This is a genomic window from Frankia sp. Cppng1_Ct_nod (assembly GCF_920656135.1).
GTDB lineage: Bacteria > Actinomycetota > Actinomycetes > Frankiales > Frankiaceae > Protofrankia > Protofrankia meridionalis.
Genome location: NZ_CAKKTK010000011.1, coordinates 1 through 84287, shown reverse-complemented (window position 1 = coordinate 84287; position 84287 = coordinate 1). Strand labels below are relative to the sequence as shown.

Below are 84287 nucleotides of genomic sequence, written 5' to 3'. Positions count from 1 at the left end.
CGGGGACGTGCGCTCGCTCATCATCCACCCGGCGACCACCACCCATTCCCAGCTCACCGGGTCCGAGCAGGCGGCAAGTGGAGTAACTCCGGACCTGATCCGGCTGTCCGTCGGGATCGACGACATCCTCGCTGATCTCGATGCCGGCTTCCGCGCAGCCAAGGGATGACATCTCGGTCAGGGGATGACGTCGCCCCGGACGGGACGGCGGACGCGGTCGCGACCGCCGAGCAGATCGCCCTGTATTCGACCCAGATCGCGGCCATCACAGCCGACCCCCGCTGGCACGGCGGTGACTACCACGGCCGGCCGCCGGGCTTCGGCCCCCATGCCGGGATGGGGCTCGCCCGGAGAATGGCGCAGGTCAGTTACCGCAGCGAGCAGGAACTCGCCGCCTGGTTCGGTGACAGGGTGCAGCCTGACGGGCGTTTCGCGGCCGAGTCCTATGTCGAACACCATGCGGACAAGCTTGCGCGCCGGTTCGACGCAGGCACCTACGTGATCCTGACCCGGGCAATGATGACCCAGAACGTCGGCCGGAACCGCGGTGGTGTGGCCGCGGCCCTGGCGGGTTGCCCGGTCGCGGTGACAGTGGCCGGAGTCGACTCCGACCGGCTCTATCCTCTGCGCCTTCAGCATGAGATCGCGGACGGCATGGGCGTGCGTCCGCCGGGCGCCGGCGGCGGTGCGGGCAGCGGCGTCGCGGTGGTGCGATCGGAGTACGGACACGACTCCTTCCTGCTGGAGACCGAACAGGTCGGAGCGGTCATACGTGCCGCGCTCGCGGCGTCCGCGCCGTCGTTCCAGCGGTGATACCGGAACGACAGCGCGGGAGACAGCGTGGGAGCGGCCGGGGAACCCACCGAGGGATCAGGACCTACAAGGGGATGTTGCCGTGGGTTCCGCGTCCGACGGGCCCACGGGTCAGGGCATCGGCGATGGCTGCCCGGGTGGCCGAAGGTGTGACCACGCCGTCCACCACGCCGAGTTCCACCGCCCGGTCGATCCCGCCGACCGCACGCACGTGCTCGGCGGCCAGTTCGGCCAGCACGGTCGAACGACGCTGGGCCGGGACCTCCGCCAGCTGCCGCCGGTGCAGGATCCCCACGGCAGCCTCGGCTCCCATCACCGCCACCTCGGCGGTCGGCCATGCGAACACGGCCGTCGCACCGAGGCAGCGGGCGTTCATCGCGATATACGCGCCGCCGTAGGCCTTGCGGGTGACGACCGTGACCCGGGCGACCGTGCATTCCGAGAACGCGTACAGCAGTTTCGCGCCGCGCCTGACCACGCCCTCCCACTCCTGGCCGACGCCCGGAAGGTACCCGGGGACGTCGACCAGCACAACCAACGGCACCCCGAACGAGTCGCACATCCGCACGAAACGTGACGCCTTCTCCGCGGACGTCGCATCAAGGCATCCGCCGCGGCGCAGCGGGTTGTTGGCGACCACACCGACCGTACGGCCACCGAGCCGGCCGAGAGCGGTGACGATGTTCGGTGCCCATCTGGGGTGGAGCTCGATCACCTCATCGTCCAGAACGCGCGCCACCAGCGGACGTACGTCGTAGGCGCGACGCGGCGACTCCGGCAGCAGGCTGTCGAGATCGCGGGCTTCGACCTGTCCGACCTTGCCCTGGTCGCCCAGCAGGACGCAGAGCCGGCGGGTACGCGCGACGGCAGCCTCATCGGAGTCGCAGGTGATCGCGACAACCCCGCTGCGGCGTGCGTGTACGTCGGGCCCACCCAGGCTGTCGGCGGTGCACTGCTCACCGGTCACCGAGCGCACCACGTCCGGCCCGGTGACGAAGATCTTCGCGTCCGGACCCATGATGACGATGTCGGTGAGCGCGGGGCCGTACGCCGCGCCACCCGCCGCGGCACCCAGCACCAGGGACAGCTGTGGGATCCGTCCGGATGCCCGTACCGTCGAGGCGAACACCCGGCCGACTCCGTCGAGGGACGCCACGCCCTCCTGGAGCCGAGCGCCACCTGAATGCCAGATCCCCACCACCGGGTGATCGAGGCGTACCGCAGCCTCGATCGCGTGGACGATCCGCGCACAACCGTCGTGGCCCATCGCCCCGCCCTGGACGGTCGCGTCGGTTGCGAAGGCAACCACCGGAACGCCCTCGACGGTTCCTTTTCCGGCCAGCACGCCGGATGCGTCCGCCGTGGCGAACGGTTCGAATGTCCCCGGATCGAAGAACTGGGTCAGCCGGGCGAATGGAATACGCGGGTCAACGCGTTCGAGCGTGGAGAGACTCACCGTTTATCTCCTTGAGATTATTGGGGTCTCCAGCGACGCGAAAAGCGATAACTGCGCCGCCTTCGACCGGTCGGACCCACCGGTCGTGGAATAGGACGACACCCGGAGAGTAACGAGGGCGCTCGTCGGATGTCCGGTCGGACCTGAAATCACGGCGATTTCAGGTCTCGCGATCGAAGGCGCGGGGCCTGGAGCTGTCAGGGAGTGAAGGCGAGGCAGACGTCGTGCCCGCCGAACCCGAACGAGTTCGACAGGGCCGCGCCGGCGGGAATGGAACGGTTGTCGATGGATACCACGTCGAGATCGATCTCGTCGTCGAGCGCGTCGAGGTTGCGGGTTGCCGGCACGGTCCGCTCCCGCAACGCGAGGACGGAGATCACCGCTTCGACCGCCCCGGCCGCGCCCAGCAGGTGCCCGGTCATCGACTTGGTGGAGGTCACGGTCACGCCGTCGATCGCGTCCCCGAGTGCGGCCCGTAGCGCGCGGGCCTCGGCAACGTCCCCGACGGGTGTGGACGTGGCATGGGCGTTGATATGGATGACGTCGGCCGGGGTGAGTTCGCCGGAGCGCAGGGCCGCGCGGATGGCCCGGGCCGCACCGGCACCGCTCGGCTCGGGTGCGGCTACGTGGTAGGCGTCCGCGCTGGTTCCGGCGCCGGCCAGGGTGGCGTATACGGTCGCGCCGCGGGCCCGGGCGTGTTCGGCTGCTTCCAGCACCAGTACCCCGGCGCCTTCTCCCAGGATGAAGCCGTCCCGTCCCTTGTCGAATGGCCGGGATGCCGTGTGTGGCGAGTCGTTGCGCTTGGACAGGGCCTGCATCTGGGCGAACCCGGCAATGGGCAGCGGGTGGATCGCCGCCTCGGAGCCACCGGCGATCGCGACGTCCGCCCGGCCTGTCCGGATCATGTCCAGGGCGTAGGCGATGGCCTCCGCGCCGGACGCGCACGCGCTGACCGGCGCGTGCACCCCCGCGCGGGCGGTGAAGGCGAGACCCACGGTCGCGGCCGGGCCGTTGGGCATCAGCATCGGTACGACATGCGGGGAGACCCGACGCGGTCCCCGTTCGCGTAGCACGTCGTACTGGTGCAGCAGGGTCAGGACCCCGCCGATGCCGGAGCCGATCACCGCTGCGAGGCGTTCCGGGTCGATCTCGGGTGTCCCGGCGTCGGCCCAGGCCTCCCGGGCGGCTACCAGGGCGAGCTGTTGCACCCGGTCGAGGGTTCGTGCCTCCACCCTGCCCAGCGGGGGTTCCACTGCCACGGGCGCGGCGATGTGCACCGGCAGCTGCTCGACCCAGTCCTCGGTGAGGCGGCGGACGCCGGAGCGGCCCGTGAGCAGCCCCTCCCATGTGGACGCAACGTCGCCGCCGAGAGGAGTGGTTGCCCCGAGGCCGGTGACCACAACCTGCCTGGGGGTCTCGGTCACGCCGCGACACCCGCCCGCTGGATGTAGGAGACCGCGTCACCGACGGTCTTGAGGCTCTTGACGTCCTCGTCGGGGATCTTGACGCTGAACTTCTCCTCGGCCGCGACCACGACCTCGACCATGGACAGCGAGTCCACGTCGAGGTCGTCGATGAAGGTCTTGTCCACGGTCACGTCGGCCGGGTCGACACCGGCGACCTCCTCGAGAATCGCGGCGAGGCCTTCCAGAATGTCGGACTGCGACATGTGTTCCTCCTTGTATGTGGTTCTCTGTTGAGGTCTCATGGTGTGGGTCCCATGGTATGGGCTTTGTGCGGTGGATTCTACGGGCAGCGGACGACCTGGCCGCAATAGGTCAGACCCGCGCCGAACCCGAACAGCAGGACGGGGTCACCCGGTCGCAGTTCGCCGCCGTCCAGTATCCGGCTGAACGCGAGCGGGATACTGGCGGCCGAGGTGTTTCCGGAATCCACCACGTCTCGGGCGACAATAGCGTTCGTCGCGCCGATACCGGCCACCAGCGCATCGATTATCCGGAGATTGGCCTGGTGTGGGACGACAGCGGCGAGTTCGGATGGCGTGACGCCGGCGAGTTCGCAGGCGCGCCGAACCGTCGGAGTCAAGGCGATAGCCCAGCGGAACACGGTCTGGCCTTCCATCCGGAACAGGTTGTCACCGTACCCCGGAATGCGGATGGCGTCGGACTTCCCGCCGTCGTGGCCCCACACCGCGGGTCCGATCTCCCGGGTGGCGGCAGGTCCGACAACCGCGGCACCGGCTCCGTCGGCAAGCAGGATGCAGGTCGACCGGTCGTCCCAGTCGGTGTAGTCCGACAGCCGCTCGGCCGCGACGACCAGCACATGCCTGGCGCTTTCGGCCCGAACCATGTCGGAGGCCATCGACAGGGCATAGGAAAATCCGGCACAGCCTGCGTTGATGTCGAACGCACCGGCGTTGTCGGCACCGAGCCGGTGGGCGATCTGCGGTCCCGATCCCGGTATCTGGGATGGGTTCGTGCAGGTCGCGAGCAGCACCATGTCGATGTCGGCGGCGTCGATCCCGGCCGCGGCCAGTGCCTTGCCCGCGGCGGTGGTTCCCATCGCGACGATGGTCTCGTCGGCGTCCGCGATGCGGCGGGTGGCGATACCGGTCCGTGAGCGGACCCACTCGTCGGATGTCGCGACGCGCTTCGCAAGGTCGTCGTTGGTGACCACGCGGGCGGGACGGTAGGTCCCCAACCCCATTATCCGGGCACCTGTCATCGGGTCACTCCGATGAGACCGGTGCGTTGCCGTCCGACCTCGATATCACCCTGGTCGCCGGTATCACTCCGGTTGGTGGCGGTGGTCGAGCCGGTGTACTCGGCGACGAGTGCCCGGGCTGAGGGCAGGTCGTCAGGGGTCTTCACCGTGAGGATCTTCATGCCTTTGAACTCCCTTTTGGCTATCCCCGCCAGCGTGCCGGCCGGCGGGAGCTCCACAACGGCGGTCACCCCGAGATCGCGCATCCGAGCCATGCACAGGTCCCACCGGACCGGGGCGGCCACCTGCGCGACGAGGCGATGAACCAGTTCCGGCCCGGTCCGGATGATGGAGCCGTCCGCGTTGGACAGCTGCGGTAGGGCCGGAGTCCGTGGCCGCAGGCCCGGGGCGATGTCCGCGAGGCGCTCGCGGGCGGGCTCCATGAAGTGGGTGTGGAAGGCGCCTGCAACCGACAGCGGCCGCAGCTTGGTACGCGCCGGCGGGTCGTCGGCGAGGCGGGCCAGCGCCTCGGCCGAACCGGCCGCGACGATCTGCCCGGCGCCATTGCGGTTCGCGGCGGTCAGCCCGAGTTGCTCGAGGTGGTCGGTGACCGCGTCCGGCTCGCCGCCGAGGACCACGGTCATGCCGGTGACGGTACCCGCCGAGGCTTCCGCCATGGCGCGTCCTCGCAGCCCGACGAATACCAGCGCGCTTTCGGCGTCCAGGGTGCCGGCGAGAACAGAAGCTGTGATCTCACCCACACTGTGGCCGGCGACAAGAAAGTTCCCTGAACTGCTCAGGGAAAGCTGTTCGGCGGCGATGAGACCCGTCGCGACGATCAGCGGCTGAGCGATGGCCGTGTCGCGGATCGTGTCAGTGGACGCGTTGCAGCCGGCGTCGACAAGGTCGATTCCAACCGCGGCCGACCACCATCGCAGGCGGGCCTCAACCCCGGCGATCTCAAGCCAGGGCCGGAGCTGACCTGGAGTCTGGGCACCTTGACCTGGCGCGAGGATAGCGAGCACCGGACTACCTAACCCTTTCCGACCGGTGGCTGTCGCTGGCGGGCGCTCACCGTTGTGGCGTCACCTCCTTGTGGGATACCTACAAAATGATTCGGTCTTACTAGATCTTTATTCCACGTCTTCGTACTGGACCGGAATTCTGTGACACGGGCGACAAGCAGCGGCAACGCATCCTGCGCGAGTGGCCGTGGCAGGCGTGTCCGGTGACCGTTCGGGCCTTCACTCGGGCGATCAGACGGTCGCGAGCCTGCCCAGGATGAGCGCTACGTGCAGGGTGAACCGTTCACGATGGTCTGTCGGGTCGAGCCCGCACGCATCCGCGGCCTTGCGAAGGCGGTAACGGACCGTGTTGGGATGCAGGTAGAGGGCGCGTGCCGTCGCCTCCAGGGAAGCACCGAAGTCGAGATAGGCCCCGGCCGTCGCCAGCAGGGGCGCACCGGCTTCGCGCAGGGGGACGTAGACGTTCTCGACCAGCGCCCGACGTGCCCCGGTGTCGCCGGCGAGTGCCCGCTCAGGCAGGAGCGCCTGCGCCGTCACCGGTCGTGGAGCCGCCGGCCATGCCGCGACGACGTCGGCGGCGGCCAGCGCCGCGTGCGCCGAGGACGCCGCCGCGGCCAGGTCGGACGCGATCGGGCCGACGACGACCGGGCCGGGTCCGCAGGCGGGCAGCAGGGCCTCGGCCGCGTCGAGCAGGGCTCGCTCGCCCTGGTCGAGGCCGGGCCTGATCGACCGTGACGCCTGAGCACCCCCGAAGTCCCCCCCGACGATCACGACCAGTCGGTCGTGGTGGACGCCGGTGAGCACCTCCAGCCCGGCCCCGCGCCCGAGGCGGTGGACCTGGTCGACGACCACCTCGGGGGAGTGGTCCGGGGTGTCCCCGACGATCACCGCGACCATGGGTGGGTTGCGCCACCCGAGCGCCGCGGCCCGCGACGGCAGGGCCCGCTCGACCTCGCCGCGCACGACGTGGTCGACGACGAGCGCTTCGAGGCGGGCGTCCCACGCGCCCCGTTCCTCGGCGGCGCGGGCGTAGACGACGGCCCCGGCGAAGGCGATGTCGCGGGAGTAGCGCAGCACGTCGGCAAGCAGCCGCTGTTCGTGGTCGGGGCCGGCGAGGGAGGACACCTCCGCCTCGACCGCCTCAACGGCGACTCGGACCAGGTCGACCAGGCGCCGGAAGGTGACTGCCCGAACGAGATCGCGGGGGGCCACTTTGAACACGTCCCCGGACAGTTCCCGGGCGTGCTCAGGACGCCGGCACCATTCCACGAACGAGGAGATCCCGGCCTGCACCACCAGCTGGATGTCGGCCCGGTGCCGGGCCGACATGCTCGCGAACCACGGGAGCACGTCGTGCATGCGCGTCACCGCCCGGCCGGCGAGCATCCCACTCGAACGTTCGATCCGGCGGATGACCTCCTCGGCTGCCGTCGGGTCCATGCCCTGTGCCGTGGGGGAGTCGGCGGCCGGACTCGCGGTCGGATTCGCGGTCGGATTCGCGGTCGGCCCCATGGCGGGCAGAGCCTCGCTACCGGCCATTGGCCGTGTCACCGGATGTCCGGGGTGGACGCTCCGGCCGCCGGGCCGGTTCGGAAACGCCGTTCACCACCGTCGAACATGTCTGCTCCGTAAGATCGAATGAGTCGAACGGGTCGTGTGCGCCCGGGGCGCGTCGGGCGGATTCTCGCTGACGCCGATATCACGAAGATCCAGGAGATACTCCCCCGTCGGACTCGCCCGGTCATGGCCTGCCCGGTGGTTCGGATCCTCGTCCTTCATGGCGGTAGGTCCTTCATGGCGGTAGGCCCTTCGTGAGGGTAGGTCCCTCTTGACGATAGGGATGTCAGCATGCCGCAGTCGTCGGAGTCCACCCGGTAGAAATGCCGGCATCGTCGGCCCGCGGTCATACCGGTCGGAGCCGCCTGTCAGAGCTGCCTGTTGAATCGGCTGGCCCAACTGTGAACGTTCGCGACATACGCCCGCGTCTCGCTGAAGGCGGGAACTCCGTGGGCGTCGCGGACTGCCTGCGGCCCGGCGTTGTACGCGGCAAGGATCAGCGACAGGCGGTCACCGGGCAGTTCCTGGACGAGCTTCGCCAGATGGGCGTCGTAACGTGCGGCGGAGGGGATGGCGTCCGCGGGATCCAGCGGGTCGGTCCGGCCGTCAGCGTTGCCGTCAACGCCGAACTGCCTCCAGGTCTCGGGAAGGAACTGCATGAGGCCCTGGGCTCCGGCAGGGGATACCGCTTCGCGATTGAACTTGCTCTCCACCCGGGCCTGGGCCGCAAGCTGCGCCGCGGTGAGCACACCGTAGGCGGTGGCGGCGCCCCGAAACAGGGGGACGAGATCCGGCGGGACTCTCGACGCCGATCGGGACGGAGCGCCGTCGCATCCGGCGAGCACCGTGGCCAGGAGGAGAGTGAGGGTCAGTGTGACGCCGGGTAACGCGTGGGGCCGGGCTGCGCTCACCCGCTTATTGTGCTGGGCCGGATAGCCGCATGTGCGGACCTACGCGATTTCCCTGGTGCCGCCGTGTCGGCACGCGATGTCGGCACGCGATGTCGGCACTGCGGGTCGGCTGGTCCGGACGGTCGGCCGGGTTCAGTCGAGCAGGTTGTCACGCAGCGCCCGGAGCGCGGCTTCCGGCACACCCGCCTGTCGGGCCCACTGTGCGGCTCCACCCCAGGTGTGGTCGACCGCGGCGAGGAAACGGGTCATGACATCGGGCCGACAACTCGACTGGTCCGCCTTGCGGGGATTGTCCGGACGGTGGTAGCTGGGCCGTCTGGCCAGCCGGAGGTCCACCCGGTCGATCCGTTCGTTGGTGACGGTGTAGTCGGCGACGATCGCCTCCCGGTGGACCCCGGCGATGTCGAGCAGCAGGGCGGCGAGCACGCCCGTGCGGTCCTTGCCTGCGGCGCAGTGGAAGAGCGCCGGCAGCGAGCCGGGCCGTGCGAGTAGTCTCAGCGCACCGGCGACGGCTTCGGGTGCCAGCCGCAGGTAGTCGAGGTAGTGCTCAGCCCGGTCCTGTGATGAGAGATCGGCGATGATCAGGGGAAATCGCGGGTCGTCGGGCATCACGAACTCGCCCGGGATGAACGACAGATGGTGGTAGGCGATCTTCTCGTGTGCGAGTGGGCCGCGGCCCTCCCTCGCGATCTCGACTTTCGCTCGAAGATCAAGAATGGTGCGCAGTCCGTAGTAATCGCGTAACGTGACAACGTCGTCGCTGGTGAGTTCCTGGACGGTGTCGCTACGCAGCAGTCGTCCCGATCGGGTCGACCTGCCGTCGGTGGTGGGAAGCCCGCCAAGGTCCCGGACGTTGTCGGCGCCGACGAGGTTGAACCACCGATCCACCCGATGACCATAACTATTCGGCTATTCGGGTGTCTGTCGAAGTCGTGAACCGGTTGGCCGACATCCGGGGAGCCCGGGCGTGGGCGATGGGGATGACTCGGCGGACGGATTCATGGTGCGTCGCGGGAAGCGACCGCCATGCTATTACTAAAAGGCGTAATGATGCTTCGAGGAGTGACGCCATTGGCATCGCGACGCGTCCCGGATCCCGGCTTGTCCTTGACGGTGGCTGGCCCGTGGACGTGGACGTGGACGTGGACGTGGACGTGGACGTGGACGGGCTGCGGGATCTTGCCCGTCCGTACGGCCTGTCGATTATCGAGGACTGTGCGCAGGCGCACGGAGCGACGCCGCGCGGTCGGCCGGGCGGCATTGCCGTCCCTGCCGGAGATGGTCGAGCGGCGCAGGGACAACGCGCTCCCGGTGTCCCTGCGCCTGCGGGATGTCGCGGCGCTGTGGCTGAGACTCCGCCACCGTCGAACGTCGGCCATGCTTACTACCGCTGGTATGCGTTTGTGTGCGGTGACCTGCTGCGCGAGGGCTGGAACCGTGACCGGGTCGTGGCCGCGGTCCGGGCCGAGGGCGTCTCGTGCTCGACCGGTTGTCACGGCGAGGTGTACCGGGAGGCGGCGGTACCCATGCAGTGGCGTCCAGCGGTGCCGCTGCCTCCGACGCGGTCGTCAAGGTCATGTCGGTCGCGGCAGTGGCATAGCGGGTTCCGGCGGGTCACATCGCAGGGATGGTGTCGCACCCGTCGTCGCATCCGTCGTCGCATCTGTCATCGCACCCGTCAGCGGTCGTTGCCGATCGCGGTGGCCGTCCCGGTCATCCTGGGCTGGCTGGGTACTACGGGTGTGAACTGCGGCTGGACGCCGAGGTCCTCACAGAGGGCGAGCTGGCGCAGGGCCGTGCGGGTCGTGTCGGAGTGCCCCCAGGGATCGAGATCGAGGATCTGCGCCCGGTCCACCGGTGGCGCGGACACGTAGGAGATCAGGGGATGGTGGCGGCGGATGTCGTGTTCGTTGTCGTCGAAGAGCTCCTCGTGCAGTTTTTCGCCGGAGCTGAGCCCCGTGTAGACCACGTCGACCGGTCGTGGGCTGCGGGCCGCGAGCCGTCTGGCGACGTCGGCGATCCGCACCGGCTGGCCCATGTCGAGCACGAGAACGTCGCCGTTGTCGCCCAACGCTCCGGCCTGGATGACGAGTTCCACGGCCTCCTCCACGGTCATGAAGTATCGAGTGACATCGGGATGTGTGACTGTGAGCGGCCCACCGGCAGCCAGCTGGCTGGCGAAGACCCTCAGCACGGAGCCCTGGCTGCCGAGCACGTTGCCGAACCGCACGCTGACGAACACCCCCTGCGCGTGCCGGGACACCTGGGCGGTCAGCCGCTCGGTGACCCGCTTGGAATAGCCGAGGACGCTCGTCGGGTTCGCGGCCTTGTCCGTCGAGATGTTGACGAATTGTTCGACACCCGAGGTCACAGCGGCGTCCAGGACGGCCAGGGTGCCCCAGACATTGGTCTTGACGGACTCGCCGGGGAAGCGTTCCAGCAGGGGCAGGTGCTTTAGCGCGGCGGCGTGGAAGACGACCTGCGGCCGGTGCAGGTCGAACAGGGCGCCCAGGGCGTCGACGTCTCTGATGTCGCAGAGCACGACGGCTTCGTCATCCGCTCTCGCCCGACCGTGGATGGACAGTTGGACGGCCCGCAGAGCCGACTCGTCCCGGTCCAACATGATCAGCTTGTCGGGTCCGTAGCGGTGGATCTGCTGACACAGCTCGGAACCGATCGAGCCACCGGCTCCGGTGACCAGTACCCGTCTGCCGGTGAGGTAGCCCGCGACCGAATCCACATCGGTCTGGATCTGGCGGCGTCCCAGCAGGTCGGTGAGGTCGAGGTCGCGGATGTCACGCACGTCGACGCGGCCGTCGATGAGGTCGACGACCCGGGGGAGCACCTTGACGGCGAGGCCCGCGTCCTCCGCGACTCCGGTGATCTCCCGTAGCAGCGCGGCGTCGGCGCTCGGGATCGCCACCAGCAGGGTGCGCGCGCCGGTCTGTTGGGCGACGGTGGCGATGGCCTCGCGCCCGCCCCGCACGCGGACACCGGCGAGGGCCAGGTTCTGGGCGTGCGGATCGTCGTCGAGCAGCGCCACGGGCCGGTATGGGCTGTCCGGGGTGCGCAGCATCGAGGCGAGCACCCGGTCGGCTCCTTCACCCGCACCGAAGACGATGATCGGTTCGGCGTCGCTCCGGTGCTGGCGACGCCTGCGTTCCAGGGCCAGGCGCCACAGGTAGCGGACGCCGAACATCCCGACGAGCGCGTTGGCGCCGGCGAGTGGGAGAACACCTGCGGGCAACAGCCGGGGCCGGCCGAAGGCGATGTCGATGAGGATGATCCCGAGTGTGGTGAGCCCGATGGAGAAGATCAGGGCCCGTACCTCGTCGAAGCCACCGAACCGGTAGCGGCCGAGGTAGAGGTGCAGAGCCGTCCCGGTGAAGTACAGCAGGAAGACCCCGAGTACGGCGATCGTCCAGAACCCGGTGTCGCCGAGCGGGGAGCGGGCGAACCGGCCGCCGTAGGCCGCGCCCAGCCCGGCCAGCAGGCACGCCGCGTCAGCGCCGATCTGCAGCCCGACCCGCTTGCGCAGTTCCAGCAGGTGGAGCGGTGACAGCCGGGTGCCGGCCGTCCACCGCGGGAGTCTCCGAGAATCAACAACCTTCCGCTTCTGCATGACTCCACAGCGTAGTAACTACGGATGGTAAGTGTACAGGCGTGAATCAAGTATGTTGGTTGCGCAGCGTGGTTATATGGTAGCCGGGAGCTTTCCCGGGGAGGGTTGGATCTGCTGGTGGAACTTCGGGACTACGTCAGAGCACTCCGCCGGAGCTGGCCACTCCTGTTGGTGTGTGTCATTTTGGGCGGCCTGATAGCGGCAGCCGTGACCTGGCGGGAGAAAAAGATCTATGCCGCGGTGGAGACGATGGTGGTCTCCTCGTCGGACGGCTCCGACACCGCGGCATCGGCGTACCAGGGAGGCCTGCTGTCGCAACAGCGGGTGAAGTCATATGCTGATCTTCTGGCGAGCGAACGGGTTGCCGCGGCAGTCATCGGCAAGCTCGGTCTCAACGACTCCCCGGGGAGCCTGCGAGGCCACATAGCGGCCCAGGCCGTTCCGGACACGGTGCTGTTGCGTGCGGTCGTCACCGACCCGGACCGGCGACGTGCCCAGATGATCGCGGATGCCGTCGGTGAGGCGTTCTCCGACGCGGTCGCGCAGATCGAGACGCCGGCTCCGGGTAAGGTGCCGTCGGTCCGGGTGAACGTGTGGGAGAAGGCGAAGCTCCCGGACGCGCCCGTCTCACCGAAACCGGCGCGCTCCATCGGGCTGGGCGCGCTCCTGGGCCTGATCGTGAGCACGGCCGCGGCAGTGGCGCGACACCGGCTCGATACCAGTGTCGGGACCGATACCGACGTCACCGCGGCGACGGGCCTGTCCACCCTGGGCACGATCGCCTTCGACTCGTCGGGTGCCAGCCGGCTCCTGGCCGGCATCCTGGGCGCGCAGTCGGCGCGTGCCGAGGCGTTCCGGCAGCTTCGGACGAACCTCCAGTTCGTCGATGTGGACGAACCCCCGAGGACCGTCGTGGTCACCAGTTCGACGTCGGCCGAAGGCAAGACGACGACCACCTGCAACCTCGCGATCGCCCTCGCGCAGACCGGCGTCCGGGTGGCACTGGTCGAAGCGGACCTGCGGCGGCCTTCCTTCGGGAACTATCTCGGGATCGAGACGGCCGCTGGTCTGACATCCGTACTGATCGGTACTGCAGATCTCGACGACGTACTGCTGCCGTGGGGCGACGAGACCGGTCGGCTGCATGTCCTGCCCAGCGGGCCGTTGCCGCCCAACCCCAGCGAACTGCTCGGGTCCCGCGGGATGGGCGAGCTGCTCGGCAAGCTGTCCGACCGCTTCGACCTGGTGCTGATAGACGCACCGCCCCTGCTCCCGGTCACCGACGCCGCTGTACTGGCCACGCAGACCGACGGCGCCCTGCTGGTCGTCCGCAGTGGTCGAACCCGGCGCGAACAGTTGACCAGGGCCACTGAAGCGCTACGAACGGTCGATGCGCGGATACTGGGAGTGGTTCTCAACATGGTCCCCGTCAAGGGACGTGACGCCGCCTCCTACTACGGCTTTCCAACTGCCGGGATGCATTTCGGAGCCGGGGTGGAACCGGGCGGGTCACGCCGCCGGACGGCAGCCATTGACCAGCGGGTGCCCACTGCACCCGGTTCTGGTTCCCGCCCCGCGAAGGCCAGGCATCTTGCCAGGGCGCACACGGCGAGGTCCTACCCCGCAGGGTCACACCCAGGAGGGGATCTCGAACGGGTGGCGATCGCGTCCCAGCGTAGGCCGCACGGCCATGAACTGCACGATGCCGATACCTCCGAGAGCATCACCGCGGATTTCGCTCTCGACGTGGACCACGCTCGCGTCGCCGGTCGCACCACGGACCGGGACACCGGTAGGGACGCGCCCCTTGACCACGGCTCGGTTGCCGATGATCTGGCGACCGACCGGACGACACCACTGACCTTCGACGCGAAGACGGTCGCCTCCCGTCGCCACAAGCGTTCCTGACGATCGGCGCGCGAAGCGTCGGGACGCGCCTGCCATGCACTTTCCGTCGTCAAACATCGGAAGGCTTGCCCGCAATCCCGGCAAGGGGAGTATTGCATGAGGTTTCGCGCATTCGGAGTTGCGCTGCTCCCGGGTGGTGGGCTGGCGCTGGGCGTGACGTCGGTCTCTCCGGTGTTCGCGCAGGGTCCGGAGGTGGCGAGCGCGGCGACCGGGGTACCGTGGCGCGCGGTCACCGCAACTGTGACCGTGCCTCCGCCGCTCGGCGGTGGGGTGATTCTTCGGGTTGCGGCGCGTCGCCGCCGGACCGCCGGACCGCCGGACCGCTGGCCTAGAGCCGGTGGGGTCCAGACCCCTGCACCCGTCCGGTCGAAGATCGACTGTGGACCGAAACTGCGTCGCGGAGATCCACGCCGCCTGGCTACGATGGGTCGTCGGCGCGCGCACCGCTACTCTGCGATCCGCGGCACGCGCCGGGGATCGTTGGTCCGCCGGTGAGGAAGGCTGCAATGAAGTCCGCTGAGATCGCGAGCCGCTGGCTCCGCTACTTCGCCGAACGCGGCCACACGGTGGTGCCGTCGGCTTCCCTCATCGCGGACGACCCCACACTGCTGTTGGTCAATGCCGGGATGGTTCCGTTCAAGCCGTACTTCCTCGGCGAGGTCCGGCCGCCGTTCACCCGCGCCGCGAGCATCCAGAAGTGCGTCCGGACCACCGACATCGAAGAGGTGGGCCGGACAACCCGGCACGGCTCCTTCTTCCAGATGTGCGGGAACTTCTCCTTCGGCGACTACTTCAAGGAGACCGTGATCCCGCTCGCGTGGGAACTGCTCACCACGCCGGTGACGGACGGCGGGTACGGCCTGGATGCGGACCGGCTGTGGGTGACTGTCTACCTCGACGACGACGAGACGGCCGACATCTGGCAGTCCAAGGTCGGGGTGCCCGCCGAGCGCATCCAGCGCCTCGGGATGGAGGACAACTTCTGGTCGATGGGTGTACCGGGCCCGTGCGGACCGTGTTCCGAGATCAACTACGATCGTGGGCCGGACTTCGGCGTGGCCGGCGGCCCGGCCGTGAACGGCGAACGCTACCTGGAGATCTGGAATCTGGTCTTCATGCAGTACATCCGGGGTGAAGGGTCCTCGAAGAAGGACTACCCGATCCTCGGCGATCTCCCGTCGAAGAACATCGACACCGGCCTGGGACTTGAGCGGCTCGCCGCCATCCTGCAGGGGGTCGACAACCTCTACGAGATAGACACATCCCGGACGATCCTCGACCGGGCGTCTGAACTGACCGGCACCCGCTACGGCGCCGACCATCGGTCGGACGTGTCGCTGCGGGTGGTCGCCGACCACGTGCGCACCTCGGTGATGCTCATCGGCGACGGGGTGCTTCCCGGCAACGAGGGCCGCGGCTACGTGCTGCGTCGCATGATGCGCCGGGCGATCCGCAACATACGCCTGCTCGGCGCACACGACGCGACCATGCGCGAGATGGTCGCGGCCACGGTCGACGCGATGGGCACGCAGTATCCCGAGCTGGTCACCGATCTCGCCCGGATCGACTCGGTGGCCACCGCCGAGGAGGCGTCGTTCCTGCAGACGCTGCGCACCGGAACTTCGATCTTCGATGTGGCGGCGACCGAGACGAAGAAGGCCGGCGGCGGCGTTCTCGCGGGCGAGCGGGCGTTCCAGCTGCACGACACCTACGGATTCCCGATCGACCTCACCCTGGAGATGGCGGCCGAGCAGGGTCTCGCCGTTGACGAGGAGGGTTTCCGCCGGCTCATGGGTGAGCAGCGGCAACGCGCCAAGGCGGACGCCCGGGCGAAGAAGACCGGGCATGTGGACACCTCGGCATACCGCGAGGTCCTGGATGTCGCCGGCCCCTCGGCGTTCACCGGATACGACAGCACCGCCGAGGAAGCCCGGGTGCGTGGACTGCTGGTCGACGGCGTGCCCGCTCATGAGGCCGGCGAGGGCGACGACGTCGAGATCGTGCTCGACCGCACCCCGTTCTACGCCGAGGGTGGTGGCCAGCTCGCCGACGCCGGCGTGATCCGCCTGGGCAGTGGCACCGAGATCGAGATCTTCGATGTGCAGAAGCCGCTGCCCGGCCTGATCGTCCACCGCGGTCGGGTGCGCTCGGGCGGAGTCGTCGTCGGCGCCGACGCCGAGGCGCGCATCGACCTTGCCCGGCGAGGGGCGATCTCCCGGTCCCACAGCGCCACGCACCTGACGCATCAGGCCCTGCGGGACGCTCTCGGCCCGACCGCTGCCCAGGCCGGCTCGGAGAACTCACCCGGCCGGTTCCGTTTCGACTTCTCCTCGGCTGGTGCGGTCCCGACGTCGGTGCTGGCCGATGTGGAGGAGACGATCAACCAGGTGCTGATCGAGGACCTCGACGTCCAGGCCGAGGTCATGAACGCCGACGACGCCCGCCGGACCGGCGCGATCGCGATGTTCGGCGAGAAGTACGGCGACCGGGTGCGGGTCGTCTCGATCGGTGACTACTCCCGGGAGCTGTGCGGTGGCACGCACGTCCGCCGCTCCGGGGAGCTGGGCCTGGTGAAGCTGCTCGGCGAGTCGTCGGTCGGAGCCGGAGTACGGCGGGTGGAGGCCCTCGTCGGCCTCGACGCCTACCGCTACCTGGCCCGGGAGGCCGTGCTCGTCTCGCAGATCACCGACGTGCTCAAGGCTCCCCGGGCGGACGTCCCCGAGCGGCTGTCCCAGGTACTCGCACGCCTGCGCGAGGTTGAGAAGGAACTGGAGAAGCTGCGGGCCGCGGAGGTCCTGGCCGTGGCCGGTGATCTCGCTCGGGCGGCCGAGGACGTCGGCGGGACGGCGCTGGTGGCCCACCAGGCACCCGACGACACGTCAGCGGACGATCTGCGCAGGCTGGTCCTAGACATTCGGGGCCGGATTCCCGCGGACCGCCCGGCGGTCGTCGCGGTCGCGGCGGCGGTCGGCGGCCGGCCGGTCCTCGTGGTCGGTACCAGCGGCCCGGCGCGCGAGCGTGGGATCAAGGCAGGGGATCTCGTCCGGGTCGCCGCGAAGATCCTCGGTGGTGGTGGCGGAGGCAAGGACGATCTCGCCCAGGGCGGTGGCAGCAACCCGGCCGCGATCGCGGACGCGCTCGCGGCGGTGGGGCGGTCCGTCGCGCAACGGGCGGCGGCTGCCTGACGGCCCGCCGCCCGCAACGGCGTTTCGTCCATTGACGTAAAGAATCACATCCGGCAACCCGCGCCGAGTCTCCTTCGTTGATCAGGGTGGTTCACCCGTATCTACAGGCAACATCAACCTGCAGGTAACAGGACTCGGACTGGCGGTCGGATGCGGGCGGGGGCGCCCACTGGTCGGCCCTTGAGACCGGCACGGTCGTCGTCATCACCATGCGGCGCCCTCGGGGCGATCTTCATCGCGACATCCTGTCCGATGCCGATCAGACCTCGAGGAGGGTGGCGTGGCCGTCCCCACACCATCACAGTCAGCGTCGTCACAGTCACAGTCACAGTCACAATCGCCGTCGTTGGCGCAGCACAGCCACTCGCCGCCGGTGTCATCGGACGGTGCTGCCCAGCACCGAGCCCGCAGGCGCCGGATCGCCGCGTTGCGGCCCGATCTGACCGCGTCGCTGGTGGTGTTCCTGGTCGCGATGCCGTTGTCACTCGGCATCGCGGTCGCCACCGGCGCCCCGGTGGCCGCCGGCCTCATCTCCGCCGTGATCGGCGGGATCGTCGCGGGGGCACTGGGAGGTGCGGCCCTTCAGGTCAGCGGGCCGGCGGCCGGGCTCACGGTGGTCGTCGCGGGCCTCATCGCCACCTACGGATGGCGGGTCACCTGCGCGGTGACCGCGGCCGCCGGGCTGGTACAGATCCTGTTCGGCGTCAGCCGGGTGGCCCGCGCCGCGCTCGCCGTGTCGCCCGCGATCGTGCACGGCATGCTCGGCGGGATCGGGCTCACCATCGTCTTCGGCCAGTTGCACGTCATCCTCGGCGGCGAGCCGAGCAGCCATGCCATCGACAACATCGCGGCGCTGCCCGGACGGATCGTCCACAGTCACAACGGCGCGGCTCTGATCGGCACCGTGACGATCGTCGTCATCCTGCTGTGGCCCCAGCTGGTCAGAAGGCTGCCGAGCGGGCTGCGGGTGATCCCCGCGCCGCTGGCCGCGATAGCCGTCGGGACCACACTCGCCGCGGCCGTCCACCTCGACCTGCCCCGGGTGGACCTGCCCGGATCGATCCTCGGCTCGGTGGCGCTGCCGGTCTTCCCCGATCGGGACTGGTCCGGGATCGTGATCGGCGTCCTGACGATCGCGATCGTCGCGAGCGTCGAGTCGCTCCTGTCGGCGGTGGCGGTGGAGAAGCTGGCCGCCGCGCATGGCCGGGGGGCGGGCCGGGTCGGTCTCGACCGGGAACTTCTCGGGCAGGGGGCAGCCAACGTCCTGTCCGGCCTGGCCGGCGGACTGCCCGTGACAGGTGTGATCGTGCGCGGTTCCACCAACGTCGCCGCCGGGGCGAGAACCCGTGCCTCCGCGGTCCTGCATGGCGTGTGGGTGCTGCTGTTCGCCGTGCTCCTCGGCGGTGTGGTCGAGTGGATTCCCCTGTCCGCCCTTGCCGGGCTGCTGGTGGTCGTCGGGGTCCGGCTGGTGGACGTCGCACACCTCCGCCATGTGCGGCGGCACGGAGAGCTACCCGTGTACGTCGTCACGCTTGTCGGTGTCGTCACCCTCGACCTGCTCCAAGGGGTCGTGCTCGGGATGGCCACCGCGCTGGGGCTGGTCGGGCGCCGGGTCCTGTGGTCGAACATCCATCTCATCCGGTCGGGGGAGACGTGGCGGGTGGACGTCGAGGGAACCCTGAGCTTTCTGTCCCTGCCCCGCCTCGCCCGGGTCCTCGGCCGGGTTCCCACCGGGGCTTCGGTGTCGATCGAGCTGGTGGTGGACTACCTCGACCACGCGGCCTTCGACCATCTGCACGCCTGGTGCGCCGCGCACGAGCGGGCCGGCGGGCACGTGACCGTCGATGAGATCGGTCATGCCTGGTTCCGGCCGTCTCGTGACGGCCAGGCCCACCGGCGCCGGACCGTCCTCCCGCACCTGCCCCGCTGGTTCGCACCCTGGTCGCAATGGCAGGAGCTGGCCGCGTCCCATGGGGACGCGCACCGCGCGAAAGCGCCCGGGACGGCGGGTGACCTCGGCGCGCAAGGGCCGGAGCCGGCGGATGCCGCCGACGGTCATGTGCATCCCGTCGGCACGATGCTGGTGGGGGTGGACGAGTTCCACCGCCGGGCCGCTTCGTTGCTGCGTCCGACTCTCGGGAACCTCGCCGAGGGCCAGCGTCCCAGCGCGCTGTTCCTCACCTGTGCGGACTCCCGTGTCGTACCGAACATCATCACCAGTAGCGGTCCTGGCGACCTTTTTACCGTGCGTAACGTCGGTAACCTCGTCCCGCTCGGTCGGGACGGCGGATCGGTCGCCCAGGGGTGGGATGGCGATCTGTCGGTGACGGCGGCGCTCGACTACGCCGTCGACGTCCTGCGGGTTCCCTCGATCGTGGTGTGCGGGCACTCCGGGTGCGGTGCCATGCAGGCGCTGCTTTCCGGCGACGCCGACCGGGATCCGGATTCGGCGCTGGAGGGTTGGCTGACCCATGCCCGCGGGGCGCTGTCACGTATGCCGCTGCCGGGCACGGAGTCACTGTCGCCCCTGGAACAGCTGGGTCGGGCGAACGTCGTCCAGCAGTTGGAGCACCTGCGCGGCCATCCTGCGGTGCGCCGCGCGCTGGAGCGCGGCCCCCTCGAGCTCGTGGGCCTCTACTTCGACATCTCCGCCGCCTACACCTGGGTCCTGGACGAGGCGACGGGCCGTTTCATCGACCCCTCGGTCGCCCTGACCGCGGTCGCGCCGCATCATCGCCGCCGTCCGCACCGCGGGTGGGACACGCAGACCGGGGCCTCGGCCACCGCCCGCCCGCCCACCGCGCATCCACAGCCGGCGCATCCACAGCCAGGGCCGCGTACTCGTGGTTCCGGGCAGGCCCCCCTCGACAGCGGTCGCCACGCCCGCCGCCGCCGAGGAACCCCGGCGTAGAACATCTCGATCACCTGGCACGGATGCCCGGCCGCCGTCTTCGTCTCCGTCTCCGTCGAACCGTTTCCGGTTATGGGCTGGTTAGCGCCGGCTGTTCCCGGATCAGGTGGCGTAGAATTCTGGGCCAGGGAGCACGAAAGGATTTCCAGGGTTACCGAACGGTCTTTTCCCCGGATGCAGAAGGCCGTCCACGGCCGGGTACTTGTGCCGGATTTCCGTAGGCCATCGACCCTGACGAACGTCCCGCTCCGGTCGGATACTGGATGGCATGCGTATTCTGGTCTTCGGTGGCGGAGTCATCGGTACGCTGCATGCCTGGGCGCTGTCGAGGGCCGGGCATGACATCAGCGTGCTCGTCCGCCCGGAACAGGTAACCCGCTGGTCCGACGGTATCGACCTGCAAATTCTCGATCTCCGGGGGAGACGACGCCGGGATGTCGCCGAGCGGTTCCGTCCCCGTGTCGTCACCGAGCTGCGTCCGTCGGACGGCGTCGAGCTGGTCGTCCTCGCGGTCCGGCACACCCAGACGCCCGACATACTGCCCGCACTGGCGCACAATCTCGGTCCGGCCACGGTGCTGTTCCTGAACCACAACTGGCGTGGCCTGGACTTCATCGACGCCTGCCTGCGCAAGGATCAGTACGTGCTGGGTGCCCCGCGGGCCGGCGGCAGCATCATCGACAATGTGTTGGACGGCGCGCTCGAAGGCGGAATCATGCTCGGGTCGAGCCTGTCCGGGAATCCTTTGCGGGGCGAGGTGACGGATACCGCGGAACAGAACCTGGGACGTCTCACCGCGCTCTTCGCCGAGGCTGGCTTCCGACCGGAGATCCAGCCTGATATGGAACACTGGTTGTGGGTGCATTTCGCGGCCACCACGGCGTGGATTTGCGGTGCTGCCCGGGCCCGCGGCTTCGCCTCGTTCACGCGCAGCAACCGGGCTGTTTATGACGCTTTGCACGCCGGGCGCGAGGCAATGCAGATATGCGCGGCCCGGGGCGCCGACATGCGGTTCGCGCAGAATGCCCGGCCGTTCCTGCTCCCACCGTCGACAGTGGCTCCGGCGGTACGGGTCATGCTCCGCGCGGAGCTGCCCCAGCGGGTCATGAACAATTACGGCCGGTACGCCCCCGTGGATCTCTACGAGATCTATGACGATCTTGTCCGTGTCGGCGAGCGGCTCGATGTTTCCATGCCCTGCCTGTCGTCCTACCGAAATGATGTGGAACGGATGGTGGAACTCGCCCCGACCCTGTGACCGCTGCCCATCGCCATCGCGGCCGGGTACCCGAGCAGTGCCCGCAGGAGGATGTTCAGCTCCGCGCTGCTGCTCGGGTCGAGCGGTGCTGTCAGCTCGGTGGCCAGCAGGTCCAGCGCGGCACGTGCGTGGGAGAGGACGTCCCGGCCGGAGTCGGTGAGCCGGAGATCATTGCGCCGGCGGTCGGTTCGGCTGGGTCGGCGTTCGACCAGCCGGTGTTCCTCCAGATCGTCGACGAGCTGGACGACGGCGGTGGCGCTCACGTGCAACTGTTCGGCGACCTGCTGTTGGGTGCATGGCTGGCCCGCAGCCAGTAGTGCCATTGCGCCGTAGTGGCGCGGGGTGATCCCTACCGGTATGAGGACGGTGTGGGCGAGTTCGCGCGCCCGAAGGTGTGCGCTCGCGAGGAGGAATCCGGTCCGTGCCGTCAGCTCGGCCGGCAGGTCCGGAACACGGTCGTTGCCGTAGAGCAGCCGGCGGAGCAGTTCGGCGAGGCGCCCGCGCTGGCCGGGCGTCAGGTGCCCGGTGGCCCGCTGATCGCCCCTGTCGATCGCGGGTCGCATCCCGTGGAGTTGCTCGGCGCCGAGTTCGGTGAGGACGAGCTGGTAGCTGCGCCGGTCGGTCGGGTTGCGGCGGCGGGCCACCAGACCCGCCGCCTCCAGCCGGTCGACAAGCTTGACCATGATGGTGCGGTTCACGGCCAGGCGTTCGGCAAGGTTCTGCTGGGACGTGGCTGTGCGGTGTTCAAGGGTGGTGAGGACCGCGTAGTCACGTGGATGCTGCCCGGGCGGCAGCATGACAAGCGCGCATTGCTCTGCCCACTCGTGGGCGAGCCTCAGCAGGTAACCGACCGAGTCTGCAAGTGCCGGTGGGATGGAGACAGAAGCCGGGTGGTGCATCGCGGGCATGCACACCTCCTGATCCAAAGATATCCGTAAGGGTGTCCTGCGGTCATCACCATGCACTCGCCCGGGTCTGGTGACCCGGGTTGCCCGGTCAGGAGGGCCTGGAGCGGTTGGCGACAACCGCGGCGATCGGCGGGATTACCGCGGCCACCAGCATCATCGCCAGGGCCGCGGGCACCGACACGAGCCGGACGACGCTGCCCGCGAGCACGAACAGGACGAGACAGACCGTCATCATTGCCAGATATCGTCGCCGTATCCGGTTCGCTTCCTCATGACCTTCACAGGTCGCGGTCATCGAGGACGGATGTGCTCCGCTGTTTTCGGCGGGCTGTGCCCCCGCAGTCCGGGGGGGACCGGTGTTCTGCTGCGGCGCCGGTGGCCCCCGGAAGTCCCCGGCCGTTCGGGCGAGCAGGTGACGGTCGTAGTCACGCCGTCGGTCGGGGTCGGCGAGGACCTGGTATGCCGCGGTGACCTGCTGGAACGCTCCCGCGGACCCGCCGGTGTCTGGATGCGTCCGCCGCGCCGCCCGCCGGTAGGCGGTGACGATCTGGGCGGGCGAGGCGGTCGGCTGCACGCCCAGAACGTCGTAGAGCGAGAGTCGGGCCACATGGCACCTTTACCCGGCTGTGAACGCCGGTTACCTCGCCCACCCGGTTACCTCGCCCACCCCACCGCTCCCGGACGATGGCGGATGTTCAGATGGAGATGATGAGGAGTACCGCGACGACCGCTCCAAGAGTGACAACTGTGGCACGCAGCGCGGTCGCCGGCAGTAGTCGGGCGATCCGTGCGCCCATGACGCCGCCGACGCATGACGTCACGAGCAGGATCGTGGCGAACGCCCAGGAGACCTGTGCGCTCGCCACGAACACGGCGATGCCGACAGCGTTGATCCCGAACGAGAGCAGCGTCTTGCCCGCGTTGGTGCGCTGAAGATCATCAGGTAGCAGGATGCCCAGTACGCCGAGCAGCAGCACGCCCAGGCCGGCGCCGAAGTAGGAGCCGTAGGCCCCGGCAAGGAAGACTCCGACGCGGGTCGGCCAGGTAACAGCGCCGGCGGTGTCCGTCCCGCTGGAACCGCTGGAACCGTCCGGGCGAGGGCTGTCGCCGGCCACGGCCGACCGCAGGGCCGCGGCGGCGCGGCGGCGGCCGACCAGCCGGGCCAGCCACGGTTGGGCGGCAAGCAGAAGGCATGCCGCCAACACCAGGTAGCCGACTGCTGCCCGAAAGGAGTCGGCGGGTGTGAGCAGCAGGATCACCGCGCCGGTCAGCCCGCCGAGCAGTGCGGGGACACCGAGCGCCCGGAGCCGGTCGGCCTGGCCGGAAAGCTCCCGCCGGTAGCCGAACGCGCCGCCGGCGTATCCGGTGACGAGGCCGACCGAGGACGTGATGTTCGCGGTGAACGCCGGCATACCGGTGGCGAGCAGCGCGGGGAAGGCGATCAGGGTGCCTCCGCCCGCCACGGCGTTGACCGCCCCGGCCAGCAGCCCGCCGGCAGCGACAAGGCCGGCGTCCAGTGGTTCCATTCCGTCCCCGTCCCCTCGTCCAGCCGCTCCAGTAGAACTGGTCGTGGCCGGCGGGAGGATGCTCGAAAAGTGACGCCGACGACCTGCCGGGCGGCTGTGCCGGGCAAGAACAAAATTCTCGACCGGGCCGATTCCCGATTTCGTATTAAGCTTTATACCTTATATGACAATTCGACTTGATATCCACCTTGTCTATAATATCGCTTACCGCTAGGTTCCGGATGATTGTGCAACAGGTTTGAGTGCCCGGACGGAGGATGTGGCGGCTCATGGGCGTCGGATTCGGCATGGTGACGGACGCTGACCGTGGGTGTACGGTGCTGTGAGTGACATGCTGGGATACGCTGTGCTCAGCCTCGGGACCGGCGCGTTGTACGCGCTGGTGGCATCAGGCGTTGTCGTCATTCAACGTGGCACCGGTGTTCTCAACTTCGCGCAGGGCGCGCTGGTCATGTGGTCCGCGTATTTCTTCAGCGGGGCACACGAGGGCTTGGGTCTGCCGCTCGCGCTAGCGGGCGTTCTGACCGTCGCGGTCACGGCGGGGATGGGCTTCGCCTTCGCGGTGCTGGTGATGCGGCCCCTGGGCGGCGCGCCGCAGCTGACCCGCGTCATGGCGACGCTCGGCCTTTTGATCATCCTGCAGGCGCTGATCGGTCTGTTCTACGGGGCCGGGATACGCTCCTCGCCCTCGGTACTGCCGATTGGCCAGGTGGCGCTGTCCGGCACGGTGATCGGCGTCGACGTGTTCGTCCGGCTCGCGGTAGTGACGGTCGTGGTGGTCACCCTGTGGGCAGGTTTCCGGTTCACCACGCTGGGTCTGGCCACGACCGCCGTTGTCGAGAACCCGTTGGCCGCCGCCGCGTCCGGATGGTCGGCCAACGCTGTCGCGGCCGCCGCGTGGTGCGCGGGCTCGGCCATTGCCGGCCTGGCGGGGGTGCTGCTGGCGCCGCTGGCGAACCCGCTGTCGTCGGCAAATCTGATCATGCTGGTGGTGCCGGCACTCGCCGTCGCGCTCATCGCGCACTTCCGCTCGTTTCCGGGGGTGCTTGCCGGCGGTCTCGCGCTCGGGCTGGTGGAGCTTGAGACCCAGGTCCACCTCATCACCGGGCACCCCGGTTGGAGCGGAGCGGACCGGGCGATCCCGCTCGTAGTGATCATTTTTTACCTGGTGGTGCGCGGAGGTGTCATTCCCGGACGCGGGCACGTCACGGTGGGACACCCTGCACTGGGCAGCGGCCGGATCCACTGGCCCGCCCTCGTCCTGTTGCTGGCCACGGCACTCTCGCTCATCTGGTTCGTGCTGCCGGACGACTGGGTGAACGCGGTGGGCGCAAACGCGATCTGGGCCCTGCTCATGCTGTCGCTGGTCGTCCTGGTGGGCTTCACCGGCCAGATCTCCCTGGGCCAGCTGTCGCTCGCCGGCGTCGCGGCGCTCATCGCCGGACGCCTCGTCGCTGTCCGGCACTGGCCGCTGGAGGCTGCGCTCGTCGTCGGCGTACTCGGTGCTGTGCTGGCCGGGCTGCTGTTCGCGCTACCCGCGTTGCGCACCCGGGGCCTGCAGCTCGCCGTCGTCACGTTGGGCATGGGTGCGGCTGCCGACGCTGTGCTGTTTCAACGTGGCTACCACTCGCCGCCGCCGTCCGGTGCTGCGGCGCGCATCTTCGGCAAGCTGGGCTCGCCCGAGGGGACGATCGTCGGCTCACAGTCCTTCCTCGGTGTCGAACTCAACAAGATTGACGATCCGGCCGGCTTCGCCACGCTCGTGCTCGTCGTCTTCACGCTGGTGGCCCTGGCCGTCGCGAACCTTCGGCGGGGCCGCGCCGGGCGGCGGCTGATCGCGGTGCGCACCAACGAGCGGGCCGCGGCGGCGCTCGGCATCAGCGTGGTCGGGGCCAAGCTGTACGCGTTCGCGTTGTCGGCCGCGATCGCCGGGTTCGGCGGTGTTCTGTACGCCTTCTACCAGTACGGCGAGCTCGGGAACATCAACTATGGAACGGGGATGTTCGCACCGTTCGGCTCGATCGTTCTTATCGCCTTCGCGGTGGTGGGCGGGATCGGCTGGGTGAGCGGCTCCTTCGCGGGTGCCACGATGGTCGTCGGAGCGCTCGGTACGCGCGTCGGAGTATTCCTCGGTGACTTTCTCGGCAGGCTCGGATGGCTGGCACGCCTTGCCGTCGTCGCCGGTGGCGGTGCCCTCGGCCGAACTCTCGGCCGAACTCTCGACCGCCGAATGCGGGGTGGTCGAAGTGGCTCGGGCTCGCGGCATGCGCCGTGGGCCGGCGCCGCGGTGCTGGCGGCACTCGCCGTCGTCCTGGGTTCGATGATCGACGACTGGCTCGTCCAGCTCGACCGTTACATGCCGCTGGTCAGCGGCGTCGTACTACTAATGATCATGATTGGTTCCGGTGGTGGGATGGCCGCCGAGAATGCCCGTACCTTTCGACGGATCCTGGACCGGACGCGGCCGGCCTGGCACGTCCTGAAACGATGCCTGCCGTTCGGGTGGCTGCCGCCCGGATGCCCGCCGTTCGGGCGGACGTCGGCGCGGCCCGCCGACGTCCGACGGGAGCGTCGTCTCGCCCGCCTGCTGAAACCCGCCGCCGGTGCGCGGCACCCGACGGTCCGGCCGGCGTGCCTGTCGATCTCGGGTCTGACCGTCACGTTCGGCGGGATCACCGCCGTCCGCGACGTCGGTTTCGCTGTGGACGCCGGCGAGATGGTCGGGCTGATCGGCCCTAACGGGGCCGGGAAGACAACCGTCATCGACGCGGTCAGCGGCTACAACCGGCCGGCGTCCGGCATGCTGATGCTCGGGGGGACACGACTGGACCAGCTTTGCGCGCATCGGCGGGCACGTGCCGGGATCGGCCGCTCGTTCCAGCAGCTCGACCTGTTCGAGGACCTCACCGTGCTGGAGAACATCCAGGCCGCGAGTGACCCGCGGGACACACTGGCCTACCTCACCAACCTGCTGGTGGCACGGGAACGGCCATTGTCACCGATGGCGGTGGCCGCGATCGACGTGTTCGGGCTGCGCGACGACCTGTTCCGCAGGGTGTCGGAGCTGCCGTACGGCCGCAGGCGGCTGCTCGCGGTTGCGCGCGCTGTTGCCGCCAGTCCGTCCGTCCTGCTGCTCGACGAGCCGTGCGCCGGGCTGGACGAGGCGGAAAGCGCGCGGCTTGCCGGACTGCTGCGGCTCCTTGCCGACGACTGGGGGCTCGCCATCCTGCTCAACGAACACGACATGAACGTCGTCATGGGTGTCTGCGACCGCGTTGTCGTCCTCGATGCCGGAAACAAGATCGCCGAAGGTTCGCCGGATGAGGTCCGAGGCGACGTCCGGGTGCGCACGGCGTATCTGGGTGAAGCCCCACCGAGTCGCCGACCACCGGGCCGGCCCCGCTCCAGGCAACTGCCCTTGAGCCTGCCGGTCGGACCGGCTGTGCCCGGCCATGATGCCGCTCGAATAGCTGAATAGCTGAATAGGCAGATATGGCGAACTGATATTGATAAAAGACTGAATAACGGCATGCGCGGGTCTGGTCTATCGTCCGGAATTGTCGGCACGGCATCGGCAGGGCGACATCATAAGAAGAAATGGAAGGGGCTCACGGTGCGGCGCAGAACGAGGCTCCAGGTGGTGGTGGCGGGCCTGGGCGCGGCGGTGACGCTGGTCGCCTGCTCGGACGGCGGTGACGGGTCCGGTTCGCGGCGGGCGTCGGGCCAGTCCGGTTCGCCGGTCAAGATGATGGTCATTGCGCCCACGGGGACCACCGGTGGGAACTACCCGGAGATGGTGGCGGCGGCGAGAGCGGCTGTCCTCGGCGTCAACAGCCGTGGCGGGATCAAAGGGCATCCGGTCGAGCTGGTCTACTGCAATGAGAAGAACGACACGTCCGCGGCGCAGGCGTGCGCGAAACAGGCTGCCGACACCGGCGTCCTCGCGGTCGTGTCGGAGACCAGCGGGGCCGGTGGCATCATGCCGACATTGGCGAAGGCGGGCATCGCCTCGGTCGGGTCCGCCGGGGTCTCGGCGGACGGGTCGGAACTCAGCTCGCCGATCAGCTTCGTGATCAGTCCGTTGGTTCTGTACCCCACGGTCTGCGCGGCGCTGTTGAAGAAGGCCGGTGCCCGTCATCTCGGGATGGTCGGCTATGACCTGGGCGCGAGCGACCGTTTCCTGACCCTTGGCGAGGTCGGGGGTAAGGCCGTCGACCTGCCCGTCAACCCTGTTGTCAGGGTGCCGGTGACGACGGGCGACTTTACCCCGACCGTCTCCCAGCTGACCGGGGCGGGCGTCGACGGCGCGGTCCTGGTGGTGACCGAACAGGCGGCTGTGGCGGTGATGCGTGACGGCGGGGAGCGGTTTTCCTACTGCCATGCGACAGGCACCGTCTCCGATACGAGCCTCGCGAAGCTCGGACCGGTGGCCGACAGGCTGGTCGAGGCGACCGCCTACCCTGAACTCGACCAGTCCGACCAGTTCAGCGAACTGCGACGGATGAGCGCGGAGCTTGCCGCCGAGTACTCGGCCGGTGACAAGGATGCGGCCCCCGCGCTGTGGCGGTCGAGCACGTCGTTGAACGGCTGGCTGTCCGTTCAGATCGTTGAGAAGGTCGGCAACCAGGTGCCGGGCGACCTCACGGCGTCCGCCCTGCTCGCGCAGTTGGGCCGGACCTCCAGGTTGGATCTGCAGCTCGTACCGACGCTGGACTTCACCAGGCCCAATCCCATTCCTGGGGTGGAACGGGTGTTCAACACGACTCTGCGTGGGGCACGCTGGAGCAGCGCCGAAGGCAGGCACGTGTCGCTGGGCAGCGAGACATACCCGGCACTCGACCTGCTGGAAAAGGGTTCCCGGTAGTCGAGTCCGGTCGACGTCGTCCGTATTCGGTGAGCGGAGGGTCGATGTCGGGAACACCCCGTGGGAAGGACTCGGCGGGTGAAGGGAAGTAGCGGGATGCTCACGCAAGCGCGATGGACGCATGTGGCCCTACCGTCCAGCGACATGGACGCCTCGATCGACTTCTATACGACGATGACGCCGCTCGTGGTTGTCGCGACCCGAGGGGATGAGCTGGGGCGCATTGTCTGGCTGTCCAATGCAGGGCAGTGGCAGGAGCCGTTCGTGCTGGTCCTCGCCGAGTTCACCAGCGAGCGTGGGCATCGACAGCCGATCATGGCGCCGTTCGCGCACATCGGGATCGAGCTGCCCGACCGGGCCGACGTCGACGAGATCGCGGGTCGGGCGCGGGCGGCGGGGTGCCTGCACTGGGAACCGCAGGACCTGCCCGACCCGGTCGGGTACATCTGCGCGGTGACCGATCCGGACGGCAACGTGATCGAGTTCAGTCATAACCAGCGGGTGTATCAGACCGTCCGCGAACTGTGGGGTCCGCCGGTGAGCGCTGCACGGTGAGCGCTGAGTGATAGGTGGCACCGGGTGACCCCGTGGCGTTCGATCGAAGCATGGTGATCGAAGCATGGTGAGACGAGGCCATCAGGAGCGGCACCGTGGTGAGCGGTCAGGCTGGCTGCGCGCCGCGGTGCTCGGCGCGGACGACGGCCTGGTGTCCACCGCGAGCCTGATGCTCGGGGTGGCGGCGTCGTCGGCGTCCCGAGCGGCAGTGGTGACCGCGGGCCTTGCCGGGCTTGTCGCAGGAGCGACGTCGATGGCCGCGGGCGAGTTTGTCTCGGTGAGCTCCCAGAAGGACGTCGAGCAGCAGGATCTTTCCGTTGAGGCGGCGGAGCTTATGGCCGATCCCGCAGCCGAACTGGACGAGCTGACAGGCATCTACGTACAGCGCGGGTTGAACCCGCGGCTGGCCAGGGAGGTTGCGGTCGAGTTCAGCCGGGCTGATCCGCTCGCCGCCCACGCCCGGGACGAGCTCGGCCAGTCGCCGACCACGGCGGCCCGTCCGGTGCAGGCCGCGGTGGCCTCGGCGGCGAGTTTCGCGGGTGGTGCGGTGCTTCCGCTGATCGCAATGTTGGCCGGCTCCGGCACTGCCCGGATCGTGTTGTTGGTCGTGGTGGCCGTGGTAGGGCTCGGCTTTCTCGGAGGTCTCGGTGCCGCGCTCGGTGGTGCGAACCGTAGGCGTGCGGCCGTTCGCGTCGTCCTTGGCGGTTCCATCGCCATGGCTGTGACAGCCCTGGTCGGCGCCCTGGTCGGAACCGCCATCGGCTGACCTCCGGCTGTCGACTTTCTTCAGAGCACCGCACAGATGACTGACATCCATGTCACTAACATCAATGTTACTAACTTGGATGTTAGTCTTACAGGCCAGCGATGTCCTGCGGACGATCGGCGCCGACGAACGGGCTTACTCGGCGATTGCCGCCCGGTCTGGGCTTGTGGCGACGCCGCTGACCCGTATCTGCGGTTCTGGTTGCGCTTTGTCGAGCCGGGAATCAACGACATCCAACGCGGGGGGCCGGACCTGGCCCGGGCCAGGATCACCATGTCATGGGCGCAGTACCGCGGGCGTGCGGTCGAGCCGCTGGTTCGGGAGGCCCTGGCCCGGCTGGCCGCGTCCGACCCCGATCTCGGGGGCGCGGAAACGGTCGGTAGCTGGTGGCCTCGTGGCAACATTCCCGAGGTCGATCTGGTCGGCGTCCGCCACGGCGACGCTGGGAAGGCGGTTTCGTTCATCGGCTCGATCAAGTGGCGTGAACGTGAGCCGTTCACCCAGGCTGACCTCGACGAACTTCTGGCGGTCCGACCGGTCGTGCCCGGTGCGGCAGGCGCTGCCTCGGTGGCGGTAGCCCGAACAACGTGCACGGCAGCAGGCGTCGCGTTCTACGACCCGGCGCGCCTCATCCGAAGGCGTTATCGTTCCCGTCATCGGACGCGACCGTGCCCCGGCGGAAACCGACAATAACCACGCCGGGTGACTTCAGAATAATGGTGCAGGATACCGATTCTCGGTATTTGAAGGAGTATGTATGGTCAGGGTAAGACTACTTACGAGTATTCTCATAGGCGTATTGTTCGGAACTGTCGGCACGGTGCTTGTCGCTGGTCAAGCACAGGCAACTGAGGGATACTGCGGGATTGCATGGGGCAGTTCTCCCAAGACCGCCGAGCCGTACAGCCAGGACGGGTTGACCGATATACGGACCGGCGGACATCAGTGCTGGGACCGCATGGTGCTGCAGATGAACGGGCCGGCCGCCGGCTATGACGTCCACTATGTGGGAAATGTCTACGCTGATGGCTCGGGTCAGCTCGTCCCGCTGAGCGGTGGCGCGAAGCTCCAGATCGTCCTCAAGGCGCCTTCCTACGACCAGAGTGGTCGGCCAACATATTCCCAGACCGCTGGTGGCAGTCTTCCCGGCGTGAACCTCGCCGGCTATCGGACGTTCCGGGACGCCAGGTTCGCCGGCAGCTTCGAAGGGCAGTCCACAATCGGGCTCGGAGTTCGCGCCCGCCTGCCCTTCCGGGTATTCAAGCTGGACGACCGAGTGGTGCTGGACGTGGCTCACTTCTGGTGAGCGGACCGGCGTTCTGGCCGGCCCGTGGCTCGGGTCTCGAGGCGTGTTCCGCGGAACACACCAACCTGCGCCGCGCCGGGTTCGCCCGACAGGCTACCCGGGCATGGTCTCCATCAGCGCCAGCACGGCTTTCTCCGATACGGGCGTCCAGTCCCAGACGTCCACTCCAACGTTGATCTGCCGGTCGTGGACCTGCCAGGCGTCGTGCACATGCCCACACAGCAGTGGCCGACCGTCGTCCTGTGGGCGGCGGTCGGCGTACCTGTCCTGGGCCGTATGATCGCCGCGATAGGGAAAGTGCGCCAGCGTGACGAGCTGGTTGCCGATACGATGATCCCGTACGACCCCGGACGCATGGATATCGGCGAACCCGGCCTCGACATATCGACTGGCCTGGCCGGCGTGCCGACGGTGCCCGGACCAGCACGAGTCGTGGTTACCCGCGACGAGAATCTTGCGTCCATTCAGATCGGCGACCGGGTCGAGCTTCGTCGGCGTGAGGGTGACGTCACCGAGAACCCAGACGGTGTCGGTCGGCGCCACCACGGCGTTCCACAGCTTCACCAGGCCCGCGTTCATCGCCTCCACGTCAGGCCATGGCCGTGAGGCATAGGTCAGAATGTTCGTATGGCCGAAATGGAGATCGGCCGTATACCACGTCGTCAAGCTTCCTCTCTTCATTCCGCCGGTGTCCGACGTCGCGGCCGAAGTCGCTCGCGTCGTTGCTGTCCATGTTGTTACGTTGATGTTAACATCGTGGTGTGGGTTCGGACTCGCCGTCGGACTCCGTTCGGAACCAGCCCCAGGCTTTCTGAGGCAGGCTGACGCGGTGAGCTGCCGCTCAGTGGTTGGTCGAGTCCCGGCGGCGCAGGGCCGGGTCGGTCAGCAACAGCGGCTGGTAGCCGGCGTCCGCCGGGTTGATCGTCGTACCCGGCAGCGTGATCTCGTCGCCCAGCCGCTTGATCCGTGCCTTGTGTCTGCGCCGCTCGGCTCGGGAGAGCGCCGTACCCATAGTCCCTTGTCCGACAAGTTCAATATCGGTAAATAACGGACTAAGAGGGCGGGGCTTGAGTGACGGGGGGTGGCTGTCTTCCAGTAGTTGGTGGTGTTGAGATTTCGGTCCGCGGTGCGTGCTCGGTGGTCGGTGGTGCTGAACTCTCCGTCGGGGTCGACGGCTCGGTGGTCGACGGCTCGGTGGTCTGTGGTGCTGAACTCTCCGTCGGCGTCGGCGTCGGCGTCGACGGTGACGGCGGTGGTGACGGAGACGGTCCGGTGGTCGGCGTCGGCGGTGTCCACGACGGACCTGGCTGCGGCAGCACGTACGCCGGGCCGTCATCGGCTCCGGATGTGCCGATGGGGCGATCGAAGACCATGCCGTTCGACAGATCCCTGAGGGTGAAGCTGGCGATGGTCACGGTCACGGCTGTGACAGATGTGACGGTTGCGCGGGAGAACGCCGGCCACGGTGTGCCGACATACCTGAGACCCGCGGTCGCGGTCGGTTGAGTAAGTGGATTTCCACAGTTACATTTCGTCACCGGCTGCCCGAACTTGTCGACAATCACTGCAGTGCCGGCCTGGATGACGGCGGGCACTGGTTGGGCTTTCCCGTCAACGAAAGAATATTTGGTGAGATAGGTGTCATACTGGAGAAGTACCGGAGTAAGATCGGCCAGGTAGTCGGGAATGTTGACCGGCAGGATTCCCAGTACGCCGGCCCAGGCAGCCGCCCGGTCGGGGTGTGTCGTGAGATCTAGGCCGAGTTCCTTCGTATCGCATGTGGATACGTTGTGTATCCCCCCGTACAGGCCTGCGGTGTCCGCCCGGAACGCACCGCTTATTCCTCGCGGCGGCGTCACGTCCGTCCGGTCGGTGGCTGCGGTCCGCGCGAAAGGATCAGTGCCGGACGCCGATGCCGGCGTCAGGTCCACGTCCACCCCGGGCTTCGCCCCGCCATGGATATGAACCACTGCGAAACCGGTACCGCCCGCGATCACGGCTATGGCAAAAATAATTTGTAGGGACATTGGTAGGGGCATTGTGAAGGAAATTCTCCCGCGACCGCCGGTTGACGCCGCCCGCTACCCATCGGGTGGTGCGGTATGTCGGATTATGAGAATGCGTTTGGAAGCAGCCCCAGGCTTTCTGCGGCAGGCTGACAGGCGGTGAGAGATCAGGGCCAGTCGATGTCGCGGGTCAGTTCCGCGGCGGTGACGTGGAGCAGGTCGCTTCGCCCGGTCTCGTCGTACTTGCCGTTGACCAGTTGCCAGATCTGCACTGTCCGACGTGCCGGATCGGCGACGACCAGCTCATCCACCCCGTGCGCGGCATAGAAATCAATCTTGGCGAAGGTCTCGTCGTCCGGCGAGACGATCTCGATCACCACGGCGGCGGTGGGCAGGAAGACACCGCTGGGGCTCCCGCGGTGCAACCCGCCGTCGGGTACCCGGTAGTCATCGCGGCGTCCGAGGTTGAACGGACCGGTGCCAACGAGCCCGGCGGCGCGTGCCCGAGGTCGCAGCAGAGCACTGAGTTCGTAGTCGACGCGGCCGTGCTCGGCGGATGGTCCCGGCGCCATGTGGTACTCCCCGTTCCAGACCTCGTCGAAGGTGTCCTGCCCGAGGGTCTGGCGTCGGGCGATGAACTCCTCGAGAACACGGGGACGCTCGCCGAGGACTACGGTACGCACGTTGAACCACCTCCCTGTGACCTTATGGTCACACCAGATTATAGATCGAGACGGTGTCATTCGTGTCCGAGGGTGTCCTTCACCGGAGCGAGGTCATGTGATCCGGAGGCCTTCAGGAGTTCCCGGCCTCCGGATCACATTGTTCGGCGGCAGTTCGGCGCGGTGAGCTGTCGCTCAGCTGTTGGTCGAGCTCCGGCGGCGCAGGGCCGGGTCGGTCAGCGAGGGCGGCTGGTAGCCGGCGTCCGCCGGGTTGATCGTGGTACCCGGAGGCACGATCTCGTCGATCCGGTCCAGCACGTCCGCCGAGAGCGTCACCTTGACCGCGTCGAGCTGTGACTCGAGCTGTTCCAGGGTTCGTGGACCGATGATCGCCGAGGTGATGGCGGGGTGGGAGAGCACGAACGCGATGGCCAGGTGGACGAGGGACAGCCCCGCATCCTCGGCCAGCACGGCCAGCTGTTCAACGGCGTCGATCTTGGTGATATTCGCCGGAAGCGTCAGGTCGAAACGTCCGGGGGTGCGCTGGCTTCGACCGGAGACGGGGAGGTCGGCTCCCTTACGGTACCGTCCGGACAGCCACCCGCCGGCCAGCGGGCTCCACGGGATCACCGCAAGTCCGTAGCGCTGTGCCACGGGAAGCACTTCACGCTCGACTCCCCGCGCCAGAACGGAGTAGGGCGGCTGCTCGGACACGACGCGTTCACGTCCGCGGCGCTCGGCGATCCACTGCCCTTCCACGATGTCGGACGGCTCGAAGGTCGACGTCCCGATGTAGCGGATCTTGCCTTGGTGGACGAGGTCGCTGAGCGCGCCCAGGGTCTCGTCGAAGTCGGTGCCGGGCTCGGGCCGGTGCACCTGGTAAAGGTCGATCCAGTCGGTCCGCAGGCGCCGCAGGCTGTTCTCCACCTCACGGTGGATCCAGCGACGGGAATTCCCGCGGTGGTTGAGATTGTCGTCCATCGGCGCGTGGAATTTCGTCGCGAGCACGACGTCATCCCGAACGCCTCCGGCGAGAGCCTTGCCGACGATCTCCTCCGACTCGCCGTACGAGTACATGTCCGCGGTGTCGACGATGTTGATGCCCGCGTCCAGGGCGCGGTGAATGATCCGAATGCTGTCGTCATGGTCGGGATTTCCCCAGGCGCCGAACATCATGGCCCCGAGCGTCAGTGGACTGACCTTCACCCCGGTCCGTCCGAATTCGCGAAACAGCACTGATCCGACTCCTCTTCGAGCTTTCAGTCGACTTCGAGTTCTCGGTCGACGTGGTGGCGGCGCGGTATGGAGATGCGATCGCGCGATGCGATTGGCCGCGCCTGAGCGCAGACCGACCCATGTACTCAGAACGATGTGGAACGGGCGATGTTCCCGTGTCGATCAGAGCGTCAACTGGTCCATCGCCCGGAAGATCCGTTCCACGGACACCGGATACGCTGTGCGCAGGGTCTGGGCGAAGAAGCTGACACGCAGTTCCTCGATCATCCAGCGGATCCGTTGCAGCTCGTCGGCGGGTGGGATGCCCGGTGGCAGTCGGTCGAGCAGCCGCTGGTAGTCGTGCGTGACCTGCTCGACCTGACGCATGCGTTCCCGGTCGCGGTTCGGGTCGTTCGGTAGTTTCTCCAGGCGTCGTTCGATCCCCGAGAGATAGCGGGCAACGTCGGGTAGGCGTTGCCAGCCGGTGGTGCTGACGAAGTCCCGGTGCACCAGTCCCGACAACTGCGACCGGATGTCGGTCAGAGCCGGTACCAGCGCGAGGTTGGTCGTCGCCGCGAGCTGCCGCGCAACCGTGTGCGCCGTCGCCAGAATCCGCTCCACCTTCGTCGCCACGTCGACCGCGGTCTCGTTCAGATCCGCGTGGACGATTTCGCGCAACTTGCCGAACCCGTCGGCGTCCCATGTCGGACCGCCGCCCTCCGCGATCAGTTTGTCCACCGCGCAGGCGACGCAGTCATCGAGCAGATCCATCACGTTCCGGTATGGATGATGGCTGAGTGTCAGTTTTTCCTTGTTGGTCAGGTGTGTGTTGATGTATTTGATCGGGGACGGCACGGTCAACAGCAGCAGGCGCCGGGTGCCCCGCCACATGGCATGGCGCTGCTCGGCTTCGGTGGCGAACACACAGATCGCCACGCTGTCGGTCTCGTCGACCAGCGCCGGATACGCCCGTACCGGCTGACCGGGCCGTTGCTGCTCGACGATCTGCGCGAGCGGGCCGAAATCCCAGGCACGAAGGCCGCGACGTTCGACGCCGTCCGCGGCGGCGGAAACCGCCGCCCGCATCGTCGGGGCAAGCCGGCGGGTGAGCGCGCCGAGGTCCTTGCCTTCCGCGAGGGTCCGGTGCGCCTCGTCCACCACCCGAAATGTGATCTTCAGGTGGCCTGGCACCCGATCCGGCTGCCAGGCCTCCCGCGGCACATCCACGCCGGTCAGGCGGTCCAGTTCGCGTTCCAGAACACCGAGCAGCGGACCGTCTGGCGGAGCCACGGATTCCAGAACACGTTTCGCGTAGTCGGGTGCCGGGACGAAACTGCGCCGAACCTGCTTCGGCAGCGACCTGATCAGCGCGGTCACCAGTTCTTCCCGCAGACCCGGCACCTGCCAGTCGAAACCTTCACCAGTCACCTGGTTGAGGACCGGCAGGGGGATATGGACGGTGACGCCGTCGGCGTCGGCGCCCGGTTCGAACTGGTAGGACAGTGGCAGGGCCAGCTCGCCGTGGCGCCACACGTCCGGGTAGTCGAGTTCGTCGATGCCGTCCGCGTCGCTGTTGACGAGCATCGACATGGAGAAGGTGAGCAGGTCGGGTCGGGCCCCGCGGGCCTTCTTCCACCAGCTGTCGAAATGCCGGCCGGAGACGACGTCCGCGGGAATGCGCTGGTCGTAGAAATCGAAAAGGGTCTCGTCGTCGACGAGGATGTCACGGCGCCGCGCCCGGTGTTCCAGCTCCTCGATGTCGTCGAGCAGTTTGCGGTTGTTGTGGAAGAACGTGTGATAGGTCTGCCAGTCGCCTTCCACCAGGGCATTCCGAATGAACAGATCCCGGCACAGTTCGGGCTCGACCGAGGAGTAGTTGACCTTTCTGGACGCGACCAGTGGTACCCCGTACAAGGTCACCTTCTCGAAGGCGACCACCGCGGCCCGGTTCTTCTCCCAGTGCGGCTCGCTGTAGCTGCGTCTGACCAGATGGGCCGCGAGTGTCTCCGCCCATTCCGGTTCGATGCGCGCCACCATCCGTCCCCACAGCCGGGACGTCTCCACGAGTTCGGCGGCCACTACCAGGCGTGGCTGCTTCCTGAACAACGCCGAACCCGGGAAAATGGCGAACCGGGCGTTCCTCGCGCCCTGATACTCCTGCTTGTCGCCGTCCTTGAGGCCGATGTGAGAAAGTAGACCGGCGAGCAGGCAGAGGTGGATGTTCCGTGGGTCGCCGGGCGTGCTGTTCGGTGATATCCCGAGGGTTTTTGCCACCTGGCGCAGCTGGCTGTAGATATCCTGCCACTCGCGGACGCGCAGGTAGTTCAAGAAATCGGCCCGGCACAGCTTGCGGAACTGGTTGCCGGACAGCTCCTTCTGCTGTTCCCGCAGGTACTCCCACAGGTTCAGAAAGGTCATGAAGTCCGACTGTTTATCCGTGAAGCGGCCGTGTTTCTCCGCGGCGGCCTGCTGGGCGTCGACGGGACGTTCACGGGGGTCCTGGATGGACAGCGCGGCAGCGATGACCATCACTTCGCGTGCGCAGCCGTTGCCCTCGGCCTCCAGCACCATGCGGCCCAGCCTGGGGTCGAGAGGAAGCTGCGCCAATTTGCGACCGAGCGGAGTCAGGTTTCCGCGCGCGGCCTTGCCGGAAGGCTCCATCCCGAAGGCGCCGAGCTCCTGGAGCAGCAGCACACCGTCGGAGATACTGCGTGAATCAGGGGCGTCGATGAACGGAAATGCCGCTATTTCACCGAGGCCCAGCGCGGTCATCTGCAGGATGACCGAGGCGAGGTTCGTGCGCAGGATCTCAGGGTCGGTGAACTCCGGACGGCCGGCGAAATCATCCTCCGAGTACAGCCGGATGCAGATGCCGTCGGCCACCCGTCCGCAACGGCCCTTACGCTGGTTCGCCGAGGCCTGCGAGATGGCCTCGATCGGCAACCGCTGCACCTTTGTCCGGTTGCTGTAACGGGAGATGCGCGCCATCCCCGGGTCGATCACGTACCTGATTCCCGGAACCGTCAGCGAGGTTTCCGCGACATTGGTGGCGAGCACTATCCGGCGTCCGGTATGGGGCTGGAACACCCGGTGCTGTTCCGCGGCGGACAGCCGCGCGTACAGCGGCACGATCTCGGTGTCGCGCAGTGTATTCTTCGCCAGCGCATCGGCGGTGTCCCGGATTTCCCGTTCACCGCTGAGGAAGACCAGGATGTCTCCGGGTCCGGCCGCGCACAGTTCGTCCACCGCGGACGCTATCGCTTCTGTCGGGTCGCGCTCTACCGCCTTGCCGTCCCTGGCCGCGGAACCGGTATCGGGATCGGCGTCGGAATCCACATCGGTTCCGTCCCTCTCCACGACGAGCGGCCGGTAACGGACCTCCACCGGATACGTCCGGCCGGTGACCTCGATCACCGGCGCGTCGCCGAAATGGCGGGAGAAGCGCTGCGGGTCGATCGTCGCCGAGGTGATGATCACTTTCAGGTCGGGTCGGCGTGGCAGCAGCTGTCGCAGATAGCCGAGGATGAAGTCGATGTTGAGGCTGCGTTCGTGGGCCTCGTCGATGATCAGGGTGTCGTACTGGTACAGCGATCGATCAGTCTGGATCTCCGCCAGCAGGATGCCGTCCGTCATCAGCTTGACCAGGGTGTCGTTGCCGACCTGGTCGGTGAAGCGCACCTTGTAGCCGACGATCCCACCCGGCTGCCCGCCGGGTTCACCCAGCTCCTGGGCAATCCGCTCGGCCACCGCGCGGGCCGCCAGCCGGCGCGGCTGGGTGTGGCCGATCAGCCCGCGCACACCTCGTCCCAGCTCCAGGCAGATCTTCGGAAGCTGGGTCGTCTTTCCGGAGCCGGTCTCACCGGCGAGGATCACAACCTGGTGGTCGCGGATCGCGGCGAGGATCTCGTCCTTCTTCTGGCTGACCGGCAGTTCCTGCGGGTAGCTGATCCTGGGTACACCTGAGCGTCGCCGCTCGACACGCAGCGCTGCCGCGGCGACGGCGCTCGCGATCCTGGCGGCTGCCGCATCGCGGGCCCCGGGGTCGCGTAGCCGGCGCGCGCCGTCGACGCGGCGTTGCAGGCGGTGCTGGTCGAGCACCATCAGGTCGGGTAGACGTTCGGCCAGGTCGGCGAGCGGAGGCATCACGAAGCAGCGTCCAACGAAGTGCGGAGAGCGGGCAAGGGGGCGCGGGTACCGACCCGGAGGTCAACCGTCTGTCAACTGGTGGGCATTCCCAGCATCATGACCCAGTAAATCAGGACGAAGGCCCGCTGCGCGCTCGACGAAATGCGCGATCTTTGCGTTCTCGTGAGTTGCTGTCACTGTGCGTCAGGTCACCTCGACGACTCATGTCCGTCGTAGGCCAAGGGTCCGTGCCAAGTGAGTGGGCCTGCCGTGGCACGAGATGCGTGCCGTGCCGAAGGTGGCATCATCCGTGGCATGAGTCCGGTCAGCCGTGGGCGGAAGAAGGCCAGGAAGCCGCAGCGACGCAGCGGAAATGTTCGCGTTCCCAACCCTGATGATGTTTTTGCGCAGATGCTGCGGATTTTTCACCCGATCGTCTCCGAACCCGATCCCCTCCAGGTGGAGATCTTCACCTCGGGTCTGATCGGTTCATGGTGGAACGAGTTCCCGGCGGACGAGAACCCGGACGAGAACCCGGACGAGATGTTGGGCGGCAGTCTGATCGACTACGCCTCTCGGCGTGCAACCACCACCGATCTCGCCTTTCTGCGGGCGATGGAGGTTATGGCGGTGGGGGAGCGGCAACGGGATTCGGCCGCCGCCGGTGCCGCGACACTGGCGGCCCGGGGGGTGGCGGAGCCCGTGTGGGCGTCCACCATCGGCCGGGTCCGGGTGGGTGAATGCTGGCAGCTGTCGGATGTCTACGGAGATCAGGCATCGCTGTTCTGTGCGTTCGACCGGGACTTCGACCGGGATGACGTAGGGGACGGCGCCGGGCACGCCCTGATGACACTGGTCGACTTCAACCAGCTTGCAGGTTCGGTCATCGATGTGTTCGTCACGGACGAACCGGCGGCCACGTTGGACGACATGCGTACGGACACGCATCGCAGCGATGGGATCATCCTGCTGCGGCAGGTCTCGCCCAAGGACGCCCGCAGGCTGATCGAGCGTGCTTTCGCCGCCACGGACATGACTCTGGATCCTGACGTGAGCGCCGATTTCAGGGAGTACCGAGCCCTGGCGCTGGCCCGCTGCCGGGTGCTGCCGGAACCCGGCGAACCGTCCGCCGGCCCGGCGGAGATCACATCCGCCGAGCGGGACGCCCTGGTCGAGTCGTTTCTCGCCGAGGCGAGCCCCGGGTTCGCCGACCAGCTTCCGGACCAGGCCGCGGTCCGCTACTGCACGCGGCTGATCGTGGATTTCGGCTGCGACTACGACAGGGGCCAGCCTTTGCGGGTCGGTCCGGCCAGGACCGAGGTCTTTCTGCTGCACTGGTTGCCCGGGAAGGCGATGCTCGACGCCGACGACCGAGAGGCGATGCCGACGGTACTGCGTGCCTGGGTGCGTTGGGCCGCCGCGCGCAACCGGCTTCCGGAGGCGGCGGTCACCGAACTCGTCGAGGTTACCGAAGAATGCATCGAGGAATGGCAGGAAATCGCCGACGAGGATGACGAGTATGACGGGAACGGTAAAATTCTCACCCCAAGCCCGGTACATATGCTGCTTCGTGGCGTGGGCGAAATCGGCGGTCTGGAGGAAGCACAGGATATTCTCGACCGGCGGATCTTCGCGATGCCCTATTTCGGTACCCGTATCGGGGACGAGGACTACCCGAACCTTGATCCCGGGGATCCTGACGAGCGCCGGCTGTTGATAATCGGTGAGCATCCAGAATTCCACCGGGCGCTGGACGACCCGGAGTTCGACGCCGACACCGGCGGGGTGAACCCGCGACTGCACATCGCGGTCGACGAGATTGTGGTCCACCAGCTCTGGGAGAACGATCCCGCTGAGGTCTGGCAGGCCGCCCAGCGGCTCACCTTGGCCGGGATGGACCGGTTGGACGTCCTGCACATGCTGGGCGAGATGGTGCTTGAGCACCTTCACGGCGCGGCTGGCGGCGGCAGGCCGATCGACACGGAGGCCTACCGGACGGCGCTGAACGCCCTCGCTCCCCGGTAACGTCGCTGCCCGCGCCGGTAACATCCCTGACCCGTCGGACCGCGCATGAGCTGGTACCGATAGTGGTTGCCCGGGGCTGGAACATGTGGGCTGTTCCTGTGGGTAGGACTACCGGTGATGGACGGATCTGAGTCAATGGGAGCCGATACCCGCGGCGACCGATCCGCCGTGCCGCCGTTCGCCACCGCGATACTGGACCGGCACGGCAGGATCATCCGGTGGAGCTCCGCGGCGGAACAGCTGCTTGGTCATACCGCGGCGGAGGTACTGAGCGGGTCGGCTGTGGATCTGCTCTACAGGACGGCGGATGCGGCGACGGTGCCCGCCGTGGTCGAGCGGTGCCGGGCCGCCGGCGGCTGGAGCGGCCTGGTGTTCGCTCGGCATTCCGACGGTCACCGGGTGGACGTCGGAGCGCAGGTCTGTCCGCTGATCGACAGGGAAGGCGAGTCGGGTTGGCTCCTCCTCGCCTTCGACGCGGCACGGACCCATTGGTGGCGAGCGGACCAGTCGATTCTGGACAACCTGTTTGTCTCCTCGCCGTTCGGTATCGGTGTCCTCGATGAGAACATGCGGTATTTGTGGGTGAATGCCGCGTTGGAACGTTTCGGGGGGGTCCCACGTGAGGAGCGTCTCGGAAAGCGACTGAGCGAGGTGAGTCCGGGCCTTTCCGTCGAGACCGGGGAGGCGCGGGTGCGGGAGGTGCTGGAGACCGGCGTACCTGTGCTCGACCTCGAATACCAGGGCTGGCTACCCAGGGACCCGAACCGCATACATGTCTTTTCTTCATGGGTCTTCCGGCTGGAGGACCCGACCGGACGGCCGTTCGGCGTGTGCTTCGTGATGATCGATGTCACCGACCACTGGCGGGCGCGGCAGCGGCTGACGTTGCTGAACGAGGCCAGCGAACGCATCGGGCGCAGCCTCGACGTGACGCGGACCGCTCAGGACCTTGCGGACGTGGCCGTGCCGCGTGTCGCCGACTTCGTCACCGTCGACCTGCTGGAGTCGGTCCTGCGTGGCGAGGAACCGGCTTCGGGACCGGTCACCGGCACCCCCGAGATGCGACGGGCGGGGCAGCAGTCGGTACGCGAAGGCTGCCCGGAATCGGTCATAGAGGCGGGGGAGGCGGTTGTCCTGTCGCCGTCCGCCGCTCGCTGCCTGATCGACGGCAAGGCTGTCCTGGAACCGGTGCTGGACGTCGCTGCCAGCAAGTGGATGGATAAAGATCCACTTCGGGTGGCGCGGATCGAGGAGTTCCGGCTCCGCTCGTTGATGGCGGTGCCGATACGGGCACGTGGCGTCATCATGGGCGTGGCTTCCTTCATCCGGTGGCAGAGTCCGGATCCGTTCGAGGAGGACGACCTGCTCCTCGCGGAGGAGTTCGTCTCGCGGGCCGCGGTGTGTATCGACAACGCTCGCCGCTACACCCGGGAACACGCCGCGGCTCTGGCCCTGCAACGCAGTCTGCTACCGCACGGTCTGCCCCGGCAGACCGCCGTGGATGTGGCCTCCTACTACCTACCCGCGGAGGAGCGTGTCGGCGTGGGTGGGGACTGGTTCGACGTGATCCCGCTTTCAGGCTTTCGGGTGGCGCTGGTCGTCGGAGATGTGGTCGGCCGAGGGCTGCACGCGGCGGCGACCATGGGACGGCTGCGTACCGCCGTGCACACCCTGGCCGGCCTGGATCTGCCCCCCGACGAGTTGCTGGCACACCTTGATGACCTGGTCATCCGACTGGCGGACGAGGAGGACACGGGCGAGGCGGCTGTCGGCACCGCGGTTGCGGGAGCCACCTGCGTGTACGCGGTGTACGACCCGGTCAGCCGGTCGTGCACCCTGGCGCGTGCCGGCCATCCGCCACCGGTGGTCGTCAGTCCCGACGAGCAGGTCGGCTTCCTCGGCCTACCCGCGGGCCTGCCGTTGGGGCTGGGTGGTATGCCGTTCGAGTCCGCCGAGTTCGAGCTGGCCGAAGGCAGTCTGCTCGCCCTTTACACCAACGGTCTCGTCGAGGCCCGTGGCCACGACGTCGACGTCGGGCTGGGCCGGTTGCGCGAGGCCCTGGCCCCCGCGAATCGGCCGCTGGAAGAGATCCGCAAGCAGGTGATCGAGACTCTGCTGCCCGACCGTCCAGACGATGACGTCGCTTTTCTCCTCGCGCGCACCCATACCTTCACAGCGGACCAGGTCGCCTCCTGGGAACTGGCTGCCGACCCGGCCGTCGTATCGGTCGCCCGCTCCCGGGTGGCGGGGCAACTGGCCGGGTGGGGGTTCGCCGAAGAGGCGTTCACCACCGAACTGGTCGTCAGCGAACTGGTCACCAACGCGATCCGGCACGCCTCCGGGCCGATCCGGTTGCGCCTCATCCGTGACCACACCCTGATCTGCGAGGTTTCCGACTGCAGCAACACATCTCCCCGCCTGCGGCATGCTCGAACCAGCGATGAAGGGGGCCGGGGCCTGTTCCTGGTGGCGCAGTTCACCCAGCGCTGGGGTGCCCGGTACACGGCCGGGGGCAAGATCATCTGGGCCGAGCAATCCCTGCGCCCGGCCGGAGCGGGCCTTGCCGCTCTGCAGGAGGCCTGGGACGACCCTCTGAACGAAGCCTGGGGCGATTCCGGGGACGATGCCTGACGCCTCTGTATGACCTGACGCCTCGCATGAAAAGACCGCGGTCGCTGCGGGCAGAAACCGCGGTCTTTGTCTTCAGGATTTCACGGACACTGATCTTCACATGTCACGGTGGGACACCCGGCGTGCGGTTCGCCGACCCGCTCGTCGTCCGGTTCGGCGGGCAACCCTGCGAGATCGTCCAAGCATTGTCATTCCTCTCTGTCCGGCCGGTCGTCCGGTATGAGTAAAACCGGTATGAGCAAAAACCGCGGTTTGATACTCCGATTCTCAGATCGCGGCCTTTTCCGAGGATGCCAGTGCCTGCGCTTCCTGAGCTTCTACCAGACCGAGGGACACCAGGTCGAGGGGGCTGATGAACTCCGACGCGAGCCGGAGTCCACCCGCACGCGCGATCGCGTCCCGAAGCGGGATCGCCCACCGATGCTCAAGCATGATCAGAGCGGCCGCGCAGTCCTCGGGGACCTCCGCGAGAACGTCCCACTCGTCCTCCTCGGTGAACACCCCGCCCCGTTCCGCGGCGGCCTGCGCGCCGCGCTTGGCGCCCGCCTTCATGCCCTCCTCACCGCCTTCACCGAGCCCGATGAGCGCTCCCACCATGGCACCCAGCTCGACCTTCTCCTTGTCGGTAAGCTGGCTGTCCCGCAGAGCTGCCACATTCCCCTGGGCGTCCTTGTACACGACCAGGGCATCGATCACCCGTACGAGGTCGTTGTCCCGGAGCCGCTGCAGTTCCTCTTGGATCTTCCCCTGGAAATCAGGCTGCTTGAAACCGAGAACCAACAACTGAACAGGTCCGATCGTCATGTCTGTTTCCTCCTAGTCCGCAGGTGACGACCCCTTGGGGCCTGTATCGAACGATGAACCGCGGTCGTGGTCGGGTCCTCACCCCAGTCGGGTGAGTCACTCCCACGGCAACGCCCACCGGCCTGGCTCTGCGCGGGACCGGCGCTGCCCGGGAAAACGGTGCCCTAGCGGGCCGCAGGCTTCAGCTGGGCCGGGCCCGGCGCAGCCGGCGTTTCGCCGTCCTCGTCACCCCAGTCGATCGTCGCCGCATCCGGACGGTCGATCAACGCGGGTGTACGGCTTGCGCTGAAGTAGTCCCATCCCCACGACACGAGCGCGTCGACACGGCTGCGGACCCCACTCATGAGCCATGTGTGCACACCGAGCCAGGCCGCGAAGGCAATCGCGCCGTGCAACTCGTGACGCTTCGCGCCGACCTCGGCCACCGCCGCGCCACGGCCGATCATGGCCATGATTCCCTTGTCGTGGTAATGGAAGCTGCCTCGGGGCCTGCCCGCGATGTCCGCCAGGATGCTCTTCGCGGCCCACTGGCCCGTCTGCAACGCCACCGAGCCGAGCTGGGGGAACGCGGTCCCGTCGGGGCTCGGGATGTCGGCCACGTCACCGAGGGCGTAGACACGGTCGAACCCCTCGACGGTCAGATCCGACAGCACGGTGATGCGCCCTCCTCGTCCCCGCGACACCCCGGCGTTGGCAGCCAGCGGCGCGGCTCGGACACCACCGGCCCAGATGGCGCACCTGGTGGCAATCGCACTGCCGTCGCTCAGGACGACCGAGTTCGAGGTGACCTCCTTGACGGACGTGCCAAGCATGATCTGGACGCCGTCGCGTTGCAGCACCCTGATCGCGTACTCGTGGGCGTCCCTGGAAAACGGCGCGAGGACGGCATGCCCGTGTTCGACGAGATAGATCCTTGTGGCCTGGACCGCCAGATCGCGGTACTCGTCGGGCAGGACGTTGTGGACGAGGTCCGCGAGCGCGCCGGCGATCTCCACACCGGTCGCGCCCGCACCGACGATGACAAAGGTGAGGGCTCCGGCGTCCACCAGTTTCGGGTCACGGTCCGCGGCCTCGAAAAGCTCGAAGATGCGGGAGCGCAGCCGCTGCGCGTCCGCCAGGCTGTAGAGCGGGAAGGCGTGGGTGTCCGCGCCCGGCGTGCGGAAGAAGTTCGGCTGCGAGCCGACCGCCAGGACCAGGTATTCGCCACGGTAGCTGTGGCCGTCGGTGGTCGTGACCGTGCGCGTCGCCGCATCCACGCTGACGACCTCGTCCTTTTTGATGCTGACGGTCTCGTCCTTGTGGAACAGGGTGCGCAGCGGGGTCCCGACGTCGCTCGCGGCCAACTGCGCCGTGGCCGCCTGGTAGAGCAGCGGCTGGAACTGATGGTAGTTGTTCCGTTCCACCAGCAGCACCTGCACCCGGTGTCTGGCGAGGACCCGGGCGCATCCGACGCCGGCAAAGCCGGCTCCGACGATCACGACGGTCGTGTCGGTCGTGCCGTCCTCAGCCGCGCGGGTCATACCAGGACTCTCCTTCCGGGAGCAGGCCGTCGGCCTCGCGGGGGCCCCAGGAACCGCGCGGATACGGATGCACGGGCACGGCGTCCCCGAGCGCCGGATCGACGATGCGCCAGGCGGCCTCGACAACGTCCTGCCGGGCGAACAGAAACCGCCAACCGGCGAGCGCGGCGCCGATGAGCCGGTCGTAGGGCCGCATGTCCGACCCGGGTTCCTGCGCGTACGTCAGTTCGTCCTTCTGCGGATGCCTTCCGACACCCGGCTTCTTACCCGCCAGTGTGAGCGCGATCTGCGTCTCGGGCCAGATACGGAAACGCAGCATGTTCATGCTGCCGAACCGCTCGACACCGAAGACGTTCTGCGGCGGACGTCGGAACCGGATGGTGATCTCGGTAGCGGTTACCGGCAGGCACTTGCCCACCCGGATGAGGATCGGAACACCCGCCCACCGCCAGCTGTCGGCCGTCAGCCGGACCGCGGCGAACGTCTCCACAGCCGAGGTCGGTGACACACCTGCCACGTCGCGGTAGCCGTCGTACTGACCGCGGACCACGTCCTGTGGGGACAGCGGCCCCAGCGACCAGATCGCGTTCGCGGTGGCATCGCGCAGATGCGCCAGTCCCGATCCGGGCGGAGGTTCGGTCAGCACGGTCGCGAGCGCCTGAATCATGTGATTCTGCAGGACGTCGCGGATCGCGCCGGTGCGGTCGTAGAAACGCCCGCGGTCGGACACGTCGAATGCTTCCGCCATCGTGATCTGGATGCTCTGGACATAGGTCCGGTTGAGTAGCGGTTCGAGGACGGTGTTCGCGAAGCGCGCGGCGAGTACGTTCGCCAACGGGTCCAGACCGAGCCAGTGGTCGACGCGGTAGATGTCACCTTCGGCAAAGGTGGCATGCATGGTGGCGTTGAGCTGCTGGGCGCTGTGCAGGTCGGTGCCGAACGGCTTCTCCACCATGACTCGGGCGCCGTCGGCCAGGCCGGCGTGCCGTATCCCCTCGGCGATCGTCCCGAACAACGCCGGCGGCACCTCCAGGTAGAACAGCACCTTTGCGCCTTCTGGGAGTGCGCCGGCGATTTCCTGGTAGGTCGCGTCGGCGGTGAGGTCGCCGTCGATGTAACGCAGGAGGTCCAGCATTCTCTTGCCCGCGTCCCCGTCAGGGTCCATGCCGTTGGACCGGAGGGACGCCGCGGCATAGTTCCGGAACTGCTCGAGATTCCACCCGCTTTTTGCGACGCCGACGACGGGAACGCTCAGTACGCCGCGTTCGACCAGCCCCACGAGTGCCGGGAATGTTTCCAGTTTGGCCAGGTCACCGGTCGCGCCGAAGATGACGAGGGCGTCCATCCGGGCGGTTGTCGCATCTGACGTTTCTGTCATGTCGCCTCCTGCTGAGAATCGGAATTTCCGGTGGTCGCAGCCGGATCCGTGGCGGCGGTGCCCGCCGGGGTCTGCCTCGGGGGAGGAACGATGTCCGAGCGGGAGATCCGGCGTCGAAAGACGTGGTAGGTCCAGGCCTGGTAGGCGAGCACCACGGGAAGAAGGACGGCCACCACAACGGTCATCACCCGCAGCGAATAGGACGACGACGCCGTTCCCGTCACCGTCAGATCGTTTGCCGGACCCAGGGTGGAGACCATGACCCGCGGGTACAGGTCAACGAAGATCATCGAAATCGTCGCAGCCATGGTCAGCGACGTCGCCGCAAACGCGGCGAGGTCTGTTCCACCGCATCCAGCGAGGTCCGTTGTGTCGCCTCCGGCGAGGCCGGTGAGTTCGCCGCGGCTCCGGAACGCGAACCAGCCGGCCACGGCGACCGCCAGAACCGCGATGACCTCGAGCGCCACGGAGGGAAGGCCCTTCCCGGCCGACACCTGGGTCCAGACAGCGAAGGCGAGGACGGCACAGACCGTCACCGGACCGATCCGGCGGGCGGCGCGCACGGCGCGCTCACGCACGTCGCCGGTGGTCCGCAGGGCCAGGAACGTGGCGCCGTGCAGCAGGCAGACCAGCACGACCGTGACCCCGGTGAACAGCGCGTACCCGTTCAGCAGGTCGAGCAGGTTCCCGGCGTACTCCTGGTCCGCCCCGATCGGCACCCCGTGCAGCAGGTTTCCCAGGGCCACGCCGACAAGCAGGGGAGCGAGCAGGCTGCCGCCGGCCATCGCCGCGTCCCAGCTCCGGCGCCAGCCCGCCGCGTCCCTTTTGCCACGGAACTCGAACGACAGGCCGCGGCCGATGAGCGCGACCAGCAACAGCACGAGAGTGGGGTAGAAACCGGAGAACATGGTCGCGTACCAGGAGGGGAAGGCGGCGAACATTCCGGCCCCAGCCACGATCAGCCAGACCTCGTTGGCATCCCAGACCGGCCCGATGGTGTTGATCGCGACCCGGCGGCCGACATCGTCTCGACCGATCACCCCGGCCAGCATGCCGACCCCGAAGTCGAAGCCATCCAGCACGAGAAAACCGGTCCACAGCACGGCGAGAACGACGAACCAGAACGTGGCGAGGGTCATCGCGGCCTCAGTAACCTGCCTGGGCGGCGGCCGGTTCGACCCCGGCAGCGGGGGCCATGGTCAGCTCCCGGCGTGCGAAGCGCAGCATCAGGGCCACGTCGACGAGCGCGAGAACAAGGTAGAGCAGAAGGAACACGCAGAGGCTAGCGACAACTGCCGTCGTGCTCACCGAAGGCGATCGGGCATTTCTGGTCAGTTGCAGGCCCTGGACGATCCACGGCTGACGTCCGCTCTCGGTCAGCAGCCAGCCCGCGGTGTTCATGAGGAAAGGCAGCACAGCCGACCAGACGGCCAGCCGGAGAAACCACCGGGAATGCTCCAGTCGTCCTTTGCGCAGCAACCAGGCCCCCCACAGCGACAGCAGGAGCACGACCGCGCCGAGGTAGGCCATCACCCGCATCGACCAGTACTGGACGAAGACGTTGGGAATGTAGTACCCGGGCCCGTACCGCTGCTGGTACTGGGCCTGCAAATCATTGAGTCCCTCGACCTTGCCGTCCCACGAGCCGGTGGCCAGCACCGACAGCAGGTGCGGAATCTGGATGACCTTCGACGGATTCTGGTCGTTGTTGCCGCCACCGACCTGGAACAGCGAGAATGCGCACGGCTGACAGGTGTTCCACTGCGCTTCGGCCGCGGCTATCTTCATCGGCTGGTATGCCGTCTCGACAATACCGAGATGGCTGCCGACCATGACGGCCAGCAGGGATGCGGGTACGAGAACGACGACCGCGAGCTTCGCCGACCGGTGGAACACCGCGAGGTTCGAACCATGCCGCAGATGCCAGGCCGATACGGCGAGCATCACGACGCCCGCGGTCACCAGCGAGGCGAGCAGCACATGAATGAAACCCCACACGAACACCGTGTTGGCCAGCACCGCCCAGATGTCGGTGAGCTGCGCCCGGCCGGTTACGCTGTTGATTGCGTAGCCCACCGGGCGTTGCATCCACGAGTTCGCCGCCATGATGAACGCCGCCGACGCGACACCGCCGACGGCGACCGCCCAGATCGTCGCCAGATGTACCCGCCTGGGCAGGCGGTCCCACCCGAACAGCCACAGACCGAGAAAGGTCGACTCCAGGAAGAACGCCGCGAGCCCCTCCATGGCGAGTGGCGCGCCGAAGACATCCCCGACGAACCTCGAGTAGACCGACCAGTTCATGCCGAACTGGAACTCCTGGACGAGACCCGTCACCACTCCGACAGCGATGTTGATGACAAGCAGAGTGCCGAAAAAATAGGTCAGCCGCAGATACTCCGGACGTCCGCCCCGGTACCAGGCGGTCTGGAGAAGTGCGGTGAGAAATGCCAGTCCGATAGTCAGCGGAACGAACAGGAAATGGTAGATCGACGTACTGGCGAACTGCAACCGTGCCAGATCGACCGTCGACACATCGACATCCAGGTTCTCCGGGAAACATCTTCACCACAGGGAACCGGACTCCGAAGCCCGTCGCCTCACCGGGCGGGGGTGAACCGCGGGGGTGAGTGCGAAAAGCCGGCAGGCAGCGGCGCTCGACGGCTGTCGGCGGTGGAACGTGTGCCTCACCCAGCGGTGCCTCAGGTCGGCTTTGCCTCAGGTCGGCTTTGCCTCAGGTCGGCTGGTCCGGGGTCGGGTCGGCGAGAGCGTTCGCCACTGCCTGGTGCGCGCGCCGTCGTGCCCGCGTGTGGATGATGAAGGCGAGCACGGCCAGCGCGACAAGGGCAAGAGCATAGGGGCTGTAACGGGATCCGGTCTCGTAGATCGAGTCGATTCGGTTGCCGGCAAGGTAGCCGAGCGCCGAGAAGACGCCGACCCACAGCGCGGCTCCAAGGGCGTTGAAGGCGATGAAACGCCGCCAGGGCATCATGACGATGCCGGCGATGATCCCATTGAGCTGACGCAGACCTTCGATGAACCGCGCGACAGTGACAATCTTGCCGCCATGCCGGTCGAACCAGTGCTCGGCCCTGGCCAACCGCTTGTCGGTGAGCAGCACATAGCGGCCGGCACGCAGAGCGAGCTGACGGCCACCAAAGCGCCCGATCGCGTAGCCGATGTTGTCTCCGATGACTGCGGCGACGAACGCTATGACGACGACCGCGGTGATGTTCAAATGGTGCGCCCCGGCGTAGATGGACGCGGCGATGAGGATGGTCTCGCCGGGGACCGGGATACCGAAGTCCTCGAGAAGGACGATGCCGCCCAGCGCGAAATAGCCGTAGTCGTTCAGAACCGGGGCGAGGCTGCCGAAAACTCCTGGCAGGGCAGGTCCGTCGCCCATGGACACGACTCCTTTTCCGCCATGGTGGTTCCTGGCCCTGCCACGGCTTACGGTTTCTGCGCCGCTGACCGGCGGGGACGGCTGGGACGGTGGGGCCGGGACGGTCCGGCCGCCCACCGGCGGATGATCCACCTGATGGTCCTCGCCCCAGACCCTGTCCAGTCGGACGGACGGATGGAGACCACTCTATTGGCTTGCGCGTCCCACCCGGCCGTGAGCAGGTTGAATTCTGAGCACCTGTGGCCGTGGGACGAGCGCGCGCAACTGCCATCGTCCGCCATCGCTCTCTGTCCTCGTCGGCCGGATGCCGCTCGCGGCTGGCGCTGTCGAGGGGTCATGTCCGTATGACCGCTGCGCGATAGCGGATATGCTCGCCTCCGTTGGCACCAGTTACCGATGCAGTGTGGTCCGGCTGGTGCGACGGTCACGGGGCGGTAGCTCAGTCGGTTAGAGCAGCGGACTCATAATCCGTCGGTCGTGGGTTCGAGTCCCACCCGCCCCACACCTGCTGACCTGCGTAAACAGGTTACAGAGATCGCGATAGAGATCCACGGTTGGCCCCGGTGGTGACGTGGTGGTGACGTTGCAACGGCAACCATATTCGGTCCCTCGGATGGCAGCTACGGATAGTGCTTTCCGGTCGTCGACCGTAGACGACCATCATGGTGGGCGACGGCTGATACCGATGGCGCAAGGAGGTATCGGACGATGAGCCGGTATGCGTTTGACTCTGGCCGGCGTGCGCTGGTCGTCTCCTGGGCGACCGGTGCCGGGGATGTAGCGGTGACCGTTGCCATGCTGCCCGTGGCAACGTCCGAGAGCGACGCCTTGCGGCTGGCTGAGCAGTTGACTTTCCTCGCTGCCGCGGCGTGGCGGACCTATACCCATCCGGCGAGCGCCACCCTGGATCTCACCGCTGGGAGTGAAGGTTGGCGGCGGCACGGCGACCGGGCGGCGTTCGTGAACGTGCTCACCGCGATCCGCCATCCTCACCTGCCGCGGGACGGCGCTGTGTTGCAGTCCTACGTGATCGTGGATGAGGCCGCGCATCGTGCTGGCCGGGCGTTGCATGCGATCGGCGATAGCGAGCTCACGGACCGGGTGGTGGTGGATGTCCGTGCTGAGCTGGACGCGATCGAGCAGGCGGAACGGGGAGAGCTGTCCGGTCGGGCGCGTCAGGCGATTGCGCTGACTCGGGCTGATGCGTCGCCTGTGCAGGTTGCCGCTGCCGACGTGGTCCTGGCCGGCGACCCGTTCGGGGACGCTCGGTTGTTCACCGAGGTCGATCCGGTGGCGGCTGCGGTCGCTGCGGCGCACTGGCTGTATGCGGCTGCCACGGTTACGGCGAGACGTGTGGGTCTTGACCCTGGTCAGGTGGTGGTTGAGGCGGACAACATCGAGGCGCTGGCTCATGAGAGCCCCACGGTTGTCCTTGAACGCATGGACGCGGGGGAGACGCCTCGTCAGGTTGTTCTCGGGTTGATCGCCGATGCGATGGTGGTCGCCGGGGGAGAGATCCCTGATCTTGACGGGTTGCTGGCCATGGTGGAGGAGGCGCATGTTCGGGCGGATTCGTTGGGTGAGCGGGCAGAGGAGGCGCGGGAGGCGTTGATGCCGCGGCGTCTTACGCCGTTGGACCCGGCCCGGCCTGCTATGGATCTTCTTGAGGATCTGCTTTCGGGGATCCATGGCTGTTGGCTGCTCTACCGGGAGTACGCCGACGACGCCGACGACGTCGATGACATGGACACAGACCCGGCGGATACTGCGGATACTGTCGACACCGGGCTGGACGACGTCGACGACAGCACCACCGGCGAGCTTCGGGATGAGCAGGTCGCCGTTGCCTTTCTCGCCGAGGTTCGGGCGGAAGCAGCCGTCCGACGTTTCGACCTGCTGTGATACCGGCCGCAGCCGGCATCGTGGGCGGACCGGACCGGACCGGCGCGGAGCGGTCTTACCTGGTTATTGTCTTCGCCGGTCGAGGTTGATGATCTGCCCGGTGGGGGTGTCGGCCGTGCCCGTGCTCTCGGGTGAGGACGGGACCGGGCGGTGGGCGCGGGGGACGATGGTTGCGACTGCTTTGGCGGCGTCCCGGTCCACTTCCTCGAAGATTGAGGTGTAGACGTCGCTGGTGAACTGGATGCTGGCATGGCCGAGGAGCTCGGATACCAGTTTGAGGTCGCGTGTGGCGCGGTAGGTGAGGCTGGCCGCGGTGTGTCGGAGGTCGTGGAGGCGGATGGGTGGCAGTGGCCCGAACTCGCAAGGCGTGGAACGCGGCGGCCAGGTGCGCTTTCACCTCGCTCCCGCGATCAGCGAGGACAAGCTGACGGCGAAGAAAGCCGAGGTCCGTTCCTGGCGGATGCATAGGCGTACCGGGCGGACACTGGACGACCTCGCGACAGCGATAAACCCGATCGTGCGAGGTTGGATGAACTACTGGGGCCGGCACAACCGGTCGGAGATGTATCCGCTTCTCAGAAGCATCAATACCTACCTGGTGCGATGGGCTCGTAAGAAATACAAGCGGCTGAGGGCGTTCAGGAACGTCCAGGCGTGGTGGCTGACGGTTATCAGAAGAGACCGGAAGTTGTTCGCGCACTGGGCCTGGATGCCATATTTCTGGCTGGCTGGATGAGAAGAGTGGAGTGATGGGTGACCATCACGCTCCGTTCTATGGGAGCCGGGGAGTGGGATCCTCCCCGGCCACCCGACTATTGTGGTGCATTAGGTCCACATTGCGCCGTTACGCGAACCATTCGATCTTTCGACTCTGTGGCACGGCTGGTTGGCCAGGGTGCGGCACGAGTGCGGTTAGCGGCCGGCGCTGGCCTGCTGTCCACCTATGAGGACGGCTAGCCCGTCGAGTACCCGGGCCAGGCCGAACTGGTACGCGTGGTCGGGGTGGTGGGCGCTGCCATGGGCGGCGCCGGCGGCAGTGCCGACTCGGGCCGCAGTGGGGTAGGCGGTCGAGTCGAACACGCGGGCCAGCAGGGGTGCGTTGGCGGCCCACCACTGTTCGTCGCTCATCGTGCTGTCGCGCTGTGACGCACGGGTGCTGATGGCCGTCCGGGCTGCGGCCTGGACGAAGGTGAGCAGGTAGGTGAGGGCGTCGTCGATGGCGACGTCGTCAAGGCCCAAGCCGTTGAACGCGGACAGTTCGTACTCGTATTTCGCCATGAGCCCGGGCCCGAGGGGTGGCCGGGCGGTGGATACGTCGGCGATCCACGGGTGCATGCCGAACAGTGCCCGGTTCTGTTCGGCGATGGCGGTGAGCCGGGACCGCCAGGACTGTCTGTCGACCGGGGGGCGCTCCATGCGGAGGTACACGGCGTCGAGCATGAGGTCGACCAGTTCAGCCTTGCCGGGGACGTAGGTGTAAAGCGCCATCGTTGAGACGTCGACGGCGCGGGCGACGCTGCGCATGGACAGCCCGTCCAGGCCAGCCGTGTCGGCCAGGGTGATCGCGGCGTCGACGACCCTGTCGACGGACAGTCCCTGCTTCGGTCCACGCGCCGACTGCCCGAACCCGGGCTCGCGCCACAGCAGCGCCAACGTGTGAGCTGGATTACCTGAACCGCTTCGGTAAGCGGGCATCGCTCGCCCTTCGCCTACGTTATACGACGTACAGAGTACCATGTACAGAGTTCTTTGCCGGCGAGCCGAGGGGTCCTGATGCAGGTCACATCCACCACCCTTTCATTGACGGTCGACGACGTCGCGGCCTCCCGCGACTTCCTCGTCGATCACTTCGGATACCGGGAGAGGGCCGTCGCCGACGGTTTCGCCTCCCTGGGCCGTGACGATGCCGCCGTCGACATCGTGCTGCTGCGGCGGGGGATCGATGTGCTACCCGAGGGTCTGCGCGACCAATCCGCGACCGGCGTGATCGTCGCCCTGGTCGTGGCCGACCTTGCCGCGCAGGAGGCGCGACTGCGTCGGGAAGGGGTGCCGATCACGATGCCGATGCAGGAGGAGGAGTGGGGCGAGCGGCTGTTCCAGGTCACCGACCCGAACGGCGTCGTCATCCAACTCGTCGAGTGGGTCGACGGCGGGCCCTCCTGGGCCGGCGACCGAAGCTGATCGGACAACGCACCGCACGCCATCGACGATTAGGGAGAGCGGGATCATCATCCACGACGGTGAGGTCCACGGCCGGGGCAACCAACGGAGCCACCCAGATTGGGACTCCGAGACGCACCAGCCGACAGCTCTCCATCGGAAGACAGACCGCGCAACGGTACCGATGGCCGCGGTGGCCGAGCCTCGGTGGGCTGGCCAACACGCCCGGCCAAAGATCTTCCGGATGGTCCGGCGCCGCAGACCCGCGTCGATCGACGCGAGCAGCGTGGTGGTGAATCTGATTTTCAGATACGCTGGTGGTCATGCGAACCATCACGGCTACGGAGGCATCTCGGAGGTTTTCGGACCTGCTGGACGCGATCGAGGCCGGCGAGACCATCACTATTACACGGGGCAACCATCCGATCGCGGAGATCAGACCGGCGCGTCGAAGGACTGGCGCTGACCTTCGAACTGCGCTCGTCGCCACCACACCGCCGGACGACACCTTCGAGCGTAGTATCGCGGAGGCGGTAGGTTACCTGGCTGCGGACAAGGGTGACCCATGGGCCGCAGTTTGATCCTCGACACCAACATTCTGATCGCCTACGAACGAGGAGCTGTCGACAGGTCCGCCCTGGACAACGACGAGCTCGCGGTTGCGGCGGTCTCGATCGCTGAATACCGCGTGGGGATAGAGCTGGCCGACACCGCCGCCAGGGCAGCCGATCGTTCACGATCATTGTCCGCCATGACGTCCGTGCTGGATGTACTCGACTACACAGAAAGCACGGCCGTCCATCACGCTCGTCTCATCGCGGCATCGCGCCGGATCGGACGGCAACGGGGCGCCCACGATCTGATTATCGCGGCCCACGCGGCCGAGACCGGGCGGATCATCTTGAGCCGCGACGCCAAGGCGCGCTTCGCCGATCTTCCAGGTGTCCTCGCGATGGAACCGTAGGCGTCCGTCCCGGTCACCGGATGATCTCGCTGTCTGCGAGTAGACCCGCTTGGCTTCCGGTCACGACAAGGTCAGGCCCTTTCGCCCAGGGAGTCGAACCACGGCGGCGACGTTCATCGTGCGCACGGCCCTACCAGGTTTGCGGAACATGCGTTCGAGACCGACTGCGGCGTGATCTATTCGGCGCTCACCGGGCATCGCCCCTGGCCGGCGGGCGTGCGGCGACCGGGTGGACGACGATTTCGGGACCTTCGACCAAGATCAAGGGGTTCTTCCAATGACACGTTAGGTCCACCTGGTAGTCCGATGGGTAGGGGGTTAGGTAGCTCCGAGACCCGGGCTGACCTGGCACTTCGCGACCGAGCGATAGGCCGGGCAAATCGGACCCTGGCCGTGTCATTGCGCGAACCATCCGAGCTTAGATGATCTTCGAGGGCACCCTGTGGGGCTAAATGCCGATCAGTTGGGACAGCCGTCCGGGCGTGGCACCCGGGGTCTGCGTTCGAGACGTGAGGGTGGTGGCCAGCCGGAGCGCGGTTACAGGTCGGCGAAGGTTCGGTTGAGGTTTCCGAGGACGGTGAGGGTCCGGGTGATCTGATCGGGCGGTCCGTAGGGAACGGGGAGGAACTCGGTGGCACCGGCGTCGGCAAATCGGCGGAGGTGTTTCTCTACCTGGTGTTCGTTGCCGACGACCACGACGACCACGACGACCGCCGGGCCGCGCCCGCCTTCGAGCTCGAACATGGCCTGGTAGCTCGGAACTTGGGTACTGGCCCCGAAGTGCTCGGCGATCCAGGCTCGTGCGCTGTCTGGATCGTCGGTGATGGCGATGGGGAGGTTGAGCACGACGCGCGGTGCGGATCGGCCGGCGGCGTCAGTTCGGTGCCGGTCGCAGTCTGCTCAGTCTGTCCGGGGTGATGCCCAGGGGCGAATGGTGGTGCGCTTCAGCCGCAGCATAGGCCTGTGCCCGAACAGCCGAAAGAGGTTGGCGAAGCCGCTGGGTAGCCGGGCCCGGTCGCAACCATGGCCCGCCCGGGCGCCCGTTGACGTGCCGCCGGCGTCCCCCGACCCTGCTGGACGCTCGATAAGATCCACGGAAAGGCCGTCGGCCTGCGACCGAATGAGAATTGGGCGGTTGGTGACATGCCGACGGCGTCCTGCGTCGGATGCGGTGCGAACGTGCCGGACGTAACCGGGCCGGTCCATGTCTACATGCGTTCGTCCCCGGGGTGTTGGCAGCTGTACGGCGAGGTGACCGCTCAGGACCTGGGCCAGGCGGAGCTGAGGCTGGCCATGGACTGTTACGCGGCGCAGCATCCGGGAGGGGCGGAGCATGAGCCACGGCAGCGTCAATCGGTGGCGGTGCATCTGACGTCGCTGTGTCTGCACCTTGAGGAGCGGCTGCCGGCGGCGCAGCTGATGACACGGCTGAACAGGATGAGCCGTACCGTCCTGCCGCTTCTGGGCACGAGCGGTTGGCCCTACCTGCCTCCGCCGGAGCGAATGGGTGAGGTGACCGTGGCCGATGTCCGTCCCGCGGTCCCTGAGCAACGCGTCGCCCGCATCGACGACTGGGCTGGGGCCGTGTGGCGGGCCTGGTCGGACCAGCACGAGACAGTGCGTGGCTGGGCGCGGCTGGCACTGAAAGGCAGGTGAGGGCGTAATGACGGACTCGTCGGCAGGGCCGGCGCGGGACTGCCCCGGCTGCGGGCTGGTGTGGCCGGAGCCACCGGTGCAGCTGCCCGACCAGGCCGGGGCGTCGGCCGGGTGCTGGTCGCTGTACACGGAGATGCTCGGCCGGTCCTACAACGACCCGGCCCGCCACTCCTTGCACCAGCTGCTCGTGGACAGTTACACCGCGCAGCACGTCGACTGGTCGCAGCCGTGTCGGGTGCAGGCCCTGTCCATCTGCCTGATGACGCTGTGCCTGTTCGTGGAGGACGGGGCCGACCCGAGGGAAGGACCGCAGCTGCACCGGCGCATGGTCGCCCGACCGGTGTTCCACCCCTTGGACCTCGACCCCGCACTGCTGCACGGCCGGATGACGATCGCCGACCTCGCCCCCGCCGACGATGCCGGCGAGTACGAGACCCTGCTCAGAGCTTGGGCGGCGCAGGTGTGGGACGCCTGGGCTGCTCACCACACCACGATCAGGGACTGGATTGAGAAGGCCCTCCCCTGAAGCAGCAGGCTGGTCGTGGCGGGCGACTTGACGGAGAGTTCGAAGGAACGGTCCTTGAAGATCGAAATATCTGCCGAGACCTGAAGTCTGCGGTGGATCGCCATGACCGCTTGATTCCGCCCCACTTGATTCCGCCCATGTTTCACTTTCCCATAATGCAACTGGCCCCGTCACGGCTGCCGACCTCGACCGACAGTCCCATGGACCAACCCGTAAACTTCAAGCCGAGGTTAGTAGGGGGCGTCTACCAAGGACGGCCACGTTGAGGAGAGTCGGGCCGCGTCGCTCCCATGCTCGTCGGCGTATGCGTCGTCGAACGACACCGGTGAGGCGTCCGCCGTCCCGGAAGTGGTCAACCGGCACTGCCCGTCGACGCAGGTCCGCTCGACGCGGCCGCGGGTGACGGTCTCGACAAGTCCCATCACCCAGCACATCGGGCACCCCCGTAGGGCCACCAGGCCGAGCGGCGCCAGCCCGAGAGCCACCGGCCCGACTGTCGGGACCAGCGCGAACGAGCTGGCGAGCAGGCCGAATCCAATGGCCCCGCGTAGCAGGTGCCGGGGTACCGAGCTGCTGGCGAACATCGAGTCTTTACTCATGGTTAACCTCCAGACGCGAGATCAATCCCGCAGTTGCAGACTTTCGCGCAGCGTGGCGCGTGCGCGGTGGAGCCGTGACTTCATGGCCGCAGGGCTCAGACCCAGGTATCTCGCCACCGCGTTGCCCGGGTACCCCTGAATATCCCGCATGATCAGGACCATCCGCTGGTCGGTCGGAAGGGCGACGATCGCCGCGGCCACGCGTTCGGCCTCCAACCGCCGCAACGCCTCCTCCTCGGCGGACGGGCCCTCCCAGTCCTCGCAGGGAGCGGCACGGGTGAACATCAGCCGTGCCCGCCGCATGCACTCGTTGCGGACGATCCGGTACATCCACGAGGCCAGTGCGCCGGAAGCCCGCAGCGTGCCGATCTTCCGATAAAGGATGATCAGTGCTTCCTGTGCGGCATCCTCGGCGTCCTGTGGAGTTGCGCACAACGAGCTCGCGAAGCGGCGAATGTGCGGATGGGAGCCGGAGATGACGGCCGAGAGCGATGCCACGTCGCCCTGCTGGGCGGCGTTGACCAGGTGCTCGCTCGGCCACCCGGTCTGCCGGCTCACCGGATGCCGGACCGGCACGGACGGCACCGCTCGCGGGTGCCGGCCACCGTCCAGTGGCATTGCTCAGCCACGTGACCTGCTCCGGCGCCGCAGCAGGACCACGCTGCACATGCAGACGAGCAATGCGGCGGCGATGATGATGATCGTGGTCATGCCTGTCTCTCCTCATCGAGTCTGCCGGCCTTCGCGACCGGTTCCCTGATAAGAGTCGGCACCGGTACCAAAGGATTCACCCTCATGGCCCGGGATCCGGGTGAGCCCGCGGGCCACCCCACGGCGAAGGTGTCCCTCCCATCGAACGCGGCGACGAAGGCTTCGACGACCGGCGGGCGGGCCCTCCTGCGGCGTCTGCCGGAGCGGGAGCGCCACGCCACCATCCGGCGGGTGGTGCTCGGCGCGATCAACGACGTGCTCGGCCGGGAGACGTCGGACGAGGTCGAGCCGCGCCGGTCGTTCCGGGAGATGGGCTTCGACTCGCTGCTCGCGGTGAAATTGCGCAACCGGATCGAGCAGGCGACCGGCCTGAGCCTGCCCGCCACACTGGCCTTCGACCATCCCGACCTTGAGTCGCTCGCAGACCACCTCACCGCCGAGGTTGGTGGGCGGCGCCCACGGGCGTCCGTGTCCGTGCCTGCGCTGGGTGCCGCTACCGCGCCCGATGTCCCGCCGAACGTCGATCCGGTGGTGCTGGTCGGGATGGGGTGTCGTTTCCCGGGGGGTGTCGTGTCGCCGGAGGGGTTGTGGGATCTCGTGATGGACGGGGGCGATGCGATTTCCCAATGGCCGGTGTCGCGGGGGTGGGACGTAACGGGTCTATTCGATCCGAGCGGGGAACGGGCGGGCGGGAGCTGTGTGGGTTCCGGCGGGTTTCTGCATGACGCCGGGGATTTCGACGCGGAGTTTTTTGGCATCTCGCCGCGCGAGGCGCTGGCGATGGATCCCCAGCAGCGGCTGCTGTTGGAGGTGTCGTGGGAGGCGTTGGAACGGGCGGGAATCGTTCCGGGTTCGCTGCGGGGGACGGATACGGGCGTCTTCATGGGGGTGATGGCGCAGGAGTACGGGGCTGGTCTGAGCGAGGGTGCGGGCGAGCTGGCGGGTCATCTGCTGACCGGGCTGGCACCCAGTGTGGCTACCGGGCGGATCGCCTATTCGCTGGGGTCGGAGGGTCCGGCGATCACGGTGGACACGGCGTGTTCGTCGTCGTTGGTGTCCCTGTATCTCGCGGTCGCGGCGCTTCGCCGGGGGGAGTGTTCCCTGGCGTTGGCGGGTGGCGTGACGGTGATGGCGCGACCGGGGATATTCGTCGCGTTTTCGCAGCAGGGCGGGTTGGCGCGGGACGGGCGGTGCAAGTCATTTGCCGCGGCGGCGGACGGAACGGGCTGGTCGGAGGGCGTCGGGGTACTGGTTCTGGAACGCCTTTCCGCTGCTCGTCGGGCGGGGCATCGGGTGTTGGCCGTGGTGTGCGGCGTCGCGGTGAATCAGGATGGGGCGTCGAACGGGTTGTCGGCACCGAACGGGTCGGCGCAGCAACGGGTCATTCGGGCCGCGTTGGCGGATGCGGGCTGGTCGGCCGCGGACGTCGACGTGGTTGAGGCGCACGGCACGGGAACGACCCTCGGTGACCCCATCGAAGCCCAGGCGTTGCTGGCCACTTACGGGCAGCGCGACCGTGGGGGAGAGCCCCTGTGGCTCGGATCGCTGAAATCCAACATCGGCCACTCCCAGGCAGCTGCCGGCGTCGCCGGTGTCATCAAGATGGTCATGGCGCTGCAGCGGAACGTGCTGCCGCGGACACTGCATGTCGATCAGCGGACCCCCCATGTGGACTGGGCCGGCGGATACGTGGAGCTGCTGACCGAGGGTCGGCCGTGGCCGGCCCGTCACGACCGCCCACGACGGGCCGGAATATCCGCCTTCGGCATCAGCGGCACCAACGCCCACGTCCTCCTCGAGCAGTCACCCGACCCCGACCCCGATCCCACCGACCCGGCTGGTACCCCCGCCGGGCAGGGAGGGCTCCGCGACCGCGAGACGCATGTCCTGGTGCTGACGGCCAGAAACCGCCCGGCGCTGGGCGCGCTGGCGGACCGTTTCCGGCAGTTGCCCGACGGGCCGGTGGCCGACCTGTGCCACAGTGCGAACACGCGGCGGAGCCGGTTCGCCCACCGGATGAGTGTCACCGGCCGCGACCTCGGCGAGCTACGCGAGGGGCTCGCCGAGGTCGCGGCGCAGGCCGACGAGCTGCCCGCGGGTGTCCGCACCGGCTACGTCCGGCCCGGGTCGACGCCGCGGGTGGCCTTCCTGTTCACCGGTCAAGGGGCGCAGTACCCGGACATGGGACGGGGGCTGTACGACACCGAGCCGGTGTTCCGACAGGGCATCGACGAGTGCGACGCCGCCGTCCGTGATGTCCTCGGCGTCGGGCTGCTGGACGCGATGAGCGACGACCGGGTGCACCGGACCGAGATGACCCAGCCCGCGATCTACGCGGTCGGCTATGCACTGGCCGGGATGTGGCGCTCCTGGGGCGTGCAGCCCTGGGCGGTGTTGGGCCACAGCGTCGGCGAACTCGTCGCGGCCGCGGTGGCGGGCATGATATCCCCGTACGACGGCGCGCGGCTGGCTGCCGCACGCGGTCGGCTGATGCAGCAACGGTGCCGGCCGGGGGCGATGGCGGCGGTCATGGCGTCGGCGTCCGTGGTCGAACCGCTTCTCGCAGCCTATGGCGAGGATGCTGCGCTCGCCGCGGTGAACGGGCCGGACAGCGTCGTCGTCTCCGGAGACCCGGCCGCGGTAGCGGCGATCCGCGCCGCGCTGGACCGGGACGGCGTGCGAACCCGGCTGCTCCCCGTCAGTCATGCTTTTCACTCGGCGACGATGGATCCGATGCTCGACGAGTTCGAGGAGCTGGCCGCGACGCTCACCTATCACGCGCCCCGGGTCACCTTCGTCTCGACGGTCACGGCCGCGCCCTGGGACGCGGGCGCACCGATGACGGCCCGGTACTGGCGTGACCACGCCCGCCGTCCGGTGCTCTTCGGCGCCGGGGTGCGCTGGCTCGCCGAGGCCGGCGCCACGGTGCTCCTCGAGGCCGGCCCCGCCCCGGTCCTGCTCGGTCTGGCCCGCGGCTCGGTGCCCGAGTCATGCGCGCTGGTCCCGTCGCTGCGTCCGCGTCACGATGCCGTACGGACTGTCATGGACGGCGCGGGAGCCCTGTTCGTGCAGGGAGCCGACGTCGACTGGGCGGCCGTCGACGCGGGCCGTGGCCGACGCGACGTGCCGCTGCCGACCTACCCGTTCCAGCGGCGGACGTACTGGCTGAACCCGACCTCGCCCGCCGCGTCGACCCGGCCCGATGTGCAGGGTGATGGGGGTGCGGGCCGGACGCGGGCGTCGGACCCGGAGCCGGTCGGCTCCGCTCTGCACCCCGTACGGATCTCGTCCCCGCTCGCATCGCGGCAGTTCGCGCTCCGGTTGTCCGCCGCCGCGGACCCCTGGCTGGCCGAGTACGTCGCGGACGGTGCCCCCGTCGTGCGGGCCGGCGCCTACCTGGAGGTGCTGCGCGCGGGCTGGGCGGCACTGCACGGCAACGGCTTGTGCCAGGTGGACGGCTACCGGACGACGACTGACCTCCGCCTGCGCCACGAGACCGACCTTCCCGGTGAACTCGTCATCGATCCGGACGGCCGGTGGTCCTTCCACGTCGAGCAGGCTGTGCCCGACGGGCCGCCGCGGTGGCGGCGCTGCGCGCAGGGCACCGTCCGGCCGGCGATGCAACCGGGGTCGGACGGTGTCGATGTGGCTGAGGTGCTGGGACGGCTGCGCGCGGAGGTCTCGCCGGACGAGTTTTATGACCGGATGTGGCGCCAGGGCCGCTATCTGGGCACCTCGATGCGTCTGATCAGCCGGATCTGGACGGGTCCTGGTGAGGTGCTCGCCCAGCTGCAGGCCCCGGCGCGGGTTCGCGTCGTACGGGATACACCCCGGCCTGGTCGAGGCCATGCTGCAGACCGCGCAGGTCTGCCAGGAGGGAACCGGCCGAAAGGTCCCCGCCGGCCTGGCGACGGTGGTCGAGCGTTTCGTGTTCCGGGCCTCCGACGCGGCGCGGGCGGCCTACTGTCATGCGGTCAGCGGCTCGGAGCACGGCCGGGGCGGGGACGCCGGCCCGGCCGTGCTCCTGCTCGACTCTGCTGGCCAGGTCATCGCCGAGGCGTTGGGTGTCAGTGTAGATACTGTAAGTGATGATCCGGTTACCTGTCGAGCGGATCGGCCGGATCCGGCGCGGTCCGCGTTCGGCGCGCCCGATGGACCTGCTGGGCGGTCCGCGCCTGCCCAGCAGGCGGCCGAGCCGGTCGGCGCCGCGGACCTCGGCGCCGCGGACCTCGGCGCCGAGGTGACCCGGTCGGTGGCGCGGGTGCTGGGAGCGGCACCCGCCGACCTCGACGTCGACCTGCCCTTGCGGGACCTCGGCCTGGACTCGCTACTGGCCGTCGAGCTCCGGCGCTCCCTGGCCCGCGAGTTCAGGGTGGAGATACCCCTTGCCTCGCTGCTCGACGCGAGCGGGCTGCCCGCCGTTGTCGAGGCGCTGGAGTCCGGGCGCGGTGGCCATGGTGCCGGGTCGGCCGACCGGGCCGCCTGGTCCGGGGACGATGTCGTCGCACCGCAACTGACCGCTGACGGCGACGCCCGGTACGAGCCCTTCCCGCTGACCGACCTGCAACAGGCGTACCTGATCGGCAGGCAGCCCGGCATCGAACTCGGCGGCATCTCGACCTGCTTCTTCGCCGAGGTCGACCTCGTCGGGGTTGATCTCGACCGGCTCGTCTCCTCGTTCCGGCGGCTGGTTGACCGGCACGACATGCTGCGTGCCGTTTTCACCGCGGACGGATACCAGCGGGTGCGACCGGACCCGCCCGACTACCAGATCCGACGGGTCGACCTGCGTGACTGCCCGCGAGAGCAGCTCCAGGAGCAACTGGACGTCATCCACCGCGAGGTCTGCGACCAGAGCTTCGACATCGAGAACGGGCCGCTGTTCGACGTCCAGGTGACCCTCATCGACGCGCGGACGGTGCGACTGCACGCAGGTTTCGACGCCATGATCGTCGATGGCTGGAGTGCGTCGCTGCTGTTCCGCGAGTGGGCGGACCTCTACCGCCGTCCGGATGTCGAACGGCCTCCGCTGGAGATCCGGTACCGCGACTACGTGCTCGCGGTCGCGGCCCGGTCGGAGAGCGTCGAGGTCGAGCGGGCCTGGGACTACTGGCGCCCACGCATCGCGAGCCTGCCGCCCGCGCCTGACCTCCCGCTGCGCCGCAACCCGGCCACGATCACCAGACCCGTCTTCGTCCACCGGTCGGCCCGGCTGGGCGGGGCGGAATGGGGCCGCTTTGTGTCCCACGCGCGAGCGCATGGTGTCACTCCGTCCGTCGCGCTATGCACCGCCTACGCGCAGATCCTCGCGGCCTGGAGCACGTCGAACCGATTCACACTCAACCTGCTCGCGTTCAACCGCAGTCCCCTGCACTCCCAGGTGAAGGAGCTGATCGGCAACTTCAGCAACACGACGCTGCTCGCCGTCGACAGCGACCCGGCCGCCTCCTTCGCGGCACGGGCGCGGGCCCTTCAGGCGCAACTACTCACCGATCTGGAACACGGTGAGGTCGGCGGCGTCCAGGTGCTGCGGGAGCGCAACCGACTGCGGGGCAGCGGTGTCCGCCCGGCGATGCCCGTCGTCTTCACCAGCACGGTGGGGCTGACCGGTTCGGACCCCGAGCATCGAGCCGCCGGGATCATGAGCTATCTGACCGAGCTCGGCGAGCAGGGCCGGCCGGTAGCCAGTTCGGTCCGTACCCCGCAGGTATGGCTGGACCACCAGGCGGTCATGGAAGGCGACGAGCTGACGGTCAACTGGGACGTCGTCGACGACCTCTTCCCGGCCGGGATGCCGGACGCGATGTTCGACGCCTACGTCGCGGTGCTCCACCGGCTGGCGGCCGGGGAGCGGGCCTGGGAACAGCCCGCCGGAAACCCGCTGTCCGCCCGGGACGTGCAGGTGCGCGACGAGGCGAACGCCACGTCCGCACCACTGCCCGCCGGTCTGCTGCACGACGGCTTCCTGGCTCGCGCCGTACAGACACCCGACGCCGTCGCTGTGATCGCCGCGGACCGCAGCCTCAGCTACGGCGAGGTCGACGCCCTGTTCAACCAGATCGACCGGCGACTGCGTGACCTGGGCGCCCGACCGGGGACGCTGGTCGCGATCGTGCTGGACAAGGGATGGCAGCAGGTGGTTTCCGCGGTCGGCGTCCTCAAGTCCGGGGCGGCGTACGTGCCGATCGACGCACAGGTGCCGACGCGGCGGCTGCACCAGCTGCTCGACGGCGCGGGCATCTCCCTCGTGCTGACCCGGCACGTGGTCGAGGAGTCGACCCGGTGGCCCGAGGGGACCCGGCGGATCATCGTCGACGGGGGTTCCCTCGCCAGCCTCGCCACCACGCCGCTGCCCGCTGCCGGGGCCGTGCCACACGACCTGGCTTACGTGATCTTCACGTCGGGGTCCACCGGTGAGCCCAAGGGAGTGATGATCGAGCATGCGGGGGCGCTGAACACCGTCGTCGACGTGAACGACCGGTTCGCGGTCACGGCGGCGGATCGGGTGCTCGCGCTGTCCGCGCTCAACTTCGATCTCTCCGTGTGGGACATCTTCGGGACCCTGGCGGCCGGTGGCGCGCTCGTCCTGCCGGCCCCGGACGCGTTGCGGGAGCCCGCCCGGTGGGCCGAGCTGGTCGCCGAGCACCGGGTGACCGTGTGGAACAGCGTGCCGGCGCTGATGGAGATGTTCACCGAGCACGCGATCGCGGCCAGGGCGCACCTGGAGTCGCTGCGGCTGGTGATGATGAGCGGCGACTGGATTCCGGTATCCCTGCCGGACCGAATCCGCCGGATCGCGCCGGATGCCGACCTGTGGAGTCTCGGGGGCGCCACCGAGGCGTCCATCTGGTCCAACGTCTACCCGATCGGTGCGGTCGACCTCGGGTGACCGAGCATCCCCTACGGGCGGCCGATGCGTAACCAGCGGTTCGCGGTCCTGAACGACCATGGGCTGCCCTGCCCTACCTGGGTGCCGGGCAACCTCTGCATCGCGGGAGCCGGCCTGGCCCGCGGGTACCTCAACGACGAGGCGAAGACGGGGGCCAGCTTTGTCACCCATCCCGCGAGCGGGGAACGCCTGTACCGGACAGGCGACCGCGGCCGGTACCTGCCTGACGGAAACCTGGAGTTCCTGGGCCGCCAGGACTTGCAGGTGAAGGTCAACGGCTACCGGATCGAGCTCGGTGAGGTCGAGGCCGCGCTCGCGCGGTGCCCGGGTGTGCGCGCTGCCGTCGCCGCCGTGGTGGGTGACCGCGAGACGTCCCGCCAGCTGGTCGGCTACGTGGTGGGCGGGGAAGCTGACGAGGTGCTCGCCGCGCTCCGTGAGCTGCTGCCGGACTACCTGGTTCCACGGCGCCTGATGGTGCTGGGCGAGCTGCCGTTGAGCCGGAACGGCAAGGTTGACCGGGACGCCCTGCCGCGGACGGACGCACCGGCCGGCGGTGAGGCGGCGTGCCCGGCCTGGCCCGCCGACGAGGTCGAGTCGGCGCTCGCCGACATCTGGCGCGAGTTCTTCGGGCTCGAGGCGGTGAGCGTGACGGCGAGCTTTTTGACCTCGGCGGTGACTCGCTGCTCGGGATCAGGCTGATGGCGCGGATCAAGCAACTGTTCGGTCGCTCGCTTCCGATCGCGACGCTGTTCGAGCGCCCGACCATCCGGACGCTGGCCGCGGCGCTGCGCGACGGGGTGACCGGGACGGCTGGCGTCGGTCCCGACGGCCGGGCCGTCCCGGATGCCGCGGACCGGGACCACCGGCGGGCGCTCGTCCCGATCCGGCCGGACGGGGACCGTCCGCCGCTGCTGTTCGTCCACCCGGTCAGCGGCGACGTCCTGTGCTATGCCGAGCTCGCGGCGCTGGCGGGGGAACGGCAGCCGTTCTTCGGCCTGCAGGTCCCCGACACCACGGAACCTCTCGTGTCGGTGGGAGACCTGGCCCGGCACTACGCCGGGACGGTGCTCGAGGCGTTCCCGACCGGCTCGTTCCGGCTCGGCGGCTGGTCGATGGGCGGCGTGGTGGCGCTGGAGGTGGCCCGCCAGCTCCGGGCCACCGGCCGTGAGGTGGACCTCGTCGTGATGGTCGATGTCAGCGAGCCTCCGGGCGCCGGCGCCGGCCGCCAGGTCAGCGACGCCACCCTGCTGTCCTGGTTCGCCGGCGACCTCGCCGGCCTGTCCGGCCGGACCTGGCACCTGCCCGCCGAGGAGCTGGACCGGGCCGGGCCGGTCGGCGCGCTGCCGTTGCTGCGCGACCGGGCCCGGTCGCTCGGCCTGCTGCCCGACGATGTGGACCTGCCGACCGTCGCCGCGGTCGTGAGCCGGTTCTGCGTGAACTTCCGCGCGCTGCTGGGCCACCAGCCGGCCGGCTACGACGGACGGGTGCGGGTCGTGCGCGCCACGGCCGGAGCGACGGCGGCGACCGCACGCGCCTGGCTGACGCTGCTGCCGGGTGACGCCGGCGTCGTCGAGATTCCCGGCAACCACTACTCGGTCGTACGTGCGCCGCACGTGCATGAGCTGGCGCGCGTGCTCCGGCACGCCCTGGACGAGGCCGAGGGGCCTGCCCGCGACGACGGAAGGAACGCGGAGTGACGACAAGCGAACCGAACCCCAGACGATGGATCATTCTCGCCGCGATGGCGTTGTGTATGTTCATCGCCACGGTAGATAACACCGTCATGACGGTGGGTCTGGCGACCACCCAGGAGAAGCTCGACGCGTCCAACGCGCAGTTGCAGTGGGCGATGGACGCCTACACGCTCGCGTTCGCGTCGCTGCTGTTCACAGCCGGCCTGCTCGGTGACCGGTTCGGCCGCCGGCGGGTCCTGATCGGCGGGCTGTGCCTGTTCCTCGTCGCGTCGCTGGTGGGGGCCTGGTCCAGTGGGCCGCTGCAGCTGATCGGCTGGCGTGCCCTGATGGGCGTCGGCGCGGCCGTCATCCCGGGCTGCACGATGGCGGTCATCGCCGGCGCGTTTCCCGCGAGCGAGCGCACCCGCGCGATCGGCCTGTGGTCGACCGCCGCGGGCGCCTCGGCATCGCCGTCGGCCCGGTCCTCGGCGGGTGGCTGCTTGGCGTGTTCTGGTGGGGATCGCTACTGCTGGTCAACGTACCGTTCGTGGTCGTCGCCATGGCGCTGATCATCGCGCTCGTGCCGGAGAACGCCCTTGCGCCCCGCCGTGTCGACCGCATAGGCGTGGTGTTGTCCGCGGCAGGGGTCGGCGCGTTGGTCTACGGCATCATCGCCGGCGGCGAGCATACCTCGTGGCTACGGCCGGTAGTCGTCGTCCCGATCGTGGGCGGGCTCGGCGCGCTCGGCTGCCTCGTCCTGGTCGAACGCCGATCGGCGAGCCCGGTGTTCGACCTCGAGCTCTTCCGCCAGCGGCTGTTCACGATCGGCTCGGTGATCCTCGCCATCTCGTTCTTCGTCGGGACCGGCGGTACCTTCCTGCTGTCCCTGTACCTCCAGCAGCTCCGGACCTTCAGCCCGGTCGAGACCGGCCTGCTGATGTTGCCGCTCGCGGTGGGCTCACTGATCGCCGGTGTGCGCGCCGCCCAGTTCGTGTCCTTGTGCGGGCGGTCCCGGGCACTCGCATTGTGCGGGCTCGGCATCGCCGCCAGCTGCCTGTACTTCGTGCTGATCGACAAGTCGTCCTCCCTGGTCCTCTTCGAGGTCGCGCTCGGTGTCCTCGGGCTCGCATTCGGTGGAGCGTTCGCGATCGGCATGGCCTCGGCGATGTCGGTCGTCCCGATGGCCCGGGCCGGCGCCGGTTCGGCGGTGGCGAACACCATCCGGCACATGGGCACCGCGCTCGGCGTCGCCGTGCTGGGATCGGTGCTCGGCGCGGCCTACCAGCACGCGATGAGCGGGAAGGTGCAGGGGCTTTCGGACGGCGCGGTGACCTCGCTGGGGAGCACGTTGCGGGCGGCGGCGTCGTTGCCTGAGCAGGCTCGCGTCCGTCTGGTCGGCGACGCGGAGTCATCCTTCGTCACCGGCCTGCATGCAGCCATGTGGGTGAGCGTCGGACTCGGCCTGGCGGCGACTGCTCTCGCCTTTGTGGGCGTGCGATCCCGGGTACCCGCCGCGTCCGTGGAGCCGATCCCCAGCGTCCCCGTCAGCGGGTCATGAGCATGGAACGAAATGATCGTGTCGAGCCTACCGAATCATGGGAGGCGGCCGGGCCGGTTACGAGAATGTCCGTGGTGGTGATCGGCGGCGGCCAGGCCGGCCTGGCCGCCGCGTACTACCTGTGTCGGCAGCCGGGCCTGGATTTCGCGGTCCTCGACGGCGGACCGCGGATCGGTCACGTCTGGCATCGCCGTTGGGACTCGCTGCGGACCTTCACCTCGGCCAGATATTGTTCCTTGCCCGGTCTCGCATTTCCGGGTCCGCCAGACCGTTATCCAGGAAAGAACGAGATCGCCGAGTACCTGGCCCGGTACGCCACGCACTTTGACATTCCGATCCGGCTGGACAGCCGGGTTACCGCTGTGAGGAGGGTCCACGACGGGTTCGAGGTCCAGGTCACGACGGGCACCGTCATCGCCCGCAGTCTGATCATCGCGACGGGGGCGTTCGGCGCGCCGTTCATACCCGCCTTCGGGTCCCAGTTGCCGGTGGGCGTGCGGCAGCTGCATTCGAGTGAGTACCGCAACCCCGACCAGATCGGGGCCGGTCCGGTGCTGGTAGTCGGCGCGGGCAACAGCGGGATTCAGATCGCGAGGGAGCTAGCCGGCGGCCGCGAGGTGATGCTGAGTCACGGACGGCCGAGGCCGGAGCTTCCGCAACAGGTGCTGGGCCGCGACATCTTTTGGTGGATGAGCATTTTCGGCGTGATGACGGCGCCCGTCGAACTTCCCCTCGTCGACGCGCTGACCGGCTCGGACCCGGTGGTCGGCAACCGGTTACAGCAGATGGCGCAGGATTGTGCGGTCCACCTGGTGGGCCGAGCCCGCGGAGTGTCAGGCGGACAGGTCATCACGGACGACGGTGAATGCCTGGCCCCCGCGACTGTCATCTGGGCGACCGGGTACCGTCATGACTGGAGTTGGCTGGCGCCCGAGTTTCTCGACGGTTCCGGCATGCCTCGTCATGCCGCCGGGGTCGGGGCGGTGATGGGAAGCTACTACCTGGGCCTCTACCGCCTGAAGACCCGGGGTTCGGCGCTGTTGGGTTTCGTCCGGCGGGACGCCGAGCGCATAGTCGCGCATCTCGTTGACCATCTGGATACAGACATGACGCTGGTTCCGGACCAGGAAACAGTCGACTGACCTGCCCGCGAGACCGGCTGACGGGTTCAGACCGGTCGGCCGGTCGCGGCGCGGGACGACGGGCTTCGGTCAGCCGCCGACTCGGCCGACCAGCTCGGTTATGTCCGCCTCCTCGAGGCTGAGCTGGGCGACGATGCTGGAGATCAGGACTACTTTGGTCCGTACCGTCGTCTCGGCGTCCGCGCCAGGATGCGAAAGACCGGTCAGCCCGGCTGCGTCGGCAAGGAGGGCCTCGCTCAGGCCCGGATCGAGATCGACCCCGCCCGGCCCGAGGGCCAGGCGCGTCTTGGCCACGAACTCGACGATGTCGGCCGTCGAGCTACTCTCGTCGAACCGACGGCAAACGGCCATCCGGAACGCGGCGTCGACCCCGCGGCCAAAATCAGGATCCCACTGGTCCAGGGATGCGGCCGCGGTCACGAAGGTCATCAAGTCGAGGCGCAGGAGGCGACCTATCATGTCCGTTTCCCGGCCGACCTCATCGAGGGCATTCTCTGGAATTAGACCGAACATTCACCTATATTAGCAGGTCCGCGCGGCTCTCGTCGGCGGTAAGGGTAGGCGAGATCCACCGTCTCGGCCACCAGGCAGGATGTCCACGTGCCCGCTCCTCACCCACCTAAATTCCGTCGTCGCGCGGTCGAGCTCGCCCGCCGCGGCGAGCTATCGGTCGCCGCGCTCGCGAAGCAGCTGTCGATAAGCGAGTCCTGCCTGCGTCACTGGATGGCCCAGGCCGACGCCGACGACAACAGCAGTGAAACCAGGCTGACGAGTGCCGAGAAACGCGAACTGACCCAGCTGCGACGTGACAAGCGCCGACTGGAGATGGAGAACGAGATCCTGAAGCGGGCGGCGGCTTACTTTGCCCGGGAGAACGTCCTCCCAAACTAGCTTTTCGGCTGGTCCGTGAACTCGCCGACGACGTCGAGCTGGACGTGGACGTCGCGGTGGCCTGTCGAGTACTGAGTGTTTCCCGGTCGGGCTACTACGACTGGCTGGGCCGGCCGCCGTCGTTACGGGGACAGGCTCACGACCCCGCCGACGCCACCGGTAAGACCCTGGTGCACGCCGACCTCCACGCCGGCAACCTGCTCATCGCCGACCACCGAGCGTTCGTCATCGACTGGGCACTGGCATCCCACGCAGCCCCCTGGGTCGACGCCGCGCTTCTCGCACCCCGGCTCATCGCGGCCGGACACACATCCCACGCCACCCACGTACTCCTCGAAAGCCTTCCCGTCTGGCAATATGCACCCTGGGAGACGATCTTCGGGCTAGCCGCCACGCTGACACTCTTTCGGGAGTACGAAGCGCGCTACGGCCCACCACGGCTCCGCACCAGACGCAAACAGGTCGCCGACGCTGGACACACCTGGCTCCGCACCCACGCCGGCTGAGCCGGAAGGCCATCGCTAATAGTCTGTGCGTGTTCAAGGCCGCACCCCCGGGGCGGCAACCCCCACGCTGACCAGCCGGGCCATCCAGGGCATCGAGTCGGGGGCGCCGCACACGCCACGCCGAACAGGACCCCGCCCGTTCGCCGCGGCGGAGCGTCGGAGCGTCGGAGCGTCGCACGTGGTGCCGGGGGCGGAGGACAGTCAGATTTTTATGATCACAAAACGACGATCGCCGTACTAGTCTTGTGCCGCGTGACTGCCGACATTTGTGAGATTCTGCCTCCCGCGACCAGCTCCGCGTACCTCGCGATGGCCACGCTCCGCACGAACATCCACACCGAAAGCGAGTTCGTCCGGCTCGTCGACGGCATCCAGCGACCTGAGGGCTACCGCTTGGTAGGGGCGTTCGAGCCATCCGATCCGGCTGCGCGGGCGGTAGCCGGATTCCGCATCGGCCACGCCCTGTCCTTCGGTCGCTATCTCTACGTGGACGATCTCTCAACACTCGAATCCGCACGCCGACACGGATACGCGGGCCGTCTGCTCGCATGGCTGTTCACAGAGGCCCGCCGCCTCGGCTGCGACCAGGTCCGGCTGGACTCAGGCGTCGGGCCGACCCGGACGGACGCTCATCGTCTCTACCTGAACGCGGGCATGGCCATCGCCGCGCATCACTTCACCCACGTTCTCGACCGGTAGCCAGATCCGGCCACACCGATCACTGCGCGGCGCAGCTTGAGAACAGTGGGGCTCCGCCCCGAACCCTGGCCCTTCCTCTGGAGGAGGGGGAGGAGTCGCCGCAGGTCGCCAGGAGTCGGATGCGCGGCACCGCTGATCGCCGAACTGGACGGCGTCGTGGTCGGCATGGTGGTGGCAGGAAAGGTCGAACCCGGTGGCTCCGGAACCTCTACACCCGCACAGACCGCAAGGACTGAGCCCGAAAGATCGACAAGGCCGGGATGAATAACGTAGTTCGCGCACCTGTTGCGTGCAGCGGTTTACCCCGCTGGTCTTGCAGCTGCCGACCATCCCTCCGGGATCAACCGCCCAAGCGACGCTACAGCGTGCGACAGCGTGCGAGCCCAGCCGCGGCGCTACAAACGGCCGCCTCACGGCACTAGCGGTCACGCTACGCGGACCGCACCACAGCATGACGGTGCGTTTACTCAGTCGGGCGCTCGATCGCGCCGGGTGATGGTCTGCTCGGCGGGCAAAACATCGGAGCCCCAGGGGTTGACCAATTCCAGACCCAGGCCAGTGAAGTCGCTGGTGTTGCGGGTGGCCAACACCGCGTCGCGGGATCGACAGATGGCCGCGATCTGGGCGTCGAAGCCGCTGATCGGAGCCCCGGCTTGTTCACGCTCGACCACCACGTCGGCGTAGTGGCGGCCCGCCGCGGCGTCGAAGGGCAAGACTTTATCCCGGAATACCGCAAAGACGTCGTCCGCGGCCGCCAGCAGCAGCTCGCGGCGGCGACCGACCGGCAGTCGGACGATGCCATAACGCACCTCAGCTAGGCTCACCGAGGTCGTGTTCAAGGCGTCACCGGGTCGGCTGGTTACCCACGTTACGACGCGGTCGGCTGGTGCTGCGCGCATGAGCTCGGAGATGACGTTGGTATCGAGAACGATCATTGTAAGGGTGGCGTCCGGTTACGTGAACAGGTCCGCTGCGCGCGGTGCCTGGGTCCGCACCGGCAGCTGAAGATCGACGCCACCAAGCGCGCCGAACCGGGCGAGCAGGGTCTGAGCAAGACCGGCAGCGTCCTCGGGCTCGCTGACCGCCTCGGCGAGGATCGCGCGGATCTCGGCCTCCATCGAACGGCCGTGGCGCGCCGCCCGTACGCGCAGCCTCTCCCGCACGCCGTCGTCGAGGTCTCGGATGCTGACAGCCGCCATCTGGACCACCTCCTGATAGCAATGCTAGCACGACACCCCGGACCCCACGGGTTGCCGGGGCTGAGTCGTCCCCACGCCAACTCCGAGGGCGCCTGCCCCAACTGCAACGGCGCCGGCGTCATCTACACCGACCTGGCGATGATGGCCGGCGTCGCCACCACCTGCGAGGAGTGCGAGGGGAAGCGGTTCGGAGCATCGGTGCTGGACCACCACCTCGGCGGCCGCGACATCAGCGAGGTGCTCGCGATGTCGGTGACCGAGGCCGAGGAGTTCTTCGGCGCCGGCGAGGCGCGCACCCCGGCCGCGCACGCCATCCTCAACCGGCTCGCCGACGTCGGGCTCGGCTACCTCAGCCTCGGCCAGCCGCTCACTACGCTGTCCGGCGGCGAGCGGCAGCGGCTCAAGCTGGCCACCCACCTGGCCGCCAACGGCGGCGTCTACGTCCTCGACGAGCCGACCACCAGCCTGCACCTCGCCGACGTCGGGCAGCTGCTCGGCCTGCTCGACCGGCTCGTCGACTCCGGCAAGTCGGTCATCGTCATCGAGCACCACCAGGCGGTCATGGCGCACGCCGACTGGATCATCGATCTCGGCCCCGGCGCCGGCCACGACGGCGGCCGGATCGTCTTCGAGGGCACACCCGCCGACCTCGTCGCCGCCCGGTGCACCGGCCGCTGCGCGGAATACCCCATGCGGTGCAGCAGCTTGTCCACCCCGGTCAGGGTGTAGGACTCCCCGAACAGCCGGGCGATCAGCGTGGCGATCCGGGCCAGGGTCCACCGCTGGTCAACCGTCCAGCCGTGCGCCGCCGGCCCCCGGTCCAACTCGTCTGCCAGCCGGGCCTGCTGCTCCTCATCGAGGCGGCACCGCGCCGCCGGCCCCGCCGAGCGCAGCGCGTCCCGACCGTCGGTCTCCCACGTCTGATGCCAGGCGTACGCCGACTTCCGCGACACCCGCAGCCGCCGGGCCACCGCCGGCGGTGACGTCCCACCAGCGAACAGGTCCGCGGCCTGTAGCCGGACTTCTTCCCGTCGTGCACGATCGGCGGCGGTCAATCCACCGCCATCCGGATACCTCATACACCCGGGGTACCCCACAAGACCCGGATGTCACCCTACGAATTCAATGTCAGTAAAAGTGCACGAAACGGCGTTAGACGGCCGCCTGGGCCGTTCGGCGGCGGTGCTCGGGGCGCAGGGAAGGATTGCCTGTCAGATGGACGATGCCGGCGATGTCGGTGCCGGCCCGCACCCCGCTCGACCAGATCAGCCACCCGCTGCTGACGAAGGCCAGGGAGTAGTTCGCCGATCCGGGCACCCCGCACGAGCGAATCCGGGCCGTCGACGACGCTGTCCTGTTCAAGGTCAAGATCGGCCGATGGTGCGGCGCCGTCTTCACTGAACCGCATCCTTTCGGGGCGTTGGGGCTGATAGGTCGCTGGTGGCGCCCTCATGCGGCCCTACCTTCTTGATGGTGTCCTGGTCGTCCGGAAGGATCGGGGCACGCAAGTGTGCCCGGGCCGCTGGCTACTCGACGAATGGCCGCCCGGACGGCCCGGACCCACCGACTACTGGCTCTGGAGCACGGTCGTTGATGCTGTCCGTACCCGAATCGGTACAGTGACCTTCCGATATGGCCCGTATCGTCCGAGGAGCCGGTGACGGAGATCGCAACCGATCGTGCCGCGATCATCCGGTTCTGGGGTGCCGTGGAGGCGTTCACCCCACCTTCGGTCGAGAAGGCCAGCAGGCAACGGCGGGTGTACACGCTTGGTCCGGATGAACCGCTTCCCTGGCAGCCAGGCCACGAGCTAGCCCGTGAGCGTCTGCGGCGAGGCCTGGTCTGGCGGCATGTCGTGTTCCTGGGTGTGTATTCGCTCGAGTCGGTTTACGGGCTGCTCACACAGATTTTCGGCTCGGACGCCGAGAGCTTCGAGGAACGTCCGGGCGGGGAAAGCGCGTTGGCGGCATTTGTTGTGGACAGCACTGGGCATCCGCTGCCGGACTCCGTGACCTTGTCATCCTGCGCGTCGGAGACTGGACGGGCGGCGCGGCGTAGCCCCGAGGTGCACGCGCGGCTGACCGCCGATAGCACCGCTACCGGCGTAGCGCCTGGCTTCGAGCGACTGCTCAGTCCGTTCGTCGTCCAGCCTGAGGACCCCTGCGACGCGGACGGCCGTTCGACACGGCCCCAGATCGACCTGCGGACATTGTGGGCGTGCCGGGACTCCGCAGCGGTGGCTACCGAGGTCGCAGGTCTGTTCCCGTACGCGGAGATCCGTGTCAGCAGCACGGCCGTGTCGGAGGCCGGTGAAGGCTCCGAGACCCACGACTTCCTCAACAGCATGGTCGCGCACGACCTGCGCAGGGTGGCCGAACAGGCAGGACGATCGGTCGGCACCGTGCTGCGAGAGTATCTGCGTCCGAACGCCGAGATCGACACGGCCGCCAGGGTGGACGTCCGGGAGCGAGTCGAGGTCGTGCTCGGCGCGACCGCGCCGGCCGAGGTGCCGCTGGGTCGTTGGCCCAGCAGCTCCGATCATCCGTTGGCGCTCGGCCAGCAGCTCGCCGTCAACGGTGTGCTGAGAATGGCCGGTCCCGACGGCGGCCTGTTCGCCGTCAACGGGCCGCCGGGGACGGGCAAGACGACGATGTTGCGTGACGTCGTTGCCGCGGTCGTGGTCGAACGGGCCCGGCGGCTGGCCGAGCTGGCCAAGCCGGGGGACGCGTTTACCGGGCAGCGTCATCGCTGGATGACCGGTGAGTACAGCCGCGTCGTCCACGAATGGAACCCGACGCTCACTGGTTTCGAGATGGTCGTCGCCTCAGCCAACAACGGGGCGGTGGCGAACGTGACAGAGGAGATCCCGGCCCGGGACGCCATCGACGAGTCGTGGGTGGCCGAAGCAGCGCGGCTGGACTACTTCCCGACCGTAGCCGACGCTCTGCTGGTCAATAAGCCCCTGCCACAGGGAGTCGAACCGCCCGCCGCCGCGTGGGCGCTCGTCGCCGGGCGGCTGGGCAACAAGGAGCTTCGCGGCCGGTTCGTCAGCGACTTCTGGTACGGCCGGAGGGCAGCCGCGCCGGGACCGCCCACCGGCCGCGCCGGATCACCGCCGACCCCGGTCGGCCGGCCAGCGGGCCCGGCGCCGGCTCCCGTCGCAGCAGCCGCCCGACCTGCGATGATGGCGATTCTGCGCGGCTACGAGGCCTCACCGCCGCCTCAGTCCTGGTCGTCGGAGGTGGCCGAGTTCCGTCGGGCGCTGGCCGCCGCGGCATCTACCCAGGCCGCACGAGACGAGACGTTCCAGATGCTCGCCCGGCAGACGCACCTCGCGTGGGCGACCCAAGCGGCGGACTCGGCCGCCGAGAAATCACGTCACGCGCTCAGCGAGGCTCGCAAGGCCCACGATCAGGCGGCCGCCGCCGCCGGCGCATGGTCGGCCGAGTGCGACAGGCTGCTCGCCCTGCGTCTAGACCACCGCCAGTTCCGGCCAGGTGTCCTCGATCGGCTGTTGTTCGACCGTGCGGCCATCCGGCGGTGGCGGGAGCACGACGACGAGCTGGCAACGTCCACCGCGGCCGCCGAGCGGTCCGTGGTGGAGATCGGACGCCAGGTCACCCGGCTCGCTGACGAGGCGCGGCGTGCGGAGACGACGGTGGCGGCCCACGACGGCGAGGCACGCCGCCTCCGCCAGGAACTGGACCTACTCACCCGCCGTCTCGACGAAGCCAGCGGTCCGCTGGGCGAACAGTTTCCGGACCCGACCTGGTGGACCAACCGCCACCGACGGGAGCGGACCGCCCCGTGGACCGACCCGGCATGGAACGCGACGCGCACGGGGCTGTTTTTCGCCGCACTTCGACTGCATAAGGCGTTCCTGCGGCACGCGCCGCGGGAAATGCGGCAGAGCCTGCAGGCTGCGATGGACGTCGTCGGCGGGTCCGCGCCCGGAGACATCTCGCCCGCCGCCGCACGGGAGGCGTGGCGGGCGTTGTTCTTCGTCGTACCGGTCGTCTCCACGACGTTCGCGTCGTTCGCCCGCCTGTTCTCCCACCTGGGGAGGGAGGACCTGGGTTGGCTGCTGATCGACGAGTCCGGGCAGGCAAGCCCCCAGGTCGCCGTCGGCGCGCTCTGGCGGACCCGGCGGGCGGTGATCGTGGGTGATCCGTTGCAACTCGAGCCGGTGTCGACCCTGCCGTTCCGGGTCGAACAGATGCTGCGCAGAGACCACGGCGTCGACGAGCAGTGGCTGCCGGCCCGCACCTCCGTCCAGGCGCTCGCGGACCGGTTGAACCCGTTGGGCACCTGGCTACCGGGCGACACGGAGCCCATCTGGGTCGGAGCACCGCTGACCGTGCACCGCCGCTGCGACGAGCCGATGTTCGGGGTGGTGAACGACGCCGTCTACGAAGGCCTCATGATCTCCGCCACGTCCCCGGCGGCCGCGAGCCGATTCGCGTCGTCGTTTCCCACGCTGCCCGAGTCGAAGTGGATCGACGTGGTGTCGGACGAGTCCCACGGCAACTGGGTGCCGGCCGAAGGACAGCAGGTCGAGCGCATCCTGGCGGCCTTGGCTCGGGTCGGCCACGACATGTCCGAGGTGATGATCATAGCGCCGTTCCGGGACATAGCCCGAAACGTCGCACCGTACGCCCACCGGTATCCCGGACTTGTCGCCGGAACCGTCCATACCGCCCAGGGAAAGGAGGCGGACGTCGTCGTCCTGGTCCTCGGCGGCGATCCAGCCCGGCCTGGTGCCAAGCGTTGGGCGGCGAGCAAACCGAACCTGCTCAACGTGGCGGTAAGCCGAGCCAAGCGGCGGATCTACGTCATCGGCGACCGGCGAGCGTGGTCTGCCCAGCGGCACTTCGACGTGCTGGCCGCGCGGCTGCCACACGCTCCTCCCCGGTAGACCGGCGGCTACCGCCCAGTACCACCCCGCGTTCTCAAGGAAAGTGCCGACCGAGGCCGCTCAGCGCAAGGGTCACAGGAACGTCAAGCCGACCACGATCCCCATACCCACGGTCACGAGGTTCACCGTCGGCGCGGGTCCTACCCGAAGTACTGAACATGTGTTCGTGTCGGTTGATGATTTCGTACTCTCGGGGTGCATTGTGCTGGGCGGGTTCAAATGGACTGTACATGACCGAACTCGTCCGGAACAAGGGCCAGTGGCGCAGCTTTGACGACATCGAACTCGCCACTCTGGAATGGATCGGCTGGTACTGGGGATGGTTCATGTTCCGCCTGGATCTTCCGCATGCTCGTAGAAGGTCAGGGTCTTGCTCCACTGTTGGGGATGAACAGGATGGTGTTGATGTATTCTGCGCCGGTGCCGGTGATGACCGTCTGGAGATAGCCATGGTGGGCTGCTCCGGTCATCGCCTTTTGGTGGGCGACAAGGTCGAATCCGGTAAGGGGATGCATCCGCTTACCCTGGAAGAACCAATCCTGGTAATCCCAGCTTTCCAACAACTCCAGGGTCGCGGCGGCTGGAGACCGATGATCCTCGATCTCAACAACAAGCTTGGGACGCCACCGGTGGATGATTCCCTCGGCGCCTTTGAGCGTCTGCAGCTAGTGTCCCTCCACGTCGATCTTCACCAGGCCAACGTTATCGACGTCAAGCCTATCAAGGCGGATTGTTTTGACTTTTACCGTGTGACCTGGGCCGAGTGGTGACAAGGAGGCACGCCCCTCGGTGCCTCGGCCACCTTCCGGCAGCCACAGTTCCGCGATGCCTTCCCTGTCGGAGGCGGCCTTTGCCACGACTCGTACATTTAGCCGGGCGGTGCGGCTGATAAAGGCGGCCAGCTCGGGGTTTGCCTCGACCGCCACGACACTGCGGGCACGGCGTGACAACCAGTGGGTCCATGGCCCGTACCAGGCACCGATGTCCATGGCCGTCTGGTCGGCGGAAACAAACTCACAGATCCGGCCGAGTATCGGTTCGAACCGGCGGTGAGCCAGGGCGATAGTCCTGGCGAATGTCCGATCTGGGACAAGTTCGGCGAGGGCGCTTGTGAAAGCCACGGTGGGTTCCTCCACCAGTAAGAGTCGGGTGCTGCTCGAAGACCGACCCGATGAAACCAGTATCCGCATGCCATGTGGTGGAGGCTGTGCTGGTACGTGGGGTGAACGGACCACGGTGTGAAATCGACATACTTGGCTATGAGAAATAACCCTCGGGTTGCTCGGCTTCAGGGCCATGACTCGTGGTTCGTGGCCCGGACCAGCGGTTTTCCGCCGGCTGCGACAACGCTGGCCGGGCCTGCCGAGTACTTCGGCAGGCCCGGCCATGAACAGTCGGTCGAGCAGGCGAATCACCTCGCTCGCCGCTCCTGCGCTCAGCCTTCGATGATCAATGGATGGCCGCGGTGGCGCCTATATGCTGACTGTGGTGCTCCGGTTCTCTGGGTACGGCCTGATGGTGGTTTTTCAGATGAATCTTCGCGCGAAATTCGCCCCGCGTTGGACGTCGTCGAGGTGGACGCCAGGTCCCTCGATCCCGAGGGCTTTCAGTAAGCCCGCTGTCGATACCTGATAGCGCCACCCGAGCCGCATGACCGGGCAGGGGAATCGCTGGGAGTGTACCAACTTGTAGGCCGTGTTGATCGAAATCCCGACGGCGCGCGCAGCTGTTCGGAGATCAACAACGGTTGGAAGCTCGAACAGCTCAGGAAATGTCAGTGGTCGGCTGGTCATGCCGCTTTACCCGCCGGTAGATCTGAAGTGCTGAGGGTCTGATCGAGTCCGAGTCGGTGCGCGAGGGCGCCCAGTCGCTCTCCTTCCAGGGAAGCGCGTCCCACCGTGTCCAACTCCTCGGCGACCGGAACGACGCTGTCGACCAGGCGGAGCGTTGGTGCGGTCGACCGAGATTCATCATATTCGTGTGTCTTGAGATTTCCGACTAGTTCTATGTCGGCTGTCGGTGTTTCCCTGCGTGCGTGTGAACATGCTCGCTGAACATGCCGGTAGGTGGTCCACCACAGCCAGCTGCCGAGCCCCTCCCGTTCCGGCTCGGCCGATTGGAGGGCTTCGACGAGTCCGGCGACAGCCTCGGACTCAAGCTCACCAGGGTCCATGGCCGGGTTGTAGCGACGGCACCGGCGACAGATCCGACGAAGACCCGGGGCCATCATCCAGATGACAGCCAGGTCCCAGGGCTCCTTCTTCTCGCTCGCCAGTCGGACAAGCTGGGACCAGATTGCATCTCCAGCGGTAGCCGGTGCGGTGGGATCCATGGCGAACTCACGTGCCGCCGTGAGTGACAGGCGTGTGGCCGGCCGGCCGGTTTCCGGCTGCACCGCATCCAGGGAGAGCGCCAGCATCTGTGGTGAGAGCGCGAAGTATGCCTCGATCGAATCGAGGATCCGCTCATGGAGTGGGATTCCCACCCGGTTCCTCCTTGGAAGAAGATCAAAAGTCTGCCCTGATCGTCTAACTGACCACAACAAGTACATAATCCCATTTGAAGTAGTGCTCCGTATGTAGGCGTAAAGTGGTCTTCTTGATGGATTCCGTTGCTTTTCGTCGGATCGGTCCGTTCGCCGATGAGATGTACGGCTACGGTGCCCAGGTCCTATCGACCGGTATGAGGTGCAGGCGGCTCTCGAAGGTAGGACCCTGCTCCCAGGCGCAGCGCGACGTCAGCCACGAAGGCGTCCCCGGTGGCATCGCGGAGCCCGCGAAGCGGGGCGAGATCCCCGTCCGGGACCTGTCCGGCCGTGCCGGGCGGATGAGGATTTCAAGGCCTTCAGCATCCTCGCTGAAAGCGATGCGCTCCGGTCGTCGTTGACATGAGCGTGACGGTCAACGTACGTCGAATCGCGCCCGATGACGTCGAGCGGTTACGCGGCGTCCGCCTGGCGGCGCTGGCCGATGCGCCCGGGTCCTTCTGGCAGACCTTGGCGGAGGAGAGCGCCCGTCCTCGTGAGAGTGGACTGGGCGCGAACGGTGGGTGCGATCGGCGTCCGGCTGTGGGTCGTGCCCGACAACCGTCGTCAGCCAGCCGCTGAGGTTGTCGATGACGGCTGTATCGCTGCGGCTCAGGCGCAGCCACGCCTCCTGCACCGCGTCCTCGGCCTCGTTCGTCGAGCCCAGCATCCGGTATGCCACCGCCTTCAGGCGTGTCCGGTTCTCCTCGAAACTCCTGGCCAAACTGTCGTCGACGTTCCAGTTCATCAGCCCGGTCACAGTCTCTGGTCGGGGTCCGTCATAAGGATGACGGCCGAGAAACGGTCGCCGTGACCAAGGAGATCAAGAATCATGCAAGTCCGCATCTCCAGGTCGTGGTCGCCGAGTTCGTCGGCAGGGTGGACGCAGCCGGGTACGCCGACCTGCGGCCGGTGCGCGGGATGGTGTTCCAGGCCCTACGCGGGTCCGGCGCGACCGGGACGGAGTTGGCTGACCGGCTGGGCGTAACCAAGCAAGCCGCCGGCCAGATGGTCGACGACCTGGAAATGCGTGGCTATGTGCGCCGCCAACCGCATCCCGACGGCGGCCGACGCAGGCTCATCGTCCTGACCGACAAGGCGCTTGACCATCTGGTCGTGGCCGGGTGAGCTTGACCCCTCAGCACGGACACCTTGTCTGATGTGGCCTCGGCCACCAGGCAGGATGTCCACGTGCCCGCTCCTCACCCACCGGAGTTCCGTCGTCGCGCGGTCGAGCGCGAGCGGCCCAAGGGGTTCGGTTCGCCGTGGCCGGCGCCCGTCTCTTGCCTGGACCGGTTCAGGTTTCCAGGTCGGCGAAGGAGTCGAGGAAGGCCCGGACCTCGTCGAGGGTCTCGTGTCGGGACGCGGTGGTGACGAGGGTCTCCTCGGGGGCGGCCACGTCGCGGGTCATCCGCAGGCGGGCGAGCATGCGACCGTCGGGTCCGACCCAGACCGCGAGCACGAGCAGCCCGGAGCGTAATGACTGCCCGTCTTCAACGCCGTCAAAGTGGGTCACGCTGCATGATGCAGCCGGGCCCATCATCCGCGCGTCAGTGGCCCGTCACCCGTCCTGCCGGGTTGTCGGTCCACCGTTGCCACGCCCGGTTGCCTCGGCTCATGGCATCGTAGGCCTGATCAACGATGTCAGCTGCATCGACGGGGGAATGTCGAGTTCACGGCGGAGCAGATCTGCGTAGGAACGGTAGGTGCGCAGCGCCTCATACCCGTTCCCTTCGGCGAGATGGACGCGGATGAGCGTCCGGTGCGCGCTCTCCCGCAACGGATCGGCGTGGATCGCACCGTAGGCGGCGTCCGCCGCCGCACCGAACCGGCCGGCGGCCAGTAGTCGGTCGGCGAGGGACTCCAGCGCATGCAGGGTGAGCTGACGAAGTCGCTCCCTCTCGAAGACAACCCAGTCGTCGTACCAGCCAGGCAGCAGCATCCCGAGCAGTGGCTGCGGATGGAGCCGGCATCCGTTGAATTGGTCGGACGGTTCCAGCAGCCGCCGCGCATACGCGATCGTCTCGTTGGCGTCCGTCCGTACCGCGGGATACAGGCCGAGATGAGTGGGCGTCGCGGTGACGAGGGTCCGCTCTGTGCGTCGCAGCCGCCACAAGGCCGTCCGTAGGCAGCCGTTTGCCTGCGCCTCGTTGGCCTCGGGCCACAGTGTTCCCGACACCTCCGAACGGGCCACCTCCCGAGCCCGCAACGCGAGCAGCGCGACCAGCCGCTGGGCGGCGAACGGCACCGGTGTCAGCCGCTGGTCCACGCAGAGGCGGAAACCGTCGAGCAGGAAGACGTGGATACCGGTTCGCACCGCCCCGGGGTCGCCTGCTGGGATCGACGTCATAGGTACGTTTCCCCCCGGGGCGCGGTCGTCTCTCCGCCGCCCGGGCACAGCCGGCCCGGCCCCCAACAGCGGTCAGGGACAGGGCTAGCCACGCAGCCAAGGAACAGCAGGACGGTGACAGGGTTGACGAGACCACAGGACGGCGCTCCGGCGCTTCGGGGAAATCCCTAGGGTTTCGGCGACCTGTGGTCGCCGGCGCCGGGGGTGGTTCGCTGCACGGACCCCGTATCCGAGAAGGTGCCCGGTGCCAGACGCCGCGACGATGGCGGCTGCGGGGCGTCTGCGGGGGCAGGGTGGTCGGCCGGTAGTCGGTGGGTGTGTCAGCGGCCGGGAAGCCCCTATCGGGGCAACCCGCCGCAGAGCGGTGGCATTCGCCGGGCGGAGTCTGTCGTACCTTCCTGCGCGGGATGTGGGGG

70 protein-coding genes, 1 tRNA gene and 6 pseudogenes are annotated in these 84287 nt (G+C 68.0%); 38 read left to right on the top strand and 39 right to left on the bottom strand.

Annotated features, from left to right (window positions below; translation table 11 throughout):
• Together NBW77_RS05800 and NBW77_RS05795 are read left to right on the top strand one after the other, a co-directional pair.
• The coding region (locus NBW77_RS05800; RefSeq protein WP_175324765.1) for a PLP-dependent transferase at nucleotides 1–169 on the top strand (169 nt) is incomplete at its 5' end.
• A complete protein-coding gene (locus tag NBW77_RS05795) occupies nucleotides 166–813 on the top strand; it encodes a homoserine O-acetyltransferase family protein (protein ID WP_175324764.1) in 648 nt (215 codons plus the stop codon). The genes NBW77_RS05800 and NBW77_RS05795, both read left to right, overlap by 4 nt.
• A gap of 64 nt (nucleotides 814–877) precedes the next feature.
• Here the strand turns inward: NBW77_RS05795 and NBW77_RS05790 are convergent, their stop codons facing one another.
• The 8 genes from NBW77_RS05790 to NBW77_RS05755 form a co-directional block, all read right to left on the bottom strand.
• Nucleotides 878–2269 (bottom strand): acyl-CoA carboxylase subunit beta, encoded by a 1392-nt coding sequence (locus NBW77_RS05790; RefSeq protein WP_131747813.1) that lies wholly within the window; start codon nucleotides 2267–2269, stop codon nucleotides 878–880.
• Between the two features lie 197 nt (nucleotides 2270–2466).
• The gene (fabF, locus tag NBW77_RS05785) at nucleotides 2467–3693 is read right to left on the bottom strand and encodes a beta-ketoacyl-ACP synthase II (RefSeq protein WP_131747811.1); all 1227 of its coding nucleotides are present in this window, start codon (nucleotides 3691–3693) and stop codon (nucleotides 2467–2469) included.
• Nucleotides 3690–3938 (bottom strand): acyl carrier protein, encoded by a 249-nt coding sequence (locus tag NBW77_RS05780; protein WP_131747810.1) that lies wholly within the window; start codon nucleotides 3936–3938, stop codon nucleotides 3690–3692. Before NBW77_RS05780 ends, fabF begins: the two co-directional genes overlap by 4 nt.
• A 77-nt stretch (nucleotides 3939–4015) precedes the next feature.
• Nucleotides 4016–4954: a beta-ketoacyl-ACP synthase 3 gene (locus NBW77_RS05775; RefSeq protein WP_131747809.1), complete on the bottom strand. Its 939-nt coding sequence runs from the start codon at nucleotides 4952–4954 to the stop codon at nucleotides 4016–4018.
• Entirely contained in the window at nucleotides 4951–5958 is a 1008-nt protein-coding gene (locus NBW77_RS05770; protein WP_131747808.1) for an ACP S-malonyltransferase, read from the bottom strand. Before NBW77_RS05770 ends, NBW77_RS05775 begins: the two co-directional genes overlap by 4 nt.
• Nucleotides 5959–6189: 231 nt before the next feature.
• A complete protein-coding gene (locus tag NBW77_RS05765; RefSeq protein ID WP_502799439.1) occupies nucleotides 6190–7497 on the bottom strand; it encodes a PucR family transcriptional regulator in 1308 nt (435 codons plus the stop codon).
• A 386-nt stretch (nucleotides 7498–7883) separates the two neighbouring features.
• A complete protein-coding gene (locus tag NBW77_RS05760) occupies nucleotides 7884–8426 on the bottom strand; it encodes a lytic transglycosylase domain-containing protein (protein WP_242606009.1) in 543 nt (180 codons plus the stop codon).
• Nucleotides 8427–8558: 132 nt separating this feature from the next.
• Nucleotides 8559–9314, bottom strand: a complete 756-nt coding sequence (locus tag NBW77_RS05755; protein ID WP_131747806.1) for a tyrosine-protein phosphatase — start codon at nucleotides 9312–9314, stop codon at nucleotides 8559–8561.
• An 86-nt stretch (nucleotides 9315–9400) separates the two neighbouring features.
• On the opposite strand from NBW77_RS05755, the pseudogene NBW77_RS22285 reads away from it, so the two are divergent.
• A pseudogene (locus NBW77_RS22285) lies at nucleotides 9401–9637 on the top strand (hypothetical protein); the annotation flags it as partial.
• Between the two features lie 467 nt (nucleotides 9638–10104).
• Here the strand turns inward: NBW77_RS22285 and NBW77_RS05745 are convergent.
• Nucleotides 10105–12048, bottom strand: coding sequence for a nucleoside-diphosphate sugar epimerase/dehydratase (locus tag NBW77_RS05745; protein ID WP_131747805.1), 1944 nt, complete (start codon nucleotides 12046–12048; stop codon nucleotides 10105–10107).
• A 117-nt stretch (nucleotides 12049–12165) separates the two neighbouring features.
• On the opposite strand from NBW77_RS05745, the gene NBW77_RS05740 reads away from it, so the two are divergent.
• From NBW77_RS05740 to NBW77_RS05725, 4 genes are all read left to right on the top strand, one after another.
• On the top strand, nucleotides 12166–13956 hold the full coding sequence (locus NBW77_RS05740; protein ID WP_131747804.1) for a tyrosine-protein kinase domain-containing protein: 1791 nt from the start codon (nucleotides 12166–12168) through the stop codon (nucleotides 13954–13956).
• Between the two features lie 506 nt (nucleotides 13957–14462).
• Complete coding sequence (gene alaS, locus NBW77_RS05735) at nucleotides 14463–17141, top strand: alanine--tRNA ligase (protein WP_250279369.1); 2679 nt, start codon at nucleotides 14463–14465, stop codon at nucleotides 17139–17141.
• A gap of 346 nt (nucleotides 17142–17487) precedes the next feature.
• Nucleotides 17488–20052, top strand: coding sequence for a SulP family inorganic anion transporter (locus NBW77_RS05730; protein ID WP_250279367.1), 2565 nt, complete (start codon nucleotides 17488–17490; stop codon nucleotides 20050–20052).
• Nucleotides 20053–20320: 268 nt separating this feature from the next.
• Nucleotides 20321–21310 (top strand): ketopantoate reductase family protein, encoded by a 990-nt coding sequence (locus NBW77_RS05725; RefSeq protein ID WP_131747803.1) that lies wholly within the window; start codon nucleotides 20321–20323, stop codon nucleotides 21308–21310.
• Here the strand turns inward: NBW77_RS05725 and NBW77_RS05720 are convergent.
• From NBW77_RS05720 to NBW77_RS05710, 3 genes are all read right to left on the bottom strand, one after another.
• Nucleotides 21262–22218 (bottom strand): MarR family winged helix-turn-helix transcriptional regulator, encoded by a 957-nt coding sequence (locus NBW77_RS05720; protein WP_131747802.1) that lies wholly within the window; start codon nucleotides 22216–22218, stop codon nucleotides 21262–21264. The two genes, NBW77_RS05725 and NBW77_RS05720, sit on opposite strands and share 49 nt — an antisense overlap.
• An 88-nt stretch (nucleotides 22219–22306) precedes the next feature.
• The gene (locus NBW77_RS05715) at nucleotides 22307–22825 is read right to left on the bottom strand and encodes a J domain-containing protein (RefSeq protein WP_131747801.1); all 519 of its coding nucleotides are present in this window, start codon (nucleotides 22823–22825) and stop codon (nucleotides 22307–22309) included.
• 88 nt (nucleotides 22826–22913) lie between these two features.
• Nucleotides 22914–23744 (bottom strand): sulfite exporter TauE/SafE family protein, encoded by an 831-nt coding sequence (locus NBW77_RS05710; protein ID WP_250279366.1) that lies wholly within the window; start codon nucleotides 23742–23744, stop codon nucleotides 22914–22916.
• 331 nt (nucleotides 23745–24075) lie between these two features.
• Between NBW77_RS05710 and NBW77_RS05705 the strand changes: the two genes are divergently transcribed.
• The 6 genes from NBW77_RS05705 (at nucleotide 24076) to NBW77_RS22720 (ending at nucleotide 31235) form a co-directional block, all read left to right on the top strand.
• Nucleotides 24076–27222: an ABC transporter permease subunit gene (locus NBW77_RS05705; protein ID WP_349816971.1), complete on the top strand. Its 3147-nt coding sequence runs from the start codon at nucleotides 24076–24078 to the stop codon at nucleotides 27220–27222.
• Between the two features lie 135 nt (nucleotides 27223–27357).
• Entirely contained in the window at nucleotides 27358–28608 is a 1251-nt protein-coding gene (locus NBW77_RS05700) for an ABC transporter substrate-binding protein (protein ID WP_131747799.1), read from the top strand.
• A 96-nt stretch (nucleotides 28609–28704) separates the two neighbouring features.
• A complete protein-coding gene (locus NBW77_RS05695; RefSeq protein ID WP_250279365.1) occupies nucleotides 28705–29163 on the top strand; it encodes a VOC family protein in 459 nt (152 codons plus the stop codon).
• Nucleotides 29164–29227: 64 nt separating this feature from the next.
• Nucleotides 29228–29929 (top strand): VIT1/CCC1 transporter family protein, encoded by a 702-nt coding sequence (locus tag NBW77_RS05690; protein WP_250279364.1) that lies wholly within the window; start codon nucleotides 29228–29230, stop codon nucleotides 29927–29929.
• A 201-nt stretch (nucleotides 29930–30130) separates the two neighbouring features.
• Nucleotides 30131–30622: a DUF234 domain-containing protein gene (locus NBW77_RS05685; RefSeq protein WP_242606005.1), complete on the top strand. Its 492-nt coding sequence runs from the start codon at nucleotides 30131–30133 to the stop codon at nucleotides 30620–30622.
• A gap of 64 nt (nucleotides 30623–30686) precedes the next feature.
• Nucleotides 30687–31235 carry an AMIN-like domain-containing (lipo)protein gene (locus NBW77_RS22720; protein WP_131747798.1) on the top strand — a complete coding sequence of 183 codons (549 nt, stop codon included), beginning with the start codon at nucleotides 30687–30689 and terminating at the stop codon, nucleotides 31233–31235.
• Between the two features lie 93 nt (nucleotides 31236–31328).
• Here NBW77_RS22720 and NBW77_RS05675 read toward each other — a convergent pair whose 3' ends face one another.
• The 6 genes from NBW77_RS05675 to hrpA form a co-directional block, all read right to left on the bottom strand.
• Complete coding sequence (locus NBW77_RS05675) at nucleotides 31329–31901, bottom strand: metallophosphoesterase family protein (protein WP_131747797.1); 573 nt, start codon at nucleotides 31899–31901, stop codon at nucleotides 31329–31331.
• 175 nt (nucleotides 31902–32076) lie between these two features.
• Nucleotides 32077–32247: a hypothetical protein gene (locus tag NBW77_RS05670; protein ID WP_165486249.1), complete on the bottom strand. Its 171-nt coding sequence runs from the start codon at nucleotides 32245–32247 to the stop codon at nucleotides 32077–32079.
• 40 nt (nucleotides 32248–32287) lie between these two features.
• A complete protein-coding gene (locus NBW77_RS22280; protein ID WP_349816970.1) occupies nucleotides 32288–33262 on the bottom strand; it encodes a DUF6777 domain-containing protein in 975 nt (324 codons plus the stop codon).
• 146 nt (nucleotides 33263–33408) lie between these two features.
• Nucleotides 33409–33924 (bottom strand): Uma2 family endonuclease, encoded by a 516-nt coding sequence (locus tag NBW77_RS05660; protein ID WP_165486247.1) that lies wholly within the window; start codon nucleotides 33922–33924, stop codon nucleotides 33409–33411.
• 174 nt (nucleotides 33925–34098) lie between these two features.
• Nucleotides 34099–35139, bottom strand: coding sequence for an aldo/keto reductase (locus NBW77_RS05655; protein ID WP_131747794.1), 1041 nt, complete (start codon nucleotides 35137–35139; stop codon nucleotides 34099–34101).
• Between the two features lie 162 nt (nucleotides 35140–35301).
• Nucleotides 35302–39261: an ATP-dependent RNA helicase HrpA gene (gene hrpA, locus NBW77_RS05650; RefSeq protein ID WP_250279375.1), complete on the bottom strand. Its 3960-nt coding sequence runs from the start codon at nucleotides 39259–39261 to the stop codon at nucleotides 35302–35304.
• A 393-nt stretch (nucleotides 39262–39654) separates the two neighbouring features.
• Between hrpA and NBW77_RS05645 the strand changes: the two genes are divergently transcribed.
• Nucleotides 39655–41268 carry a DUF1841 family protein gene (locus tag NBW77_RS05645; protein ID WP_165486246.1) on the top strand — a complete coding sequence of 538 codons (1614 nt, stop codon included), beginning with the start codon at nucleotides 39655–39657 and terminating at the stop codon, nucleotides 41266–41268.
• A 135-nt stretch (nucleotides 41269–41403) separates the two neighbouring features.
• Nucleotides 41404–43899, top strand: coding sequence for a SpoIIE family protein phosphatase (locus NBW77_RS05640; RefSeq protein WP_242606003.1), 2496 nt, complete (start codon nucleotides 41404–41406; stop codon nucleotides 43897–43899).
• 267 nt (nucleotides 43900–44166) lie between these two features.
• On the opposite strand, the gene NBW77_RS05635 is transcribed toward NBW77_RS05640, so the two are convergent.
• The 6 genes from NBW77_RS05635 to NBW77_RS05610 form a co-directional block, all read right to left on the bottom strand.
• Complete coding sequence (locus NBW77_RS05635) at nucleotides 44167–44703, bottom strand: hypothetical protein (RefSeq protein WP_131747792.1); 537 nt, start codon at nucleotides 44701–44703, stop codon at nucleotides 44167–44169.
• A gap of 164 nt (nucleotides 44704–44867) precedes the next feature.
• Complete coding sequence (locus NBW77_RS05630; RefSeq protein ID WP_131747791.1) at nucleotides 44868–46223, bottom strand: NAD(P)/FAD-dependent oxidoreductase; 1356 nt, start codon at nucleotides 46221–46223, stop codon at nucleotides 44868–44870.
• Entirely contained in the window at nucleotides 46207–47601 is a 1395-nt protein-coding gene (locus tag NBW77_RS05625) for a glucose-6-phosphate dehydrogenase (RefSeq protein ID WP_131747790.1), read from the bottom strand. Before NBW77_RS05625 ends, NBW77_RS05630 begins: the two co-directional genes overlap by 17 nt.
• Nucleotides 47598–48740, bottom strand: a complete 1143-nt coding sequence (cydB, locus tag NBW77_RS05620; protein ID WP_131747789.1) for a cytochrome d ubiquinol oxidase subunit II — start codon at nucleotides 48738–48740, stop codon at nucleotides 47598–47600. The genes NBW77_RS05625 and cydB overlap by 4 nt, the downstream gene beginning before the upstream one ends.
• A gap of 7 nt (nucleotides 48741–48747) precedes the next feature.
• A complete protein-coding gene (locus NBW77_RS05615) occupies nucleotides 48748–50136 on the bottom strand; it encodes a cytochrome ubiquinol oxidase subunit I (RefSeq protein WP_131747788.1) in 1389 nt (462 codons plus the stop codon).
• A gap of 199 nt (nucleotides 50137–50335) precedes the next feature.
• Entirely contained in the window at nucleotides 50336–51007 is a 672-nt protein-coding gene (locus tag NBW77_RS05610) for a DedA family protein (RefSeq protein WP_131747815.1), read from the bottom strand.
• Between the two features lie 428 nt (nucleotides 51008–51435).
• On the opposite strand from NBW77_RS05610, the gene NBW77_RS05605 reads away from it, so the two are divergent.
• Both NBW77_RS05605 and NBW77_RS05600 read left to right on the top strand, forming a co-directional pair.
• Nucleotides 51436–51509: transfer RNA gene (locus tag NBW77_RS05605), tRNA-Ile, on the top strand.
• 206 nt (nucleotides 51510–51715) lie between these two features.
• Nucleotides 51716–52909, top strand: coding sequence for an amino acid adenylation domain-containing protein (locus NBW77_RS05600; RefSeq protein ID WP_131747787.1), 1194 nt, complete (start codon nucleotides 51716–51718; stop codon nucleotides 52907–52909).
• A 63-nt stretch (nucleotides 52910–52972) separates the two neighbouring features.
• On the opposite strand, the gene NBW77_RS05595 is transcribed toward NBW77_RS05600, so the two are convergent.
• Complete coding sequence (locus tag NBW77_RS05595; RefSeq protein WP_242606010.1) at nucleotides 52973–53248, bottom strand: tyrosine-type recombinase/integrase; 276 nt, start codon at nucleotides 53246–53248, stop codon at nucleotides 52973–52975.
• On the opposite strand from NBW77_RS05595, the gene NBW77_RS05590 reads away from it, so the two are divergent.
• The gene (locus tag NBW77_RS05590) at nucleotides 53247–53645 is read left to right on the top strand and encodes a group II intron maturase-specific domain-containing protein (RefSeq protein WP_131747786.1); all 399 of its coding nucleotides are present in this window, start codon (nucleotides 53247–53249) and stop codon (nucleotides 53643–53645) included. The two genes, NBW77_RS05595 and NBW77_RS05590, sit on opposite strands and share 2 nt — an antisense overlap.
• A 176-nt stretch (nucleotides 53646–53821) precedes the next feature.
• On the opposite strand, the gene NBW77_RS05585 is transcribed toward NBW77_RS05590, so the two are convergent.
• Nucleotides 53822–54604 carry a TetR/AcrR family transcriptional regulator gene (locus NBW77_RS05585; RefSeq protein WP_131747785.1) on the bottom strand — a complete coding sequence of 261 codons (783 nt, stop codon included), beginning with the start codon at nucleotides 54602–54604 and terminating at the stop codon, nucleotides 53822–53824.
• 78 nt (nucleotides 54605–54682) lie between these two features.
• Here NBW77_RS05585 and NBW77_RS05580 point away from each other — a divergent pair, with 78 nt between their 5' ends.
• The 3 genes from NBW77_RS05580 to NBW77_RS05570 all read left to right on the top strand — a co-directional run bounded on the left by NBW77_RS05580 (nucleotide 54683) and on the right by NBW77_RS05570 (nucleotide 56033).
• Entirely contained in the window at nucleotides 54683–55090 is a 408-nt protein-coding gene (locus NBW77_RS05580) for a VOC family protein (protein WP_131747784.1), read from the top strand.
• A 302-nt stretch (nucleotides 55091–55392) separates the two neighbouring features.
• Nucleotides 55393–55650, top strand: a complete 258-nt coding sequence (locus NBW77_RS05575) for a type II toxin-antitoxin system Phd/YefM family antitoxin (RefSeq protein ID WP_131747783.1) — start codon at nucleotides 55393–55395, stop codon at nucleotides 55648–55650.
• Nucleotides 55635–56033 (top strand): type II toxin-antitoxin system VapC family toxin, encoded by a 399-nt coding sequence (locus NBW77_RS05570; protein ID WP_131747782.1) that lies wholly within the window; start codon nucleotides 55635–55637, stop codon nucleotides 56031–56033. The genes NBW77_RS05575 and NBW77_RS05570 overlap by 16 nt, the downstream gene beginning before the upstream one ends.
• Nucleotides 56034–56570: 537 nt before the next feature.
• Here the strand turns inward: NBW77_RS05570 and NBW77_RS05565 are convergent.
• Nucleotides 56571–56879 carry an LLM class oxidoreductase gene (locus NBW77_RS05565; protein WP_131747781.1) on the bottom strand — a complete coding sequence of 103 codons (309 nt, stop codon included), beginning with the start codon at nucleotides 56877–56879 and terminating at the stop codon, nucleotides 56571–56573.
• A 297-nt stretch (nucleotides 56880–57176) separates the two neighbouring features.
• Here NBW77_RS05565 and NBW77_RS05560 point away from each other — a divergent pair, with 297 nt between their 5' ends.
• Both NBW77_RS05560 and NBW77_RS05555 read left to right on the top strand, forming a co-directional pair.
• The gene (locus NBW77_RS05560) at nucleotides 57177–57689 is read left to right on the top strand and encodes a DUF5946 family protein (protein ID WP_131747780.1); all 513 of its coding nucleotides are present in this window, start codon (nucleotides 57177–57179) and stop codon (nucleotides 57687–57689) included.
• A 7-nt stretch (nucleotides 57690–57696) separates the two neighbouring features.
• Nucleotides 57697–58215: a DUF5946 family protein gene (locus NBW77_RS05555; protein WP_131747779.1), complete on the top strand. Its 519-nt coding sequence runs from the start codon at nucleotides 57697–57699 to the stop codon at nucleotides 58213–58215.
• A 230-nt stretch (nucleotides 58216–58445) separates the two neighbouring features.
• Here NBW77_RS05555 and NBW77_RS05550 read toward each other — a convergent pair whose 3' ends face one another.
• A complete protein-coding gene (locus NBW77_RS05550; protein ID WP_207387140.1) occupies nucleotides 58446–58814 on the bottom strand; it encodes a hypothetical protein in 369 nt (122 codons plus the stop codon).
• 21 nt (nucleotides 58815–58835) lie between these two features.
• The gene (locus tag NBW77_RS05545) at nucleotides 58836–59432 is read right to left on the bottom strand and encodes an RNA polymerase sigma factor (RefSeq protein WP_131747778.1); all 597 of its coding nucleotides are present in this window, start codon (nucleotides 59430–59432) and stop codon (nucleotides 58836–58838) included.
• A 222-nt stretch (nucleotides 59433–59654) separates the two neighbouring features.
• On the opposite strand from NBW77_RS05545, the pseudogene NBW77_RS22715 reads away from it, so the two are divergent.
• From NBW77_RS22715 to NBW77_RS05510, 8 genes and pseudogenes are all read left to right on the top strand, one after another.
• Nucleotides 59655–61556: pseudogene (locus tag NBW77_RS22715) on the top strand (type I polyketide synthase); the annotation flags it as partial.
• Nucleotides 61542–64046: pseudogene (locus tag NBW77_RS22710) on the top strand (phosphopantetheine-binding protein); the annotation flags it as partial. The pseudogenes NBW77_RS22715 and NBW77_RS22710, both read left to right, overlap by 15 nt.
• 31 nt (nucleotides 64047–64077) lie before the next feature.
• Nucleotides 64078–66534, top strand: a pseudogene (locus NBW77_RS05535) (non-ribosomal peptide synthetase); the annotation flags it as partial.
• A 144-nt stretch (nucleotides 66535–66678) separates the two neighbouring features.
• Nucleotides 66679–67113, top strand: a complete 435-nt coding sequence (locus tag NBW77_RS05530) for an AMP-binding enzyme (RefSeq protein ID WP_242606112.1) — start codon at nucleotides 66679–66681, stop codon at nucleotides 67111–67113.
• Nucleotides 67026–68111: a thioesterase domain-containing protein gene (locus NBW77_RS05525; RefSeq protein ID WP_250279373.1), complete on the top strand. Its 1086-nt coding sequence runs from the start codon at nucleotides 67026–67028 to the stop codon at nucleotides 68109–68111. Before NBW77_RS05530 ends, NBW77_RS05525 begins: the two co-directional genes overlap by 88 nt.
• Nucleotides 68108–68656 carry an MFS transporter gene (locus NBW77_RS05520; protein WP_131749002.1) on the top strand — a complete coding sequence of 183 codons (549 nt, stop codon included), beginning with the start codon at nucleotides 68108–68110 and terminating at the stop codon, nucleotides 68654–68656. Before NBW77_RS05525 ends, NBW77_RS05520 begins: the two co-directional genes overlap by 4 nt.
• Nucleotides 68593–69645 carry an MFS transporter gene (locus tag NBW77_RS05515; RefSeq protein ID WP_165486312.1) on the top strand — a complete coding sequence of 351 codons (1053 nt, stop codon included), beginning with the start codon at nucleotides 68593–68595 and terminating at the stop codon, nucleotides 69643–69645. The genes NBW77_RS05520 and NBW77_RS05515 overlap by 64 nt, the downstream gene beginning before the upstream one ends.
• Nucleotides 69646–69710: 65 nt before the next feature.
• Nucleotides 69711–70787 (top strand): flavin-containing monooxygenase, encoded by a 1077-nt coding sequence (locus NBW77_RS05510; RefSeq protein WP_165486317.1) that lies wholly within the window; start codon nucleotides 69711–69713, stop codon nucleotides 70785–70787.
• A gap of 69 nt (nucleotides 70788–70856) precedes the next feature.
• On the opposite strand, the gene NBW77_RS05505 is transcribed toward NBW77_RS05510, so the two are convergent.
• Entirely contained in the window at nucleotides 70857–71246 is a 390-nt protein-coding gene (locus NBW77_RS05505) for a hypothetical protein (protein ID WP_131748996.1), read from the bottom strand.
• Nucleotides 71247–71387: 141 nt separating this feature from the next.
• Here NBW77_RS05505 and NBW77_RS05500 point away from each other — a divergent pair, with 141 nt between their 5' ends.
• From NBW77_RS05500 to NBW77_RS05490, 3 genes are all read left to right on the top strand, one after another.
• Nucleotides 71388–71678 carry a transposase gene (locus tag NBW77_RS05500; protein ID WP_131748994.1) on the top strand — a complete coding sequence of 97 codons (291 nt, stop codon included), beginning with the start codon at nucleotides 71388–71390 and terminating at the stop codon, nucleotides 71676–71678.
• 44 nt (nucleotides 71679–71722) lie between these two features.
• Complete coding sequence (locus tag NBW77_RS05495; RefSeq protein WP_165486316.1) at nucleotides 71723–72184, top strand: phosphotransferase; 462 nt, start codon at nucleotides 71723–71725, stop codon at nucleotides 72182–72184.
• A gap of 252 nt (nucleotides 72185–72436) precedes the next feature.
• Entirely contained in the window at nucleotides 72437–72883 is a 447-nt protein-coding gene (locus tag NBW77_RS05490; protein ID WP_349816969.1) for a GNAT family N-acetyltransferase, read from the top strand.
• 467 nt (nucleotides 72884–73350) lie between these two features.
• Here the strand turns inward: NBW77_RS05490 and NBW77_RS05485 are convergent, their stop codons facing one another.
• Entirely contained in the window at nucleotides 73351–73818 is a 468-nt protein-coding gene (locus NBW77_RS05485) for a type II toxin-antitoxin system VapC family toxin (protein WP_131748991.1), read from the bottom strand.
• Between the two features lie 18 nt (nucleotides 73819–73836).
• Entirely contained in the window at nucleotides 73837–74082 is a 246-nt protein-coding gene (locus tag NBW77_RS05480; RefSeq protein WP_131748989.1) for a FitA-like ribbon-helix-helix domain-containing protein, read from the bottom strand.
• A 75-nt stretch (nucleotides 74083–74157) separates the two neighbouring features.
• Between NBW77_RS05480 and NBW77_RS05475 the strand changes: the two are divergent.
• Nucleotides 74158–74811, top strand: a pseudogene (locus NBW77_RS05475) (ATP-binding cassette domain-containing protein); the annotation flags it as partial.
• Here NBW77_RS05475 and NBW77_RS05470 read toward each other — a convergent pair.
• Both NBW77_RS05470 and NBW77_RS05465 read right to left on the bottom strand, forming a co-directional pair.
• Nucleotides 74787–75161 (bottom strand): annotated as a pseudogene (locus NBW77_RS05470) (helix-turn-helix domain-containing protein); the annotation flags it as partial. The pseudogenes NBW77_RS05475 and NBW77_RS05470 sit on opposite strands and share 25 nt — an antisense overlap.
• Nucleotides 75162–75234: 73 nt before the next feature.
• On the bottom strand, nucleotides 75235–75444 hold the full coding sequence (locus NBW77_RS05465) for a hypothetical protein (RefSeq protein WP_207387203.1): 210 nt from the start codon (nucleotides 75442–75444) through the stop codon (nucleotides 75235–75237).
• 295 nt (nucleotides 75445–75739) lie between these two features.
• Between NBW77_RS05465 and NBW77_RS05460 the strand changes: the two genes are divergently transcribed.
• Both NBW77_RS05460 and NBW77_RS05455 read left to right on the top strand, forming a co-directional pair.
• Nucleotides 75740–78997, top strand: coding sequence for a DEAD/DEAH box helicase (locus tag NBW77_RS05460; RefSeq protein WP_250279362.1), 3258 nt, complete (start codon nucleotides 75740–75742; stop codon nucleotides 78995–78997).
• A 230-nt stretch (nucleotides 78998–79227) separates the two neighbouring features.
• Entirely contained in the window at nucleotides 79228–79767 is a 540-nt protein-coding gene (locus tag NBW77_RS05455; RefSeq protein ID WP_242606108.1) for a hypothetical protein, read from the top strand.
• Here the strand turns inward: NBW77_RS05455 and NBW77_RS05450 are convergent.
• The 3 genes from NBW77_RS05450 to NBW77_RS22705 all read right to left on the bottom strand — a co-directional run bounded on the left by NBW77_RS05450 (nucleotide 79663) and on the right by NBW77_RS22705 (nucleotide 82269).
• The gene (locus tag NBW77_RS05450) at nucleotides 79663–79986 is read right to left on the bottom strand and encodes an FkbM family methyltransferase (protein WP_242606110.1); all 324 of its coding nucleotides are present in this window, start codon (nucleotides 79984–79986) and stop codon (nucleotides 79663–79665) included. The genes NBW77_RS05455 and NBW77_RS05450 overlap by 105 nt on opposite strands.
• A gap of 800 nt (nucleotides 79987–80786) precedes the next feature.
• Entirely contained in the window at nucleotides 80787–81482 is a 696-nt protein-coding gene (locus tag NBW77_RS05445) for a hypothetical protein (protein WP_131748983.1), read from the bottom strand.
• A 415-nt stretch (nucleotides 81483–81897) separates the two neighbouring features.
• Nucleotides 81898–82269, bottom strand: coding sequence for a sigma factor (locus NBW77_RS22705; RefSeq protein ID WP_131748981.1), 372 nt, complete (start codon nucleotides 82267–82269; stop codon nucleotides 81898–81900).
• 62 nt (nucleotides 82270–82331) lie between these two features.
• Here NBW77_RS22705 and NBW77_RS05435 point away from each other — a divergent pair, with 62 nt between their 5' ends.
• Nucleotides 82332–82649, top strand: a complete 318-nt coding sequence (locus NBW77_RS05435) for a MarR family transcriptional regulator (protein WP_207387201.1) — start codon at nucleotides 82332–82334, stop codon at nucleotides 82647–82649.
• Between the two features lie 169 nt (nucleotides 82650–82818).
• Here the strand turns inward: NBW77_RS05435 and NBW77_RS05430 are convergent, their stop codons facing one another.
• The gene (locus tag NBW77_RS05430) at nucleotides 82819–83037 is read right to left on the bottom strand and encodes a hypothetical protein (protein ID WP_131748978.1); all 219 of its coding nucleotides are present in this window, start codon (nucleotides 83035–83037) and stop codon (nucleotides 82819–82821) included.
• Nucleotides 83038–83136: 99 nt separating this feature from the next.
• Nucleotides 83137–83871 (bottom strand): AfsR/SARP family transcriptional regulator, encoded by a 735-nt coding sequence (locus NBW77_RS05425; protein ID WP_250279361.1) that lies wholly within the window; start codon nucleotides 83869–83871, stop codon nucleotides 83137–83139.
• Between the last annotated feature and the right edge of the window lie 416 nt (nucleotides 83872–84287).

Coding starts and splice junctions, on each gene's coding strand:
- NBW77_RS05625 (WP_131747790.1), bottom strand. CDS start 47,601: ATGACAGAAACGTCAGATGCGACAACCGCCCGGATGGACGCCCTCGTC.
- NBW77_RS05485 (WP_131748991.1), bottom strand. CDS start 73,818: ATGATCGTTCTCGATACCAACGTCATCTCCGAGCTCATGCGCGCAGCA.
- NBW77_RS05695 (WP_250279365.1), top strand. CDS start 28,705: ATGCTCACGCAAGCGCGATGGACGCATGTGGCCCTACCGTCCAGCGAC.
- NBW77_RS05575 (WP_131747783.1), top strand. CDS start 55,393: ATGCGAACCATCACGGCTACGGAGGCATCTCGGAGGTTTTCGGACCTG.
- NBW77_RS22720 (WP_131747798.1), top strand. CDS start 30,687: ATGGTCAGGGTAAGACTACTTACGAGTATTCTCATAGGCGTATTGTTC.
- NBW77_RS05775 (WP_131747809.1), bottom strand. CDS start 4,954: ATGACAGGTGCCCGGATAATGGGGTTGGGGACCTACCGTCCCGCCCGC.
- NBW77_RS05630 (WP_131747791.1), bottom strand. CDS start 46,223: ATGACCCGCGCGGCTGAGGACGGCACGACCGACACGACCGTCGTGATC.
- NBW77_RS05610 (WP_131747815.1), bottom strand. CDS start 51,007: ATGGGCGACGGACCTGCCCTGCCAGGAGTTTTCGGCAGCCTCGCCCCG.
- NBW77_RS05510 (WP_165486317.1), top strand. CDS start 69,711: ATGTCCGTGGTGGTGATCGGCGGCGGCCAGGCCGGCCTGGCCGCCGCG.
- NBW77_RS22280 (WP_349816970.1), bottom strand. CDS start 33,262: ATGTCCCTACAAATTATTTTTGCCATAGCCGTGATCGCGGGCGGTACC.
- NBW77_RS05545 (WP_131747778.1), bottom strand. CDS start 59,432: ATGCCACTGGACGGTGGCCGGCACCCGCGAGCGGTGCCGTCCGTGCCG.
- NBW77_RS05705 (WP_349816971.1), top strand. CDS start 24,076: ATGCTGGGATACGCTGTGCTCAGCCTCGGGACCGGCGCGTTGTACGCG.
- NBW77_RS05450 (WP_242606110.1), bottom strand. CDS start 79,986: ATGGACATCGGTGCCTGGTACGGGCCATGGACCCACTGGTTGTCACGC.
- NBW77_RS05555 (WP_131747779.1), top strand. CDS start 57,697: ATGACGGACTCGTCGGCAGGGCCGGCGCGGGACTGCCCCGGCTGCGGG.
- NBW77_RS05590 (WP_131747786.1), top strand. CDS start 53,247: ATGGGTGGCAGTGGCCCGAACTCGCAAGGCGTGGAACGCGGCGGCCAG.
- NBW77_RS05670 (WP_165486249.1), bottom strand. CDS start 32,247: ATGGGTACGGCGCTCTCCCGAGCCGAGCGGCGCAGACACAAGGCACGG.
- NBW77_RS05795 (WP_175324764.1), top strand. CDS start 166: ATGACATCTCGGTCAGGGGATGACGTCGCCCCGGACGGGACGGCGGAC.
- alaS (WP_250279369.1), top strand. CDS start 14,463: ATGAAGTCCGCTGAGATCGCGAGCCGCTGGCTCCGCTACTTCGCCGAA.
- NBW77_RS05585 (WP_131747785.1), bottom strand. CDS start 54,604: ATGCCCGCTTACCGAAGCGGTTCAGGTAATCCAGCTCACACGTTGGCG.
- NBW77_RS05720 (WP_131747802.1), bottom strand. CDS start 22,218: ATGCCCGCGATGCACCACCCGGCTTCTGTCTCCATCCCACCGGCACTT.
- NBW77_RS05550 (WP_207387140.1), bottom strand. CDS start 58,814: ATGAGTAAAGACTCGATGTTCGCCAGCAGCTCGGTACCCCGGCACCTG.
- NBW77_RS05745 (WP_131747805.1), bottom strand. CDS start 12,048: ATGCAGAAGCGGAAGGTTGTTGATTCTCGGAGACTCCCGCGGTGGACG.
- NBW77_RS05640 (WP_242606003.1), top strand. CDS start 41,404: ATGGGAGCCGATACCCGCGGCGACCGATCCGCCGTGCCGCCGTTCGCC.
- NBW77_RS05710 (WP_250279366.1), bottom strand. CDS start 23,744: ATGGAACCACTGGACGCCGGCCTTGTCGCTGCCGGCGGGCTGCTGGCC.
- hrpA (WP_250279375.1), bottom strand. CDS start 39,261: ATGCCTCCGCTCGCCGACCTGGCCGAACGTCTACCCGACCTGATGGTG.
- NBW77_RS05725 (WP_131747803.1), top strand. CDS start 20,321: ATGCGTATTCTGGTCTTCGGTGGCGGAGTCATCGGTACGCTGCATGCC.
- NBW77_RS05580 (WP_131747784.1), top strand. CDS start 54,683: ATGCAGGTCACATCCACCACCCTTTCATTGACGGTCGACGACGTCGCG.
- NBW77_RS05455 (WP_242606108.1), top strand. CDS start 79,228: ATGACCGAACTCGTCCGGAACAAGGGCCAGTGGCGCAGCTTTGACGAC.
- NBW77_RS05480 (WP_131748989.1), bottom strand. CDS start 74,082: ATGGCGGCTGTCAGCATCCGAGACCTCGACGACGGCGTGCGGGAGAGG.
- NBW77_RS05570 (WP_131747782.1), top strand. CDS start 55,635: ATGGGCCGCAGTTTGATCCTCGACACCAACATTCTGATCGCCTACGAA.
- NBW77_RS05690 (WP_250279364.1), top strand. CDS start 29,228: ATGGTGAGACGAGGCCATCAGGAGCGGCACCGTGGTGAGCGGTCAGGC.
- NBW77_RS05560 (WP_131747780.1), top strand. CDS start 57,177: ATGCCGACGGCGTCCTGCGTCGGATGCGGTGCGAACGTGCCGGACGTA.
- cydB (WP_131747789.1), bottom strand. CDS start 48,740: ATGACCCTCGCCACGTTCTGGTTCGTCGTTCTCGCCGTGCTGTGGACC.
- NBW77_RS05765 (WP_502799439.1), bottom strand. CDS start 7,497: ATGGCCGGTAGCGAGGCTCTGCCCGCCATGGGGCCGACCGCGAATCCG.
- NBW77_RS05505 (WP_131748996.1), bottom strand. CDS start 71,246: ATGATAGGTCGCCTCCTGCGCCTCGACTTGATGACCTTCGTGACCGCG.
- NBW77_RS05635 (WP_131747792.1), bottom strand. CDS start 44,703: ATGACGATCGGACCTGTTCAGTTGTTGGTTCTCGGTTTCAAGCAGCCT.
- NBW77_RS05780 (WP_131747810.1), bottom strand. CDS start 3,938: ATGTCGCAGTCCGACATTCTGGAAGGCCTCGCCGCGATTCTCGAGGAG.
- NBW77_RS05645 (WP_165486246.1), top strand. CDS start 39,655: ATGCTGCGGATTTTTCACCCGATCGTCTCCGAACCCGATCCCCTCCAG.
- NBW77_RS05600 (WP_131747787.1), top strand. CDS start 51,716: ATGAGCCGGTATGCGTTTGACTCTGGCCGGCGTGCGCTGGTCGTCTCC.
- NBW77_RS05425 (WP_250279361.1), bottom strand. CDS start 83,871: ATGACGTCGATCCCAGCAGGCGACCCCGGGGCGGTGCGAACCGGTATC.
- NBW77_RS22705 (WP_131748981.1), bottom strand. CDS start 82,269: ATGAACTGGAACGTCGACGACAGTTTGGCCAGGAGTTTCGAGGAGAAC.